Source organism: Agrobacterium sp. CCNWLW32, assembly GCF_037083425.1.
Lineage (GTDB): Bacteria > Pseudomonadota > Alphaproteobacteria > Rhizobiales > Rhizobiaceae > Agrobacterium > Agrobacterium radiobacter.
On the sequence record NZ_JBAOJM010000001.1, the window covers coordinates 1 to 109,350 of the forward strand.

A 109,350-nucleotide genomic window follows, 5' to 3' on the forward strand; every position below is an offset into this window, starting at 1 on the left:
CGTCGCCAAACGCTCGAATACGAGTAGAATCAACACCGTGCGCCATGTCCACCAAATTTAAACCGGACAGCAGTGGGACAAGCCCGAGGATGACGTGGAATTTGAGGAGGAGACTGCGCCCCCTCGCTTCCATGTACGCAATATCCCTTACGAAGCCCGCTTCGTCGGCTGGAACCGCTCCCGTAGAAGCTTCAGCGCCGCATCGCCGGAGACCGGCGTGCCGAACAGGAAGCTCTGGCCGAAATGGCAGTTCATGCGGGCCAGTTCGGCCGCATCTTCAGGCGTTTCGATGCCTTCCGCCACCACCTGCATGTCGAGTGCGCGCGCCATGGCGATGACGGAGCGCAGCAGAACGTTGCGCTTGTCGCTGGTATTGGCCACCAGCGCCTTGTCGAGCTTGATCGTGTCGAAGGGGAAGCGGGTGAGGTAGGCGAGTGACGAATAGCCGGTGCCGAAATCATCCATGGCGAGGCTGAGGCCGGTTTCCTTGAGCTTGGAAAGCACCAGCCGCGCCTGTTCCGGGTTTTCCATGACAACCGATTCCGTCAGCTCCAGCTTCAGCTGCTGCGGATTGCAGCGCGTGCGGGTCAGCATGCCGCGCACATCGTTGTACAATTCGTTGTTCAGCAATTGCGCGCTGGAAATATTGACGGAGATGAAGATCGGCATCTTTTCGATGGCGTGCTGCCAGTCCATCAGATCGGTCGCAGCCCGTTCCAGGGCGAACATGCCGAGAGGCTCGATCAGGCCGGAGGCCTCCGCAATCGGAATGAATTCGCTCGGAGGGATATTGCCGCGCTTGGGGTGTTCCCAGCGCATCAGCGCCTCAAAACCGGCCAGTTCGCCATCGTCAAGCTTGACGATCGGCTGGTAGGCCAGCGACAGCTCCTTGCGCTCGATGGCGCGGCGAAGATCGCTTTCCATCTGCAGACGGTCGGTGCCTGAGGTGCGGAAGGCGGGGCGGAACGGCTCGACGCGGTTGCCGCCGGCGCGCTTGGCGCGATACATGGCGAGTTCCGCATCGCTCAAGAGTCCGGCCGCACTTTCCTGCTGGTCGATCCATGAGACGAGGCCGATTGAGGCGGTGAGGATGATTTCGCGATTGGCGAAATTGATCGGCACCATGATCGCCTTGTTCACCGCATCGGCGAAATCGGCCACACGCTGCGGATCGCGCTCGGAGGTGAGGATAAGGCCGAACTCATCACCACCGAGACGCGCCAGGGTATCCTGCGGTTTCAGCAGGCGGCGCAGACGCCGTGTCAGCGCGATAAGGATATTATCACCCGCGGCAATGCCGAGCGTATCGTTGACCAGCTTGTAACGGTCGATATCGATCGCCATCACGGTCGGGCGCACGCCTTCGCTGTCGGGCGACAGGTTGAGGATCGATTGCAGGCGGTCGAGGAACACCTGCCGGTTCGGAAGCCCGGTCAGATTGTCGTTCATCGCATCCTGCAGCAACCGTTCCACCGAGTTCTTCTGCTCGGTAATATCGGTGATGGTGCCGACGCAGCGGATGATTTCGCCGTTGGAGCCGAGAACCGGACGGGCGCGGATTTGTAGCCAGTGGAAATGCCCGTCTTCGGCGCGAATGCGGAATTCGTGGTTGAGGCGGCCCTTGCGATGGTCGAGCAGCACGTCGAGCGTCGCCTTGAACCGGTCGCGATCGTCAGGATGCAGGCGCGGCAGCCAGTTGCGCGCAGCGCCGTGCATGGCGCCGGGTTCCAGCCCCAGCCGGTTGGAAATATCGGGCGTGGTGACGATGCGGTCGCGCGTTACGTCCCAGTCCCAGACCGTATCACCGCTGCCCGTCAGCGCCAGCGATTGACGCTCGAGGTCGGAGAACAGGCCCTGCTGATAGGCGCTGCCGGCAAAGGCGTGCTGGATGACGGTAAAGCCGATCAGAAGCACGATCAGCACCAGTCCGCCGCCGAGTGCGGGCTGCACGATGTCGTTGTCCAGCTGCCCCGTCACCGTCAGCCAGCTGCCGAACAGCCAGACGAGGATGAGCGCCCAGGAGGGAACGAGCAGGATCGCCCGGTCGTAACGGTTGAAACCGAGATAGATGATGAGCGCGATGCCGGCCGTTGCGGTGAGCGCGAAGGACACGCGCGCAATGCCTGATGCGACCGACGGATCATAGATCGCCACGCCGAACAGCAGCGCCAGACCCACCACCCAGGCAAAGGTCGCATAACCCAGATGCGCATGCCAGCGATTGAGATTGAGATAGGTGAAGAGGAAGACCACGAAGCTGGAGGCGAGCGCCACTTCCGCGCCCGCCCTCCATATTCGCTGATCGCTTGAGGTGACGGTTATGAGCTTTTCAAGGAAGCCGAAATCGACGCAGATATAGGCAAGCACCGCCCAGGCGAGTGCGGCCGAGGCCGGCAGGACGGAGGTTCCCTTGACCACGAAGAGAATGGTCAGAAGCACGGCGAGCAGGCCGGCAATGCCGAGCACGATGCCGCGATAGAGCGTAAACGCGTTGATCGTGTCCTTGTAGGCCTCCGGCTCCCACAGATAAAGTTGCGGCAGCTGCGGCGTGGAAAGCTCGGCGACGAAGGTGATGACGGAGCCGGGGTTGAGCGTGATGCGGAAGACGTCGGCATCCGGGCTCGGCTGCCGGTCAAGCGCGAAGCCTTCACTCGGCGTAATCGCCATGATGCGCTGCGAGCCGAGATCGGGCCAGAACAGCTTGGAATTGACGAGGCGGAAATGCGGCGCGACGATCACGCGCTCCAGCTGCTCTTCGGAGACATTGGCGAGCGCAAAGACCGCCCAGTCGCCCTGATGATCGGTGGAACTGGCGCGCACCTCGATACGGCGGCGGATACCGTCAGGACCGGGCGCGGTCGAGACCTGAAAGGCTTCGCCCTGATTGGCGTAGATATCGGTGGTGGCCGTCAGGTCGAGCGCCGTGTCGTCACGGGAAATCTTTACCGGCTCAAAAGCAAAGGAATGGGAAGCAAAAAGCAGGAACAGCAGGAAAAACGGCGCAGCCAGCGCGATTGCCGCCAGACGTTTCGCAAGGCACGGCGCAGAGTGATTGTAGGTCATGTATCGTACTTCGTTCCGCCGGAGCTTTGCTTGTCGGCAAGAAGGGAAAACATCATATGATCCCGCCATTGGCCATTGATTTTCAGATATTCCCGCAAGAGACCTTCCCGCTGGAACCCGGCGTTTTCGAGAAGCCGGATGCTTTTGAAGTTTTCCGGAATACAGGCTGCCTCGATACGGTGCAACTGAAGTCCGTTAAAGATGTATGGTATTACCAATTTTAATGCGGCAGACATATGGCCTTGCGCGGCGTGGCGCTCGCCGATCCAGTATCCGATCATGCAGCTTTGCGCCGCACCCCGGCGGATGTATCCGATGGTGATACCGCCCACCAGGAGCGTCTCTTTTTCAAACAGCAGGAAGGAGACGGCGGTGCCGGAGGAAAACTCCTGGCCATTGCGCACCACGCGCATGCGGAAGGCGCCCTCCGTCAGTTCGTCCGGGCGCCAGGTCGGCTCCCAGGGCTGAAGAAACTGTCGGCTTTCCGAACGCAGCACATGCCATTGCTTGAAATCGCCGTAGCGCGGCAGTCTGAGAAGGTGATTGGCGCTGCGCAGTTCGGGCGTGTCGCTATGTCGGGAAAGAAAACGCAGCATTCACGATCCCTGTGCGGCAGACATCGCCATCCGCAAGCGGGATGGCGAAAAAGGTGAGCGGACTTCGCCTTTAAATCCCGCCCTCATATCGGTTTATCCGTTCGCCTTTATCCTTGCGGGCTGCTGCGCGGAAAGCGCGGCAGTGATGTCGGAAAGAGGCGGCAGATGTTCGAGCGGGCCAATCGCAGACAATGTCGGAACTGTATCGAAAAACAGCCGTCCTGCAAGATCGGTCAGGCGCGCGCGGGTGATGTCGCCTAGCCGTTCCATCATCTCCTCATTTGGGATGGGCCGGCCGTAAAGCATCATCTGCCGGGCGATCTGTCCGGCGCGGGCGGCCGGGCTTTCCTGGCCCATCAGCAATTGGGCGCGGATCTGCGCGCGAGCACGGTCGATTTCCTCCTGATGGATGACCTGCGAGGACTTGCGCAGCTCCTCGACAATGACGGGCACCAGTTCCGGCAGGTCGTTGCCGCCAGTGGCCGCATGCACGCCGAAGATGCCGGTATCGGAAAAACCCCAGTGAAAGGCGTAGACCGAATAGCACAGGCCGCGATATTCGCGCACTTCCTGGAACAGGCGGGAAGACATGCCGCCGCCCAGGATATTGGCGAGGATCTGCGAGCAATAGAAGTCGCGGGCGTGATAGGCCTTGCCCTCGAAGCCGAGAAGCACCTGCGCGTCCATGAGGTCGCGGGTCTCGCGGATTTCGCCGCCGGTATAGATTGCCTTTTCCATAACCGGTGTTGCCACCGGCAGCTGCGGCAGTGAGGCGAAACGTTCTTCCACCTGCTTCACGAAGCTTTCGTGGTCGACAGCACCGGCCGCCACGACGAAAATGCGGTCCGTCGTGTAGTTGCGGGCGAGATAATGCCTGATCTGGCCTGTCGTGAAGGATTGAACGGTTTCCGGCGTGCCGAGGATCGGGCGGCCGATGGTCTGGTCGCGATAGGCGACACCGGAGAAATTGTCGAAGATCACGTCGTCGGGCGTATCTGTGGCTGCACCGATCTCCTGCAGGATGACGTTTTTCTCCCGCTCCAGCTCTTCTTCGTCGAACAGCGATTCCGTCAGGATGTCGGCAAGGATATCGACGGCGAGGGGGACGTGGTCTTTCAGGACGCGGGCGTAGTAGGAGGTTGTTTCCGTCGATGTCGCGGCGTTGACTTCACCGCCGACATTTTCGATCTCTTCGGCGATCTGGCGGGCGGTGCGGCGCGCCGTACCCTTGAAAGCCATATGTTCGAGAAGATGGGCGATGCCGTGTTCGGCAGTCGTCTCGTTGCGGGATCCGGATTTGATCCACACCCCAAGAGCAACGCTTTCGAGATGCGGCATTTTTTCCGTGACAACGGTCAACCCGGACGAAAGCCGGGTCACATTAACTCTCATACTCAACGTCTTTCCGCGTCTCTATTTGCCGGCGCGTGCATGGCTGCCGATGAAGGTTTCCACGGCTTTCAGCTCTGCATCCAGAATGTCGAAACGCTCCTCCCGGTTCATAATGTCAGCTAACCATACTGGAAGCGCAGGCTCGATTGCGCAAGCGGATTTTACAGCGGCCGGGAATTTAGCCGGGTGAGCGGTCGACAGGACAACCATCGGGCTTCCCGCTTTTTCGTGCTTTTCCGCCACGAAAACACCGGTCGCCGTATGCGGATCGATGAGGTAGCCGGTTTTCTCAAGCGTGTCGCGGATCGTCGCCGCCACCTGCTTTTCGGTGGCGCGGCCGGCGCGGAAATCCTTCTTGATGAATTTCAGGGCATGGGGCGGAATTTCAAATGCGCCGGACTGCTTCAGCCCGTCCATCGATGCCTTCACTGCGGCGGAATCACGGCCATAGGCTTCAAACAGCAGCCGCTCGAAATTCGAGGAAATCTGGATGTCCATCGAAGGCGAGGTGGTGGGCTTGACGCCGCGCATCTCGTAACGGCCGGTCTTCAGCGTGCGCGCCAGAATGTCGTTGTCATTGGTGGCGATGACGAGCTTGTCGATCGGCAGGCCCATCTTCTTGGCGACGTAACCCGCGAAAATATCACCGAAATTGCCTGTTGGGACGGTGAAGGAAACCTTCCTGTCGGGACCGCCGAGCGAAAGCGATGCGGTGAAGTAATAAACCACCTGCGCCATGATGCGCGCCCAGTTGATGGAATTGACGCCGGAAAGCTTCACGCCGTCACGGAACTTCACGTCGTTGAACATTTCTTTGACCAGCGTCTGGCAATCGTCGAAATTGCCATTGATCGCCAGCGCATGCACGTTGGAGGCGGTGGAGGTCGTCATCTGGCGCTGCTGCACCGGAGAGACCTTGCCGTTCGGGAAAAGAATGAAGATGTCGGTGCGCTCACGCCCGGCAAAGGCGTCGATTGCCGCACCGCCCGTGTCGCCTGATGTGGCGCCGACAATGGTGGCGCGCTCGCCGCGTTCGGAAAGCGTATAATCCATCAGGCGGGCGAGAAGCTGCATCGCCACATCCTTGAAGGCGAGCGTGGTGCCGTGGAAAAGCTCCAGCACGAAGGTGTTCGGGCCGGTCTGCGTCAGCGGCACGACGGCCGGATGGCGGAAGGTCGCATAGGCGTCGTCGATCATCGCCCTGAACTTGTCGGCCGGAATTTCACCGCCGGTGAAACGGTAGAGAACCTCGAAGGCGACATCCTGATAGGACTTGCCGCGCAGGTTGCGGATTTCCTTCTTCGACATGGAAGGCCATTTGCGCGGAACATAAAGCCCGCCGTCACGGCCAAGGCCCGCCAGAAGCGCGTCGCAAAAACCAAGCGAAGGGGCCGCACCCCTGGTCGATACATATTCCACGAGATAGTCCCTTATCCGTTACCGATTGATCGGCATCTTTTCCGCAGCGTCTTACCGGAATGAGGCGGTTGGGCAGCTAATGAAGGGCTTTTTTGAAAATTCAAGCAAAACCGAACATGCCAATCGATTTTTTCCGGCGTCGCTGCTATAGACCATCGCCAACCTGCGTGAAAGGTCAATAAACAGCGTCTCCGGTTCTGTTCCGGGACAATGGAGAGGGAATTAGAAGAGTGTCAGGGAATTTCTTGCGTTTGTCCGCCGCGATGTCGCTTCTGGCCGTCGTTGCAGGATGCAATTCCTCCAACCCGTCGGACTCGCTTGCCGTCAACCCGCCGGCCGCGCAGGCCAATGCGGTCACCCCGGTGGTGCAGGCCAACTGCCCGACGGTCACGGTTCTAGACGCCAACGCCGTGCACCGCGTCTATGCCGGCGGCGCCAAGGATGACCCGCAGAAACTCGCCTATCAGGTCTCGCTGTCAGACACGACGCGCTCCTGCACCGCCAATGAGTCGACGCTGACGGTGAACGTGCTGGCCCAGGGCCGCCTGGTTCCCGGCCCGATGGCCAAGCCCGGTCGTGTCACCGTGCCGATCCGCGTGACGGTGAAGGACGGCGACGGCGAGATTTTCGGCGAAACGACCAACTTCGCCATCGATCTGCCCGCAGGCGGGGCCGGCACCCAGTTCATCTTCAACAACGACCATGTCGCCATCCCCAACGGACCGGGCGGCGCGCCGCGGTCTGTCAGTGTTTATATCGGCTTTGCCGAGCAGGGCGCGAAGGCCAAGACCAAGCGCCGGTGATCTGACGGGCGAAATGTAAAAACCGGAGGCTGCTCTGCCGTCTCCGGTTTCTTGTTGCATGGCAACGAGTTCAAATGCCTGCGGCCTTCCGCAAAGCATCATTGATGCGGCTCTGCCACCCTTTGCCACCCTCGCGGAAACGTTCCACGACATCCTCATCAAGGCGCAACGTTACCTGTTTCTTAGGCTTATCTACCGGTGGGCGGCCACGCGTCTTTCTGTATTCATTAATTGCTTCGAAAAAAGCAGGTGGCAAAACGTCTCGGACGGGGCGCGCATTTTCGAGTTCTTGATCCGTCATTTCCGGGAAATCAACGGCGTTCCAGTCCGCTTCGGTGTAGCCGCGTCCGGGTTTGAATTTTTTTAGTTTTGCAGCTTTGGCCATGGCAACCTCCTTCTTTCCTTGGAACTCGCCCTTCGGAAAATGGATATCGCTTCTGTTCCGACAGTCGCAAAAACGATAGCCATCGTTTCGTCCCGAAAATATCCGATCGCTTTGAAGCGCGAATTTCCCGGTCCGGTCAAGCTTTTCTCGATGATGGCGTTCTCCCAGTCGGAGCCATCAATATCCGCGAAGTCGAAGCCGTGCTTCTCGATATTGGCGAGCCGCTTGGGCTCGTCCCATATGATTTTCATGAATTAATGTAGCTACATTTATTAAAATATCAATGCTGCCACTCAGATCACGAAAGAAGTCCCATCACAACTTAAAAAGCGCCTTCCCACTCCGCCATTGCCGCAATCACGGCCGGCAGGTCCTGCATGCGCGAAATCACCGTTTCGGCACCCGCATCCGTCAGCCGGTCGGCGTGGCTCGGATAGGTGTGGGATGCGCCGGTAAAGCCCACGACCCGCATGCCGGCCGCTCTTGCGCCATGGATGCCGTGCACGGAATCCTCGACCACGACCACGCGGTCAGGGGAAACGCCGAACTGGGCCGCGCCATGCAGGAAGATATCCGGTTTCGGCTTCACGCGGTCGGCCCCGAGGTCCTTGGCGGAATAGATATGCGGCGCGAAATAGGGCTTGAGGCCCACCTTCGTCAGCATCATGTCGAGGCGGTGGCTGGAGGAGTTCGAGCAGATGCAGCGCGGCGTGGTCAGGCGGGACAGCGCGAATTTCACGCCCTCGATGATCTTCACGTCGCGTTCCAGACGCATGTCGAGCAGCTTTTCGGACTTGTCGAGCAGCGAGGCGGAGAGCGGAATGCTGGCTTCGCTTTCCACCTGCAGAAGAATGTTCTTCCAGGTCATGCCGGCGAAACGCTCGCCCATTTCCTCGACGGAGATCGGATAACCGGCCTCGGTCAAAAGGCGGGATTCCACCTGCGCCGCGATGATTTCGGAATCGACCAGAACGCCGTCGCAGTCGAAAATAATGAGGTCGAAGCCGCTCATGGGCGCTCCCTGTATCGGATTTGCTGGAAGAAAATGATGCCGGGCTTTTAGACCATGTCTGCGCCAAGCTCAACCGGTTCACCCGCAAGGGTCGGTCCCATCAGGCTCATGGCTGGCAGGGATGCGGCAAGTGAGCGGCTTCGAATATTCGGCGTTGCGCCATGTGATGGCGCAAAAACCGCTACACACGGCCGCGCCATATGCGTTATGGGATGTTATGCCCAAGACAGTGAAAAACGCGCCCGAAGACACCATTGCAGCACGCATCAGCCGCACGCTTGCCGACCGTATCGTTCGCGGGGAGCTGTCGCCGGGCGAACGCCTGAGGCAGGATCACATCGCAGCCGAATTCGGTGCATCGCATGTGCCGGTGCGCGAGGCGTTCCGCCGGCTGGAGGCGCAGGGGCTGGCGGCCAGCATCCCGCGCCGGGGTGTCCGGGTAGCGGATTTCGGCCTTGACGATGTGCGAGAAGTGGCGGAAATGCGCGCCGCCCTTGAAGTTCTGGCGCTACGCCACGCCATTCCAAACATGACGCCTGCCATTCTCGATCAGGCGGAGGCCGCAACGCTCGAAGGCGATAGCGCCGTCGATGTGCAGCATTGGGAGGAGGCCAATCGCCGCTTCCATCGCCTCATCACCGCGCCCTGCAACATGCCGCGCCTGATGGAGGCGATCGACGGCCTGCATGCGGCAAGCGCCCGCTTCCTGTTTTCCGCCTGGCGCGCCGGCTGGGAGCGCCGCACCGATACCGATCACCGGGCGATCATCGATGCGCTGCGCGGCGGCCGCGCCGAGGAGGCGGTGCGTATTCTGGACGGACATGTGCAATGGATCGGCCGCAAGGCGATCCGCACCTCGTCCGGCTCGGTGCGCGACGCCTTCGCCATCGTCGGATAGGGTGGCCCCTTGACCGTCCGTCTCCGGCCCCACCACCTTCTCTGCATGCTCACTTATGTGGGCAAGGGCTATACGTCAGGCTTCGTCGAGAATTACGACCGCGTCGCCGTCCGCCTGAATGCCGGCGAGGAAGATATCGAGCTGGTGGATGGCCCGGACGATATCTGTGAGGGCCTGCTCTGTGAAAGCCATGCCCACTGTTTCAACGAAGGCGTGGTGCAGCGGGATGAGATGGCCCGCCTTTCGGTTTCAGCACTTTTGGGCGAGACGCTGACCGCCGGCAAGCGGCTGCAGGCGACACCGGACTTTCTTGTAAAGATGCGTGTGGCTTTCGCTGCCGGCGAGATCAGGCAGGCCTGTCGCGGCTGCCAGTGGATAAGGCTGTGCGACCGCATCGCGGCGTCAGGCTTTGCGGGTGTGAAAATCGGCGAGCCGTTACCAACCGTGGCGAAGGATGCGGCGCGTTTTTCGAAGCATCCGATGCTCAGGCCCAAATATGGGTCGTCTGGCCGGAAACACTGATGACGTTTTCTCCATCCTCATTCCTGTGCTTGTCACAGGAATCCAGCCAGCCCAAGTCTTTGGACTGAAAGAACTCTTCCCGTCGCGCAGACGCGCGTCGGCTGGATCCCTGTGACAAGCACAGGGATGAGGGAGGGAGGGAGGCAAGCGGAATGAGGAGAGGGGCCGCGCCGTGCCGATTACTCTGGCACACTCGTCTCGGTTCTCTCGGCGGCCTTGACCGTCGCCTTGATCTCCTTTGGCTCGCGGCCGGATTTCTTGTCGTAGCTCACCTTCACCGAATATTCGCCGGGATGCAGGGTTTCCTGATGCTGCGTGCCGTAACGGCCGGAAATTTCCTTCTGCGTGCCCTGAAGATCCCTGGTCGTTTCGACGATATCGATCCGTTCGGCACCGGGGGCCTTGATTGCGAGAACACCCGCATCGAGATCGATTGTAATTTCGGTTCGTTTTCCGGCCGTCACGGTGAATGGCTGTTCCACCGTCACCTTGCCGAGACGGGCACGCATGACGAAATCACCAGCCGGCATTTCCATCATCTTGCCGGTGCCGTAAATGCCGTTGATCGTCTCACGCGTGCCATCCAGCGTTTCCTTGGCTGACATGGCTTCGAAACGGATATCATCCGTTTCCACCGCCCTGCCGCCTTCCGCATAAACGGCCTTGGCGATCACCACGCCGCTCGGAATGACCAGCTCGTGGCTGATCTTCTCGCCTGCCTTGATGGCCAGTTTCTCCTCAGCCCGCGCCGGGCCGATGCGGCCGGTGAGGAGGACTTCGCCCGCGGGCACGAAGACAGTGTTCTGGCCGTAGACGCTATCCTTGAAATCATCCCTGGTGATTTCGGTTTTCGCCTGTGTTTCCACATCGCCGCCGGGGCTGCGTTTCGGCACGACCGTCAATTCCGCCGCATCGAAATTCACCTTCGGCCTCGCAACGTTTCCATCCTTTACCTCGAAGGGCACTTCGCGGGTCACATTGCCCAGCGCCGCCACGCCGACATATTTGCCCGCCGGCAGCTTCGCCTCGAAGGTGGCGTCATAGGAGCCGCCGGCATTGTCGTCGGTGCGCCCGCCGGCGCGGTCGGCCTTGTAGAAATCCCACCGCACCCGGTCGCTGTTGCCGAGCGAGGGGCCGCCATCGAACAAAACCGCGTCGGTGATGACGTTATATTGCGGGGCCGGTTGCTGCGCCTGCGACGGCGCCGGCAGCGCCGTTGCGAAAAGCGCGGCGCAAACGACATTCATGGAAAAAGAAGCCATTTTCATCACGGACCCCATTGCGGATTACCCCCTGCCAGAATGGCTCTTCCTGCCGCGCCCATATGCCGCGACAGGAGAACCCGTTGTGCACAACGTTTTTGCCGGACTTCGGGTTCCCCGCCGTCCGCCGCAAATCGCGCCTGCGCGCCGCAACAGCCATTTATTTCGCATTTTCCGTGACTTGTTCAGGCTTTGATAACCATCTTCGGTAACCATAAGCGTCAGTAGAGAGTAAGCGTATGGAGCGAGTACCAATGGCAGCAGTTTTTCCGCTGGCCGATTTTCGGCGTGCCGGTTTTGATCGTGCGGGCGAGAGTGACGCCTGGAAAGACAGCATCATCAAAGGTGATTGTGTCGCTGCCTTGGATGCCCTCCCGAGCCAGTCGGTGGATGCGATTTTCGCCGACCCGCCCTATAATCTCCAGCTTGGCGGCACGCTGCATCGTCCCGATCAGTCGCTGGTCGATGCCGTCGATGACGAGTGGGATCAGTTCGCCTCCTTCGAGGCCTATGACGCCTTCACCCGCGCCTGGCTGCTCGCCTGCCGTCGCGTGCTGAAACCGAACGGCACCATCTGGGTCATCGGCTCCTACCACAACATCTTCCGCGTCGGCTCGATGCTCCAGAACCTCGATTTCTGGATCCTCAACGATATCGTCTGGCGCAAGACCAACCCCATGCCCAATTTCAAGGGCCGCCGGTTCCAGAACGCCCATGAGACCATGATCTGGGCCAGCCGCGATCCGAAAGCCAAGAACTACACCTTCAACTACGATGCGCTGAAGGCCTCCAATGACGACGTGCAGATGCGCTCCGACTGGCTGTTCCCGATCTGCAGCGGCCATGAGCGCCTGAAGGGTGACGACGGCAAGAAGGTGCATCCGACCCAGAAGCCGGAAGCCCTGCTGGCGCGCATCATCATGGCCTCCACCAAGCCGGGTGATATCGTGCTCGACCCGTTCTTCGGTTCCGGCACCACGGGTGCCGTTGCAAAACGCCTCGGCCGTCACTTCGTCGGCATTGAGCGCGAACAGGATTACATCGACGCGGCATCGGCCCGCATCGCCGCCGTCGAGCCGCTCGGCAAGGCGGAACTGACTGTCATGACCGGCAAGAAGGCCGAGCCGCGCGTTGCCTTCAACACGCTGGTGGAAAGCGGTCTCGTCCGTCCCGGCCAGGTGCTGACCGATGCAAAGCGCCGTTATAGCGCCATTATTCGTGCCGATGGTACGATTGCATCCGGCGGGACGGCCGGCTCCATTCACCGCCTCGGCGCGAAGGTGCAGGGTCTCGACGCATGCAACGGATGGACGTTCTGGCATTTCGAGGACGGCGACGCGCTGAAGCCGATCGACGATCTCCGGACGATCATCCGCAGTGAAATGGCAAAGGCCGAATAGTCGAAAGCCCAAAAAGCCGAAGACGGACGATCCACCGCCCGCCCTTGTCAGAATACGTCTCTGTCCGGTTTAGTACCTTCAGTCCCGGATGGAGAACGACCAACGCCCGGCACTTCGGTGTCGGGCGTTGGTATTTTCGAGTATCTTATTTTAGCCAGACAAGTTTCGCGCAAGAGACGAGCAATACTGTCTCAAATCAGAGCAGTGGTTGTGAAAATCCAGTCAGGACAAATCACAAAAAACATTGCGTCCGATGCCGCTTGCGGCAGGACTGGCGCAGGCCGGAGACCGCCATTTCCGCCTGCGCCAATTTCTTTTCCCGATATGTTTTGACAAACTTTGCCAAATTCTTCACTCTCCCATCAAAGGGAGATGAATATGGCGACCATGAACATATCGCTGCCTGCACCCATGAAAGAATGGGTCGAGGCCCAATCCAGGACAGGCCGTTATTCCAATGCGAGCGACTACGTGCGAGACCTGATCCGCAAGGATCAGGAGCGAGGCGAAAAAATCGCGGCGATGCAGCATTTTGTGGATGAGGGATTGCAGAGCGGTGCCGGGCATCGCTCGCAACAGGCCTTGTTCGCCGAGGCTGAAGCCCGTTCCATGAAACGCAAGATCGGTTGATCGTGGGCTTTCGCCTGTCTCTGCTCGCGGAAGAAGACGTCATTCGCATAGCCGAAGAAGGCATCGCGATATTCGGGCTGGCGCAGGCGCAAAAATATCACCGGGAACTCTATGAGATATTTGAGCTGATATCTCTCAACCCACGCATGGCACGCGAGCGGCACGAGTTGTTACCGCCGCTGCGTATCCATCGGTTCAGGGCACACCTGGTTGTTTATGGCGTGGGAGCGGACGATGTGTCTTGATCGTCCGCGTCCGTCACGCACATGAGGACTGGGTCAACGAGTCGTAGCAGGCGGGGCACGCACGTCACCATTTTGCACGGCAGCTCCCTTACGCTTCCACCCCATAAGCCCGCAAATCCTGCCTCAGCTTTTCCGCACCGGTGAAGTGCACGGCCTGCCAGCCGGCTGCTTTCGCGCCTTCGACATTGGCGAGTGTATCGTCGATGAAGATGCTTGCGGCGGGGTTGAGGCCGAATTCTTTGGCGTGCAGATCGTAGATTGCCACATCAGGCTTCAACAGCTTCACATCACCGGAAACGGTGACGCCGCGCGGCAGGGTGAGGAAGGGGAACATTTTCTGCGCCTCGCGGAAGGTGTCGGAGGCGAAGTTGGTCAGCATCGTCACGTCGTGGCCGCCGTCGATCAGGGCAACCATGATCGCGACGCTGTCATCGTAGGAATGCGAGACCATTTCGTGCCAGAACTTACGGAAGGCGCGAATGTGTTCTTCCCGCTCGGGGAAGCGTTCCACCAGCAGCGCCTCGGCATCCTCCCAGCGGCGGCCGCGATCCTGTTCGAGGTTCCAGTCATGGGTGCAGACATTCTCGAAGAACCATTGGCGCTCGTCGGCATCAGGAATGAGACGGCTATAGGGAATATGCGGATCGTAATGGATCAGCACCTTGCCGATGTCGAATACGATATGCTCAATCTTGGTCATCGAAATTTCCTGCGTTCATCGAATGCGGATGGAATAGCTTGGGCGATGACTTTTTTCATCACCGTTGGCAGCGCCTGCGCGTCAAGATTTGTAACCGGCTCCCACCATCCGTCATCCGGGCGGGTTTGAAGGCCGTCCGGCGCCTGCGCGCGATAGACGGTGAGCCGCAGTTCGAAATGGGTGAAGACATGCACGATGACGCCCGCCGCCTGCCAGCCGGCGGCAAAGGGCGCATGGCTCGCCTCCGTGCCGCCATCCATGCGCGCGGTCCACGCCGTTGTCGGCACCTCGGTCATGCCGCCGAGAAGCCCGCTTTCGATGCGCCGCCGGAGCAGGATTTCGCCGCTCGCATTCACCGCGACGAAGGCGGCCCCGAGCCGCACCGGCTTTGCCTTCTTTGCGGCCTTGACCGGAAACCGCTCCGGCTCGTCATGGGCAAGCGCAAGACAGTGGCCGTTGAACGGACAGAGCGCGCAGGCCGGCCGTTTCGGCGTGCAGATCGTCGCGCCAAGGTCCATCATCGCCTGGGCAAAATCGCCGGGCCGATCAGGGGGCGTAAGCTCGGCCACCTTCGCTTTCATCGCCGGTTTGGAGCCGGGCAGGGGAGCATCGATGGCGAAAAGGCGGGAGATGACGCGCTCGACATTGCCGTCCATGACAGCCGCCTGCCGGTTAAACGCGATGGCAGCGACAGCCGCGGAGGTATAATCGCCGATGCCGGGAAGCTTCTTCAGGCCTTCTTCCGTATCCGGAAAGACGCCGCCATGTTCATTCGCCACGGCTTCCGCGCATTTTTTAAGGTTGCGGGCGCGGGCATAATAACCGAGCCCGGCCCATGCCGCCATGACATCCTCGACCGGCGCTGCCGCCAGATCGCTGACGCTTGGCCAGGCGGAGAGGAATTTCAGGAAATAGGGTTTTACCGCCTGCACCGTCGTCTGCTGCAGCATGACCTCGGACAGCCAGACATGATAGGGATCGGCGCGGTTTCCCTGTCTCGCCTTGGCGGGAGACGTGCGCCAGGGGAGCTCGCGATGGTGCCGGTCATACCATGCGAGAAGTTGTTCCGCTGTCGGACGTGATATTTGTTGCCGCGTATGTGTGTTCATCGCCGCTGAACATAGACACGGTACGGCAATCTGCAACAGGAGACCCGTTGCTGTGACGTGGAAAACCGTGTCTGGTGACGAACGCCCGACATCGAAACCCATGATCCGATTTTGGAGGAAGAGCCCCATGCCGAATGCGCTGCTGGATAATATACCCCAACCGCTCCTGTACGTTATCGGCGTTCTGTTGGCCCTGTGCCTGATTGGAAGCCTGCTGAATCATATTGGCCGGCTGTGTTTCGGGCGGCAAAACAGCGTGGCCTTTGTGGTTTCCCGCCTCATCGGCGAAGTCCGTGAACTGGAGAAGATGAGAGGCAAGCCCTCGCGCCGCTTTCGAATTATCGAATCCGGTTTCTGGGCAATTTTCTGCCATGGCCTGTGGATATACCTCTCCGTCATCCTGACCTGCATGTTGGTGATTGCCGTTATCTCGGATAAGCCGGGAGTACCACATCTGAAGTTTTTGGCTGGGGCTTATTTCCTCTTTGGATGTTTGGTGGCGGGAGTGATACGCTTGGGCGCCTGCCGGGACTGGCGACGATTCCGCGCATTGTTGCGCGGAGAAGAAGATGACGATGGCGCGACCGCTTGAGGTCGCTTGGCCTCTGTCGAGGAGAGTATGAAGAAACCCGCAGATTCATTCCGCAAAGGCGTCGTGCAGATCGCCGAAGTCGCCAATGGCATCATGGACCCCGTGTTATCGAAACGGGCGGGTATCAACACCGCGCTGCTCGGTTCCTGGGACGAGATCGCCGGTGAGGATTTTGCCGATTGCACGCGGCCGGAAAAGATCACCTGGCCGCGCCGCGACGAGGGCCCGGATCGCGGCGGTTATCAGCCGGGCGTGCTGACCATCGCCTGCGAAGGCGCGCGCGCTTTGTTCCTCACCCATGCGCAGGGCGAACTTATTGCCCGCATCAACGGCTTTTTCGGCTTTCCGGCGGTGCGCCAGATCAGGATCGTACAGAAACCGGTCTCCCAAACCATTCACCGTCGGGGCAAACCGCAGCCCCTGCGCGGCGATGCGGCAAAACGTCTCGACGACATGATGGAGGGTATCGAGAGTGAGGCGCTTCGCAAGGCGGTGGAGAGGCTCGGCACGGCGGTCTTGCAGAAGAAGCCGAGGGGCCGGGCGATTTGATCGGTCCGGTTGTCCTTGACTGGTCACAATTCTTTGACAAGAAGAGTCCAAAACCCCGCTTGTGATGAACAGGCCGTCGCTATATCGGAATCAACGGACAATAGAGTCTATTACCAACAGGTGCTTTCATGCATTTTCCCGAACTGACCATTTCCCGTCGCAGCCTTCTCGGCGGCGTTGCCCTTGCTGCCGTTGCCACGGCCCTGCCGTTTGCCTTCATGCCCGGTATCGCCGAGGCGCAGGAATTGCCTGAATCCACCGGTGACGTGGATATGGCTGCGGTGATGAAGCCCGGCCCGCTGCCGGAAGCCGCACTCGGCGATGCCAACGCACCCGTCAAGATCGTCGAATATATGTCGATGACCTGCCCGCACTGCGCCAACTTCCACAACAAGACCTTCGAAGAGATCAAGAAGAAGTACATCGATACCGGCAAGGTTTATTTCGTGCTGCGCGAATTCCCGTTCGATCCGCGCGCCGCTGCCGCCTTCATGCTGGCGCGCTGCGCACCGGAAGGACAGTATTTCCCCTTCGTTTCCATGCTGTTCAAGCAGCAGCAGAGCTGGGCTGTCGCGCAGGATGCACGCGCCGCCCTGCTGCAAATGTCGAAAATGGCCGGTTTCTCACAGGAGTCTTTCGAGGCCTGCTTGACGAACCAGAAACTTCTGGATGATGTGAACGCAACGATGCAACGCGGTGCGACGGAATTCGGCGTCAACTCCACGCCGACTTTCATCATCAACGGCAAGAAATACGCAGGAGACATGTCGGTTGAATCCATGTCGGCTGTCATCGACAAGCTGCTCTGATCGCCGAAGCCTTAAAGGAACGGGCGGCGGATATTTCCGTTCGCCCGTTTTTTATTGCCGTTTTTCTGTCTGGAGCATGGCGGCATGAAGTTTAACAAGCTCCGCGTCGTCGGTTTCAAGTCCTTCGTCGAACCCTCCGAATTCATCATCGAGCCGGGCCTGACCGGCGTTGTCGGTCCCAACGGCTGCGGCAAGTCCAATCTGGTCGAAGCGCTGCGCTGGGTGATGGGCGAAAACTCCTACAAAAACATGCGCGCATCCGGCATGGATGATGTCATTTTCTCCGGTTCCGGCAACCGCCCGGCCCGCAACACCGCCGAAGTCGGCCTCTATCTCGACAATTCCGACCGTACCGCGCCTGCCGCCTTCAACGATGCCGATGAAATTCAGGTGACGCGCCGCATCGAGCGCGAAAACGGCTCGGTCTACCGCATCAATGGCAAGGAGGCCCGTGCTAAGGACGTGCAGCTTTTGTTTGCTGATGCCTCCACCGGCGCGCGCTCGCCCTCCATGGTGGGGCAGGGGCGTATCGGCGAGCTCATCAACGCCAAACCGCAGGCCCGCCGCCAGCTTCTGGAAGAGGCGGCCGGCATCTCCGGCCTGCATTCGCGCCGCCACGAGGCCGAGCTCCGCCTGCGCGCCGCCGAGACCAATCTGGAGCGGCTGGAGGATGTGACCGCCCAGCTGGAAAGCCAGATCGAAAGCCTGAAACGGCAGGCGCGGCAGGCCAACCGCTTCAAGATGCTGTCAGCGGATATCCGCGCCCGCGAAGCGACCCTGTTGCATATTCGCTGGGTAGAGGCGAAGGAAGCCGAGGGCGAGGCGGAAAGCGCGCTTAATCAGGCGACCAACATCGTCGCCGAAAAGGCTCAAGGCCAGATGGAAGCGGCCAAGCAGCAAGGCATCGCCAGCCTGAAGCTGCCGGAACTGCGCGAAGATGAAGCGCGGGTGGCCGCCGCCCTGCAACGCCTGCAGATTGCCCGCACCCAGCTGGATGACGAGGCGAACCGCCTGCTGCGCCGCCGCGACGAGCTGGCGCGCCGTCTCTCGCAGCTTGGCGAGGATATCGTCCGCGAGGAACGTCTTGTTTCGGACAATGCGCAAATCCTTGCACGGCTCGATGAGGAAGAGGCCGAACTCCTCGAAATCCTCTCCGATTCCGGCCGCCATGCCGAGGAGATGCGCGAAGCTTTCGAAACCGCCGCTATCAAACTGGCGGAAAGCGAAGCCGTCTTTACTGCAATCACCGCCGAGCGAGCCGAAGCGTTCGCCGCGCGTCAGCAATTGGAGCGGACGATCCGCGATCTTTCCGATCGTAAGCTGAGGCTGGAACGGCAGTCGCAGGAGGCCTCCGCCGAGATCGAGGCCATCGATGAAAAACTCTCCGGCCTTCCCGATCCTTCGGAACGGCGGGAAGCTGTCGAGGCGGCAGAGATTGCGGTCGAGGATGCCCTGATCGTCGCTGACGAAGCCGAGGCCGCTGTCGCCGAGGCGCGTTCCGCCGAAGCGCTGGCGCGCGGGCCTCTGGAAACGGCGAAAAACCGGCTGAACGCGCTCGATACGGAAGCACGCACCATCACCAAAATCCTTGCCTCCAGCGCCGCCGCCAATGGCAGCTTCACGCCGGTGGCGGAAGAAATGACGGTGGAGCGTGGCTTTGAAGCGGCGTTGGGTGCCGCCCTCGGCGACGATCTCGAAAGCCCGCTTGATGCCGCCGCCCCCGCCTATTGGGCCGGCAATGGCGACGGGGCAGGTGATCCCGCCTTGCCGCAGGGCGTGACGCCGCTGCTCGATTACGCTCAGGCGCCAGCGGCTCTCCGGCGCGCGCTTGCACAGATCGGCGTCGTCTCCGGCACGGCGGAAGCCCAGAGACTACTGCCATCACTCAAGGTCGGCCAGCGGCTGGTGACGCGCGAAGGCGCGCTGTTCCGCTGGGACGGCCATATCGCCAGCGCCGATGCGCCGGGTGCTGCAGCACTTCGCCTGTCGCAGAAGAACCGTCTCGCGGAAATCGAAGCTGAACTGGATGAGGCCCGCTCCATTCTGGAAGAGGCCGAAGACCAGCTTGCCGCCAGAACCGAGGACATAAGAAGCAGCGAGTTGCGGCTTTCGGAAGTGCGTGACGGAAGCCGGCTTGCGACCCGCCAGCTTGCCGAGGCGCGCGAGGCGCTGACATCAGCCGAAAGGGCTTCCGGCGATCTTCTGCGCCGCCGGGATATCGTCTCGGAAGCGCTGAACCAGATCGGCGCGCAGATCGACGAGATCGCCGTTCAGGAAGAAAACGCCCGCATCGAAATGGAGAACGCGCCTGATCTTTCCGTGCTCGATCTCCGTCTGCGCGAAAGCCAGCTGGAAGTCGCGACCGACCGCGGCCTTCTGGCGGAAGCCCGTGCCCGCCACGAAGGCGTGAGCCGCGAGGCGGAAAGCCGTCAGCGCAGAATTCAGGCGATAGGGCAGGAGCGTTCCACCTGGCAGTCGCGTGCGGCAAGCGCCGCCGACCATATCGCCACGCTGCGCGAGCGCGAGGAAGAGGCGCGCGAGGAAATCGCCGAGCTGGACATAGCGCCCGAGGAATTCGACGAGAAACGCCGCAACCTCCTCAACGAATTGCAGAAGACGGAAGACGCCCGCCGCGAGGCTGCCGATCGGCTCGCCGAGGCGGAAAACCTGCAGCGCGCCGCCGACCGGGTGGCTGCAACGGCGCTTTCGGAACTGGCCGAAGCCCGCGAAAAGCGTGGCCGTGCCGAGGAGCGGCTGGTCTCCGCCCGCGAGAAGCGGCAGGAAACCGAACACCGCATCCGTGAAACGCTGAATACCGAGCCGCATATGGCGTTTCGCCTGACGGGCCTTGGTCCTGACCAGCCGAAGCCTGACATTCGTGATGTCGAACGCGATCTCGACCGGCTGAAGATCGAACGCGAGCGGCTGGGCGCCGTCAACCTGCGCGCCGAGGAAGAGCAGGCCGAGCTCTCGGCCAAGCTTGCGGCGCTGATCAAGGAACGGGACGACATCATCGATGCCGTTCGCAAGCTGCGCGCCGGCATCCAGAACCTCAACCGAGAAGGCCGCGAACGGCTGATCGCCGCCTTCGATGTGGTCAATTCGCAGTTCCAGCGGCTGTTCACCCATCTTTTCGGCGGCGGCACGGCGGAATTGCAGCTGATCGAATCCGATGATCCGCTGGAAGCGGGGCTGGAAATCCTCGCCCGTCCGCCCGGCAAGAAACCGCAGACCATGACGCTACTGTCAGGCGGCGAACAGGCGCTGACGGCGATGGCGCTGATCTTCGCGGTCTTCCTCACCAATCCCGCGCCCATCTGCGTGCTGGACGAAGTGGATGCGCCGCTCGACGACCACAATGTCGAGCGTTACTGCAACCTGATGGACGAGATGGTGGCTTCCACGGAAACCCGCTTCGTCATCATCACCCACAATCCCATCACCATGGCGCGCATGAACCGCCTGTTCGGCGTCACCATGGCCGAACAGGGCGTGTCCCAACTGGTGTCTGTTGATTTGCAGACTGCCGAACAGCTGCGCGAAGCCGTCTGAGGCGGCTTTTCCGGGAGCCAGCCCCGACTTTTGCTCAATGTGAATTTATCTTGCCGTATCACCCATTCGGGTGAGCGACATCACGCAGCATTTTGATATGTTTTCCCCAAGAGCCAAAGGGTTCTCTCCAGACCCCACCATCCGGTTTCCTGTACCGGATGGAATGCCTTGCGAGGCCGCTGCCGTGGCCTCGCAAGGCTTTCTTTTCCGGGTTCACAGAGTGAGATGGCTGTATGGCGGTAATCGTTTCCGGGGAACAAACCTCCTCCGTCATACCGGCCTTGAGCCGGTATCTAGCCAGCCCAAGTCCTTGGGCTGAAAAGACTCTTCCCGTTGCGCAGACGCATGTCGGCTGGATTCCGGCTCAGGGCCGGAATAACGGAAGGAGGAGACGCAGCGAATCCCTGTAAACACTTGGCCTGCTGCAACCGCCAATGGCGCAGTTTGCGAATTTCTCCACGCATGATGCACGGAGGCCTACCATCACTCACCCCGGCACCAGCCGCAGCCGCGTGCCCCAGGGGTCGATCGCTTCCACGACATTGTTCTCCATCTCCACCAGCACGTAACCGGCGGCCCGCAGCCGCGTTTTCTGCGCCTCGAGATCGGCGGGATTGCGAATGGTGAGAGAAAACCAGTCGAGGCCGGTTTCCATGGCGTTGCGTTCCTTCGCGCCGCGGCTGTTCCATGTATTCACCGCCAGATGATGGTGATAGCCGCCGGAAGAGAGGAAAGACGCGTCCGAGCGCGCATCCTGCGTCGGTCGCAGGCCGATGGCCTCTTCGTAGAAGGCGCGGGCGGTGGCGATTTCGCCGACCCGCAGGTGAACGTGTCCGATGCGCATCCCCGCTGGGGCTGTCTCATAATCGCTTCTTTTGGTGTCGGTCAGCTTCACGAGATCATCAATATCGAGTTGTTCGGTGCCCATTTTCACCACGCTGCCGCTCCAGACCCAGGTGTCCTTCGGCCGGTCGCTGTAAACCTCGATGCCGTTGCCTTCGGGATCGTTGAGATAGATCGCCTCACTGACATTGTGATCGGCAAAACCTGACAGCGGCACCTGCTTCAGCGCCGCATGCACCAGCCAGCGCGCCAGATCCTTGCGGGAGGGCATCAGATAGGCGATGTGGAACAGGCCGGCGGAGGTGGGGCTTTCGAAATCCGCGGCCGGCTTGTGGACGAGATCGAGCAGCGGAACAGTGCCAACGCCGAGCGTCACGCCTCTGGCCGTGCGTTCCACCTCGTTCATGCCGAGAACCGAACGGTAATAATCGATCATTGGATCGAGTTCGCGCACCCGAATTGCGGCCTGGCCGATATGCATCGGCGTCGTCAGCGCAAAGGGAAGGGCAGAGGCGGCCCCTGTGACGGGTACTGCGCCTTCGGCTCTGAGCGCCCCGGCAAGCGCGCTGGCGGCGCAGGAAATTCCGGCAAATTTAAGCGTATGGCGGCGGGTAAATTGCATGAATAATCTCTTTGTCGGCGATTTGAATGGCTTAGGCAACACTCCGTTTCAGCGCACTACACGAATGCGTCAATCATGGCGTTATTCGGCCTTTGCGGCAATTCTGGCGCGCAATTTGCCGCAATTATGCTGCACTGCGATGTAAACTGCACGTTGCGGCGTTCCCAACATGCCGGCAATGCTGTAGATGATAGAAAAATGACAACGCTTCTGGGTGGAGAGCGTGGAATGAAAAAATGGGTTTATACCTTCGGCAACGGTGCTGCCGAAGGCAGGGCAGGTGACGTTGCGATATTGGGCGGCAAGGGCGCGAACCTTGCCGAAATGGCAAGTCTCGGCCTTCCCGTCCCCCCCGGCCTCACCATCATAACCGATGCCTGCGCCCTTTATCACAAGAATGGCCACGATCTTCCCGAGGACCTGAAGCTGCAGGTCATGGCCGGCCTGCACGGCATGGAAACCGTGACCGGCAAGACCTTCGGCGGCAGCCAGTCGCCGCTGCTCATCTCCGTCCGTTCCGGCGCGCGCGCTTCAATGCCCGGCATGATGGATACGGTTCTCAATCTCGGTCTCAACGACCGCACCGTCGAGGCGCTGGGCCATGATGCGGGCGACGCCCGTTTTGCCTGGGATAGCTACCGCCGCTTCATCCAGATGTATGGCGATGTCGTCATGGGCCTCGACCATGAAATGTTCGAGGAAATTCTCGAAGACGAAAAAGGCCGCCTCGGCCATGAATATGATACCGACATGTCGGCGGTCGAATGGCAGCACGTCGTTTCGCTCTACAAAAAGCTGATCGAGGATGAGCTGGGCGAAGCCTTCCCGCAGGACTGTCACGTCCAGCTATGGGGCGCGATCGGCGCGGTTTTCGCCAGCTGGACCAACCACCGCGCCGTGACCTACCGGCACCTGCACAATATTCCGGGCGACTGGGGCACGGCCGTCAACGTTCAGGCCATGGTCTTCGGCAATCTCGGCTCGTCCTCGGCAACGGGCGTCGCCTTCACCCGCAACCCTTCGACGGGCGAGGCGGAGCTTTACGGCGAATTCCTCGTCAATGCTCAAGGGGAGGACGTGGTGGCGGGCATCCGCACGCCGCAATCCATCACCGAAGCCGCACGTCTTGCCTCCGGCTCCGACAAGCCTTCGATGGAAAAGCTGATGCCGGAGGCTTTCGGCGAATTCCTGGCGATCTGCAAGCGGCTGGAAAACCACTATCGCGACATGCAGGATCTGGAATTCACCATCGAGCGCGGCAAGCTCTGGATGCTGCAGACCCGTTCCGGCAAGCGTACCACCCGTGCCGCCATGAAGATCGCCGTCGATATGGTCGAAGAAGGGTCGATCTCGCAGGAGGAAGCCGTCTGCCGCATCGAGCCCTCATCGCTCGACCAGCTGCTTCACCCCACCATCGATCCCGGCACGTCCCGCCCCATCATTGGCTCCGGCCTGCCGGCCTCGCCGGGGGCGGCGACGGGTGAGATCGTCTTCACCGCGGAAGAGGCGGTTGCAGCGGAGGCGGAAGGTCGCCGCGTCATTCTGGTGCGCATCGAAACCAGCCCGGAAGATATTCACGGCATGCACGCCGCCGAAGGCATTCTGACGACGCGCGGCGGCATGACCAGCCACGCCGCCGTGGTGGCGCGCGGCATGGGCATTCCCTGCGTCACCGGCGCCGGCTCCATGCGCGTCGACATGCGCAACAAGGTGCTGATCGGCGTCGGCTGCATGCTGAAACGCGGCGATGTCATCACCATCGACGGTTCGTCAGGCCGGGTGCTGAAGGGCGAGGTGCCGATGACGCAGCCGGAACTCTCAGGTGATTTCGGCAAGCTGATGCAATGGGCCGATGGCCTGCGCCGCATGACGGTGCGCACCAATGCCGATACGCCGGCTGACGCCCGCGCCGCCCGCGCCTTTGGCGCTGAGGGTATTGGGCTGTGCCGCACCGAACATATGTTCTTCGAGGGCGACCGCATCCATGTGATGCGTGAGATGATCCTTGCGGAAAGTGAAAAGGGCAGACGGGCAGCGCTCGACCAGCTTTTGCCGATGCAGCGTTCGGATTTCACCGAACTGTTCCAGATCATGCACGGCTTGCCGGTGACGATCCGCCTGCTCGATCCGCCGCTGCACGAATTCCTGCCGAAGACCGATGGCGAGATCGTCGAGGTGGCCGCCGCCATGGGCATGCCGCAGACGGTGTTCCGCCAGCGGCTGGATGCGCTGCACGAATTCAACCCCATGCTCGGCCATCGCGGCTGCCGGTTGGCGATTTCCTATCCCGAAATCGCTGAAATGCAGGCGCGCGCCATTTTCGAGGCCGCCGTTGCGGCGGCGCGCATCACCGGGGCTCCTGTTGTGCCAGAGATCATGGTGCCGCTGGTCGGCCTCCGGTCAGAGCTTGATTACGTCAAGGCCGTCATCGACACGGTGGCGGCCGAGGTGGCGGAAGAGACCGGCATGACGCTGGAATATCTGACCGGCACGATGATCGAGCTGCCGCGTGCGGCCCTGCGCGCCCATGTCATTGCGGAAGCCGCGGAGTTCTTCTCCTTCGGCACCAACGACCTGACGCAGACGACCTTCGGCATTTCCCGCGATGACGCGGCGCGCTTCATCAATACCTATCAGCGCAAAGGCATCATCGAACGAGACCCGTTCATCTCGCTCGATTTCGACGGTGTGGGCGAACTGATCCGCATTGCCGCCGAACGCGGCCGCCAGACGCGGCCGGAGCTGAAGCTAGGCATTTGCGGTGAACATGGCGGCGACCCGGCCTCGATCCATTTCTGCGAGGATGCGGATCTTGACTACGTCTCCTGCTCGCCTTTCCGCGTGCCCATCGCGCGCCTTGCGGCGGCGCAGGCGACGCTGGCCGCAAGGTCGAAGCAGGGGGAAACCCCAAGCAATGTCGCCTTCATTCCCGTCAGGGGTTCTGTTGGACGATGATGCGCCGCTCCACCACCACCGGCCGGTAGAACATGTCGCGGTTCATTTGCGCCTGCCAGGCGCGGTTGTCGGCGCGGCGGTCCATTTCCAGATCGAGAAGGCAGCCTGCCATCGGGTCCGTGCCGGGGCGGAACCCATACCCCCGGCATGTCGCCTCATCCCGCGCCCGACGCTCTTCCGGCGTCAGCGTCTGGCAAGCGGTGAGCACCAGCATAGTGGCAAGCGCACCGAAGACGATGGAAACGCGCATTTTGTTTCTCCCTTAACATGACAGCCGTACGGCACTTTTATTGCCGCGATTGATACGCCTGTTTTGATATGGGGAAAAGCCGCGTTGGGGTGGAAAGTTGCATCGGGGCGAGCCATCAGGCTCGCTTGGAGCGCTCCATTTCGGCGCGCATCCAGCTTGAGTCTCCCCAGGTCGATAGCCAGATCATCAAGTCGGTGAGAAAGCCGATAATCGGTAGAAGCAGCCTGTGGCCCATGCCGCGCGTCATCTGGTTTTTCTCGGCCTCCCGCAGATGAGCCAATTCCTGTTCTTGAATAGAAGCAATCAGCTGATGAAGCTCAGGGTCTCTCGTCTGCAAAAAGGCCAATTGCTCTTCTAGATGGCGGTGAACAGTGCCTTCCACGGCCTCAGTGCAAATCCAGACCATGTTGCGTCCGCCAAGCGCGGTCAAAAAGCCGAGCAGATAACCTCCGAGGCTCCAAAACGCCATCACGCGACAGGGCTTGGCATGTCTTGAAGGCATGGCTTCCCGGAACAGGCGGCAATGATCGATTTCGTCTTCCCGCATTTCATGAAGAGCGGACACGATGTCCGGAAACAGCCGACGAGCCATCCATATCTGTGCTCCATAGATGCGGATGGCGCCAAACTCGCCGGCATGATTGACTTTGAGAATGCGGCGAACGGTAAGAGCCGGATCGTGTTTGCCACTATCGGACATATGAAACATTATCGGAGTGTTTTCCCGTTCGGTTGTGCCTGCCGTTTGGATTGGCTTCCAGTGTCTCCGACAAAACTAAATGAATTGCACAACCGTCTTCCAACAATAACGCCAGACACGATTGCAGCCGCTCAGCTTTTTATTGCTGGCGGCTGCTCTCATCGTGACATCGCTACGATGAATGAAATCATCGCTGGCGTTGATCGTGGCAGCAGGAAAGTGGCGTACAGGTAAGCAGCCACCAATTGCTTCACTCAGGCCGCCACGACTTCCCGGTCATCGAGTGCATCGATGTCCTTGGCGTTGTTATAGACGGCCTCGTTGAGGATGCCCTCGCGCTTGGCGACGATGGTGGGCACCAGCGCCTGACCGGCGACGTTGACCGCCGTGCGGCCCATGTCGAGGATAGGGTCGATGGCGAGCAGCAGCCCCACACCTTCCAGCGGCAGGCCGAGGGTGGAGAGTGTCAGCGTCAGCATCACCACAGCACCTGTCAGACCCGCCGTTGCGGCAGAGCCGAGCACCGAGACGAAGACGATCAGCACATATTCCTGAATGCCGAGCGGCACCTGGAAGAACTGCGCAATGAAGATCGCCGAAATCGCCGGATAGATCGCAGCGCAGCCGTCCATCTTGGTGGTGGCGCCGAGCGGCACGGAGAAGGCGGCATATTCGCGCGGCACGCCGAGGCTCTTTTCCGTCACGGTTTCGGTGACGGGAAGCGTGCCGATGGAGGAGCGCGAAACGAAGGCGAGCTGGATGGCCGGCCATGCGCCAGCAAAGAAGCGAGACGGCTTCAGGCCATGGGCGATCAGCAGGGCCGGATAGACCACGAACAGCACCAGCGCCAGACCGATATAGACGGCGGCCGCATACCAGCCGAGCTGCGAAAGCGTCGTCCAGCCATATTGGTCAACCGCACGGCCAAGCAGGCCGATGGTTCCGATGGGGGTGAGGCGGATGACCCACCACAGGATTTTGCGCACGATGGCAAGCAGCGACTGGTTGAAGGCGAGGAACGGCTCCGCCGCCTTGCCCGCTTTCAGCGCGGCAACGCCGAAGGCGATCGACACCACGAGAAGCTGCAGCACGTTGAAGTTCAGCGAGGTGCTGCCGGCGCCGTTGTTGATTTTGGTCGAGGCTTCGAGGCCGAAGACGTTGGCCGGGACGAGGCCCTTCAGGAAGTCGAGCCAGGAGCCGGTGGAGGAGGGTGCCGCCGCTGCCGTATTGGCAATCGCCGTATTGACGCCCGGCTGGATGACGAGGCCGAGCACGATGCCGATGACCACGGCAATCAGCGCGGTGATGGCAAACCACAAAAGCGTCTGCCAGACGAGCTTTGCCGCATTGGAGAGGTTCTTGAGATTGGCGATGGAGGCGACGATGGCCGTGAAGATCAGCGGCGGAACGAGAGCGCGCAAAAGCTGTACGAAAATGCTGCCGATGGTCTGCAGCGTCACCGAAAGCCAGTTCGGACTGCCGGCGGCATCGGGACCGATGTTGCGCGCGACGAGCCCGAGCAGCAGGCCGATGACCATGGCGATCAGAACCTGAAAGCCGAAATTGCGATAAAAGGGTTTAGGCCCGGAGGGGCCGGCGGACGTCGTTGCCTGTGACATGACATGTCTCTTTATTGTGCAAGAAAACGAGAATGTTGCACTTTTTACACGCATTCTCGAGGGAGATCGCCGAGGATACGCCGATTTCCTCAGCAATTAAGGGATGAACGTGCGTATTTGTTGCGTTGTCGGGGAATTATTCTCGCAAATGGCGAATTCTCAGAAAAATGTTTCGCCCCATCGCGCTTCCGTTCCCGGCCCCTGACGTGAGGTTTTCGCATTTTGGCTTGCGGATCAAACCCGTCCTTTGTTTTCCTCGCCGTAAATCCGGTCTATGACATCATATGCAGGTGATTCCCTGCCAGAATTCGGGTGCAACGCTTTTTAGCCAATGCGATCTAACGGATATCCGCTTTCATGACTGTGCGTTTCGTCCGGCCTTTTTCGGTTGCAGCCTATCTTTCCCGGTATCTGGGCCTTGCGGCGCTTGTGCTGTTTCTCATCGCCGCCGGCATCCATCGTTTCGGGCCGCTGACGACGCCTGATCTCACCGGTCTGCTCGTCATTGCCGCCGGCATCGCTCTTGCGGCCGTACTTCTGGCGCTGATCGGCCTAGAGCGGCTGTGGACCAAGGGTGCGCGCGGCGGCCTTTCGGCGCTGGCGGCGTTGCTTCTTTCTGCCCTGCCGCTCGGCGTGGTCGGTTATGGCTCCTATCTTTATTGGCAGCAGCCGAAGATTTACGACATTTCCACCGACCTGAGCGATGTGCCGGAATGGCTGGTGACGCCCACGGCCAATCAGCAATGGCTGGTGCGGCCCGCTGTCATCACCAAGGCCGACCGCGATGCGCAGATGGAGGCCTATGCCAGCCTCGCCGGCCGCCGTTATGAAGGCGCGATCGACCGCATCTATGCCGCCGCCAAAAAAATGGCCGCCGCCCAGACTATTCGCATCACCCACACGAAGGGGGTGATCGGGGCGGAAGATGCGCCCTCTGCCGGCATTCCCGAGCAGGACAGGACGCAGCCCGCGGAAGAGGGGCCAGTGGAAGACCTGCCCTCCATCGTGCCGGTGCCCATGGCCCGCCCGACTGACGCGCCGCAGCCCACCTTCTTTAATGGCAGCGGTGTTGTGCTGATGCAGGGTGAAACCCGCACCCGCATCTGGGGCCTGCGTTTCGATATCCTCATCCGCCTGAAAGAAGAGGCGGAAACCACCATCGTCGATGTCCGCGTCGCTTCCCGCTACGGCCCGCACGATCTCGGCATGGGGGCGGCGATTGCGGAAGCCTATCTTGATGCGCTGGATGCGGAGATGCAGGGGCTGAACGACAACTGAGGCTATTTGTCTTGTCGTGGCACCCGCTCGTTCCCCGTCGAACGGGCGGCGAGCGACGAAAGCATCGTGAGAATTCGCGCGTCAAAACCTCATCACGCCGGAAAATATTCGCCCAGCAGCGAAGGCGCACCATCTGTCCGCACTTCGCCCTTTTCGATCAGGTCCTCTATATGCGCCAGCACGGAAAGGGCGGCCGCGCCGTGCAGGCGCTTGTCGGTGCTGGCATAGATCACCTTCACCATATCGGCGATCAGCCGGTCGCCTTCGCGGATGCGCTTCAGAACCGCCTTTTCCCGCATACGTCGATGAGCGCGTAGCCCGCGCATGAAGGCCGAGGGATCGGTGACCGGGCCGCCGTGGCCGGGCAGGAACAGCCGGTCGTCGCGGGTGAGCAGCCTCTCCAGCGAGGCCATGTAATCGCTCATCGCCCCGTCAGGAGGTGCGACGATGGTGGTAGCCCAGGCCATCACATGATCGGCGGAAAAGACGATGCCACTGCCCTCAAGCGCGAAGGCGGTGTGGTTGGCCGTGTGCCCCGGTGTATGCAGCGCGGTCAGCGTCCAGCCGTCGCCGGAAAGGCTCTGCCCATCGCCAAGCGCGATATCGGGCACAAAAGCCGTATCGGAACTTTCAGCAAAGGGATTGGTCTCGCCCACATGCAGCGGCCGGGCGGCGCGATGCGGACCTTCCGCCACCGTCAGCGCGCCGGTTGCCGCCTTCAGTCGCCGGGCGAGCGGCGAGTGATCACGATGGGTGTGGCTGACGAAGATATGGGTGACCTCGCGGCCATCAAGCGCCGCCATCAGCGCCTGAAAATGCGCCTCATCCTCCGGGCCGGGATCGATGACGGCAACGGAGCGGTCGCCGACGATGTAGCTGTTGGTGCCGTGAAAGGTGAAGGCGGAAGGATTGTTGACGGTGATGCGCTGGATGAGCGGGGCGACAGGAACCGCCTCGCCATAGGCCGGCCTGAAATCGAGATCGAATGCCGGGTCCGCCATCGAGACCTCCTGAAAAATGCCATGCCAGCTTGAGCCACGGCCTCAACCGCGCCGCTGCCCAAGCCCTAACATGCGAACTTCGCCACGGCACCCAAAAAGCTTGGGTTTTGTGAAAAAATTGGTCGCCGGGTCATTGCCGGGCCGGGCAGGCTTTGATAATCAGGCCCGGTTCGGGCAGCGGCGTTTCGCTTCACTGCCCTGTTGGGGCGTCGCCAAGCGGTAAGGCACCGGTTTTTGGTACCGGCATTCCCAGGTTCGAATCCTGGCGCCCCAGCCATCTATTCCAAGTCAGAACAACGTTCGCAGGTCCCGGCGACCATCGATCACGCGAACGATTTCCACGGAATATATTTCGCCGCCATCGGTATCCGGTACGGTTTCGTAGAGAACGACATAAGGTGTCTCGACGAGCATACGGGCGGGCGGAAAAATTTCCGTATGACGCTCGCCAAGGTGAGGATGGTCGACCAAGCGCTCCGCTTTGGCGCGGAACCGAGCGAAATATCGCTCTGCGGCAAGAGGCTGTGATTTGCCGATGTCGATATAGATTTTCTTCACATCGCTACGTGCGCGGGGCGTCCAGACAAGCTTAGTGGTCACGATTTTTCAACGAGGCCAGTTCTGCACGCGCTTCATTGAGCGCCTCGTTGAAATCCACTTCGGTTGAACCGCCACTGGCTTTGCCCTCAGCCCACAATGCGCGCAGCTTGGCGATGTCGTCGCGTCGCTGAATCCATTTTGCCGACCAGTCTCGCATCGCTTCACGGATGACTTCGCTGCTGCTGGCATAAGCACCGCTTTCCACGGCGTCACGCAAGATTTCGGCGTGCTGGGGCGTCATCGAAACGCTGATCTTTTCAACGTTGGCCATGTCATTTCTCCATGGATGTTGGTAGGAATTATTACCACCAACCGGTTTTTGGCGCGAGATATTTTTTCGACGCCCTAGTGGCAATGCACCGGAGGATGCTAGTGCGGGTGGAGAAGCCATCTTCAACAAAAACGCCGCGCATCCGGAGACACGCGGCGTCCAATCCTAAATCGCACCTAAGCCTTAGAGCGCGATATCCGGCACCTTCTTCACCGGCGCACTCGCAGGCGCCGCACCGGCGCCCTTCAGCGCCTCAAGGTCGATCTGCGGCGGCGTCGGCAGCTGCAGGTGTTCGGCGGTGTAAGCCCATTCCTGCTGCACCTTTTCCGGGTCGTCATTGAGCTTGGTGCCGTAGCTCGGCACGATCTGGCGAAGCTTCGTCTGCCATTCCGGCGTTGCCACCTTGTCCTTGAAGACCTTTTCGAGAACGCTGAGCATGATCGGTGCTGCGGTGGAAGCGCCCGGCGAAGCGCCGAGCAGGCCGGCGATGCTGCCATCCCCTGCGGCGACGACTTCGGTGCCGAGCCTCAGCACGCCGCCCTTTTCTTCGTCGCGTTTGATGATCTGCACGCGCTGGCCGGCCTGCCACAGGCGCCATTCGCCCTGCTTGGCATTCGGGAAATATTCCTTCAGCGCGGCAAAACGGTCGTCATCCGACATCATCAGCTGGCCGGCGAGATACTCCACCAGCGGATATTCGTCGATGCCCACCCGCACCATCGGCCAGGCATTGCTTGTGGTGACCGAGGAGACGAGGTCGAAATAGGAGCCTTCCTTCAGGAACTTGGTGGAGAAGGTGGCGAAAGGTCCGAACAGGATAACGCGCTTGCCACCCAGCACACGGGTATCGAGATGCGGCACCGACATGGGCGGCGAGCCGACCGAAGCCTTGCCATAGGCCTTGGCCAGATGCTGCATCGTCACGTCAGGGTTTTCGTTGATGAGGAACGAGCCGCCCACCGGGAAACCGGCATAATCGTCCGCTTCGGGAATGCCGGACATCTGCAACAGATGCAGCGCACCGCCGCCAGCGCCGATGAATACGAATTTCGCGTCCACCACCTGTTCGGCGTCGGTCTTGGTGTTGGTATAGGTCACGCGCCAGCTGCCATCGGCATTGCGCTGAATGTCGGAAACCTCGCTATTGACCTGAAGGTCGAAATTCTGGTCGCTCTGCAGATGCGATACGAACTGGCGGGTGATTTCGCCGAATTCCATGTCGGTGCCGAGCGGCGACCAGGTCGCGCCGATCTTCTGGGAAGGATCGCGGCCTTCCATCATCAGCGGCACCCACTTCTTGATCTGCTCGGGATCGGTGGAGAATTCCATACCGGCGAAAAGCGGGCTGGCTTTGAGAGCCTGATAGCGCTTTTCCAGATAGGCGACGTTCTCGTCACCCCAGACAAAGCTCATATGCGGCGTGTGGTTGATGAAGGAGCGCGGGTTCTTCAAGACGCCGTTGCGCACCTGCCAGGCCCAGAACTGCCGGGAAATCTGGAAGGATTCGTTGATGTTGACGGCCTGGGTGATCTTGATGTTGCCGTTGTCGTCTTCCGGCGTGTAGTTGAGCTCGGCAAGCGCGGAGTGGCCGGTGCCGGCATTGTTCCAGCCGTTCGAGCTTTCAAGCGCCACGCCGTCCAGCCGTTCCAGCATCTGCATCGACCAGGTGGGCTCCAGTTCGCGCAGCCAAACACCGAGCGTCGCGCTCATGATGCCGCCGCCGATCAAAAGCACATCGACCTTCTTGGCGGCCGTATTGGCGAGAAGCGGAGAAGAGGGCAGCGCCGCTGCGGCAATTCCGGCGAGCGCACCGCCCAGAACCTGTCGGCGGTTCAGCGGAAATGCATTGGAGAGATCAGTGAGCTGGGATTTGTCTTGATCGATGGGAGTCACGGCCATACCTGATTCTTGTTTTGTGTTAAAAACATTCCTCCCGATCGCCCCGTTACAGCAAAGCGCAAATCGGCACAACCCGGACTCATTCACTCCAGTTCAAGCGTTTTTGCAGGGATCTGGCCGGGACATATGGTCGCGCCGGCGAATTTTGCACATTTGCGGATCGTCATTTTTAGGGCGGTGAAGATTAGGCGATGCTTTCAAACGGTTGAAAGGGTTCTCTGCGCCCGATATCGCAAAAAGCCCGCCCGGCTGCACCTTGCCGGCCATCACGGCTGGCGCAATGCCGCTGCGGGCCGAATTTTTTTTCAGAAAAATGACAGAAATCCCGAAAAAGTGAAAAGGCCCGCCGGTTCGGGCGGGCCTTGGTGCGTTCGGTTTATGACCGAAGATCAGTTTGCGGCGAGGAATTCCGCGCAATAGCTTGGGCCGTTGACGCCGGGGCGGTCGGAGACGGTGCGCACGGCGGTGATCTTGTAGTCGCTGGAAACGACGAGCTGCACGGTGCAGGAGAGCGACGCGGTGCGGGCCGGCGAGATCTGACGACCCTTCTTGCCATCCTTGCCCTCTTCGAACCTGGCCGGAATGGTGGCCTTCTTGTAGCCGCCGCGCCAGTTATAGACCGTGGAGCTGCCGGTTTCCGTGTCGCTCAGCGGTGGGCCGAATTTTGCGAAGAAAATACCTGCGGACTGGCCGACCCAGCGGGTCTCAACGGGGCTCTTCTGGGTGAAGGAGGGAGTGGAGCCGCCCGTGGAGGTGGTGCAGGCCGAGAGCGCAATGGCAAACGCTGCGAGCGTTACGCTGCGAGATAGCATGGTGAAATGTCCTTTGTGCCGTGTCCGGCTTCCCGCCGGTCATTCCGTTCCCCTAGCAGATTTGGCGACGGGGGGCAGGGGAGGTGGGCGGCTTGACGAAAATTTCCTGCCACAATTGCTTTTTTGTAACGTTTTGAGGCCTTCCAGCCGGTGCCGCAGGCGCTTGGCAGGGCTGTTTCAACGGATGGGAAAAACTTGTCATAAAAAATGCAATAAGCCGCTTGTCGAATGCCGGAGGCTGGTCTATAGAAGCGCCGCTGGTCACGGAGTGTAGCGCAGTCTGGTAGCGCACGTCGTTCGGGACGACGGGGTCGGAGGTTCGAATCCTCTCACTCCGACCAGCTTGAAGCCCAATAGATACAGCGGCTTGCAACTCATCCCGATACTTCCTGAAAATCTCAAGGTCAAAGCCTTGCACCGAAACCGTCGCTGTTAAATCAGAACCGGTTGGAATGCATCCGTCGCTCTTGCCTGAAAATCAGGGCACAGATGCGGATAGGCGCCTTCAAACTCCCGTTCTTCAATTGGTGTCTGCTTAGGGGCGGAGAGCGTTTCCTGCTCGCAGATGTGAAACCGCACCGTCGCCTCAGCCGCGCGCCCGAACAAAAGAGGCCCGTCGCTCCGCCAAGCGCCAGGCCTCAATGTCGCGGCCTTGTTTCAGGGGACGCGCGACACGGACCGTCTTAGAAGCGTCAATTCTCGTCCACAATCCAAGAAGTTATCCATGACAGTCACAAGCCCTGAATTTCGGGGCCATCGACATGATCAACTTATCGCGATCAAAAAAGAGGCCCGCTGTTTTTTCAAACAACGAGCCTCTGTTGGGCCGCTTGGCGGAGCGACCGCACGCAAATTCGCTTTTTGCGCATGAACGTCGAATGAACAAACGGGTTTCTGTGCGGACGAGAAACAACCCGTAAAAATCAGGATAGCAACATGGATCGGAAAGCCGCCTCAGCCGTTATCTAACCATACAACAATGGAGGATAACATGCTGAAGGGTATTGCACTGTGGGCTATGGGCGTTCCGGTCGTGGTGATTATTCTGCTTTATATGTTCGTGTTTTAAACTGATCCCAAGTCTTTTACACGGAAGAACCTCTTAAACTAAAAAGGCGACCGTTCTGACGGTCGCCTTTTTGTTTGTCCATGCCCGTGCCTGTCAGCTGAGGTCGCCGATCAGCCGCGAGGCTGTGGCAGCGTCCGTGCGGCGGATGTCGATTTCGTCGCGGTGTCTTGCCAGGAGTTCGCTCGCCAGCAGCTTTTCCGCGAGATCGGCGGGCAGCGAGAGAATCACGCGGTCACCCTGTTCTTCCGTCGCGCCGACGCTCCGCTTGCCGGCAATCATGCCGCCCGCCACCGTGTTGTTGGTGTCGGGGTCGATCAGGATGAACGAGCCGGTTGAGCGGTTCTGTTCGTAGGCATCGAAGATCGCCGTCTCGTCGAAGGAAAGCCGCACCTTGCCGATGGCGTTCATCGGCAGCGAGGTCTCATGCGCCTGCCATTCGCCTTCCTTGAGGTTGAGCTGGCTGACGGGCTGGACGCTGACACGCTGGCGGCGGCTGCCGCTTTTCAGCCAGTAGCGCTTGCCCGCTTCGATGCCGCCCGGCTGCAACGCCACGATCTGCGCGTCGAAGGCAAGGCCCGTCTGCGGCTGCGCCTCGATGGAGACGATCATGTCGCCGCGCGACACGTCCACCTGACGGTCGAGAACCAGCGTGACGGCGTCACCGGCGACGGCCGCATTGCGCACCAGATCGAAAGTCACGATCTGCTTGACGTTCGCGACCATGCCTGACGGCAGGATGACGACGCTGTCGCCCGGCTTCACCGAGCCGCCGGCAACCGTGCCCTGATAACCGCGGAAGCTCTCGCCGGGGCGCGACACGCGCTGTACGGGCAGACGGAAGCCGCCCGACTGCGCGGAGCGAACGGTTGCAAGTTCCAGCGTCTCCACCAGCGTCGGGCCTTCATACCAGGGCATGGCGGCCTTGCCTGACAGAACGACATTTTCGCCCTTCAGCGCTGACATCGGTATCGCCGTGATCTGCTTGATACCGAGGTTGGAGGCGAACTCGCGGAATTCGTGGGCGATCAGCTCGAAACCGGCCTTGTCGTAATGTGTCAGGTCGATCTTGTTGACGGCCAGCACGAACTGCCGGATGCCCATCAGCGCCGCAATGGTGGCGTGGCGGCGTGTCTGTTCCAGAATGCCGGTGCGCGCATCGACCAGCAGCACGGCGAGATCGGCCGTGGAAGCGCCGGTTGCCATGTTGCGGGTATATTGCTCGTGGCCGGGCGTGTCGGCCACGATGAAGGCGCGCCGGTCGGTGGCGAAATAACGATAGGCGACATCGATGGTGATGCCCTGTTCGCGCTCCGCCTGAAGACCGTCCAGCAGCAGCGCGAAATCGGGCAGGCCGAGATCGTTCTGCTTGCCGCTGTCGCGGTGCAGGGTGGCGGCCTGATCTTCCTTGACGGCCTTGGTGTCCCAGAGAAGACGGCCGATCAGGGTCGACTTGCCGTCATCCACGCTGCCGCAGGTGATGAGCCGCAGCGGGCGCGTATCGCGCGCCGCCTTCGAATGTTCTGCAAAGGGCAGGATGGTAGCGGAAGAGGAGGGGGTGTTGGCGGCTGCGGCGCTCATCAGAAATACCCCTCGCGCTTCTTTTTCTCCATGGAACCGGACTGGTCGCGGTCGATCGCGCGGCCCTGCCGTTCGGAAACCGTGGCGATTTCCAGCTCGGCGATAACCTCCTGAAGCGTTGCGGCTTCGGAACGGATCGCGCCGGTCAGCGGGAAGCAGCCGAGCGTGCGGAAGCGGATCGAGCCGTGCTGAACCTCTTCGCCGGGCAGCAGTTCAAGGCGCTCGTCTTCGGCGAGGATCATCATGCCGTCGCGCTCGATGTAAGGACGCTCGGCAGCGTAATAGAGCGGCACCAGCGGAATGTTTTCCGCTTCGATGTAACGCCAGATATCGACCTCGGTCCAGTTGGAGAGCGGGAAGGCGCGAACGCTCTCGCCCTTGCGGACCATGCCGTTATAGATGTTCCACAGTTCCGGGCGCTGGTTGCGCGGGTCCCATTTGTGGTCGGGCGTGCGGAAGGAATAGATGCGCTCCTTGGCGCGGCTTGCTTCCTCGTCGCGGCGTGCGCCACCGAAGGCCGCGTCGAACTGGCCGGCATCGAGTGCCTGACGCAGCGCTTCGGTCTTCATGATGTCGGTGTAGAGCGCCGATCCGTGGGAGAAGGGCGTCACGTTTTCCGTCTCGCCGCGCGGATTGGTGTAGGAGATCAGGTCGAGATCATATTCCTTGACGATCTTGTCGCGGAATTCGATCATTTCCTTGAACTTCCAGCCCGTATTGACGTGCAGCAGCGGGAAGGGCACGCGGCCGGGGAAGAAGGCCTTGCGCGCTAAGTGCAGCAGCACGGATGAATCCTTGCCGATGGAATACAGCATCACGGGATTGTCGAATTCGGCGGCAACTTCGCGGAAGATGTGAATGGCTTCGTTTTCAAGCGCCTTCAGATGGGGATCGAGCGGCGGCTTGGATGCGACAGTATTCTTGCTGTCCGTCTCGTGGACTGCGTTGGACATTGTGAACTCCGGAAAATGTACTGAATGATTATCGTTGCGGGATGGCGGAAACGGCGGGTGTCTGTTCCGCACCGGCGACGTGAAGACCGCATTCGCGCTTCTCGTCGTTTTCCCACCACCATCGACCGGCGCGCTCAGGCTCACCGGGCTTGATGGCGCGTGTACACGGCTCGCAGCCGATGGAGGGGTAACCACGCGCATGCAACGGATTGACGGGAATGTTTTCGGACGCGACATAGGCGTTAATCTGGTCGATGTCCCAGTCCGCCAACGCATTGATCTTGATGAGATTACGCTCGGCGTCGAACTCGGCGAAAGGCGTGGTCGCACGGTTGCCCGACTGGCCGCGCCTGAGACCGGTGATCCAGAAGGCAGCGCCATCAAGCGCCTTGCCAAGCGGGATCAGCTTTCTGACATGACAGCAGGCGTGACGCGCCTCGATGCTTTCGTAAAAGCCATTGAGACCGTATTTCGCGGCATAGGCGTCGATATCGTCCTGCTCGGGCCGGAAGCGACGGATTTCAATGCCGAAACGTTCCTCGGTTTCATCGATGAGATCGACGGTTTCCTTGAACAGACGGCCGGTTTCCAACGTCACGACATCGATCGGCAACCGGTGTGTACCGATGGCGGCGGTGATGACCTGATCTTCGATGCCGAGGCTGGTGGTAAAGACCGCACGGCCGCCGAGACCAGCGATGAAGGAAAGTCGTCCCGCAAGATCGAGCCCGGCAAGCGTGGCGTCGAGGGATGCGGTATCGGCAGAGGCATTTGCTGAATTGATCGTCATTGTCACGTCCGGGATTTCCATGGCCGATTATTGTTGAAATCAGGCCTCCGGAACAGAAATGACAGTCTTTGTGCGCTGCACTTGAGAGCAAAAATGCCTCACGCGCGCTTTGTATGAGCAAAAGATGCCCGTTCACCTTCTTTGCAGCTTGGATTTGAATTGTGACAACTTCTGCGCTAAGCCGGAATTGCCGGGTTTCCGGGCTTGTGGTCTACTGGTTTTACGATGATTTCGCAGAAGGCAAAATATGCGCTGAGGGCGCTTCTCTCGCTGGCAAAGGCCGACGGCGGCTGTCCTGTGCAAATTTCCGATATTGCCCGCGAACAGGCCATTCCGAAAAAATTCCTGGAACAGATCCTTCTCGAAATGAAGAAGGAACGCATCGTCGAAAGCAGACGTGGCAAGCAGGGCGGTTATCTCCTGGCACGCCCGGCCTCTGATATCACCTTCGGCGAGGTGCTGCGCCTGATCGACGGGCCGCTTGCCCCCTTGCCCTGCCTCTCGCAGACCGCCTATCGCCGCTGCGAGGATTGCGATGGCGAGAAGCAGTGCGAGATACGCCACGTCTTCGCCCGTGTGGCCGATGCCACCCGCAACATCCTGTTCAACACCACTGTCGCCGATGCCGTGGCCGGTGTTGAAGTGCCCGAGCTTTTGACGGCTTAGCCATCGGCGCAATAGGTGTGCAGTACGGTCCCTCCACCCTCATTCCTGTGACAAGCACAGGAATGAGGGTGGAGGGGTGCGTCGCGACCGCCGGGAGCTTGAGCCTGCCATGCCGATGGACTGGTGGACGCTGCATGTCCCCCCCCCATCCCCTCATACCGCTCAGACGAAAAAATCGTCTAAAACCCTATAATATTTTTCGCTATCGCGGCAAAAAATCGTCAAAAATGTGAAATGCTTTTGCATTCAGAAAAGTTTTACACGACGCTTGTTGCGCCTTTCGCTTATGCTGCGCTGTATTTGTTGCCCGGGGAAACGCTCTCGGGAAACACTTTTTCGATCGTATTCGGCCTCATTGACCAACTCTACTCAACCGGTAGAGTTAAGCCATCGCAATCAGGAGGGAATACCGATGTCCAAGCTTCTGTCCGGTTTGAGCGTTGTTGCGCTTAGCCTTTCACTGGCACTTGGCGGCGCTGGCTCGGCCGCCGCGCAGACCAAGCTGCTCAACGTGTCCTACGACCCGACCCGTGAACTCTACAAGGATTTCAACGAAGCCTTCGCCAAGAAGTGGAAAGCGGATACGGGTGAGGACGTCACCATCCAGCAGTCGCATGGTGGTTCCGGCAAGCAGGCGCGCTCGGTTATCGACGGCCTTGAGGCCGACGTGGTGACGCTGGCGCTGCAGAGCGATATCGACGCCATCGTCCAGAACTCCGGCAAGATCAACAAGGACTGGCGCACCCGCCTGCCGCATAATTCCTCGCCTTATACCTCGACCATCGTGTTCCTGGTGCGCAAGGGAAACCCCAAAGGCATTCATAACTGGGGCGATCTGGTGAAGGGCGACATCCAGATCGTCACGCCGAACCCGAAGACCTCGGGCGGCGCGCGCTGGAACTATCTCGCAGCCTGGGCCTGGGCCAATGAGGAATTCAAGGGCGACAAGGACAAGATCAAGGCCTATGTCGGTGAGCTCTACAAGCGCGCTCCCGTTCTCGATACCGGCGCCCGCGGCTCCACGGTGACCTTCGCACAGCGCCAGATCGGTGACGTGCTGCTGGCCTGGGAAAACGAAGCCTATCTTGCCGGCCAGGAATTCGGCGCTGACGCATTCGATATCGTCGTGCCGCCGATCTCGATCCTTGCCGAACCGCCGGTCGCCGTGGTTGACGCCAATGTCGACGCCAAGGGAACACGCAAGGCGGCGGAAGCCTATCTGCAATATCTCTATTCCGACGAGGGCCAGAATATTGCGGCGAAACACTTCTACCGTCCGTCCAACCCCGCCGTGGTCTCCAAGGATCTGCTGAAGCAGCTGCCCGACATCAAGCTCGTCACCATTGACGACCCGCAGTTTGGCGGTTGGGCCAAGGCGCAGCCGGAACATTTCGGTGACGGCGGCATCTTCGACCAGATTTACAAGCCCGCAAAGTAAGCGGATGATGGGCTGACGAGAAACAGCCCGCCCGCAAGGGACGTTGAAAAACAGCAGCTGGATCGACCGGACACCGTGCCGGTCGATCCTTTATAATAAACGCCGGGGAACACCGGCTCCCAGAGAGCATTTCCAGGAAAAGTGGACCCCGGTTTTCTCTCCGGAAATGCGCCAAAACAAAGATTATCCGGAGCCTTGATGAGCAATAATACATCCGGAAACAGGTGGAAATGGCGGCAGTCGAGCGTCATACCGGGCTTCGGCCTGACGCTTGGTTACACAGTGACCTATCTGTTTCTCATCATTCTTATTCCGCTGGGCGGCCTTATCTGGTCCACGGCGAAACTGGGTTTTTCAGATTTCATTGCGATTGCCACCGATAGCCGCACGCTGAATGCACTGCGCGTCAGCTTCGGTACGGCGTTTCTGGCGGCACTGGTCAACGCGGTTTTCGGCGTCATCGTCGCCTGGGTCCTGACCCGTTACCGTTTTCCCGGCCGCCGATTTGTCGATGCCATCGTCGATCTGCCCTTTGCCCTGCCGACGGCAGTGGCCGGTATCGCGCTCACCACGCTTTATGCCAATCGCGGCTGGGTCGGTTCGCTGTTCGAACCCTTCGGCATCAAGATCGCCTTTACGCCGACCGGCATCGTCATTGCGCTGATCTTCATCGGCCTGCCTTTCGTGGTCCGCACCGTGCAGCCGGTCATGGAAGAGATCGACCGTCAGGTGGAGGAAGTGGCGGCCACGCTTGGCGCCAACCGTTTCCAGACCATTACCCGCGTTCTGCTGCCGAGCCTCACGCCCGCGATCCTTACGGGTTTTGCGCTCGCCTTCGCGCGCGGTGTCGGGGAATATGGTTCGGTCATCTTCATCGCCGGCAATATTCCTTACGTGTCGGAAATCGCGCCGCTCCTCATTGTCATCCGGCTGGAGGAGTTCAATTATGCGGCCGCGACCGGCATCGCCACCATCATGCTGATCATCTCGTTTGCCATGCTGTTCCTCATCAATCTCATTCAGGCCTGGAGCCGCAAGAGGTACGGTTATGTCTGAGACCGCTCCCCGCACGTCCCCCCGGCCGTTCCGCGACCCCGCCAGCGAGAGTTTTCCCGCCCGGCTGGCATTGATTGCGATAGCCTTTGTGTTCCTCGCTGCATTTCTGGTCCTGCCGCTGATATCGGTATTCTTCGAAGCCTTCCGCAAGGGCGCGGAAAGCTTCTGGGAGGCGATCGTCGAACCGGATGCGCTCTCCGCCATCCGCCTGACACTGCTCGTCGCCGCCATTTCGGTGCCGCTCAACCTGATCTTCGGGGTTGCCGCCGCCTGGGCGATTGCGAAATTCGAATTCAAGGGCAAGGCGTTCCTGATCACGCTCATCGACCTGCCGTTTTCGATCTCGCCGGTCATATCGGGCCTTGTCTATGTCATCCTGTTTTCCTCGCACAGCGTGCTGGGGCCATGGCTGAAGAGTTACGGCATCGAAATCCTCTTTGCGGTGCCGGGCATCGTGCTGGCCACCATCTTCGTCACCTTTCCTTTCGTCGCGCGCGAATTGATCCCGCTGATGCAGGAGCAGGGCAATGGCGACGAGGAGGCGGCGATTTCGCTCGGCGCAACCGGCTGGCAGACCTTCTGGTATGTCACGCTGCCGAACATGAAATGGGGCCTGCTCTACGGGGTGCTGCTCTGCAACGCCCGCGCCATGGGCGAGTTCGGCGCCGTCTCGGTGGTATCGGGCCATATTCGCGGCGAGACCAACACCATGCCGCTGCATGTCGAGATACTCTATAATGAGTACAATATGGGTGCGGCCTTTGCGGTGGCGACGCTGCTGGCTGGTCTGGCGCTCGTGACGCTCGTTCTCAAAACCATTCTCGAAATACGCTTTGGCGCGGGCAACGCAGCCGGCAAGCATTGAAAGGCATATTCATGGAAGTGAAAGTTTCCGGCATCACCAAGCAGTTCGATCGCTTTCCCGCACTGAACGACGTGTCGCTCGATATTCGTTCCGGCGAGCTGATCGCTCTGCTCGGTCCCTCCGGTTCCGGCAAGACGACGCTGCTGCGTCTCATCGCTGGCCTGGAGCAGCCGACCAAAGGCCACATCTTCTTCGGGGATGAGGACGCCTCGCACCGCACGGTGCAGGAGCGTAATGTCGGTTTCGTCTTTCAGCATTACGCGCTGTTCCGCCATATGACGGTGGCGGAGAACATCGCCTTCGGCCTGAAGGTGCGTCCTTCCGCCAAGCGCCCGCCGAAAGCGGAAATCCGCAGGCGCGTGTCCGAGCTTCTCGATATGGTGCATCTCTCCGGTCTCGAAAAACGTTACCCCACCCAGCTTTCCGGCGGTCAGCGCCAGCGCGTGGCGCTTGCCCGCGCCGTCGCCATCGAGCCGAAGGTCCTGCTTCTCGATGAACCTTTCGGCGCGCTCGACGCCAAGGTTCGCAAGGAGCTGCGCCGCTGGCTGCGTGAATTCCACGACCGCACCGGCCACACCACCGTTTTCGTGACCCACGATCAGGAAGAGGCGCTGGAACTGGCCGACCGCGTCGTCGTCATGAGCCAGGGCAAGATCGAACAGGTCGGCACGGCGGACGATGTTTATGACACGCCCAATTCCCCCTTCGTCTTCTCCTTCATCGGCGAATCCTCCAGCCTGCCGATTACGATCCGCGACGGCCATGTACTGTTTCAGGGAGAGAGCATCGGCATCGATGAGAGCGGCACGGGCGAGGGTGAGCTTTTCTTCCGTCCGGAAGATGTGGTGCTGACGCAGGAGAAGGACGCGCTTTACGGCAAGGTCACCACCTGTCGCCGCCTCGCCGGCACCCGCATCGCCGAAATCGACATCGCCAATAACGGCCACGAACCCTATCACCTCGAAATCGAGGTGCCGCTCAACGCCGCCGTGGCCGTGGGCGCGGAACTGCGCTTCCGTCCGACGCGGTGGAAGGTGTTCGGGAAGAAGTAAGGAAAGCGGCGGCTCCCGGTATTTCTAATTCTGCTGTGTACCGGCCTCGATCCGGTATACAGCTAGCCACGTCCTCTTCTGGGCGCTTTCCTGTTGTTGACCTGCCAAAGGGCCACCATTCGCGTGAAACTTTCGCCAATCAAGAGAGTTGAACAGCGTACTGGGAATTTCTGCAGCGTGAGGATTGATTTGACGCCTCAGATTTTTTCTTCAATTTTGGGCGGCAGGCGATCGAGCAATAGGGCAGTTATGCCATCCTTATCCTTTAGTTCGCACTCCCATACGGTCGCAACAATCCAGCCGAGCGTCGTCAACTCCGCCTCAGTTTTCGTATCTCGCGCTACATTACGTGCTACCTTTGTCACCCAGTAGTCGGTGTTGGTCTTCGGCTTACGCGCCCCTCGAGAACAGCCATGGCCATGCCAGAAGCACCCTTGGACACGCATCACCGTTTTCGTTCCAGGCATCACGATATCCGGCGTCCCTGGTAAATCCTTTCGGTGCAATCGGAACCTGATCCCCAGAGCGTGAAGCGCTCGGCGAACCATCAACTCGGGGGTCGTATTCTTCGACCGAACTAACGCCATTTCGGCGCTCTTCTTTGCTGTGGGCAAGCGGTTGCTGGTCATCGTTGAACCGTGCTAGAGTAGGAACAAATCAGAAACCAATTTAGTTCATCGTTCGGTGAACACAATGCGCGGTGTGAGGATTTTATGTCCACGACCTTTTCATTTTACGAGTTTTTTGCCGGTGGTGGAATGGCGAGAGCCGGTCTTGGTTCCGATTGGGAGTGCCTCTTCGCGAATGATTTTGACGGCAAAAAGGGGCTGACATATCAAGACAATTGGGGAACCGGCGGCGAGCTTTTTGTTGGCGACGTTCGCAAGGTGACCGCCGATATGCTTTCGAACACCGCTGATCTTGCTTGGGGTTCATTCCCCTGCCAGGATTTATCTCTGGCTGGTGGCGGGGCTGGCCTCCAAGGTGAACGGTCTGGGACATTTTATCCGTTCTGGGACGTAATGCGCGGTCTGATCAGTAACGAACGTGGCCCCAAAGTGATCGCGCTTGAGAACGTCTGCGGCACCCTAACCTCGCATCGTGGGGGCGACTTCCGGGCGATCTGCCAGACATTTTCGGACGCTGGCTACCGCTACGGAGCGCTGGTTATTGATGCAGAGCTGTTTTTGCCACACTCTCGTCCGCGCTTGTTCGTGGTAGGCGTTCGCAAGGACATTGAGATTGATCCTTGCCTATTGTCTCCCGGCGCAACAATACCATTCCACACTCGCGGTCTTCAAAATGCGTATGCGCGCATCAGTGAGAGTGCGAAGGCTGATTGGGTTTGGTGGAACCTACCTTCTCCGCCACTCCGTACCACGACATTTTCGGACATTGTCGAAGATCACCCCGCTGACGTGAAGTGGCATACTTCTGTTGAAACCAACAGACTTCTAGCCTCGATGTCGCCCGTCAATATTGCAAAAGTCGAAGCTGCCAAACGAGCCGAACGACGTGTTGTCGGTGGTGTGTACAAGCGTACGAGACCTGATGCCAATGGGCGTGTTGTTCGCGCTGAGGTCCGTTTTGATGATATCGCCGGATGCCTTCGTACGCCGAATGGCGGATCTTCGAGGCAGACGATTTTGGTGGTTGAGGGTGAACGTGTCCGGTCGCGATTGATTTCTGCCCGTGAGACTGCTCGATTAATGGGCCTTGCTGAAAGCTACCGTCTACCAAAAAAATACAACGAGGCTTATCACCTAACGGGGGACGGCGTGGCGGTCCCTGTTGTTCGGTTTCTCTCTCATTATCTCTTCGAGCCTCTGGCTATTGGGAGATGCGTGGCAGAGACAGGTAGCGGCAAAGTGACATCCGTTGGCCGTTAATTTTGCTTTCCGAAAGAGTGCAGTACGATCGCTCACTAACCGAATCGGCGTCTATGTCCTTGCTGACCTAGACAACGTGCCAATCTATGTTGGTCAATCAAAAGACGGCATTCGCTCGCGAGTGGCCCGTCATTTGACGTCCGCCCGCTCAGACATCATCGCTAATCGTCAGATCGACGTCTGGGAGATAGCGTTTGTTTGGGCTTTTCCGGTTGAGGACAAGGGGGAAATTAATAGCCTCGAGGCGGTGCTGTTCCATCACCTCGATCCGTGTTCTCAGTTGATGAATGGTACTCTGCCCAAGAGGCCTGTCGAGCTTCCTGAAATGCCCAAGCCATTCCAGATCGTCCAAGTGATGTCGGACGAGGAAATCACGGATCGGAAGCAACCTGAACAGCGACTTCCCAGACAGGCAAGCCATTACGCCCAAATCGTTGGCCATTTTGTCGCCGTCAAAAATTCCTCTCAGGTCGCTCGCGCGATGAACGCACACTTTGAACGCTTGAAGCGGTATCATCGACTGCTGCTCGGCAAGGCGGAGGAGATGCCGGACGATAAGGACGAGTAACGTTTGCGGTCGGGTTGATTGGGTACAAATTGAATTGCCAGCTAAAAGGCTGAGTTTCCCAGTTAGAAATCCCATAACTTAGGAGAAACTCGAGGCGACACCTTCCACCTCCGGGCTGAACCTATTCACACTCAGCTATCGGTAGCAGGAAAGGTAGCCAGAAACGGAAAAGGGCCGCCGAAGCGACCCTTCCATGAGCTTGGTCCTGTTTACAGACCCGGGACTGTTTCTCAACGTTCCGAAGGCAAGATGTTTTACGCCGAGGGCTGCCCCGTCGAAAACACACCCTTTCCATTGCCTGCACCAGAGACCGAAATCTCATTAGACATTGGATCACCTCCTTCCGATACGTTGAACATAACTAGAAGGTAGTACGATTCGTCAGTAATGCAAGAGGGGTTACTTATAACGGGCGCCCGGGCATTACGACACCCGCATCACGATCTTGCCGATATGATTGCTGCTTTCCATCAGCCGATGCGCTTCCACAACCTCGTCCAGCGTGAAGACCCGGTTGATAACAGGCGCGACCTGACCGCGCTCGATGAGCGGCCAGACCTCTGCGATAAGGTCGTCGCGGATGGCGCGTTTTTCGTCCGCCGTGCGGGGACGCATGGTGGAGCCGGTGACGGTGAGGCGTTTGACCATGATCGGGGTTAGATTGACCTTCTCGGCCATGGCACCACCCAGAAAGGCGATGATCGACAGGCAGCCATCCTTGGCGAGTGCCGCAAGGTTCTTTTCGAAATAGGCTGCGCCGATCATGTCGAGAACGACATCGACGCCCTTGCCGCCGGTTTCGGATTTAACGATCTCGGCGAAATCCTCCTCGCGGTAATTGATCGCGCGCTTGGCGCCGAGCTTCACGCAGGCCTCGCATTTTTCCGCCGAGCCCGCCGTGGCATAGACTTCGGCGCCAAAGGCTTTCGCAAGCTGGATGGCAGTCGTGCCGATACCGCTGGTGCCGCCGTGGATGAGCACGCTTTCCCCTTCGGTAAGGCCTGCCATCTGGAAGAGATTGGCCCAGACAGTGAAGAAGGTTTCCGGCAATGCGGCCGCTTTGACGGCGTCGTAACCTTTGGGGAAGGGCAGGGCCTGCCCGGCGGGCACGGTGCAATATTCGGCATAAGCGCCGCCATTGGCGAGCGCGCAGACCTTGTCGCCCAGCGCAAATTCATCGACGCCTTCACCGAGAGCGACCACCTCGCCGGCGATTTCGAGGCCGAGGATCGGGCTTGCATCCTTCGGCGGCGGATAGGTGCCCTGCCGCTGCGCGACATCGGGGCGGTTGACGCCCGCCGCCTCGACCTTCACCAGAATTTCGCCTTTTGCGGGTTTCGGTAAAGGCGCTTGCGAAAGGCGCATCACCTCCGGGCCGCCGTGGGAGGGAAGGTCGATGAAGCGCATTTTTTCGGGCAGGGTCATAGTGTTGGGCATGGCCAGGGGCAACTCCTCACTTGTCGGCGTCGCCTGAAGATGTAGGTCAGATGCGCCGTCGAGGGAAGGTGGCCCTTTGCCGCTGATGTCAATTTGTCTCGCCGAACACCCGGACGACGAAGCCGCTTTCATTTTCCTTCGCAGCGGCCTTCACACCTGCGATCTCGCTGCCGATACGCTCGGGATTGGCGATGATCAGCCCCTTCGGCAGGGTGAGGACACCGATCGAGCAGCGCAGCAGCGCGAAGTCACGCTCGTTGCCGTGGCGGTCCTGGCCTTTCATGCAGCCGGCGGCGCGGTCTTCGTCCGAATAGAGTTCGGCGACATCGTCGTGAAAATCGCTGAGCAGCCGCTCTAGGATTTCCGTCAGTTCTCCTACCGACCAGTCACGCACGCCGATGAAGAAGTCGTCGCCGCCGATATGGCCGAGGAAACAATCACCGGCAAAAAAGTAGCGGCGCATCAGAGCCGAAAACAGGGTGATGGCGTGGTCACCGGCGTTGAAGCCGTATTTGTCGTTGAAGGGTTTGAAATTATCGAAGTCGCAATAGCAGAAGAAACGCGACTCGTCGCCGTCGCTGCAGCGGTCGGCAATGAAGCCGCCAATCGCGCGGTTGCCGGGCAGCGCCGTCAGCGGGTTCTGGTCCTGCGCCATCTTCAGCTGTTTTTCGTTGATGACCTTGATGAGCGAGGCCGCGGAAACAATGCCGGCGTAACGCATGTTTTCGGTGAGGATGATGCAGGCGCTGCCGCCCATGCTGGCGAACATGTTCATCAGCTGGTCGGCATCCGCATCGAGGCCGACGATCGGCGCGGGATCGACGAAATGGGAAATGGTGCGCTCATAGATCTTGTTCTTGAGCAGGTCGCGGCCGAAGGGTCGGTAGATATATTCCTTGAGGTGATATTCGTTGATGACGCCGCGCGGTTCGCCATTGGCGTTGAGAACCGGGAAGAAGGCCTGCTGCGGATTTCTGCGGAACAGTTCGAAGACGCTGTCGACGCTGTCATGCTCGAAGACGGTGGGAAGGCGCTCTATTTCCCGGCGGATGAGAATTTCATCCAGCGTCTGGCTGCTGCGTCGCGCCACGCCGATGCGGTTGATGTGGGGAAAGCTTTCAGGCAATTCGCTGGTGAAGACAGTTGGCCTGGCGATCAGCCAGCCCTGCACCAGATCGACGCCGAATTCGCGGCAGGTCAGAAATTCCGCTTCGGTCTCGATGCCTTCCGCAATGACCCTGACGCCGAGAACATGGGCGATGTTGACGATGTTGCGCACAAGGTGCTGCTTGCGCGGCAATTGGTCGACGCCGGTGATGAAATGCCGGTCGATCTTCAGGTAATCCAGCGGGAAGTCGCAGAGCAGCTTCATCTCGCCGTGACCGGCGCCGAAATCGTCGATTGCCAGCTTGAAGCCTTCCTTGCGCATACGGGCGATCAGCGCCGTGAACTCCGGCACGCTGGTATTATCGAAGCGTTCGGAAAGTTCAAAGCAGATGGAGGAGGCCGGAATGCCCGCCCGCGCCAGATGGCCGACGAGCTTGTCCAGAATGGCGTCGCCATGCGGGATCAGCCGTACATCGAGATTGAGGAACAGGGTGGCGGAGGAAAAATCGGGCAGGGTGGAGAATTTTGCGAGCGCCCGGCTTGCCAGCATCTGCTCGAAGGCCTTCAGCTCGCCATCTGCAGCAGCCTGGTCGAGAAGCGCCAGCGGATTGGAAAAACCGAGCCGATCATGGCCGCGCATCAGCGATTCATAACCGAAGATCGTGCCCGTCGTCGCCTCGACAATCGGCTGGAACGCCGTTTCGAGCACCAGCTTGGCCATGGGAAACATGTGCCCGGAGGCAAAACGCCTGATGACATCGTTCTCCAGCGTGACGGCCTGCATTTTATTCTCCGCTGTTGCCGGTCCCCATGTGGCTAACGTAAGGGGAGCCTGTCTCTTTTGCGGCGAACAATCGCAGATTACAGGTCAACAAAAGCTTTCACGACTGTGAAGCTTTGATGAACGTTTTGTTACAACCCCATAAGCATGTGGGCCCATGAGCATGTGGGGTTGTTGCGTCGGGCCTCATGCGCGGCGGACGTGCCCGGTGTGAGCGGCGTAGAGATCCGCGACGTTCATGCGCTCCCGGTCTGCCTCGACAGACTCTGCGGACTCGGTGCCGACGCCATGTTCAGCGGAGGCCGCCCATAGTCTCAGCGCTGCCCTGACGACCTCGCTGCCGGATGCGTAAGCGCCGCAATTCACGGCCTCGCGCATTCTTGCTGCCTGTTCCGGGGAAATCGATACTGTTACCATTGGCATGATATCACTCCCTTCTTTAAACGCTGCGAGCGGTCCTTCGATGTCCGGTTTGCGGATCGGGCGCCGTCGTGGTCTAGGCGGGCGTTTTTATCGTCTTTCGTCTGGCGCCGCTTCCAGCGAAATTTGTATCATCAGCGATATTAGCACGAAACGCGTTCCATTCCCAATTCGCAGTATATCACGGTTTAGTTTTTCCCCCGTGAACCGGGCGGCAGCATGGGGTTCGCCGCGCTGGCCGATGCCTGCGAAACTATCACTGTCCGGCGGCGGAAAATATGATCCATCGCAAATCAGCGACATAAAATGGCGCGTTTTTTATTGATTGATTGATCAATCAAGAATAATTTGCCATCCGTCAAGGAGACCCCTATGCCCAAGATCGGAATGGAGCCTTTGCGCCGCAAGGCGCTTGTGGATGCGGCGCTTCGCACCATAGGCCACCATGGTTCGCTGAATGTGACAATGTCTGATATCGCCCGGGAAGCGGGCGTGTCGGCCGCGCTCGCGCATCATTATTTCGGCAGCAAGCAGCAGCTTCTTCTGGAAACCATCCGCAGTCTGCTGCGTGACTTGAGGCGCGATGCCGTGGCGGCGCTGACCCGCGCTTCCGGCCCGCGTGAAAGGCTGAGCGCCATCGTGCATGTCTCCTTCCAGAGCGACCAGTTCACGCCCGAAACGGTGGCGGCATGGCTCGCCTTTTATGTCGAGGCGCAGCGTTCGGAAGAAACCCGCCGCCTGCTGGTGCTTTATTCCCGCCGCCTGCGCTCAAACCTCATGGCGAGCCTCAACCGGCTTTGCCCGCCGGACGATGCCGCGCGCATCGCGGAAGGGGCGGCGGCTCTGATCGACGGGCTTTATATCAGGCACAGCCTGCGTTCCGCCCCGCTTGGCCTCGCCTCCGCGCCGGCGCTGGTCGAGGATTATTTCGACATGCAGCTTAAATCTTTTCCCGATGGACAGCGCCCGAAGCCGTCCATCCGCGTTCTCAAGGAGACTTCGACATGACCATCGCCACGCCGCTCAAGGCGCAGCCGAAAGCCTCGCATTTCATCGACGGGGACTATGTCGAGGATAATACCGGCACACCGTTCGAGAGCATCTTCCCGGCCACCGGCGAAGTGATCGCAAGGCTGCATGCGGCGACACCTGCCATCGTCGAGCGCGCCATCGCCTCGGCCAAACGCGCGCAGAAGGAATGGGCGGCGATGAGCCCGATGGCGCGCGGCCGCATCCTCAAACGCGCCGCCGATATCATGCGCGAACGCAACGATGCGCTTTCCACGCTGGAAACGCTGGATACGGGCAAGCCCATTCAGGAAACCATCGTCGCCGACCCAACCTCCGGCGCCGATGCTTTCGAATTCTTCGGCGGCATCGCGCCGTCCGCCCTGAATGGCGATTATATCCCGCTCGGCGGTGATTTTGCCTATACCAAGCGTGTGCCGCTCGGCGTCTGCGTCGGCATCGGCGCCTGGAACTATCCGCAGCAGATCGCCTGCTGGAAGGCCGCGCCCGCGCTGGTCGCCGGCAATGCCATGGTCTTCAAGCCCTCGGAAAACACGCCGCTCGGCGCGTTGAAGATTGCCGAAATCCTCATCGAAGCCGGCTTGCCAAAGGGCCTGTTCAACGTCATCCAGGGCGACCGCGACACCGGCCCGCTTCTGGTCAACCACCCCGAAGTGGCCAAGGTCTCGCTCACCGGCTCCGTGCCGACCGGCCGCAAGGTGGCCGCCGCCGCCGCCGGGCATCTGAAGCATGTGACCATGGAACTCGGCGGCAAGTCGCCGATGATTGTCTTCGACGATGCCGATATCGAAAGCGCCGTCGGCGGCGCGATGCTCGGCAACTTCTATTCCTCCGGCCAGGTCTGCTCGAACGGCACGCGCGTTTTCGTGCAGAAAAAGGCGAAGGAGCGTTTCCTCGACAACCTGAAAAGCCGCACCGAGGCGATGATCCTCGGCGATCCCCTCGATTACGCCACCCATCTCGGCCCGCTGGTCTCCAAGGCCCAGCAGGAGAAGGTTCTTTCCTATATCGAAAAGGGTAAGGCGGAAGGAGCGACGCTCATCACCGGCGGCGGCATTCCCAACAATGTCTCGGGCGAGGGCGCTTATGTGCAACCGACCGTGTTCGCCGATGTGACCGACGATATGACCATCGCCCGCGAGGAAATCTTCGGGCCGGTCATGTGCGTGCTGGATTTCGACGATGAGGACGAGGTTATCGCCCGCGCCAACGCAACCGAATTCGGGCTGGCCGGCGGCGTCTTCACCGCCGATCTCGCCCGCGCCCACCGTGTGGTGGATCAGCTGGAGGCGGGCACGCTGTGGATCAATACCTATAATCTCTGCCCGGTGGAAATACCCTTCGGCGGCTCCAAGCAGTCCGGGTTCGGGCGGGAGAATTCGGCGGCGGCGCTGGAGCATTATAGCGAGCTGAAGACGGTTTATGTGAGCACGGGGAAGGTGGACGCGCCTTATTAAGGCAGCGTTGCGGATTGGGGCTTACCCCCCTCTGTCCGGCAGGACGAGCCGTATCACTTCACCCTCGAAATTTGAGAAGGGCGAAACCTGGCCTCAGATCGATCTCCCCCCTTGAGGGGGAGATGTCCGGCAGGACAGAGGGGGGTAACCCCACCCGCACATGAGCCATTGAGAGAGAGCACAAATCATGCAGGCAGATTACGTCATCGTCGGTTCGGGCTCCGCAGGCTCCGCCATCGCCTATCGCCTGTCGGAAGACGGTCGTTATTCTGTCATCGTCATCGAGGCAGGCGGTTCCGATTTCGGCCCCTTTATCCAGATGCCCGCCGCACTCGCGTGGCCGATGAGCATGAAGCGCTACAATTGGGGTTATCTCTCCGAGCCCGAACCCAATCTCGACAACCGCCGCATCACCGCCCCGCGCGGCAAGGTCATCGGCGGCTCGTCCTCCATCAACGGCCTCGTTTACGTGCGCGGCCACGCGGAGGATTTCAACCGCTGGGAAGAGCTTGGCGCGCATGGCTGGGCCTATGCGGATGTGCTGCCTTACTTCAAGCGCATGGAGCACAGCCATGGCGGCGAGGAAGGCTGGCGCGGCACGGATGGGCCGCTGCATGTGCAGCGTGGCCCCGTCAGCAATCCGCTGTTCCACGCCTTCATTCAGGCGGGCGCGCAGGCGGGCTTTGAACTGACGGACGATTATAACGGCTCCAAGCAGGAGGGTTTCGGCCTGATGGAGCAGACCATCCACAATGGCCGCCGCTGGTCCGCCGCCAATGCCTATCTGAAGCCGGCGCTGAAGCGCGGCAACGTCACGCTGGTCAATGGTTTCGCCCGCAAGATCGTCATCGAGAACGGCCGCGCCGTGGGTGTCGAGATCGAACGCAAGGGCGTGGTGGAAACCATCACGGCCAATCGCGAGGTCATCCTTTCGGCCTCCTCGTTCAACTCGCCGAAACTGCTGATGCTTTCGGGCGTCGGTCCTGCTGCGCATCTGGAAGACATGGGCATCGAAGTGAAGGCGGATCGTCCGGGCGTCGGCGCAAATCTTCAGGACCATATGGAGTTTTATTTCCAGCAGGTCTCCACCAAGCCGGTCTCGCTTTACTCCTGGCTTCCATGGTTTTGGCAGGGCGTGGCGGGCGCGCAATGGCTGCTGTCGAAAGGCGGGCTTGGCGCCTCCAACCAGTTCGAGGCCTGCGCCTTCCTGCGCTCCGCGCCCGGTCTGAAACAGCCCGATATCCAGTATCATTTCCTGCCCGTGGCCATTTCCTATGACGGCAAGGCGGCCGCAAAAAGCCATGGTTTTCAGGTGCATGTCGGCTACAACCTGTCGAAATCGCGCGGCGACGTCACCCTGCGCTCCGCCGATCCGCATGACGACCCGGTCATCCGCTTCAACTATATGAGCCATCAGGAAGACTGGGAAAAATTCCGCCATTGCGTGCGCCTGACGCGCGAAATCTTCAGCCAGAAAGCCTTTGACGATTTTCGCGGGCCCGAAATCCAGCCGGGCGAAAATGTCGGGACGGATGAGGAAATTGACGCCTTTTTGCGGGAGCATCTGGAAAGCGCCTATCACCCCTGCGGCACCTGCCGGATGGGCGACAAGGACGACCCGATGGCCGTCGTCGATCCCGAATGCCGGGTCATCGGAGTGGAGGGCCTGAGGGTTGCCGACAGCTCCATCTTCCCGCATGTGACCTATGGTAACCTGAACGGCCCGTCGATCATGACCGGCGAAAAGGCGGCGGACCACATTCTCGGCAAGACCCCGCTGCCGCGTTCCAATCAGGAACCATGGGTGAACCCGCGCGCGGCCGTCAGCGACCGGTGAGGATCAATGGTAGTCGTCCTCGCGCTGGTGGCGGACGGCGGCAATGGTGACGGTTTCCGGGCCATCAATGCGGAACAGCACGATATAGCCTGATGAACCGAAGGGCAGGAGGAGCTCGCGTATGAGGCTGTTTTCGGCAGATGCCTTGCGGCAACTGAAAGGAAAATCGCCGAGAATCTCCAGTCCTGCTCTTATGGCGCGGATTGCTTTCTCAGCCACATCGATGTCGTAGGCGATCAGAAAATCATAGATGCGATCAAAATCGGCCAAGGCTTCTTTGGTATAGCGAAGCTCATACGTCATTTCCGCTTCGCGGCTTTCGCAGCATCAAGTTTCTTTTGCATCATCGAAAGAACATCGTCGGTGCTATAATAAATGCCGGTGCGCTCCGCTTCTTCGAGTGACGCCAGCCCGCGCGCAATGAATTCCGCCTGCGATTTACGGATTTGCACCTGCCTGCGCACGGACTCTTCAACGAAGGAAGAAAGCGTCTCGCCTTCCTTCAGCACGCTTTCAGCAGCCTCGCGAAAATCCGCCGTCACCCGCAGCGAAGGGATCGTTGCCGTTTTCATGTCTACGTCTCCGTGCGTTGCAATTGCGACGCAAAGAATGCGCCGATGGGGGCGACCTGTCAAATGCAAAACCTTGCAATCACGTCCGGGGAGGCAGATAAACGGGCATCCCGCCCGAGAAACAATACCGAAATCACAGATCTGGACCGCCATGCCCGTCGACTACAAAAAGCTGAAGATGCTCCGCCGTTCCCGTGTCGTGTGGGGTTCATGGCGGGTGTGGAGGCCGAGGGCGGTTTTCTGGATTGGCGCGATCGCTGTCGGCCTTATCAGCGTCGGCTTTGCATGGCTTGCGGATCGGGCCCAGCACCTTTTCTTCGCGGCGACATCATCGGGTGAATGGGCGTTTCTGCTGCCGCTCATAATCACGCCGCTCGGCTTCACCCTGTGCGCATGGCTTGCGATCACGGTCTTTCCCAATGCCGGCGGTAGCGGCATTCCCCAGGCCATCGCCGCCCGGCACCTGCGGGATGATGCGGACCGTTCGCGGCTTCTGTCGCTGAAACTCGCTTTCGGTAAGGTGGTACTGACGGTTGCCGGCCTACTCTCCGGCGCCTCCATCGGCCGAGAGGGGCCGACGGTGCAGGTCGGGGCTTCGATCATGCTACAGGCGGCGCGCTGGGGCGGCATGGCGCAGGCAAAGGGTCTCATCCTCGCGGGATCGGCGGCGGGCATCGCGGCGGCGTTCAACACGCCGCTGGCCGGCATCGTCTTTGCCATCGAGGAGATGAGCAAGACCTATGAATCCCGCGCCAACGGCCTTGTGCTGACCGCCGTCATCCTGTCGGGCCTCGCCTCGCTGGCGCTGGTCGGCAGCTATACCTATTTCGGCACCAGCTCCGTCATGGCGAAAACGACGATGGACTGGCTGCTGGTGTTGATCTGCGGTGTCGGCGGCGGCGCATTTGGTGCGCTGTTCAGCGCCGCGGCCCTGCGACTGTCCGCCCGTATCAGGCGTTTTGCCCAGACCATGCCGCTGAAGCGGATGCTGGCCGTGGCGGCAGCCTGCGGCCTTGCCTCTGCGGCAATCGGAATAGCGTCTGGAGGCGCGACATTCGGAACCGGCTATGAACAGGCACGCGCCACAATCGAGGGTGAGGCCGCACCGGCATTCTTCTTCATCGAAAAACTGGCGGCGACCTTTCTGGCAATGATGTCAGGCATCCCGGGCGGCATCTTTGCGCCCTCGCTGTCGGTGGGCGCGGGTTTCGGCAGCACCATGGCCACCTTGCTCGGCACCAGCATCGGCCTTGGCGCGATCGTCGGCATGGCGGGTTATTTTGCCGGCGTGGTGCAGGCGCCGATGACGGCCTTTGTCATCATTCTTGAAATGACCGGTAATCATGAAGGCGTCATGCCCATCATGGCTGCATCGATGCTGGGATATCTGACATCGCGGCTTTTCTCCCGCGAGCCGCTTTATCATGGCCTGTCGCGGGTCTTCATCGCCCAGAGCATCCGCGCCAGACGCGCCGCTCAGGCCAGCGAAATGTAACGGCTTAGGCGCGGATGCCCGCCACGCCGAAATAACCGAGCCCTGGTATCTTCACGCCGGGGCGGCCAAAATCGATGCCGGCGACAAGACCGAGAAAATTGACCTCAAAACCGCTGCGGGTGCCTGCCGAAATGCCGAACAACCCGCCCAGCGAAACGCTCGCATCCTTCCAGTCGTCGGCGATGTGGTAAAACGCACCGTCCGGCAGGTAGTCGCGCCCCACCGCGTCCGGCGGCAGCACGACGCCCAGTTTCGGCACGCTGCGCAGCACATGGGCGACGAAGGTGTTGGAGTTGGGGCCGGGATAGATGCGATAGCCGCCCGGCCGACCATAGGGGTAATCGGCAATCGCCTTTTCGATTTTCGGGATCAGCTTTTCCGCTTCCGCGCCGTGAATGGCCACCACCTGACGCGGCATGTTTGAATACCAGTAGGCGTTCGCCGCATAACCATTATGGCGGATCGGCGTGCCCCAGCCCACCTTGTCGTAACGGTCATAGCTCGTAGCACGCGGCTTTTTCAGCACGACCCAGGCGTGGCTGGCGACGGGGCCCTTGAAGCCACCGGTCATGGCGGAAAAGACGTAGACCGCGGCTTCTCCATCGCTCGACGCCACCGGCAGCATGCCGGAGGACGACCATCTTGCGGCGTTCCAGCCGCGCGGATGGTCCTTCATGGCCCATAGCCCCGCCGATGCCAGTGCCGGCAGCAGATAGATAATGGCAATCGCCAGCAGCAGACGTTTTGCAAATTTCACTGACAGCCCCGTGCATCGAAAAATCAATTGCGGTATCAACGACATAAAATCAGAATTTTTTGAGGCTGAGAGAATGAACAATTCCGTTACCGTCGAAGTCACCAGGGGCAATCTCGTCGAAAGCCGCCATCAGGGTCTTGTCGTGGTGGTGGATGGCGATGGCGGCGTGCTGTTTTCGTCTGGTGATATCGAGCGCGGCATCTTCCCGCGTTCCGCCTGCAAGGCCATGCAGGCGCTGCCGCTGGTGGAAAGTGGTGCTGCGGATGCCTATGGTTTCGGTAACCGCGAACTCGCATTCGCCTGTTCGTCCCATTCCGGGGAGGACGCGCATGTGGAACTCGCCGCTTCGATGCTTGCGAAGGCGGGCAGGGATGTGGATACGCTGGAATGTGGCGCACACTGGTCTTCGGACCAGAAAACCATCATCCACCAGGCTCGCACACTGGAAAAGCCGACAGCGCTGCATAATAATTGCTCCGGCAAACATTCCGGTTTCATCTGCGCCTGTTGCCACACCGGCACCGATCCCAGGGGCTATGTCGGTTACGATCACCCGCTGCAGCGGGAAATCCGCGCCACGATGGAAAGCCTGACGGGTGCTGCTCTCGGCCAGGACAATTGCGGCGTGGATGGCTGCTCCATCCCCACCTATGCCGTACCGCTCAAAGGGCTGGCGCATGGTTTCGCGAAGATGGCGACGGGCAGGGGGCTGGAAGCGGGTCGTGCGACAGCGTCGCGTCGTCTCATTGAGGCCTGCATGGCGGAACCCTTTTATGTGGCGGGCACCGGCCGCGCCTGCACGAGGCTGATGCAGATCGCGCCGGGAAAAATCTTCGCAAAGACCGGCGCGGAGGGCGTTTTCGTCGCCGCCCTGCCGGAAAAGGGTATCGCCATGGCGGTGAAATGCGAAGACGGTACGACACGCGCGGCCGAAGCCGTGGTATCCGCACTGCTCGCCCGCTATTTCGATGAAGGCAGCGCCGAGCAGCAGGCGCTGAGCAGCATGGCGAACCGGCAGATGCGCAACTGGAACGGCATCCACGTCGGCGATGTCAGAGTCGTCGGGCTCTAAATAACCTTTGACGCGGCCGGTTGCCGGCACGATGATGACGTGCCCTGTATGTGACGGCCATCCCATGGCCGCCGCGGGCCGGCGTCCGCATGAGGAAGAAACGGGCGCTTCATTGCTTTGGAGGTCGCATATCCATGTTCACACTGTTCTTCTCCCCCGGTTCCTGCTCCCGCGCCAGCCATATCGTGCTTGAGGAATCCGGCCTGCCTTACAAGGCCCATCGCGTCAATTTCGCGGAGGGCGAGCAACGCTCCGAGGCATTTTTAAAGATCAATCCCAAGGGCCGCGTGCCGGCGCTGGCCACCGCAAGCGGCGTGCTGACGGAGACGCCCGCCATTCTCGCCTTTATCGCCCAGATGGCGCCTGAAAAGAAGCTCGCGCCGCTCGATGATCCCTTCGAATTCGCGTTGATGCAGTCCTTCAACGCCTTCATTTCTTCGACCGTGCATGTCGCCCATGCGCATGGCCGGCGCGGCAGCCGCTGGGCGAATGAGGATAGCTCGCTGGCCGATATGAAGGCGAAAGTGCCGCAGACCATGGGCGAGTGCTTCGAACTGATCGAGCACGGCATGCTGCACGGCCCATGGGTTCTTGGTACGGCCTATTCGGTTGCCGATCCCTATCTTTTCGTCATGTCCGGCTGGCTGGAAAGCGATGGCGTGGATATTGCCCGTTTCCCGAAGGTGCATGACCACTTCCGCCGCATGAACGACCGCCCGGCGGTGCAGCGGGCGCTTGCGGGGGAGAGGGGCTGAGAGGCCCCAGCTCGGTCTTGTGGTTGCTCCCTCATTTCTGTGACAAGCACAGGAATGAGGGCAGAGAGACACGCTGGCGGAGTGTTCTCCCGCTCAGGCCGCCTCGGCCGCGCGGGTATCCCACATCGTCTTGAACGCCGTGCGGGTCTGGCAGCGGTCCAGCCAGGCTTTCAGCGCCGGATGGGCATCGAACAGCGGCTTGTGGCCCTGTGCGTAACGAACGATTTCCGCGGCGTTGAGATCGGCCACGGTGAAACGGTCGCCCACCAGGTATTCGTGGCTGGAAAGGTGCTGCTCCAGCACCCGGAAGGGACGCTTCAGCAGGCGGGCGGCAACATCGATCACCGCCTTGCCGCTATCGCTTTCCGACAGGCCTTCGGCGATCGCGGAGGAAATCTTCAGCGAATTGGTTTCGATTTCGGTGGCGGCAAAGAAGGACCATTGCAGCATCGCCGCATCTTCTTTCAAATCGACCGGCGCAAGCGGTCCGCCATATTTGCGGGCGAGATAGAGGTTGATGGCCATGGATTCGTAAAGCACCATGCCGTCATCCTCGATGCAGGGAATGGTGCCCATCGGGTTGACGGCCAGAAAATCCGGGGACAGCGTGTTGAGCGGCGCATCCGCAGCCAGCGGATCGGCAAGACGGCGGGCCTGTATGACCGGCACATGTTTGAATTCTATGCCAAGTTCCCCTGCCAGCCACAACGTGCGCGTGGCGCGGGAACGGTAGACACCGTAAATCGTCAACATCGAAATTACCCCTTCAACCTGTCAGATGGCGGCACGTTACGGTCTAGCCCTTTTAAAGTGAAGCTGCGGATCGCAGGGTCAACTATGATTTTTTCTGATCCGTCAGGAGGTCCGTGTCCGGCGACAGCCGGCATTCGAAACGGTCGATGAACCGCTCGAACAGGCGGGCGAAAGTCTCCACATCCTCCGCCGGCCAGCCATCCATTACATCCTCGATGACGCTCATCTTGGTCCGGCGCATTTCCTGCAAAAGACTGGTGCCGAGCGGCGTGATCTCGACAATGCTGCGGCGGCCGTCTTCTTGGGAAACGCCGCGTCTCAGCAGGCCGCGCCCCACCATATCCGCCACCACACGGCTGCCCCGCGAGGGATCGATGCGCATGCCCTCGGCAATCGCACCCACGGTAACGTCGCCTTCCGCCCGGCGCAGAATGTCGAGCACGTCGATATGGGAAAGTTCCAGACCCGGAGCGAGCTTGGCAAGCGCCATGCGGCCGATGATGCGGCGGCCGATCATGATGCGCATGCGCGTCATCGTATTGCCGATCCGCTTGATGTCCTCGGGCAGATCCTCGTTCCAGTTTTCTTCAGTCGTCACGCTTCATCGTCCCTTTCGATGCAATTTCCCGATCACATTTAGCGGCATTAGCATAGATGTCAAAAACTTGCCATTGACATATATATGCTGATAGCACACAAATTGCCGCAGTAAAACCGCCGTAAGCCAACGAGATTTTTCATGGATATGTCCACCGCCCCCGTGGCGCCGCTTGTGTCGGATCATCGGCGCAGGCTCATCGTCTTTCTGTTTCTGATGCTGGCCATGTTCATGGCGACCCTCGACAACCAGATCGTATCGACAGCACTGCCCACCATCGTCGGTGAATTCGGCGCGCTGGAGCGTTTCGGCTGGATCGGCTCGGCCTATCTTCTGGCGACCAGCGCGGTCATGCCGGTTTATGGCAAGCTCGGTGATCTGTTCGGCCGCAAATATGTGATGATCGCAGCGGTTGTCATCTTCACGCTTGGCTCGCTGGCCTGCGGGCTGGCCTGGTCGATGGATTCGCTGATTGCGGCCCGCGTGCTGCAGGGGCTTGGCGGCGGCGGCATTATGGTATCGATCTTTTCCGTCAATGCGGATCTGTTCGAACCGCGCGAGCGCGCCCGTTACCAGAGCTATTCCAGCCTCACCATCATGGCGTCTGGCAGTGTCGGCCCGATCCTCGGCGGCACGATGAGCGACCTGTTCGGTTGGCGGTCGATCTTCCTCATCAACCTGCCGCTCGGCATTATCGTCATTGCAGGTCTGGCGCTGATGCTGCCCTATCGCCGTCCGGCCCGCCAGCCGAAGATCGATTATCTCGGCGCGGTCCTCTTGGCGGCCACCATTGCCAGTGTGGTCTTCTGGGCAGACAGCAGCGAATTGTTCGGCTCGCTGATCGCAGGCCCCAGTCTCGGCATCATCGCTTTCGCCGTCATCGCCGCTTTCCTCTGGGTGCAGGTGGAACGCCGCGCGCCGGAACCCGTCGTGCCGCTCAGGCTCTTCAAGGACAGCACCTTTCCGCTCTTGATGATCGTTTCGCTGACCAGCGGCGGCATCGGTATCGGCATGGTCAATTATTACGCCCTGTTCCTGCAGACCACGACCGGGCTTTCGCCTTCCCATGCCGGCCTGTTCTTCATCGCCGTCACCGGCGGTATCGTCATGGGTTCGCTTTCAGCCGGGCGGCTGATTTCGATCACCGGCGTCTACAAGCCCTTCTCGGTGGCGGGTCTCACCATCAACCTCATCGCCATGCTGCTCTTCACGCAGATGCATGCAGGAACGCCGCTTCCCCTGATCGCCGCGTTGATGCTGGTGCAGGGTTTCGCCGTTGGCCTCGGCCAGCAGGCGCCGATCATCGGCGTGCAGAATTCCGCGCCCAAGGCGGATATAGGTGCGGCGAGCGGCGCGGTGACGCTGACCCGCATGGGCGGCGCGGCCATCGCCATCTCGGTCTATGGCGCCATCGTATCATCGAGCCTCAGGGGCGTGGCCGTCGATATTCCCGGTGTCGGCAAGATCGAGGAGCTGACGCCGAAAATCCTCTCCGAACTTCCCGCCGCCTCACAGGCCGCAGTCGCCTCGCTTTATTCGGATGCCTTCACTCCACTCTTTTTCGCCGCGGCCGCCACCGCCGCCATCGGCCTTGCGGCGGCGCTGATGTTGAAGCCGGTGCGGTTGCCAGCAGCGGTGCAGGCAAAGCCGGCGGAAGAGGCGGCGGAGTAGGCAGGTAGGCAGTTGTGAACGCTGGTTTTGTGCTGAAACCTCTCCTCCGTCATACCGGCCTTGTGCCGGTATCCAGTCAGCCCAAGTCCTTGGGCTGAGAGCTCTTCCCGCCGCGCAGACGCGCGGCTGCTAGATTCCGGCTCAAGGCCGGAATGACGGGAGATGCTTGCTAAACAAAAACACCGCCACTGGAAATTTAACGCCCGTTTCGCGTTATTCTCGCAGCACTTTACATTCGCGCGGGCGGCCCTATCTCAATGAATATGAAGCCGGAACAGCTGTTGAACTCCACGCCCAAGGGTCTTTATTGCCCGGCGGGCGATTTTTACATCGATCCCGTCCGCCCGGTGGCGCGGGCGCTTATCACCCATGGCCATTCCGATCACGCCCGCGCCGGCCATGGCGCGGTGCTGGCCACGCGCCAGACGCTCGATATCATGCGCATCCGTTATGGCGAGGATTTCTGCGGCAGCGAGCAGGCGGTCGCTTTCGGTGAAACGGTGGATGTCAATGGCGTGACGGTGGGTTTCCATCCGGCGGGCCATGTTCTCGGCTCCGCACAGATCTCCGTGGAAATGAACGGCCTGCGCATCGTCGCCTCGGGCGATTACAAGCGCGGCATCGACCCTACCTGCGCGCCCTTCGAGACGGTGCCATGCGATGTCTTCATCACAGAGGCCACCTTCGGCCTGCCGGTGTTCCATCATCCGCTGCCGCGGGTGGAAATCGGCAAGCTGCTCACCTCCATCAAACAATTTCCCGAACGCACCCATCTGGTCGGGGCTTATTCGCTGGGCAAGGCGCAGCGCGTCATTCGGCTGCTCCGCGACAACGGTTATTCCGATCCCATCTATATTCACGGCGCGCTGGCCAGACTTTGCGATTATTATGTCTCTGAGGGTATCGATCTCGGCGATCTGCGCCCCGCGACGCTCGAAAAAAGCGATCCTTCCGCCTTCAAGGGCGCGATTGTCGTCGGTCCGCCCTCGGCGTTTCAGGAACGCTGGGCGCGCCGTTTCAACGAGCCGCTGATTGCCTTTGCGTCCGGCTGGATGATGGTGCGGCAGAGGGCAAAGCAGGGCGGTGTGGAACTGCCGCTGGTCATATCAGACCATTGCGACTGGCCGGAACTTCTAGAGACGATCAAGGAAATTTCCCCGCAAGCCGTCTGGGTCACCCATGGCCGTGAGGAGGCGCTGGTGCGCTGGTGCGAATTGCAGGGCATTGCCGCCAAGCCGCTGCATCTTGTCGGTTACGAGGATGAGGGGGATTGAAATGAAAGCCTTCGCCACGCTTCTCGATCGCCTCGTTCTCACCCCGTCGCGCAACGGCAAGCTGAAGCTGCTGACCGATTATTTCCGCGATACGCCCGATCCCGACCGAGGTTACGGACTGGCGGCAATTGCCGGTACGCTCGACCTCAAAAGCGTCAAACCGGCCCTGCTGCGTGAGCTGGTGCTGGAGCGGATGGATGAAGTGCTGTTCCGCTATTCCTATGATTATGTGGGCGATCTTGCCGAGACCATATCGCTGGTCTGGGGCAATATCGGCGGCGCTGATGACGCCGAGGCTCAGGACCCGCGTCTCGGCGAAGTCGTCACACTGATGAATTCACTCGGCCGCACGGAGGTGCGCGGCGCGGTGCGCGATCTGCTCGACCGGCTCGATACGTCCTCGCGTTTCGCTTTCCTCAAACTTGCAACCGGCAGCCTGCGCATCGGCGTTTCGGCGCGGCTGGCGCGTCAGGCGCTGGCGGATTTTGCGGGGAAAGACATCACCGAGATCGAGACCCTCTGGCACGGTCTGACGCCGCCCTATACGTCGCTTTTTGCGTGGCTTGAGGGCAAGTGGGACCGGCCGGTGCTGGCGACACCAGCCATCTTCCACTCGGTGATGCTGGCGACGCCGGTGGCCGATGGCGACCTCGATGCGCTGGACCCTGCCGACTATGCCGCGGAATGGAAATGGGACGGCATTCGCGTGCAGCTGTCCCGCGCCGGTGGGACACGAAAACTCTATTCCCGTTCCGGCGACGATATTTCCGGGGCCTTTCCCGATGTTCTGGAGGCGATCGATTTCGAAGGCGTGATGGATGGCGAGTTGCTGATCGGCGGCACGGCGCGGTCCAACAATCTCACCCGCACCTTTTCCGACCTGCAACAGCGGCTGAACCGCAAGACGGTGACGGCAAAGATGCTGGACGACTATCCCGCCTTCATCCGCGCCTATGACCTGCTGTTCGATGGCGAGAGCGATATCCGCGCGCAGACCTATCTGGAGCGCCGCGGCAGGCTTTCTGACATCATCGAACATGCGCCGCATGACCGTTTCGACCTATCGCCGCTGATCGGCTTTTCCAGCTGGACGGAGCTCGACACGCTGCGTGCCGCGCCGCCTGATCCTGTCATCGAGGGTGTGATGATCAAGCGCCGCGACAGCACCTATCAGGCAGGCCGCGCCAAGGGGCCGTGGTTCAAGTGGAAACGCGATCCCTATAATATCGACGCTGTCATGATGTATGCCCAGCGCGGCCACGGCAAAAGGTCGAGCTATTATTCCGATTTCACCTTCGGTGTCTGGGCAGAAGGTGAGGACGGCGAACAGCTCGTGCCCGTCGGAAAGGCCTATTTCGGCTTCACCGATGCGGAGCTGGAGGTGCTGGACAAGTTCGTGCGTGACAATACGGTCGAGCGTTTCGGCCCGGTGCGGGCGGTGCGCGCCACGCCGGATTTCGGTTTTGTGCTTGAAGTGGCCTTCGAAGGTATCAACCGCTCCACCCGCCACAAATCCGGCGTCGCCATGCGTTTCCCGCGCATTGCGCGGCTGCGCGCCGACAAGCTGCCGGCGGAAGCGGACAGGCTTTCGACGTTGGTCGCGATGATCGATGGTGCGGAGGGGTAGGGGGCTGCGCCGCTTCCCTCATTCCCGTGACTAGTGCAGGAGCAAGGAAAGTGTTTTGTCCAGAAATTGCCATGATGGCTGCGAATACATTGTTGTCATTCGCGAATCCGTGATTGGACAGCCTCCCGCCGCAGTGTTGAACTGCTGTTACAAGCATCCTCGTCAGGTGAACATATGGCAGACAAACGCTTTCTTTCCTCACCCTTCGGACAGGAAGAGAGCGGCCCGATCTCGCCGGGCATGACGCGGCGCAGAGTGCTGGCCGGCGCCATGGGGCTGTCAGCGGCGGTTATCCTGCCGCCCGCCGTGAAAGCGGGCATTCCCACACCCGAAGTTCTGCCGCTGGAAAGGCAGGATTATGCGGAGGCCCGCCGACGTTTCCACACGCATCTGCTGCGCAAGATGGCCGCGCCGGAAAAATCCTCGGTGCTTGGCACGCCGCCCGGGGCGGAGCGTGTCACCTATCCCGGCGGGCCGGATGGTTCCATCGAACTGGTCGCCTGGCTCTCCCATTATCAGCCGTCAAAAACGCTGAAACCCGCTGTGCTTTTCCTCCACGGCGGCAACGCCACCGGTGACGGCCACTGGGCGCTGATGAAGCCCTATTGGGAAGCGGGCTTCGTTGTGCTGCTTCCGTCCTTTCGCGGCGAAAACGGCCAGAATGGCAATTATTCCGGCTTCTACGACGAAACGGCGGATGCGCTGGCGGCGGCGGCCTATCTGGAAAATCTTCCCGGCATCGACAGAAAGCGGTTTTTCATCGCCGGCCATTCCAATGGCGGCACGCTGACGCTTCTGGCCGCCATGAGCCGCAAATTCCGCGCCGCCGCGCCCATATCCGCCGGTGTCAATTCATGGCGTTATTTCAACCGCTATAGCGACGAGATCTGTTTCGACGAAACCGACGAACGCGAATTCATCATGCGTTCTTCCGTCTGTTTCGGCCCCAGCCTCAAATGCCCGGCCTTGCTTTTGCGTGGCACGGAGGAGCGGCCCTTCGACGGCGATCACCAGCTTTTCGTGGATCGCGCCCTGACATCCGGCTTCAAGGTCGACAAAAAACTGCTGCCCGGCAACCATAATGGCGTGGTTCCGGGCGCGGTGGAAGAAAGCATCCGCTTTTTCAACGGTTTCGTCTAAACGCGATATTGCGCCGCTGCACGCGGGCGCATGGCGTCCTAGTTCTTGACGATGGACGTCTTGGCCTGCTCGGCCCACCATGCGCCGTCTTTTTTGTCGGCATATTGCGCGCGCTTGTTGGTGAATTGCCCCTGGGTGCACATCTCGCGGTAATTGCGAACCGGCAGCCCGAGTTCCTTGACGACGGCATGCACCACCGTCGGGCCGGTCATGTCATAGACGCTGACGAGCGTTCCCTCTTCAATATTCTGGGCAATACGATCGGCTATCAGCCTGAGCGCCGGGTGGCCGGGTTTTGATGCCATGAAGTAATTTGTGATTTCGCCGCTTTTCATGGCAATGAAAACGGCTTCTTCATCCGTGCCGATCACATCTTCCGGGCGCGCCGCAAAATTGGAATCGATATCCAGATAGATGCCGCCTTCCTGCAGAAGAACCAGAATACGCCAGAAATCCGCTTTGGCGGCGCCAACCTGCAATCGCCGGAAGGCATCGGCATAACGCCCGGGAAAATGCCGGTCGATATAGGCCTGGCACGCCTCGTCATCATGGTAGCGATATTCGAATTCCGGCGTCAGCCAGCGGTTGAACAGGAAATTCGCATAGATCGGCGTCGTTACCCGGTTGGAGTAATTCGTCTGCCAGATGATGCGCGGAATGGCTTTTTCCGATTTCGGGCTGCGTCTGGCAGGCTGATACTCCGGAAGCGTCTTTCTTCTGCCGGGCCGGATGAAGAGATCGATGGAGAAAATAACCTTGACGATGTTGCCGCCGATCTTGATCGCGCGGTACGCAATGCGGTTATAGCCAGTCTTAGCCAAGTTCAGCGCTCCTGCGCGTGGAATCGTTTGTCACGCGCGTGGGAAACGGCGGTACGCGGTATTTATTGGACGCAATTAGTTTGTCAATACGCTGAAAATGAGACCGGCCGAGCCCGGATTAACGAGGCTCGGCCGGTTTGGGAGAGGGCTGCGATCAGGCTTTGTTGCGGTTGAAATATCCAAGCAGCCGCATGGCGTTGGCGGTGACCAGAACCGTAGCACCTGTATCGGCGAAAACGGCGAGCCACAGGCCGGAAAGGCCGGTGACGGTCGTGACCAGAAATACCGCCTTCAGGCCGAGCGCGATCGTCACGTTCTGACGGATATTGCTCATGGTGGCGCGTGACAGGCCGATGAGGCGGGCGGCATCGCCGACATTGTTGCGCATCAGCGCCGCATCCGCCGCTTCCATCGCCACATCGGTGCCCGAGCCGATGGCGACACCGACGCTGGCCGCCGCAAGGGCAGGCGCATCGTTGATGCCGTCACCCACCATCACCACGGTCTTCTTTTCGGCAAGCTTGCGGATTTCCTCGACCTTGTTCTGCGGCAGGAGTTCGCCGCGCGCCTCAAGGCCCAGCTTGTTGCCGATGGCCTTTGCCGTGCGGGCATTGTCACCCGACAGCATCAGCGAAGAAATGCCCATCTCCTTCAGCGCTTTCACGCCTTCGGCAGCATCCTTGCGCGGTTCGTCGCGCATGGCGAAGAGGCCGCTTGCCGCCCCGCCGGCCATGACGACGGCCACCGTCTTGCCTTCGCTTTCCAGTGCGGAAATGCGGTCGGCGAGGTCCTTCGAAAGGGTGCCGACCTCCGTTGCAAAGCGCGGTGCCCCGATGAACAGGTCTTTTCCGCCGACATTGCCCTGCATGCCGCGACCGGAAATCGCCTTGATGTTGGAACCGGGCAGGGGCTTCACGCCCAGCTTTTCGGCGTGATTGACGATGGCGCGGGCGAGCGGATGGCTCGATTCATGCTCGATGGTTGCGGCTTGCGCAATCAGGTTGGCCTCGTTGCCGTCGAGCGCCACCACGTCGGTCACGACGGGTTCGCCGAGCGTCAGCGTGCCGGTCTTGTCGAAGGCGACGGTTTCGGTGCGCGCCAGCATTTCGATGACCGCGCCGCCCTTCACCAGCATGCCGTGACGTGCCGCAGCCGAAAGGCTGGAGGCTATCGCCGCGGGAACGGAGATGACCAGCGCGCAGGGGCAACCGATCAGCAGCAGAGCGAGACCGCGATAGATCCACGTATCCCAGTCGCCGAGGCCGGCGAGCGGCGGCACGATGATGGTGAGCACGGAGATCGCCACGATCAGCGGCATGTAATAACGCGAGAAGCTCTGGATGAAGCGCTCGGTCGGGGCACGCGCATCCTGCGCTTCTTCGACAAGCGTGATGATGCGGGCAATGGTGTTGTCTTCCGGCGCGCGGTCGACGCGGATGCGCAGCGAGCCGTCATGGTTGATCGAGCCGGCAAAGACGCGTGCGCCCTTTTCCTTGGCGACGGGAATGCTCTCTCCGGTCATCGGCGATTCGTCGACGCTGGACTGGCCTTCCATGACAACGCCATCGGCGGCGATACGGTCGCCAGGACGCGCCACGACCACCTGGCCGATGCGCACCTGATCGGCGGCAACCTGCCGAAGCGCGCCGTTTTCTTCCACCAGCGCCGTCTTCGGCAAGAGCGAACCGAGCGCCTTGATGCCGGAACGTGCGCGGGCGGCGGCGAAGCCTTCCAGCAATTCACCGACGGAGAAGAGCAGCACGACAATGGCCGCCTCTTCCGCCTCGCCGATGATGATCGCGCCGATGGCGGCAATCGTCATCAGCATCTCGATGGTGAAGACCGCGCCGAAACGGGCGGCATTGAAGGCGTTCTTCGCGATCGGGAAAAGCGTGACCAGCGTGGCGATGATGAAGGCATAACCGCCCCATGCGGGGAAGGTCAGTTCCGCCGCATAGGCAATGGCGACCAGAATGGTGCCGGTGAAGGTGTTGCGCGCCTTTGCTGTGCGCCACCAGACACCTTTTTCATCCGCGCCATGGGCATGGCCCACTTCCGCGCCCTGCGCTGAAGCCGCCGGAGCGGAACCATGCGAATGGCCCGCATGGTCGTGGCCGGAATGATCGTGGCCAGAATGGTCATGCTTGGAGTGGTCATGATCATGCCCGCTGCAGGACGCGTGATCGTGCCCGGAATGGTCATGATCTGAATGGTCGTGGTCGTGGTGATGCCCGCCGCACGACCCGTGGTCATGGTCGTGATCCGCCACTTTTTCGCGCGCGGACTTTTCCTGCGGCAGCAGGGCCGGTTTAAATCCGAGCTTGCGCAGCGTGTCCTCGATTTTTTCGACCGGGGTTTTGTCCTCGGCCAGCGAAAGGTTCAGCCGTTCGCGGGCAACCGAGACCTTGACGTCGCCAACGCCGGGCAGGCGGGAAAGCGCGGTTTCGATCTTCGCGGCGCAGCTGCCGCAATCCATGCCGCCGACCGAAAAAGTCAGCGCATTGTTCTTTTCAGCGGCCGTTTCGGCCTCGTCATGGTGGTGACCGCCGCAGGAGGAATGGTCGTGATGATCGGCCTCGACCTTTGCCTGGGGAGCCTTTTCGCGCGGCAGCAAAGCGGGTTTGAAGCCAAGCTTGCGCAGCGTATCCTCGATCTTGTCGACCGAGGTTTTCTGTTCGGCCACCGAGAGGTTCAGCCTTTCGCGGGCAACCGACACCTTGACGTCGGCAACGCCGGGCAGGCGGGAAAGCGCGGTTTCAATCTTCGCCGCGCAGCTGCCGCAATCCATCCCGCCGACCGTGAAGGTCAGTTCCTCCGATTCCCCGTTCAAACTGCCGCGTGTCGAAATATTCATGGTTTCGCTCCTGAATTCCAGTCGACAGTCAATCTGGCACCTCTAGCAACTAGAGCTTCAAGAGGAAAAATGCAGTTTTTCGATTTTTTTTGAAAAGCCGACGCCAGCTTCGCGCCAGCCGCACGGTTCATCATGCCGGTAGATTGGATTCCATGAAGCGGTTCAGATGATAGCACTCCTTTTGAAAAATGGTCGCCGGGCGGCCTCTCTGGTCGGGCTTGCGCTGCTGCCTCTAATGAGCGGCTGCCTTTTCGTGACGGATACGACCCGGATGGACCCTGACGTCTTCGTCAGGGAAACAGCGCCGGTGTTCAACTTCAATTCTGTCAGCTCCAATCGCCAGCCGGAACTGCCGCCGCAGCCGGGCCAGCTTTCGACGCGCCCGCCGGATCTGTTCAGAACCCGCTTCCATCAGGAATACGGCCCGCCGGTGCGCGGGCAGGGGCTTAATGCGCCGCAGGTGCAGGGTTTTAACGCGCAGCAGCCGCAGGGCCAGACGATGGCCTATGGCCTGCCCGTCTCCAACCCGCTGCATCGGGTCATGTATGGCCCTATCCGCGACGAGGACCGCTCGCTGCCCGCCATTCCCTATGGTCGCATCGATTCGCGTTATCTCCGGCAGGAAGTCAGTTACCAGACGGCGGAAGCGCCGGGCACCATCGTTGTCGATACAAGGCAGCATTTCCTTTACCTCGTGCAGTCCGGCGGCAAGGCGATCCGTTACGGTGTTGGCCTCGGGCGTGACGGTTATGCCTGGTCGGGCCGCGGCAAGATCCAGTGGAAGGCGAAATGGCCGCGCTGGACGCCGCCCGATGAAATGGTCAAGCGCCAGCCGGAACTCGCCTCCATCTCCGCCGCCAATGGCGGCATGACGCCTGGTCTCAACAACCCGCTCGGTGCGCGCGCGCTTTATATTTTCAAGGACGGCAAGGACACGCTTTACCGCGTGCATGGCACGCCGGACTGGCAGTCCGTCGGCAAGGCAACGTCCTCCGGCTGCGTGCGCATGCTCAATCAGGATGTGATCGATCTTTACGAGCGCGTGCCCCAAGGGGCGCAGATTGTGGTTATCTGAACACGTTCTAAAAGAAAGAGATATGGGACCCATTCCGCCAGCACCTTGTGACTGGCTTTTAGCGGTCGGTTAACTATTTTCGCAATACGCATGACACGGAACAAATGACGTACAACGGCGATATAGCCGTTCGAAATGTGGGACAAACCGGCCTTATGACAAGCACCGACACAGATCTTTCCAGACGCACCTTCCTTTCCCTTCTCGGCCTTTCCTCCGCTTCGCTTCTCGCAGGCTGCGCCTCATCGGGCACGGGAGACGCCATCCGCCAGCAGGCGAGCACCATCGGCAGCGATTTCCGGCAGATGTTTTCGCCGGGCGTCAGCGATGCGGAACTGGCCGTCATGTACGGCTCGGTTGAAGATGGCGGTTACGTCATTCCCGCCGTACCCTATCAGAAAATCGACCGGCGTTATTACCGCCAGCGGGTTGTCGATCCGACCGGCGAGCGCCCCGGCACGGTTGTTGTCGATACACGCTCGCGCTTCCTTTATGTCGTGGAGCAGGGCGGCAGCGCCATGCGTTACGGCGTCGGCATCGGCCGCGATGGTTTCGCCTGGTCGGGCGAGGGCGTCATCCAGTGGCGTCAGAAATGGCCGAAATGGACCCCGCCGGATGAGATGGTCGCCCGCCAGCCGGAACTGGTCAAATATTCTTCCAAGAATGGCGGCATGCCGCCGGGCCTGAAGAACCCGCTTGGCGCGCGCGCCCTTTATATCTTCCAGAACGGCAAGGACACGCTCTACCGTCTGCACGGCTCGCCGGAATGGAACTCCATCGGCAAGGCCGTTTCTTCCGGTTGCGTGCGCCTGATGAACCAGGACGTCATCGACCTCTACGACCGCGTGCCTCAAAAGGCCCGTGTGGTGGTCTGGCAATAAGCCGAAAACGCTTCGAATAAAAAGGCGGCCCTGTGCCGCCTTTTTCTTTTTTGGGTTAGGGCCGGGTGAGGCTGTCCTTCAGCGCATTCACCCGGTCGCGAATCTGCACCAGTTCCTCCAGCCCGCAGCCGGTGGCGCTGCCGATCGCCGCCATGATCTTCACGCCCTCTTTTTTGAGGTTCGCGCCCTTGGGCGTCAGGGCCACCAGCACCTGCCGCTCATCCATGGTGCCGCGCTTGCGGGTGATCAGCCCGGCATGTTCCAGCCTTTTCAGCAATGGCGACAGCGTGCCGGAATCAAGACCCAGCATTTCGCCAAGCGCCTTGACGGTGGACGTCTCCTTTTCCCATAGCGCCATCATGACCAGATATTGCGGATAGGTCAGCCCGATCGGGTCGAGCAGCGGCTTATAGGCGCGTGTGAAGGCGTGTGCCGCGCCATAAAGGGCAAAACATATCTGCTGGTCCAGCCTCAACAGGCTTTCCATCTTCTTCTCGTCGCCCTCTGCGTCCATTTTCGTGCTCCAAAATCAACCGGGGAGGGAACAATCAGCCCCCGCTTTCGGTTCCTGCCGCATGGATGCGCGGCGAAATTTCGTGAAAATTATCGCAAAAAACGATTTCGTATTCAATGTGCAAAATTATATTGCGCACAATTCAATTGTTCGCTATAAGAACTCAACACCAACCCGAAGGAGTAAATGTCATGCCCATTCTCTACACGACCAAAGCATCTGCCACCGGTGGCCGCGCCGGCAACGCCAAGTCGGAAGACGGCGTTCTCGACGTTACGCTGACCGTTCCGAAGGAACTGGGCGGCGATGGCGCCCGTGGCACCAATCCGGAACAGCTTTTCGCAGCCGGTTATTCCGCCTGCTTCCTGGGCGCGCTGAAATTTGTCGCCGGCAAGGAAAAGGTAAAGATTCCTGAAGACACGACTGTGACGGCAACCGTCGGTATCGGCCCGCGCGAAGATGGCGGCGGTTTCGGCATCGAAGTGTCGCTGAAGGCAAATATTCCGGGCGTCGAGCGCGAAGTCGCTGAAAAGCTGGTTGCTGCCGCTCACATCGTCTGCCCCTACAGCCACGCCATGCGCACCTCCACGGAAGTGCCGGTCTCGGTGGCCTGATCCAATCCGCGTAAGCTATTCCATGTAAGCAATGAGGCCGGGTTCATCCCGGCCTTCTTGTTTGTGGAAAGAAATATGCTATATTCTTTCCAAGGAAAGGATGTGCGCCATGAATATTCACGCCAAGACCGCCATGGATCCTGCTTCGCAGGGCAGGGTCGTCACCAAGGCCGTTATGACCGCTGCCGAGCGGCTGGGTCTGAATGCTGCCCGCACGGCGGATATTCTCGGTGTTTCCGCGCCGACGGTGTCACGCATGAAGCGGCTCGATTTCCTGCTGGAGCCGGGCGCCAAGTCCTTCGAGCTTGCGGTGTTGCTGATCCGGGTCTTTCGCTCGCTGGACGCGATTACCGGCGGCGACGAGGCGGTGGCCAAAAACTGGTTGCGCAATCATAATACGGCGCTTGATGCCGTGCCTGCCGAGAGGCTCACCACCATTACCGGATTGATCGATGTCCTCTCCTATCTGGACGCCCGACGCGCTCCTGTCTGAAAAACGTGCCGCGTCGGGAAAATACTGGCGGCTGGTGGAAGCGCAGCATCAGGTTTCCACGATGAAACTGGTGGATACGGTGGAGGAGCAATCGCTGCTGGAAGATATTCTGGAGGCGAGCAAACGGCCCTTTCCGCCGGAATGCGCCGGTTTCGATTATCTTCTCGCCACGCCCTTCCGTTACGGCGCCGCCTATCCGCACGGCTCGCGGTTCCGCCGGGCGGGCTTTACCGAGGGCGTTTATTACGCCGCCGCGAAGGTGGAAACCGCACTCGCCGAAATGGCCTTCTACCGGCTGCTGTTTTATGCGGAATCCCCCGGCACGCCGCTGCCCGCCAATCCCGCCGATTATTCCGCCTTTGCCGCCCGTATCGCCACCGATGCGGCGCTGGACCTGACGAAACCGGAACTGAGCCGGGACGAGGCGCTGTGGACCGATCTGCAAAATTACGAGCCATGCCAGGCGCTGGCCGAGCAGGCGCGTCTGGCGAAGATCGAGGCGATCCTTTACCGCTCGGTGCGCGATCCCCAGGGCGGCCTCAATATTGCGGTCCTGTCACCCAAAGCCTTTGCCGAAAAAGCGCCGGTGGAACGGATGAGCTGGCGCATCCGCCTGTCGAAGACGGGCGTGCAGGCGCTGTGCGAATTTCCGATGCGCAGAACGGGGTTTGCTGTTGCGGATTTCGCTGGCGATCCACGCCTCGCCAGCCTTTTGGGCTGACGGGCGTTTGCTTGTTTTACCTCGGCCCTCAAGGACCATCAGGCCGAAGCGAAAAACGCTTCGGGATCGTCGACTTCCACAAGTTTGCGCTTGTCGATCAGCCAGAAACGGGTTCCGACCGCCCGCACGAAACTTCTGTCGTGCGAGACGAACACGCAGCTGGCCTCACGGCTGATGATTTCCGCCTCCAGCGCTTCCTGCCCGTCTATATCCAGATGGTTGGTGGGCTCGTCCAGCAGGTAGAAATTCGGCTCCGCCAGCCGCAGCGCCAGCATGGCAAGCCGCGCCTTCTGCCCGCCGGAAAGCGTTGCGATACGGCGTTTCTGCATTTCCATGTCGATGCCGGCGCCGGCAAGCAGGCCATGAATGCGCTGATCGCCAATATCGAAGCGGCGGGTCATGAACGCCGCCGGCGTGCTGTCGTCGTCGATTTCGGCAAGCGACTGATCGACATATCCGGCCACCAGCGAGGGCGTGGCCTTGACGCCCTCCAGTATCTGGCCCGCGTCCGATACCGCCGCCTGCAGAAGCGACATCAGCCGCGTCTTGCCGACGCCGTTGCGGCCGAGAATGACGATGCGGTCACCCTGGCGGACAAATTGCCGGCCGGTGCGGAACAGCAATGTTCCGTCCGGCGTCGAAACGGGCACATCTTCCAGCGTCACCAGAACCTTGGCATGGGTACCGCGATTGGCGAGCTGGATCTTGCCGGCGGAGCGCTCGGCATGGGCGGGTCGCGCCTTCTCCTCCAGCTTTTCGGCACGCTGGCGCAATTGCTTGGTCTTGACGGTCAGAAGATCGCTGCCAGAATTGATGCCGATGTTGTTGAGCTTGGCGGCCTGTCGGCGCAATTGCTGCGCGGTTTTCATGTCGCGCTGGAAACGCCGCTCATCGGCGGCATCCTCCTCTTCCAGTGCTAACCGCGCATGGCCGTAGGGCAAGCGGAACAGTGCCGAATTTTCCGGCCGCAGGAACAGCGTGGTCTTCGTGACATTGTCGAGAAAGGCGCGATCATGGCTGACGATGATAACTGCGGTATCGCGCGGCAATTCAGCGAGCCAGTTTTCCAGCACGTTGATTTTTTCAAGGTCGAGATGGTTGGTCGGTTCATCGAGCAGGAGGACGTCAGGCTCGGTGATCCATGCCCGCGCCAGCATGGCCAGCCTCTGCCAGCCGCCGCTCAGCTCTTTCAGGCGGCGCTCGCGGAACGGCTCCGGCACCAGCATCGCGTCGAAAATAATGTCGGCGCGCCAGCTTTCACTGTCGATCGTATCCGCCGGCAGGGCGGAAAGCACGGCATCCCGCATCGTCTGTTCCATAAGCCGGGAGGGCAGGTGCTGGTGGACGATGGACTGCGTCAGCCCGCGCAGCCGGGTGATATCGCCGCTGGTGGCGTCCAGCTCACCGGCAAGGCAATTGAGCAGGGTGGATTTGCCGCAGCCATTGGCGGCGACGATGCCGATGCGATCCCCTGCATTCACGGTGAGGCTGAGATTGGAAAAAAGCGGCTTGCCCAGAATGATTCCGAGGTTTCGAAGCGTGATGATGGTCATAATTTGTCTCTGGCGAAACGGACCCGCGACGAACCGTGGTCTGCGGCAATGCAGTACGGGGTTTCGGTTCGGGATGATCCGTCGTGAAAACATGCGCAACGGCAGACAAGCTGCATTCTGCGCGGCCTTTTGGGCAAACCAGAGTTTTGGTGTTCCGGTCAGCCCTGCAAACGCGTCTGCAGGGCAAAAAGGTGGCAGAGCTGACGATTGCGCCAGAAGCAGGAAATATCCATGCGAAGCCTCCTTTCTTGAAACGGGTTGAACCGCTCCACCATTAACAGCGGTGGTTGTTCGAGGCAATGGTTTTTGGAGTAGGACGCCGTGCGGGAGAATGCGGCAGGCCCGCACTCTCCCGTTTCAATCAGCTCTCGACCTTGAGCGGCTTTTACTGCTTCGCGACACGCGCGCGCAGCTCTTCGACATGGGCGGCGATTTCAGGCGTTACGACATCGCCGAAATCCTCCATTTCGAACATCGGGCGGATTTCGATCTCGCTGCGCTCCAGCATCGGGTTCGGGCAGCGTTTCACCCATTCCACGGCCTCGTCCATGTCCTTCACCGTCCAGATCCAGAAACCGGCGACCAGCTCGTTGGTATGCGGGAAGGGGCCATTGACGACAGTGCGGCTGTCGCCGTCAAAAATGACCCTCTTGCCCTTGGACGAGGGGTGCAGGCCGTCGCCGGATTGCATGATGCCGGCGTGGACCAGTTCCTCGTTGAATTTTCCCATTGCCTCCATGAGTTCGGTCGTGGGCATGACGCCATCTTCGCTGCTCTTGGTGGCTTTTACAAAAACGATTGCACGCATGATCTTTCCTCCTTGATCGCGTTGTCCGTGTAGTTTCGCTCCCCGGCACGACGGCCGGATGACATTCTCGCCGACAAAAGTGGCGCTATGCCGTCATCCCGTCAGCCGAGATCGATAAGGTCGCGGCGCAGCCGGTCAGGATCGCCGCTGCCGATGCGGGCTTCGATTTCGGCATGGGTCTGCTCCCAGATGGGGAAGGCGGCGGCGAGCACGGCCATACCATCAACTGTGAGCCGCAGCCGCTTGCCGCGCTTGTCCTTCGGATCCTGCTCGATGCTGACCAGCCCGCGCCGTTCCAAAGGCTTCAGCGCCGCCGTCAGAGTCGTGCGGTCCATGGCCAGAAGATTGGCGACCGGCCCCATCGGCGGCGGCTCCGGCCGGTTGAGCGACATCAGCAGCGAGAACTGCCCATTGGTGATGCCGACCGGCTTCAGCGCATTGTCGAAAAGCCGCGCCAAAGCCCGCGCCGCACGCTGCGCATGCAGGCAGAGACAGGCGTCCCGCACGAAAAGAATTGTCGAAAAAGGAATCACGCTGGCGTTTGACATGGGATAAATATGTTGATATCAACCTAATTAGTCAAGCGGAACTTGATGCTCCGCAGACTGTTAATTGCCTTTCAGCACAGAAATAGGCGGTGCCCTCCGTAAAAGCGGAGCGGCGCCGTGGTGAAAGACGGATCCAAGGAGGAAAGATCATGTCTCATCCCGTCGTTTCGAAGGAGGAGTGGCTTGCGGCCCGCCGCGATCTGCTGGTGAAGGAAAAGGAACTGACCCGAGCCCGTGACAGGCTGAACGAAGCCCGCCGCTCGCTGCCCTGGGAAGAGGTGACGAAGGACTACATCTTCGACGCGCCTTCCGGCCCCAAATCGCTACAGGAACTGTTCGGCACCTGCAGCCAGCTGATCGTCTACCACTTCATGCTGGCGCCGGACTGGGAGGAGGGCTGTGTCGGCTGCTCTTTCTTTGCCGATCACGTCGATGGTGCGCTGATCCACCTCAAGCATGGCGATGCGGGTTTCGTCGCGGTGTCGCGCGCGCCGCTTGAAAAGATCGAAAGCTACAAAAACCGCATGGGCTGGAAATTCCCGTGGGTTTCAGCCGAAGGCAGCGATTTCAACTATGATTATCAGGCCTCGTTCCGCGACGAGGATATGACCAAAGGCGAAATCACCTATAATTACCGTGACATGGCGCCCTATGGCGACCTGAAGGACCTGCACGGCATCAGCGTTTTCGCCAAGGGCGATGACGGCAAGATCTACCACACCTACTCCACTTACGCCCGCGGCGCGGAGCAGACGCTCGGTACGCTGATGCTTCTCGATCTGGTGCCAAAAGGCCGTAATGAAGAGGAGGTAATGGATTGGGTGCGCCGTCACGACCAGTATGAGGACGCACCGAAGGCCGCTTCCTGCTGCCACTGAAAACTGACGGACGAGGAGGAAACGAAAATGGAAATGGAAATCGCCAAGCCGCAGAAGGAACATGAATTCCTGAAGAGGATCGTCGGAGACTGGGTCATGACCTCCAGTTCCGGTCATGAGGACTACAATGCCGACGACCCGTCGCAGCAATTCACCGAGACCGTCCGCTCCGTCGGCGGTTTGTGGATCATCGGCAACGGCACCGGCAAGATGCCTGACGGCACGGATATGACAGCCGTGATCACGGTTGGTTTCGATCCGGCCAAGGGCAATTTCGTCGGCACCTGGGTGGGGTCGATGACGACCAATCTCTGGGTCTACAAGGGCTGGCTGGAAGAGGACGGCAAGACCCTGACGCTGGAAGCGGAAGGCCCCGCCTTCGACGGCTCCGGCAGCACCGCTACCTATCACGACGTGCTGGTGCTGCATGATGATAATCACCGCAGCTTTTCCGGCAGCGTCAAGCAGCCGGACGGCACATTCAAGACCTTCATGACATCGGAATTCCGACGCAAGGCCTGAAGCCCTGCCGGAATTTCACCTGAGCACCAGCGCCGCCGCGTCCTGCGGCGGGCAATGGCCGACACACACCCGCCAAAACCTCCATAGGAGACGACAATGTCCGATACACATGGAAAATTCATCTGGGTCGAGCTGATGACGCCCGACATGGAAGCGGCAGCCCGCTTTTATGGTCATGTCGTCGGCTGGCAGACCAAGGATTTCGGCTCGCCGGAAATGCCCTATCTGGTGCTGGAGGCCGATGGCAAAGGCATGGGCGGCGTCATGGAACTGACCGACGAGCACAAGGGCCAGGGCATTCCCCCGAACTGGACCGCCTATGTCGATGTCGACGATGTGGACGCCACGGCGAAACAATTCGCCGAAAAGGGCGGCGCGATCAGACGCCCCCCGCAGGATATTCCCGAAATCGGCCGCTTTGCCGTGGTCGCCGATCCCTTTGGTGCGGTGCTCTGTATCATGACGCCGCTGCCGATGGAAACCGGCGGTTTTCCCGAGGATATGCAGGAAAAGCAGGGCCATGTCGGCTGGCATGAACTCTTCACCGATAATGTTGATGAGGCCATGGCCTTTTACGGCGATGTATTCGGCTGGACCAAGGACCATGATTTCGACATGGGCGACATGGGCCCGTACCGCATCTTCGCCTACAAGGGCAAAGCCGTCGGCGGCATAATGAAACGCATGCCGCAGGTCCCTGTCTGTCATTGGGGTTATTACTTCAATGTGGATGGCATCGATGAAGCCATCACCCGCGTCAGCACCGGCGGCGGCAAGGTCGTCAACGGCCCGATGGAGGTTCCCGGCGGAAGCTGGATCGTCAATTGCGTCGACCCGCAGGGCGCCTATTTCTCGCTGGTTTCGCAGAAGAAATAGTCCTGTTTTCTGATGATCTGCCGGGGCTTTCTCCGGCAGATCACCGCTCTCTCGACAGGCGGACGTGATCGATAAAGGCGCGCAGCTTCGGCGCAAGGTTACGACGGCTGGGGTAATAGAGATAAAATCCCGCAAAGGTCGGGGAATGGTCCTCCAGCATGGAAACGAGTTGCCCGCTCTCCAGATAGGGGCGGAACGTTTCTTCCATGCCGAAGGTGATGCCCGCGCCGGCGCAGGCCAGCTTGATCATCAGCTGCATGTCGTTGGTGGTGAAATCAGGCTCCACCGCCACCGCAAATTCGCGGCCGTTTTCGGAAAATTCCCACCTGTATGGCGCCACACCCGGACGGGGGCGCCAGCCGATACACCTGTGCTGGATCAACTCGCGGGGCTGCACTGGCAGGCCGAAGCGGTCCCGATAGCCAGGGGAGCAGACGGCGAGCTGCCGCTGCGGAGCGGAAACCGGAACGGCAATCATGTCCTGCGCGATCAGTTCTCCAAGACGCACGCCGGCATCGTAATGTTCGGCGACGATATCGAATTCCTCGTCCGTCACGACGATATCAAGCTGCACCTCGGGGTGCATGTCCGCAAAGCTTGCAAGCAATGGCCCGGATAAAAAACGCTCGGCAATCGAGGAAACGGCAAGGCGCAACTGCCCGCGCACGGCGCCGCTCAGGGACGACGCAGCATTGGCTGCCTGGACGAGATTGCCGATGGATGGCGACACATCCGCATAAAGCTGCTGCCCCGCTTCCGTCAGGCTGACGCTGCGCGTCGTGCGCTGTACCAGCGCTATTCCCATTGTCTCTTCAAGCTTGCGGATGGTCTGGCTCACGGCGGACCGGGTTATGCCGAGCCTGTCCGCGACAGCCCGGAAGTTGCGCTCGTCGGCAACCATGCAGAATGTGGAAAGCGCGTTGAGATCGATGTTCATTGGTTAGAAATTCTATCCATTGAGGTTATGATTGAGGCGGTTATCACGACAATGCCCAAGCTTTATCTTGTCCGCAACGGTCGCTTTCAGAAAAAGCCGACCGTAACACCAAGGAGAAAGCCATGACATTGAACAAAGTCGTTCTCATCACAGGTGCATCGAGCGGGATCGGTGAGGGTATCGCAAGGGAACTGGCGGCCGCCGGGGCGAGGCTGGTGCTGGGCGCGCGCCGCATGGACCGCTTGCAGGTGCTGGCCGAAGAATTGCGCGGGAAGGGTGCCGAGGTCGTCGCCCATCCGCTTGATGTTACGGACAGACAGAGCGTCGAGGCTTTTGCGGAGGCCGGACGCAAGGCTTTCGGGCAGGTCGACGTCATCGTCAACAATGCCGGTATCATGCCGCTATCGCTGATGTCGTCGCTCAAGGTCGATGAATGGGACCGGATGATCGACGTCAACATCAAGGGCGTGCTTTATGGCGTCGCCGCCGTTCTGCCCGAGATGACCGCCCGCGCATCCGGCCATATCATCAACATCGCTTCCATCGGTGCGCTCGCCGTTTCACCCACGGCGGCCGTTTATTGCGCGACGAAATTTGCGGTGCGGGCGATTTCGGACGGGCTGCGGCAGGAAAACCGCGACCTGCGCGTCACCTGCATTCACCCCGGCGTGGTGGAAAGCGAACTTGCCCACACCATTACCGATCCGGCCGCTGCGGAGCTGATGCAGACCTATCGGGCCATCGCCTTGAAACCCGACGCCATCGGCCGCGCGGTGCGCTACGCCATCGAGCAGCCAGATGATGTCGACGTCAATGAAATCGTCATCCGACCCACCGCTGCCTGAGGAGGCCGACATGAAAGCGATTTTTCCAACCGTGCTTGCGATTACAATGCTTGCGGGAAGTGCCGCCGCCATCGCCAATCCGCCGCGTCTGGATGACAGGCTGCGGCGTGGTGACGACGTCATCCGCAGCCTCAACAATGGTCGGCCCCAGGCCAATCTGGAACGTTTGCGGCAGGAGTTTCCTTTCCTCGCTGAAGCGACCGAAGGTTACGCCCTGGGGGAGGTGTGGTCGCGGCCGGGACTGGATAACCGGACCCGCCAGCTGGCCGCCGTTGCGGTCATGGCGGCCCTTGGCGAGCGGGATCTGATGAAGGTCCACGCCGGTTATGCACTCAATGTGGGCGCAACCGACGAGGAGCTGAAGGAAATGATCTATCTGATCACGGTTCCCGCAGGTTTTCCCAAAGCCATCGCCGCATCCCGGACGCTGGCTGAGCTGTTCGAGGAGCGCCGCGATAACGCCGCATCGGGAGGGCAAAGGCAATGAACATTGTTTCGACATCCGTCGCGCTTCTGCTCGCAACGGCGTCCGCCGATACGGGTTCCCGCAAAACGAGTAACGCCATGGACGTGAACATGACCGAAACGGCTCAAATCCAGAACCACCCTTATATCGGCATGTGGGTCACCGGTGATGGCCATGTTCGTCAGGAGCTTTTGCCCGATGGTCGTTATGACGAGGCGCGGGGCAACCGCAAAAGCGCCTATCAGGGGCGATATGAGGTGAAGGGAAACCATATCGACTATTGGGACGATACCGGTTTTACGGCCGACGGCGAATTCGTCGACGACATTCTCTATCACGGCGGCATGATCTTCTATCGCCAGAAGTAACCGCTGTGCCAATCAAGCGCCGCCCGCCCCATCGGGAGCGGGCGGCGTGCCTGTTTCTATCGCTTCAAACTACCCAAAATCCCGCGCACGATGGCGCGGCCGACGGATGTGGCGACCGAACGGGCGGCACTTTTCATCGCCGCCTCGATTACCGTTTCGCGCTGGTAACCCGTGCGGCGGGCGCCGCCATTGCGCGAGCCGGTGGATGCCGGTGCGGCTTCTTCATCGCCGAAGCCGGGCAGACGCCAGCGGCCGGAAGCGCTTTCGGACTGGCTGGAGGCGTTTTCCTCCTCCGCGCGCTTGGCGGCTTCCGCGTCCGATGCCTTCTGGGCACGGGCAGCGAGGATTTCGAAGGCCGATTCCCGGTCGATATCCTTGTCATATTGGCCGGCGACGGGGCTGACATCGATCAGCGACCTGCGCTCAGCATCCGTCAGCGGTCCGACACGGCCGGAAGGCGGGCGCACGAGGGTGCGCTCGACGATGGAGGGTGCGCCCTTGTCATGCAGGGTCGAGATCAGCGCCTCACCGGTGCCGAGCGTGGTGATGGTGTAGGCGGTGTTGAAGGCCGGGTTCTGGCGGAAGGTGTCGGCGGCGGTGCGCACCGCTTTCTGCTCGCGCGGCGTATAGGCGCGAAGCGCATGCTGCACGCGGTTGCCGAGCTGGGCAAGAACGGTTTCCGGCACGTCGAGCGGGTTCTGCGTCACGAAATAGACGCCGACGCCCTTGGAGCGGATAAGGCGCACGACCTGTTCCACGCGTTCCACCAACACCCGTGGCGCATCGTTGAAGAGCAGATGCGCCTCATCGAAGAAGAACACCAGGCGCGGCTTTTCCGGGTCGCCCACCTCAGGCAGTTCTTCGAAGAGTTCCGAGAGCATCCAGAGCAGGAAGGTGGCGTAAAGGCGCGGGTTCATCATCAGCCGGTCGGCGGCGAGAACCGAAATGGTGCCGCGCCCGTCCGTACCCACGCGCATGATGTCGGCGATCTTCAGCGCCGGTTCGCCAAAGAAATTGGCCGCGCCCTGCTGTTCGAGAACCAGCAGCCCGCGCTGCAGCGAACCGACCGAGGATTTGGAAATCAGGCCGAACTGGTTGGAAAGCTCCGATGCGTTTTCGCCCATATAGTTCAGGAGCGATTGCAGGTCTTTGAGATCGAGCAGCGGCAGCCCGCCCTGATCGGCGATCTTGAAGGCGATGTTGAGCACACCTTCCTGCGCTTCCGAGGCATCCATCAGCCGGGCAAGCAGCAGCGGCCCCATTTCGGCGATGGTGGCGCGCACGCGATGGCCTTTTTCGCCGTAGAGATCCCAGAAGATGACGGAGGATTTACCGTAGGAAAAATCGGTGAAGCCGATCTGTTCGACGCGTTTCTGCACCCAGTCCTTGGCTTCGCCTTCCGCCGCGATGCCGGAAAGGTCGCCCTTGATGTCGGCGCAGAAGACCGGCACGCCGGCCTTGGAGAAACCTTCGGCAAGAACCTGCAACGTCACGGTCTTGCCCGTTCCCGTCGCGCCGGTGATCAGGCCGTGGCGGTTGCCGAATTTCAGTTCCAGATATTCGCCCTTGTTCAGGCTGTCGTCCGGATTGCGGCTGGTCCCGATATAGAGCTGTCCGTCCTGCAACATCGACCATTTTCTCCTGCGGCTGATGCATGACCCTTAAAATCGCGCCGGATTTTGTAAAAGTCATGTCCGAATTAAAAGCGTAGCTGGCATGCGGTGACCGTTCCTCGCGAAAGCGGCCTTTTCATAGTTTGGTTGTGATGATCTTATAAGGACAGTTTCAAGGCGCAACAACTGCTTGATGCCGATGAGGAAAAACCGCTTGATGAAAGTTGCCGCACCTGTTCGTGGCCGCTTGAATGCAGCATAAGATTGTTTTACGTTGACGTTAACGTCAGTTATTCGATGTTGGCGTCGTTTTTCAACAGGAGGCAAGAATGAACGAAGTCGTGGATCAGATCGCCGTAAAGGCGGGGATCGACCCTGAACTGGCTGAAAAGGCCGTTGGCATGATTCTCGGTTTTCTCCAGCGCGAGGCCGCAGACGGCCCGATCGCGCGGATGATCGAAGCCATTCCCGGCGCCAGCGATCTGGTGGCGCAGTATAATGGCGAGGGTGCCGGCGGCGGCGGCGGTCTGCTCGGCGGCCTGATGAGCGCCATCGGCGGCGGCGGCATCATGGGTCTCGGCCAGCAGCTGATGAGTCAGGGCCTCGGCATGAGCGAGATTTCCACGCTCGCCAAGGAAACCATCTCCGTTGCCCGCCAGCATGCGGGCGATGAGGTTGTCGATCAGGTGATCGCCTCGGTTCCGGGTCTCAGCCAGTTCGCCTGAGGCGAAGCTACTCCATCGCGGGGCGCGGCGGCTGTTCATTGAACAGGCGGCGCGCCTCTTCTATTTCGGCATGGTGCGTTTCCGCCCATATCCAAACGCCGCAAAAGGCGCTGCCCAGCGTGCGGCCGAGGTTCGTCAGAGCATAATCCACATGCGGCGGAATGACGGGGTGCACGGTGCGGCGCACCAGCCCGTCGCTTTCCATCTGCCGCAGTGTTTTCGTCAACATCTTCTGGCTGATATTGCCCACCAGCCTGCCGATTTGCGTGAAGCGCAGCGTGCCGTGCTCTTCCAGCACTTCCAGAATGAGCATCGTCCATTTGTCAGCCACTTTCGCAATGATGTCCTGAACCAGCGCCTCTATCGCCGGATCGGTATCCGTGGGCGGCGGAACCTTGCGCCGGTTCTCGATGGCCGGGTCGGCCGCGTGCCGTTTCATCTTACACTCTCCATTAGGTAAGTATAAATCTTTTAGGTGCCTACTTTCGATTGGAGAGTATCATAGCTAACTTCCTTTCAGCCAACAAGCAAAGGATGTTCCAATGAAAATCACGGGCAATACCATTCTCATCACCGGCGGTGGTTCGGGCATCGGCCGGGCGCTGGCGGAAGCGTTTCATCAGGCAGGCAACAGGGTCATCATTTCCGGCCGCCGCCAGGCTGTGCTCGACGAGGTGACGGCCGCCAACCCGGGCATGGCCTCGATGGTGATGGATGCGGCGGACGCCGCGGGCATTCGCGCATTTGCCGACGCGCTGGTGAAGGCCCATCCCACCCTCAACGCCGTCATCAACAATGCCGGCATCATGCGGCCGGAAGACATTGCCGCCGCACCGGATTATCTTGATACGGCCGAAGAAACCATCGCCACCAATCTCCTCGCGCCCATCCGCCTGACGGCTGCGCTTTTGCCGCATTTCCTAAAGCAGCCCGCCGCCACGGTGCTGACTGTCTCGTCGGGCCTCGCCTTCGTGCCCATGGTGCTGACCCCCACCTACAGCGCCACCAAATCCGCCATCCATGCCTATTCGGTTGCGCTGCGCGAGCAGCTGAAGGAGACACCGGTGGAAGTCATCGAAATCGTACCGCCCTATGTGCAGACGACGCTGATGGGCGAGGGGCAGGCGAGCGACGAAAGGGCGATGCCGCTCGACGCCTTCATTTCCGAGGTGATGGATATTCTTGAAAATCGTCCGGACGAGAATGAAGTGGTGGTGGAACGCTGCAAGCCGCTGCGTTTTGCCGCGCAGAACGGCAATTTCGATCAGGTCTTCGCGATGATCAACCATATGCATCCGTAAGCGGCAGCGTCTGTCGCATGGGGACACCCTGTGATAGCGTCGCGTTCTTTTCTGCGGAGCGCGCGCTTTCATGGGCCAAGGCCAGTTCCTGATGCCGAAAACCAGCATGCCCGGCGTCGTCGCCGTGGTGGCGGACAGCGATCGTTCTTTCCCGCGCCACATGCATGATCAGTTTGGCATCGGCCTCATCGAACGCGGCGCGCAGAAATCGCTCTCCGGTCGTGGCATGGTGGAGGCCGGCGCCGGCCATGTCATCACCGTCAATCCGGGCGAGGTGCATGACGGCATTCCGCTCGGGGCGGGCGGTCGCGCCTGGCGGATGCTTTATCTCGACATCGATATCGTCCGCGACGCCATTGCCGATGTCTGCGAGAAGGATCGAGGTTCTTTCGAATTCGCCTATCCCGTTGATGCAAGGCCTTTGGCTGATCGGTTCTGCGCTGTCTTTTCGGCGATGACCGCAAGGCAGCGGCCGGGCGAGACCCTGCATGGCGACGAGGCCCTGCTGATGCTTCTGGCGGGTGCGATGGAGGTGGCTGCCAAACCGCGCGAAACTACCGCACTCGACAGCATAAAACGGGCGAAAAGCATCATCGATGACGATCCCGCCCGGCCGTTCCGCCTCGCCGATCTGGCGAGCGAGGCCGGCATGAGCCTGTTCCGTTTCCTGCGGGCTTTCGCCAAGGCGACAGGCCTGACGCCGCACAGCTATCTTCTCCAGCGGCGCGTGCATCTGGCCCGGCATGCGCTGGCCAGCGGTACGCCGCCTGCCGAGGCGGCCTTTGCCGCCGGTTTTACTGACCAGAGCCATCTGAACCGGTTTTTTGTGCGGCAATTCGGCGTGACGCCGGCGGTTTATCGGGCGGCGTTCTCGTAGATGCTTTCTCCACCCTCATTCCTGTGACAAGCACAGGAATGAGGGTGAGTGGGTTGGCCCAGCCCCTCAGCCTGCTATTACCGCGCGAGTCTCCGAGCATCAGCTCTGCAATTTCGTCCAAGACACCCACCCCACGCGCCATCATGCTCCTGTCCTCCACCCACAGGACATACCCGCACCATGACACCCGAATTCCTCATCACATCCTTCATCGTCGCCGCTTCTCCGGGAACCGGCGTGGTCTACACGCTGGCCGCCGGTCTCTCGCAGGGGGCGAGGGCGAGCGTGATTGCGGCCTTCGGCTGCACGCTCGGCATCGTGCCGCATCTGCTCGCCGCCATCACCGGCCTTGCCGCCATTCTGCACACCAGCGCGCTGGCCTTCGGCATCGTCAAATATCTGGGGGTCGCCTACCTCATCTACATGGCGTGGAATACGCTGCGGGAAGACGGTGCGCTGAAGATCGATGATGCCGGGGAGCCGCAGAAGGCCGCCCGCGTCATCGGCGAGGCGATCCTCATCAATCTCCTGAACCCGAAACTGTCGATCTTCTTTTTTGCCTTCCTGCCGCAGTTCATCGCGCCGGATGAGGTTTTGCCGACATGGCGCATGATCGATCTCGGGCTGATCTTCATGGCCATGACGTTTCTGGTCTTTGCGCTTTACGGCTGTTTTGCCGCCTCGGTCCGGCGGCAGGTGATGTCACGCCCGGCGGTTCTCGCCTGGCTGCGGCGCAGCTTCGCCGCCGCCTTTGTGGCGCTGGGTGCGAAGCTGGCCCTGACCGAGCGATGAAACCGAACCGGACTGCCCCGCCGGCTTAGTCGTCCCAATCGGGTGCGAGGTGGCCGGGGCTGACGATGCGGCCGTTCGGTTTGGCCAGCGCGTGGATGGCCTGCATTTCCTCTTCCGTCAGCGCGAAATCGAAAATGTCGAAATTCTCCTTGAGGCGGCTTTCAGTCGCCGTCTTGGAAAGCGCCACGATATCCGGCTGCTGCACGGCCCAGCGCAGGGTCACCTGCGCGGCGGTCTTGCCATGCTTTGCGCCGATGTCCTGCAGCACGGGATCGTTCGGCACCCTGCCATCGGCCATCAGATAATAGGCCGTCACCGACATCCCGTGTTTGCGCGCGGCCGAAATCACCTTCGTCTGGTCGAGATAGGGGTGATATTCGATCTGGTTGGTGGCAAGCGGCGTGTCGGAAAGTTTCACTGCTTCTTCGGTCAGCGCCACGTTGAAGTTGGAAATGCCGATATTGCGCACCTTTCCGGCCTTGCGCACCGCGTTCAGCGCGCCCATGCGCTCGGCAAGCGGCACATCGCTCTTCGGCCAGTGCAGCAGCAGGAGATCAACATAGTCAGTCTTCAGTTTTGCAAGGCTTTCATCGACGGAGGCGAGAAAATCGTCGTGACGAAAGCGATCCACCCAGACCTTGGTGGTGAGAAATATATCGTGGCGGGAAATGCCTGACTGAGCGAGGACCTCGCCGACGGCACCCTCGTTCTTGTAGATCTGCGCGGTATCGACATGGCGGAAACCGAGTTTCAGCGCCTCCGGCAGAATGCGCCTGACATCGTCTTCCGGAATGCGGAAGGTGCCGAAACCGAGGGCGGGAATATTCGCGCCATTGGCGTTGACGTGATACATGGATGTCTCTCCTGTTTGCTGAAAACATGGTCGGCGGCAGATGCCGGGCGGGGAAGCCGTCTTTCATTAACTGGTGTCCGCGCGATCGGTTTCAACCCGGCGGCGACGATATCACATCAGCACATAATCCACCGGGCGCGGGTCGGCCGGCAGATCGGTCTCGCCCATCGCCTCGCGCAGATTGATCTCGATGGTGGTGGCAAGCGCATTGATCGGCAGGGCATTGAGGCCGGTGCCGAATGGGTCTTCCAGCTCGTCGGACAACGCGTCGAGACCGAAAAACGTATAGGCGATCAGCGTGCTGGTAAAAGGCGTGGCCCAGCCGAGCAGATCCGTGAAACCGAACGGCAGCAACAGGCAGAAGAGATGCGCGGTGCGGTGAAGCAGCAGCGAATAACCGAAGGGAACCGGCGTCTGGCGGATGCGCTCGCACGAAGCCTGCGAGGCCCCCATCTGCTGCACGGTGGCGTCCAGCATCTGCAGCTGGATATCGCTGATCTGCCCCTTGCCATGAGCGGAGACGACAGCGGCGGATATTTCGCGCAGCAGCATGTCCGGTTTGTTGCGGCTGCGGGCATAGGTCTCCGAAAGGTCATCCGGAATGAGGCGGGATGCGGTGGCGGTCGCATCCCCGGGGCGCAGGTGCGAGACCAGCGCGTGGCAGAAGGCGATTACAAGATCGGTGATCCGCCTGCGGGTTACGGGATCGGCTACATCCTGCCGGCCTTCCAGCATGGCGGTCTGTCGCGAAAGCGTGCGGGCGACGGTGATCAGCGCGCCCCATTGCTTGCGGGCTTCCCACCAGCGGTCGTAACAGGCATTGGCGCGAAAGCCGAGGAACACCGAAAGCGCGATGCCGAGCAGCGAAAAGGGCGCGCCGTTCAACGCCTGTACCAGATCCGGCCGGTCCTTGTGCGCCCAGACAACCAGCGTCGACAGCAGGAACACCGCAAGCACCTGCGGAAAGATGCGGACGATGATGGAACCGCGCACGATGAGGAAAAGCTGCAGCAGGTTCGGTTTTGGACGAACGATCATGGCGGAAACTCGAAATGCCTGTGGCGGGTGAGGGGGCGTGAATATCACTGGCCATATCTACATGATGGCGGCGCGGCCTTGTCCACCCTTTTTTGCATGGTTGCACCGGGCGGCTGGCGGCGTTACGCGTCTATCGCCGGGATCGTCAACGGTACGATCCGACTATGCGGGTGGAAGGAAATGTCGCATGTCACGCTCACAACGGCTTCTTGATCTGTTGCAGATCCTGCGCTCCCACCGCATGCCGGTCAGCGGTACGGCCCTTGCCGCGCAGACCGGCGTCAGCCTGCGCACGCTTTACCGCGATATAGCAACGCTTCAGGCGCAGGGTGCTGACATCGAGGGCGAAGCGGGGGTGGGTTATGTGCTGCGACCCGGTTTCCTGTTGCCGCCGCTGATGTTTTCGCAGCAGGAGATCGAGGCGCTGGTGCTCGGCTCGCGCTGGGTGGCGGGCCGCGCCGATGCCGGGCTGGCCGAGGCCGCCCGCGCCGCACTCGTCAAGATCGGCGCCGTGCTTCCCGATGCCCTGCGCGAGGAACTCGATAATTCCACCCTGCTTGTCGGGCCGGGGCAGGGCCTCGCCGCCATCCATGTCGATCTGGCGGCCATTCGCGATACGATCCGCAAGGAAAGCAAGGTCGTCATCACCTATCGCGATGAAAAGGGAGACGTGACGGAGCGGGTGATCTGGCCCTTCGCACTCGCTTTTTTCGATCTGGTGCGGGTGGTGCTGGGCTGGTGCGAGACGCGGCAGGACTACCGCAGTTTCCGGGCCGACCGCATCGAAGATTTCCGTCCCCTGGACAGCCGTTATGCGCGCCGCCGCCAGGCCCTGTTGAAAGAATGGCGCGAACGGGAAAAACAGCGGCGGCGGCATCATGCTGACAAAAACTGACAGTAGCGGGGTCTAGAAACCGTTCATCCGCAACACAGGAGAACAGCCATGAGCCACCCCGATTTCACCATCCTCTACGTCGATAACCCGCCGGCCAGCACGGAATTTTACAAGGCCCTGCTGGGTGCGGAGCCGGTGGAATCCTCACCGACATTTTCGCTGTTCGTGCTTCAAAACGGCATGAAGCTCGGCCTGTGGTCGCAACATACCGTGGAGCCGAAGGCATCGGTCGCGGGCGGCGGCGGAGAGCTCGCTTTCCGTGTCGAAAACGACGCAGAGGTGGATGAGACTTTCGCCAGCTGGAAGGCAAGGGGCGTCGCCATGCTGCAGCAGCCCGCCAAAATGGAGTTCGGCTACACCTTTACCGCTGCCGACCCCGACAACCACCGCCTCCGGGTCTATGCCTTTGCAGGTTAAACATTGGCGTTTAGGCCGGTTGGCAAGATAAGCCAGGGGCCGTCCACGCTTTCTGCATTCCGCGCTCTCCTCATCCCTGTGACAAACACAGGAATGAGGGCGGTGGGGGATGCGTCCACCTGCGACAATCTCACGTCCTTACTTCTTCACCGCCACCACAAAAAGCCGGGGAAAACGCAGCAGCAACCGGCCGTCCGCCATCGGCGGATAGGCCTCCTTGATGCGCCGCGTGTAGTCGGCGAGGAAGGCTTCGCGGTTTTCCTCGCCGGCGGCGGCGAGATAGGGGCGCAGGCCCGTGCCCTTGACCCATTCGACGATGCTTTCCGCATCCTTCATCGGATGATTATAGACGGTGTGCCACACATCCACCCGCGCGGATTTCGGCGTCAGCGCATCGAAATAGTCAGAAGGTGCGGGCAGGGGTTTGCGGCGCAGCCTGCCATCTGCAAAGCTGTCCTTCCAGGCACCGTTCGCGCCGGTCTCCTCCATGGCGCGATGCGTCGGCTCCTGCAGATTGTCAGGCATCTGCACGGCCAGAACGCCGCCGCTTTCCAGCTGGTCCATCAGTTGCGAAAGAACGACGAGATGATCCGGCACCCACTGAAAAACGGCATTGGCGTAAAGCAGGTCTGCCTTCTGCGCCGGCTTCCATTTTGCAAGGTCGGCCTTGCCGAAGCGGGTGGTCGGCAGCCGGTCCGCCGCCTTTTCCAGCATGTCGTCGTCACTGTCGATGCCGGTAATGACGTTGACGCCGTAACGGTCAGTCAGAAGCTCGGTGGAATTGCCGGGGCCACAGCCAAGGTCATAGCCATTCAGCACCCGCTCCAGCGGCACATGGGCCAGGAGATCCCGGGCGGGGCGTGTCCGTTCGTCTTCGAATTTCAGATATTGGTGGGCGGACCATGCCATGGTTTTCCTCCTGCGGACTGCCGTCAGATCGTCAGCATCGCATGGGTGAAATCGCCCCGCCATCATCGGATCGATGAATTATTGTGATGAATCTATTCATCAACCTTTTGTTTCACCTCATAAAACATCTTTGTCGGGCCGTCGCTTTGTTATTTTCCATCAAAATCAGAAATCGCGGCAATTAAAACTTGACCTCGTCAGGGGAGAGGCATTCACTCCGGCCGATTTCCAGCACATCCCAGGTTGAGCGCGCGTAGCGTTCCTCATCCGGAAATGCATCAGAACAAAAAGACGGAGCGTTTTCGTTTAACGGAAACGCTTGAGACAGGAGACCATCATGAGCGTCGATACCGCACCCCGATCAACCACCTGGACTTATGTTGACGGTCAATGGCTGCCCGGCAATCCGCCGCTCATCGGCCCGACCTCGCACGCCATGTGGCTGGCGTCGACGGTGTTTGACGGCGCGCGCTGGTTTGATGGCGTCGCTCCCGATCTCGATCTGCACTGCCAGCGCGTCAACCGCTCTGCCGCCAATATGGGCATGAAGCCGACGATGACGGCGGAAGAGATCGAGGCGCTGGCGCTGGAAGGCGTCAACAGGTTCGACGGCAAGACGGCGATCTATATCAAACCGATGTACTGGGCCGAACACGGCATGCCCGGCAGCGTTGTCGCGCCGGATGCCGGTTCCACCCGTTTTGCGCTGTGCCTTTTCGAAGCGCCGATGGATGCCGGCAAGCCGCTGACGCTCACCGTCTCGCCGCTGCGCCGTCCTTCGCCGGAAACCGCAATGACGGACGCCAAGGCCGGCAGCCTTTACCCCAATAGCGGCCGCGCCATTCTGGAAGCCCGCTCGCGCGGCTTCGACAATGCCCTGATGCGTGACATGAACGGCAATGTCGCCGAATCCGCTTCGGCCAACATCTTCATGGTCAAGGACGGCGTCGTCTTCACCCCGGTTCCGAACCGCACCTTCCTGGCCGGCATCACCCGTTCGCGGGTGATCGGCCTTCTGCGTCAGGCCGGTTTCGATGTCCGTGAGGCGACGCTTTCGGTCGAAGATTTCCGCGAGGCCGATGAAATCTTCTGCTCGGGCAATTATTCCAAGGTTTCGCCTGTCGTGAAGCTGGATGATCGCGAGTTGCAGGCAGGCCCGGTCGCCCGCAAGGCGCTCGATCTTTACATGGACTGGGCGCGTCTCGGCGCAGACGTCTGAGATCGGCAATCATCTCGTAAAGAGGCCACGGCGGGCATTCGGCCTGCCGTGGCCATTGCTTTTCTGCGGTGCAATATTTTCCCCAAAAAGACGGGGGGAATTTAATCCAATTTTAGACAAACGAACTGTAGTTTGCGGCATCTTCACCTCCGGCTAACGAGGGCCGCCAGATGTCTTTCAGCATTCGTAATATACTTGTGGGATTTTTCCTTACCATCAGCCTTGCGCTGGCCGGTTTGGTCGGCAACGAATTGTGGCGCTCGGTCAATCGCGCCGGCACCTTTTCCGAGGTCGCGCAACTCGCCTCGCTCGACAAGCTTCTTTTCAATGCGCTTTTGAATTTCCGCAGTGAACGTGGCGACAGCGCCACGGCGTTGACGCTCGATCCGTCAAAGTCGGCCGGCAGCATCGCCAGCGTGCAGGCGGCACGCCAGAAGGTGGATGCCGCCATGACGGCGTTCCTCACACAGTCTTCATCGCTCGAAAACACGCAGCTGCAAGCGCCGCTCAAGCGTGTGAAAGATGTTTACGCGCAGTTCGTCGAGCTCAGAAAAAAGGTTGACGCCAATGTTTCGCAGCCGCTCGACCGGCGCGAAAGCGGGCTCGACAAGACGGTCATGACGCTCGGCGGCGATTTCCTCGCCTCGCTTGAAGCCGGTTCGACGGCACTTGAAGGCACTGTCCGCTCCCTCGATCAGGGTCAGACCGGTTTGATCCAGCTGCGCTCCTATGGCTGGTCCGCCCGCGCACTTGGCGGCAGCGCCACCGTCATTCTCAACGGCGCCGTCGCCCAGAACCGGCCGCTCACCGCGCAGGAAATGCAGCAGCTCGGCGCAGCCGATGCCGGTGCGGCTTTCGCGTGGAAAGCGACCGGCGATCTGGTCGCGCATGAATCGACGCCGCAGTCGCTCAAGGACATCTACGCCACCGCGGACAAGACCTATTTCAAGGGTGATTTCAGCACCCAGCGCACCAAGCTCATCGACGACCTGAACAACGGCCGCACGCCTGCCTTCACCATGGATAGCTGGCGCACCACCGTCACCGAAAATCTCGGCACGATTGCGAAAATCGCGTCCGCCGCCATGGATGTTCTGGATGCCAATGCCGAAAAGGCAAAACAGGGTGCCTTTATCGATGCGATGATCTATCTCGCCGTCTTCGTCGTCACGCTGGCGCTCTGTATTCTCTCGCTTGCTGTCATCGTCGGCCGCGTCACCCGGCCGATCAGCCGCCTGACCAACGCGATGATGGAGCTTTCGGGCGGTAATCTTGCAATCGATGTCGCCGGTGCAAAGCGTTCCGACGAGATCGGCGAGATGGCCCGCGCCGTGGAAATCTTCCGCGAGGCGGCAATCCGCAACAAGCAGCTGGAGGCGGAAGCCGTCGCCAACCGCGAGCGGGCCGAGCGGGACCGTATCGAGCTGCAGCAGCGTGCCGAGGCCGAGGCCGAAGAACGGCTCAATCAGGCCACGGGTTCGCTAGCGGGCGGCCTTCGCCGTCTTGCTTCCGGCGACATGGTCTGCGAGATCGCCACGCCGTTCGCTCCGCAATTCGAGGCGCTGCGCCACGATTTCAACAGCTCCGTGCATCAGCTGCGCGAAGCGCTCACAAGCGTCGGCCAGTCCGTACAGACAGTGAACGGCGGCGCGCATGAGGTGTCATCGGCATCCGACGATCTTTCCCGCCGCACCGAGCAGCAGGCCGCTTCTCTGGAAGAGACCGCCGCCGCGCTGGAAGAGATCACCGCCAATGTTTCTGCCACCTCCAAGCGAGCAGGCGAGGCGCGCGACACGGTGCGTGAAGCACGGTCAAAGGCCGATCTTTCCGGCAAGGTGGTGCGCGATGCCGTTTCCGCCATGGAGCGCATCGAACATTCCTCGCGCCAGATCGGCCAGATCATCGGCGTCGTCGACGAAATCGCCTTCCAGACCAACCTTCTGGCGCTGAATGCGGGCGTCGAGGCGGCGCGGGCGGGCGATGCGGGCAAGGGTTTTGCCGTCGTCGCACAGGAAGTGCGCGAACTGGCGCAGCGCTCCGCCAATGCCGCCAAGGAAATCAAGCAGCTCATCAACACATCTGCCGTTGCGGTGGGTGAGGGCGTGAAGCTGGTCGCCGACACCGGCGTCGGGCTTTCCGAAATCGAGCAGCTGGTGCTTTCCGTCAACACCCATATGGATGCCATCGCAACGGCGGCGCAGGAACAGTCGGCTGGCCTTTCCGAGGTCAACACCGCCGTCAACCACATGGATCAGGCCACGCAGCAGAACGCCGCCATGGTCGAGGAAATGAACGCGGCCGGTGCGGGTCTCGCGCAGGAATGTGCCAACCTCCACGCCCTGCTTGCGCAATTCCAGCTCGGCCAGCAGACCTCCGCATTGCGGGAGACGGCAAGGCACATGCAGCGGGCCGCAAGCCCCGCCCGTGCGCCTGCCGCACCCGTCGCTGCGCCTTCAAGGGCCCGCCCGGTTGCCGCCTCGCGTGGCAATGCGGCGCTGGCCGTGAAGGGCGACGACTGGACGGAGTTCTGAAGACAATCCAGGTTGGATATGGTGAGGAGCTAGCATCCGCACTCCGTCACCCCGGGCCCGATCCGGGGTCCAGGGCGATCAAGTCCTTGATCGCGAGAGACTCTACTCACGGCGCAGACGCGCCGTGGCTGGATGCCGGATCAAGTCCGGCATGACGGAAGAAAAGTGTCATAAAGCCCGCGCCCGAAACCGGCGCGGGCTTTATCGTTTCTGCAAGCTCGGCAGCGCAGCGGCAAGCGCCCGCAGCGGCGCGGTCATATGTTTGTCTCGCCGCATCGCCAGCGCGATCCGGCGCTCCAGCGGCGGCTCCAGCGAGCGCCATTCAAGCCCCGACGTTGCGCTTTCATGCTCCATCGCCATGCGCGGCACGATGGCGAGGCCAAGGCCCGCACCCGCGAGCTTCTTGATGGCCTCGACGCTGCCCAGTTCCATGGCGGGCTGCACGGTGCGGCCGCTCGCCGAAAACCATTGATCCACCAGCCTGCGCGTATTGCCGCCCTCGTAAAGCAGCAGCGGCCGCGTCGAAAGCGTTTCGGCGTTCAGTACCGTTCTGTCGGTGACGGCGCCATGCGGGAAAACTGCAACCAGTTCATCGAGATGGATGTCGCTGATATCGAGGCTGCGGCCACTGGCGGGCAGGGCCACCACCGCCGCATCGATCGTGTTGGCCTCCAGAAGCCGCAAAATATCGTGCGTATTGCCGGTCTGCACGACGATTTCGATACCCGGCATGGCCTGACGGATTTTGGCCAGCACGGGCGGCAGCAGATAGATGCAGGCAGTTGCGCCCGTGCCGATGCGCAGGCGTCCCGTCACCCCGCTGCGATGAGGTGCTACGGTATCGATCGCATGCGCCACTTCTTCCGCAATCCGCCTTGCATGGATGAGAAAATCCCGGCCCGCCGCCGTCGGCTGCGCGCGCCTGCCGACCCTTTCGATCAACCTAACGCCGAGTTGTTTTTCGAGAAGCCGGATATGCAGGCTGATGGCCGGCTGTGTCAGCCCCGCCTTGTCGGCGGCGGCGGAAAAGCTGCCGAGATCGGCGACATCCATGAAGCTGCGCACCTGCCGCAGATCGAGGTCCATCATCAAAGAAAACCTTATCGTTTGTATAAGACAGATAATCTTTATTTTGGCTGCGCCGCAATGCACAATGGGGCCGTGAATGACCACAGGACGAGATAATGACCCTTCTCACAGTATCCAGTTGCACCATCCGCCCTTGCGAGGAAGCGGATATTCCAGCCATTACCGAAATTTACCGGGATGCCGTGCTGAACGGCCGCGCCAGCTTCGAGATCGATCCGCCGGGCGTGGATATGATGCTTGAGCGCCGTCGCCTGTTGGTGGAGGGCAATTATTCCTATCTCGTCGCCGAAATCGACGGAAAGATAGCCGGATATGCCTATGCCGGGGCCTATCGTCCGCGCCCGGCCTATGGCGCGGCGGTTGAGAATTCCGTTTATGTCGATCCGGCCATGAAGGGCATGGGGATTGGCCGCAAACTACTCGATGCGCTGATTGAGGATGCGACCTCGCGCGGCTTCCGGCAGATGCTCGCCGTCATCGGCGATAGCGGCAACGCCGCCTCGATCGGCCTGCACCGTGCGGCCGGTTTCGAGCATGTCGGCACGTTCAAATCCATTGGCTGGAAACACGGCCAGTGGCTGGATACCGTCCTGATGCAGCGCGCGCTGGGCGAGGGCGACACAACGCCCCGTTTTTGATCAGCTGGAGCATTTCCTGAAAATCTGGAGCCCGGTTTTCCGTCTGGAAATGCGACAAAACAAAAAGTTTGAGCGGGATGGCGAAAACTGTGAGCGGTTTTCGCCATCCCGCTGTTTTTATATGATTTAGGGCTGGGTGGAGCCGGGAATTTCCACCTTCAGCGTATCCCCGGCAAGCTCGCTGCCCAGTTCCACCGCCTTGGTCTTCTTGTCGTAGACGCAGATATGGCTGACCGTCGCATCCGCGCCCTTGGCCTTGCCGGTCAGGATGGCGAGGCCGTAATTTTCGCTGCCGACGGGATCGACCACCGCCTTGGCGTCCTCGATCATGTCCTTGGCTCCGGCAAGGCAGGCCGTCTGCACATCCGCCACGAATTCTTTCCAGGCATCGTCCGAGGATGCGGCGGCGGGGAGTGCCAGCGATGATAGGGCGGTGAAGAGGAGGATGGAGCGGATCAAGGAGCGGGAGTTGGGGCGGGTCATGGAATTTCCTTCCTGCAATTTCATCAAAAGCGAACCGATAGGGTGGAAAACAGTACGCCAGGGTTGTGAAACAAATGTGGTGGCGGCTGGCTTGAGAGGAATTTTCTCTTTTGTCGGAACATTTTGATATTTCACAGGTTGCCCAAACAGAGGTTCGCTCCTATGGTCCGCTCACACGGTTTCTAGGAGCGGTAACCCGCTGCAAAAAGGAGTAAAAACCATGGCCTTCGAACTTCCTGAACTCCCCTACGACTACGACGCGCTTGCACCATACATGTCGCGCGAGACGCTCGAGTTCCATCACGACAAGCACCACAAGGCATATGTCGACAACGGCAACAAGCTGGCGGCGGAAGCCGGTCTTTCCGACCTTTCGCTTGAGGAAGTCGTGAAGAAGTCCTTTGGCACCAATGCTGGTCTCTTCAACAATGCCGCCCAGCATTACAACCACGTCCATTTCTGGAAGTGGCTGAAGAAGGACGGCGGCGGCAACAAGCTGCCGGGCAAGCTGGAACAGGCGTTCGCCTCCGATCTCGGCGGTTACGACAAGTTCAAGGCTGATTTCATCGCCGCCGGCACCACGCAGTTCGGCTCCGGCTGGGCGTGGGTTTCCGTCAAGAACGGCAAGCTCGAAATCTCCAAGACCCCGAACGGCGAAAACCCGCTGGTTCACGGTGCAGAGCCGATCCTCGGCGTCGACGTCTGGGAACACTCCTACTACATCGACTACCGCAACCTGCGTCCGAAGTACCTCGAAGCCTTCGTCGATAACCTCATCAACTGGGACTACGTCCTGGAGCGTTACGAAGCCGCCGCCAAGTAAGGCTTGCGGAACGGAATTTTCGAACACCCGGCCCTCGCGCCGGGTGTTCTGCTTTTGGGATGTCGTTCTCTGTCACAAGCCTGTCATCCGCCGGGTTTATCGCGGCGCATCATGACTGAAAAAACCACGTCTCTCTTCTCCTTCGGCATTGTCGCCGATCCCCAATATGCCGATGCCGATCCGCGCCCCGAGATGGGCCGATATTACGCTGAAAGCCCGAAAAAGCTCGCAGACGCGATCGACGCCTTCAACCGCGAAGATCTGGCCTTCGTGGTGACGCTGGGCGATATCATCGACCGCGGCTTTGAAAATTTCGATGCGATCCTTGCCGTTTACGACAAGCTTCGCCACCGGTCGGTCCTGCTGCCGGGCAATCACGATTTCGCCGTCGCCGCTGAGCATTTGCCCGATATCCATAACCGCCTCGGCATGTCCGCCCCCTGGCATGATTTTTCCATCGGCGACGTCCGCTTCGTCGTGCTTGACGGCAACGAGGTCAGCCTTTTCGCCCCGCCGCCCGGCGATCCGCGTCGCGCGCTTGCTGCAGAGCGGCTGAAGCGTCTGGCGGATGCGGGCGCAATCAATGCGCAGGACTGGAACGCCTCGTTCAGCGATGAACAGTTCGAATGGCTGCAGACGGTTCTGCAAAAGGCGGATGCGGCAGGCGAAAAAGTGATCGTTCTCTGCCACTACCCTGTCTATCCGGAAAACGCCCACAACATGTGGGACGCGCCGCGCATCCTCGAGCTTCTCGGCGCGCATCCTTCGGTCGTCGCGTGGTTCAACGGCCATAATCACGAGGGCAATTACGGCGCGCTGGGCCATACCCACTTCGTGAATTTCAAGGGCATGGTGGATACGCCCGACCAGAACACCTTTGCCATCGCCGATGTCTTTGCCGACCGAATCGCCATTCGCGGTTTCGGGCGCGAGGAGGATCGGGTACTGGAGTATTTGCTGCAAAACGCTGCCGTGGTTTAGGCCAGACTCCCCTCCGCCGCGCAAACGCGCGTCGACTGGATTCCTGTGACGAGCACAGGAATGAGGGTGGAGAGGGCTGCTCCGGCTCCGACAGAGAACAAAGGCTGCGAGCTGCACTATCTCGTGCTCGTCGCACAACGCCAGCTCAATCTGTCGCGCGTTCCGGAGTTCTGTTTCCCGGCTGGTTGCTCTGCCAGCCGCTCATCCACAATTGCCGCAGCTTCTCGCCTTCGAGCTTGAAGAAGCTGCCCGTGGTGTCGCAGCTCAGCACCCGGTCCGAGCGGAAATTGCGGATCGCCTGCCGTAGTTCGCACCAGGCGACGATATTCACCGTTTCGGAATAATAGATCACCGCAATCGGCCGAATCCGTCGTTGCGTTTCCGCGCCGGCTTCATCGCGATAGGTGATTTCCAGTTTCTCCTCGTCGCGCACCGCGCGCCTGACCGTGGCAAGATCGACGCCTGCTGGCACCGGCGCGATGCTGCCCCAGGCGTGCAGGGCATTGGCGGAGAGGGTTTTCGACAGGGGGTCGGGCAGGGAGGCGGCGATCTTGTCGCTGACCTGCCTGGCCGCCTGCCGCAATTCGGCATCGCCGGTGCGGGCGACCATGGCGAGCGCCAGCACGATCGCCTCCGTCTCTTCGATGGAAAACATCAGCGGCGGCAGGTTGAAGCCGGGACGCAGGATATAACCGACGCCGCGTTCCCCTTCGATCGGCACGCGCATGGTCTGAAGGGCGGCTATGTCGCGATAGACCGAGCGCACCGTCACCTCCAGCGCCTCGGCAATGGTCTGCGCGGTGACGGGCCTGCGCGCCACCCGCAGGATCTGGATGATTTCGAACAGTCTCGACGCCTTGCGCATTGCCGTTTTCCCGGGGATATTACGACGCAACTGACACAACGCTGTCAGTTGGCCTTTCCTATAAACGGAGAAACACATTGAGAAACATCGGCTTTCCCGAATGTGCCATGAACCGTTTTGGGAGATACTGACATGAGTTACGCCGAAAATCTCTGGCTTTTCTTTCTGGTCCTGTTCGGCATCATCATTCTGCCGGGCATGGACATGCTGTTTGTGCTGGCAAGTGCGCTGACGGGTGGCAAGAGAACCGGCCTTTCCGCCGCAAGCGGCATGAGCGCCGGCGGCATCGTGCATTCGCTTTACGGTGCGTTGGGCGTCGGCATGCTCGCCGCGTGGATGCCGTCGCTGTTCCTGCCGCTTCTGGTCTTTGGCGCCGCCTATATGATCTGGATCGGCATCGGCCTGATGCGCAGCGCGATTGTCGTGAACGGCGACGAGGCCCAGGCGAGCGCTTCGGTCAGAAAAGCCTTCTGGCGGGCGGTGCTGACCTGCCTTTCCAATCCGAAGGCCTATCTGTTCATGATGGCGATCTATCCGCAATTTCTCAAACCCGCCTATGGCCCGATCTGGATGCAGGGGCTGGTGATGGGCGCGATGGTGGCGGTGACGCAGTTCACCGTCTATGGCGCGCTGGCGCTGACGGCGGATAAAAGCCGGGCATGGCTTGTTTCCTCGCCCGCCGCCACGATCTTCATCGGTCGCGCCGCCGGTTTCATGCTGATTGCCGCAGCGCTTCTCACGCTCTGGGAGGCCTTGTCTTAGGCTTCTGTTTTCACGATGGAATTCACCGCAATGTGACTTCTTTTCGCCATCCGGAAAGGGCATCCTCGCGCCGTTCCATCTAGCGCCCGGTGTCCCAGCCGGAATCAAGGAGAGTGTGCATGAAACTGAAAACCATCACGGCGGCCATGCTTTTCGGCTGTCTTTGCGCCGGAGCGGTCTACGCTGCCGGCGAAGTCGAAAAACGTGAAGGCATGATGAAGCAGATCGGCGGCGCCATGGGTTCGCTCGCTGCCATCTCCAAGGGCGAGAAGCCCTTTGATGCTGATGTGGTCAAGGCTGCGGTGACGACCATCGGCACCAATGCCAAGGCTTTCCCGGACCAGTTCCCCGCCGGCACCGAAACCGGCAGCGCGGCTGCTCCCGCCATCTGGGAAAATTTCGAGGACTTCAAGGCCAAGGCCGCCAAGCTTGGCACGGATGCGGACATCGTTCTCGCCAATCTCCCCGGCGATCAGGCGGGCGTTGCCACCGCCATGAAGACGCTCGGCGCCGATTGCGGCACCTGCCACCAGACCTACCGTCTGAAGAAATAATCGAATGATTCTGGAAACGCCGCTTCCCGGCGGCGTTTTCTCACGCTCGAAAGGCATCTGACCGGGTCAGGTGAGAATGGGGAGAGGGGTATGTCCTCCATCTGGACGAAACTCGCTGGCGGGGCCGTGGTCGCGGCGATTGCCGGCTACGGCATATTCGCCTGGGTCACCGCGCCGGAACGTCAGGCGCCAAGCCATTGGGTCAGCCTTGGCGAACCGGATCTGGCCAATGGCGAAACGCTGTTCTGGGCGGGCGGCTGTGCAAGCTGTCATGCCGCACCCGATGCGAAGGGTGAGGCGCTGTTGACGCTTGCGGGCGGGCAGGCGCTGAAAAGCCCCTTCGGCACCTTTCATGTGCCCAATATTTCTTCCGATCCGCAGCATGGTATCGGCGGCTGGACGCTGGCGGAATTCGGCGATGCGATGACGCGTGGTGTGGGCAGGAACGGTGAGCACCTTTACCCGTCCTTTCCCTACGCCTCCTATGCCCGCATGACGCAGAAGGACATCAACGATCTCTTCGGTTATCTGAAAGCCCTGCCGGCCAGCCAGAACGATGCGCCGGATCACGAACTGCCGTTCCCGTTCAACCTGCGCATGGCGCTGGGCGGCTGGAAGTTCCTTTATTTCGACCCCTCCGCACCGCCGCGGGTCGAGCTTGCCAATGCCAATGCCGAATTGCTGCGCGGTCAATATCTGGTGGAAGGGCCGGGCCATTGCGGCGAGTGCCATACGCCGCGCAATGCGCTCGGCGGTTTCCTTGCCGATAAGTGGCTGGCCGGCGGCCCCAATCCGGAAGGCGAAGGCCGCATTCCTGACATCACCCCCGGCTCGCAAAGCATCGGAAGCTGGGCCAAGGCCGATATTGCCAGCTATCTGGAAACCGGCTTCACCCCGGAATTCGACAGCGTCGGCGGTTCCATGGTCAAGGTGCAGCAGAACATGGCGCATCTGACGGCGGATGACCGCGATGCGATCGCCGCCTATCTGAAGGCCATTCCGGCGCGGTAGGGTGCCCCTGGGCGCATGCGCGCCCATTGACTCCCGCCGCCACCCATCGGATAACAATCCTGTGATGGTTCCTTCCGGGCGTTCCGGAAGGTGAAAAGGGAACACGATAGGGAGAAATCCTCATTCGTGGCTGCCCCCGCAACTGTGAGCGGAGAGCCTGAAACGAAGTGCCACTGGCAAGCCATTTTCCGGGAACCGAGGTTTCCAGGGAGGGCGATGCCGGGAAGGTGTTTCAGGTTTTGACCCGTAAGCCAGGAGACCTGCCATCACGGAAATGTCCATGCCGGCGGGGTGTCCGGAAGAGCGGAATTTCAGGGTGGCGAGATCAATGCCTCCCTGTGTCAGTCTCGTATCCCCGTGGTGAAGTGTATCGCATGCGGTCTTGCGGCTCCCGCCGTTCGGCCGTGTCTAAAGGCGCGGGGTCGCGCCGGGAGAGGGGTCACCATGTCCATCCAGCAGAATACGGCCAATTCAGCCGTTTCCGCAAAAACGGGCAGCTTCGCGCAATCGCTGACGGCGATCGTGCTTGGCCTGTTCGTTGTCGGTTTTGTCGGCTTTTCCCATGTGGAAGCCGTTCACAATGCCGCGCATGACACGCGTCATGCCAATGCCTTCCCCTGCCATTGAGGGGAAACGGCATGTCATCTTTTCGCAATATCGTCTTTACCGCGGTTCTCGTCGGCATTCTCGGTGGTTTCGCCGTGTCTGCCATGCAGGCTTTCGGCACCACGCCGCTCATCCTTCAGGCGGAAACCTATGAGAGCGCCGGTGGCGAGGCGCCTCACAGCCATGATGCGACGGCGCCCGGTGCTGCGGTTCCCGCCCATGAGCACAATGACGAGGCCTGGGCTCCGGCCGATGGCTTCGAGCGCACCGCCTATACCGTTGCCGCCAATGTCCTGACCGCCATCGGTTATGCGCTTGTTCTGACCGGCCTTATTTCGCTGCGTGGCACGAATGGCGGCTGGCGCGAAGGCCTTCTCTGGGGCGTTGCCGGTTTTACCGCCGTCATGCTGGCCCCGATGATCGGCCTGCCGCCGGAACTGCCGGGCAGCCCGGCCGCCGCACTTGAGGCGCGGCAGATCTGGTGGCTTTCCACGGTTGCCGCAACCGCGGGCGGCATAGCGCTGATCGCATTCCGCCGCGAACCCTGGGCCATCGTTCTGGCGCTGGTGTTGATCGTCGCACCGCATGTGGTGGGCGCACCCCTGCCGCCGGAAGGTGAACATGCGCTGGCGCCGCTGCCGCTGGAGCGTCAGTTCATCGTCGCCGCCACCATCACGAGCTTCGTTTTCTGGGCTTTGCTCGGAACATTGAGCGCGTTTTTCCTGAAGCGCTTCCAGCAGGCGTAAATCCATGCAGGACGCAGCGGAATGGAGTGAGGAACTCGATGCGCTGCGTTTTGCCGTTCCCGGTCACGGCGCTTTCTGCGCCGTGCACCGCCTTGCCTTCAAGGCGGTGCTGGGGCCGAGCCCTACAGAAGAGGCGGCTCTTGCCTTTTTCCACGACCATGAAGCCGCCTTTGTGGCGGCGGCACTTGCCAAGATAAAACGTGCAAATTCACCTGCCGGCCGTAGCCTGCATTTGAACAGCCGCGATATTCGCCGGGCGATTGCCGGGGAGGGCGGCGATCACGCAGCACGTGTTTGCCGGGTGCTGGATCAGCGATAATCATCGCTGTTCTCACCTCCGTCATCCCGGCCTCGAGCCGGGATCCAGCCAGCCCAAGTCCTTGGGCTGAGAGGAGTCTTTCCGCCGCGCAGACGCGCGTCGGCTGGATTCCGGCCCAAGGCGGGAATGACGGGGAGTAGAGGGAGTGCAAACAACCGAGACGGCTGCGCCTCAGCGATGCTCCGCCGCAAAAACCTGAAGTTCCGCCTCGGCTTCCGGACCAAAGAGGCCGAGGTGTTTCAGGATTTCCACCGCAAAACTCACCGGCGCGCTGCCGGCGGCCGTGATGATGCCGCGATCGCTGACTGCTTTCGGCTGGTCGCGATAAAGCGCCTCGCCGCTATAGACGGGATAGGCCCTGTGCGATGCCAGCGAATTGCCGGTATGGGCGACATCGTTCAGAACGCCCGTGCCGCCGAGCGCGCTCGCCGCCGCACAGATGCCGGCCACCAGCCGGTCCCTGTCGCGAAACCGGTGCACCAGCCCGCCAAGATCGACAGCCGTTCCCTTTTCCCAGCTGAGACCGCCGGGAATGACAAGCGCATCGATGCCAACAGGATCAAGCGCGTCATAGGATGTGTCAGGCGTTACATTCAGCCCGCCCATGGACGTTACCGGCCGGCCATCAGGCGTGGCATAGATGATTTCGACGCCGAGATAGCCGCGCGCTGCGGCAGCAAGCAGCGCCGGTTCCCAGTCAGCAAAATCCTGCGCGAGCGCAATGGCGATCCGTGTCATGGTCGTCTCCGTTGATGCCAATCAGGCAATTGACTGCATGTAGCGCATGCCGGTAACCGGCCGGGGCGCGAAATCCATGTTTTCGTAGAAGCGATGCGCCGCGACATTGCCTGTTGTGGCGCTGACGGAAAGATAGTCGCAGCCGAGACGCTTGGCGATATCGCGGGCGCGGGAAACCAGATGCTGACCGGTGCCATGGCCGCGATGGCCGTCACGCACGAAGAGATGATGCAGCTCAAGCCCGCGCCGGCCTTCCTGCGCCCTGTAGAGCGGCAGAAGCAGGGCGTAACCGATCAGCGCGCCATCGGCTTCGGCCACGAGGCCATGCACCCAGGGCAGCGGGCCGAACAGGTCGCGTTCCAGTTTCGCCGGCGTGATCGCCGCCGCATCGCCGTGGTAGGAGGCAAGCAGCGTGATCATCTCGTTGAGTTCGGGCAAGTCCGTCTTGCGTGCGCCACGAATGATGACGACGGGCGGTCTTTCCAGTGTAAGGGAGCTATCTTCGGTCATTTTTTCGGTCCTTTGGTCTTATCGGTGCCGTCAGGACGCTTGAGAAACAACAAAGCCGCCTGACGGCGGCTTGTTGACAACATGATCTGTCGAGCCGCCCTTAGAGGTAGGCCCAAAAGTACGAGCAGGAGATGGGTGCGCGTTCGTTGATCATGGGAAATGCAATGCGCCCGAATCCGTAATCTGTCAAGCCCGGTTTTCCGATCAATGTTCACCCTCGCACATGTCATGATTGGAAAGCGCGCGGATGACGTAACAATCCTCGATCGAATGGCCGTGGCAGTGGGAGACGATGCGCTCCAGCTCGTGCTCCAGCTTCTTGAGGCTGGCGATCTTTTCTCGCACATGGGCGAGATGTTCGGCAGCGATGCGGTCCGCGCCCTCGCATGGCATCTGCCGGTGCTGGCTAAGTGCGATCAGTTCGCGGATGGCGTCGATGTTCAGCCCGAGATCACGCGCATGGCGGATGAAGGCCAGCCGGTCGAGGTCGGCCTTTTCGTAACGGCGCTGGTTGCCCTCCGAACGGTCGGCCTCGCGGATGAGGCCCATCTGCTCGTAATAGCGGATCGTCGGCACCTTGACGCCGGTACGTTTGGACAATTCACCGATGGACAGCATGACTTTCTCCATATCTCGGGCAAAGACGGGAGAACGGGGTGGCTCCGCCGTTCAGGGTCGATGCTCTAGTCTCTAGAGATATTGCTTTTCAGCCCGTCATTCAATGGGTCTCAGGCGGCGTCATCCACGCCAAGCGCCTGGGCGAGCGCTTTGAGGACATCATTCTCGATGCCGGATGCGGCTTCTGGCTGTGCCGATGCGGCCATGTCCAGGGCGGGCGTTGTCGTGGAGGTGCCGCTGTCGAGATTCCAGAGTGCTGTGGCGAGGCCGAAGGAAGCACTGGCGGCGGCCGGCGCGATGGCCGTGGCAGCGGTTTCGACGCTCGAAATGGTGCGATGCGCGGCGCGGGTCAGCTCCAGCAGGGCTTCGGTGGTGGAATGGGTTTCCTTGCCTCTCGCCGGCTCAAGGCTCCGGAGCTGAGTGGGATGATAGCTGCTGATGGTTGCTGCGATAGTCGTCATGACTGAGTCCCCTAAGTTTCATGGGGAGATTTTTTAAGGATCGAAACATTCGCGAAGATTGCGTCAAGCGGGGCTTGAACGGAAAATCTCGCTCATATAGTATACCCCCCTATAGTATATGAGGTCCCCATGTCCCATACGATCCGCAACAAGGAGAAGCTTCTCGCCCGCATCCGCCGCCTGAAAGGGCAGATGGAAGCGGTGGAGCGTGCGCTTGATGATGCCAAGCCCTGCGGCGAGGTGCTGCAATTGCTCGCTTCCGTGCGCGGCGCGCTTTCCGGACTGACGGGGGAGGTGATGCAGGAGCATCTGCATGAGCATGTGGTGCATGCCGAAAACGAAGACGAACGGGCCCGGGCGGCGGAAGAGCTGGCCCAGGTGCTGAAGACCTACATCCGGTGAAATCGAACGGGCCAGCAGATCAGACAGGCCAGTAGCAAACAGGATTGAGCGACATGACGACGACATCCGAACACCGCGCAGCAGCCGGTCATGACCATGTTTTCCTCGGCCAGAACCATGAGCGCAATGAGAGGCGCGTCTGGATGGTCATTGCGTTGACTGCGGCCATGATGGTGGCGGAAATCGTTGCCGGCCACTGGTACGGCTCCATGGCGCTGACGGCGGATGGCTGGCACATGTCCACCCATGCGGGCGCGATGCTGATTTCGGCCTTGGCCTATCTTTATGCCCGTCGTGAGGCGCGCAACCCGCGCTTCACCTTCGGCACCGGCAAGTTCGGCGATCTCGCGGGTTTTGCCAGCGCGATCGTGCTGGCGGTGGTGGCGCTGCTGATTGCCGTGGAAAGCGCTATGCGCCTATTCAATCCCGTCGAAATCGATTTCAACCAGGCTATCCTCGTCGCCGTCATCGGCCTTGCCGTCAATCTTCTCAGCGCCGTTCTGCTGAAGGATGATCATCACCACGATCATGGGCATGGCCACGCCCACGGCTCGCATGCCCATCACGGCCATGGCAGCCACGCCCATCATGATCATGGCTCGCATGCCGGTCACCATGCTGACCCCGGCGCAAAGGGCGGCAGGGACAATAATCTGCGCGCGGCCTATCTGCATGTGCTGGCGGATGCGCTGACCTCGGTTCTCGCCATCGTCGCGCTGCTGCTTGGCAAATGGAACGGATGGTCGTTCCTTGATCCGGCCATGGGTATCGTAGGCGGTCTGGTCATTGCCCGCTGGTCATGGGGGCTGATCCGCTCCACGGCGACGACCCTGCTTGATGCGCTGCCGCCGGCGGAGGATTTACCGCAGGAAATCCGTGAAAGCGTGGAGACGGAAGAGGATCGCATCACCGACCTGCATGTCTGGCAGGTGGGGCCGGGGCATCACGCCGCCATCGTGGCGATCCATTCGCAGGCGCCGAAGGCGCCGGCTTTCTACAAGCAGAAACTTGCCGCCATACATGAACTGTCCCATGTGACGGTGGAAGTGAGCCCGGCAAGGGCCTGATTGGAATCGTTTATTCGGTATATTCCGAATAGGCGCTGCGCACCCATTCCGCCTGTGCTTCCGCCTTGTCCTCGGCGGAAGCCGCGGCCGTATCCTGATAAGCGGGCGCGCTGCCATTGCCGACAGCCCACAGCACATTGGCCAGCGACTGGGAAAGAATGGTGCTGGAAACGGTCGGGTTGCCGGGGCTGCGTTTGACGGCCTGTTCTTCAGCCGCATTCTGCGCGCCGCCGGCTTTTTCAAGCTCGCGAACACGCCCCTGGTAATTATATCCGCCGATATTGCTTTCAATCTGCATGTCGGTGATTCCGCGTTCAAAAGTTAACGAATAGTTAACGGCGGGGACTTGTCCGAAACTTGCGCTTGCTGCGCTGCAGCGATCGCCGAGGGTTGACAGCCGGCGAAGTAGTGCTTCGTTTTTGCATGACTGAAGGCGGTACTGGGGTAGTTATCTCCTGATTTCGCACGGCGGCGAGGGAGAGCATGTGGGCGCTGGCGCCTGGGCTCAAGATTGGCCTTGAAATACGGCTTGCCTCCACTCCACGTCATCCTCTCCTCAAGGGCGAGGATGACGTGGAGTGTGGGGCAAGGCCAGTCAGCTCCCGGAATGCCGGATCAAGCCGTTTCTTTCTCCACCGGAACAACCGTTTCCCCAGGCTTCTCCGGCTCTTCCGCCGCTTCCACCTTAACCTCCGCCTCCTGCGGCGCAGGCGTCACCATCGCGGCCACAAGCGTGTCCAGACCGATGCTGCCGACCGGTTTGCCGTCCTCGTCCACCACATGGGCGGTCGTCTCATTGGCTTCCGACATGTCGCGGGCGATTGTTTCCAGCGTCGCGTTCTCCTGCACGGCCATGCCTTCGGGGCGGCTTTCGAGCGGTTCCATGACAGTGGTTGCCTGCAGCACGCGGCTGCGATTGACGTCACGCACGAAGTCGGTGACGTAGTCGTCCGCAGGCGAGAGGATGATGCTCTGGCCGTCGCCCTGCTGCACCACTTCGCCGTCTTTCAGGATGGCAATATGGTCGCCGAGCCGCAAAGCCTCGTCCAGATCGTGGGTAATGAACACCACGGTCTTTTTCAGCTCCTGCTGAAGGTCGAGCAGCATCGTCTGCATATCGACACGGATCAGCGGATCGAGCGCCGAATAGGCCTCGTCCATCAGCAAAATATCGGCATCATTGGCAAGCGCGCGGGCAAGGCCGACACGCTGCTGCATGCCGCCGGAAAGCTGGTTCGGGTAATAATCCTCATACCCGTCCAGACCGACGCGGTTCAGCCAATACCGGCCCTTTTCCTCGCTCTTGCTGCGTGGCATGCCCTGAATATCGAGCCCGTAGACGCTGTTTTCCAGCACGGTGCGATGCGGCAGGAGGCCGAATTTCTGGAACACCATCGCCGTTTTGTGACGGCGGAATTTCCGCAGCGCCGAAGTGCTCATGCCGCAAATGTCCTCGCCGTCGTAGAGAACCTCACCGGCAGTCGGGTCGATCAGCCGGTTGATGTGGCGGATCAGCGTCGACTTGCCGGAACCGGAAAGCCCCATGACCACGGTGATCTTGCCGCCCGGCATGGTGATGTTGATGTTGTTGAGGCCAAGCACATGGTTGTGTTTGTCGTTCAGCTCGACCTTGTCCATGCCTGATCGCACAGCTTCGAGATATTTCTCGGGATGCTTGCCGAAGATCTTGTAAAGATTCCTGATTTCGATGCTTTTAGCCATGGGAGACCTCGCGGTATTTCTGCAGGCGCTTGCCGAAGGCCTGGCTCGCCCGGTCGAACATGATGGCGATGGCGACCAGAGCGAAACCGTTCAGGAAGCCCACCGTGAAGAACTGGTTGTTGATGGCCTGAAGCACATTCTTGCCGAGCCCGCCGACACCGACCATGGAGGCGACAACGACCATGGCGAGCGCCATCATGATGGTCTGGTTGATGCCGGTCATGATGGTGGGCAACGCCAGCGGCAGCTGCACGTTGAACAGCTTCTGGCCATTGGAGGAGCCGAAGGCGTCGGCCGCCTCAAGTACTTCCCGATCCACGAGGCGAATGCCGAGGCTGGTGAGGCGGATGACGGGCGGAATGGCGTAGATCACCACTGCGATCAGGCCCGGAACCTTGCCGATGCCGAAAATCACCACCACGGGGATGAGATATACGAAGCTCGGCAGGGTCTGCATCACGTCGAGCACGGGATTGATGAGGCGTTGCAGGCGTTCCGAACGTCCCATCAGGATGCC

General features: G+C 60.5%; 111 protein-coding genes, 2 tRNA genes, 1 pseudogene and 1 riboswitch (1 of these 115 only partly in view). Of the genes and pseudogenes, 61 read left to right on the top strand and 53 right to left on the bottom strand.

All coding sequences use genetic code 11. From position 1 onward, the window contains the following. Positions 1 to 147 precede the first annotated feature (147 nt). The 4 genes from V6R85_RS00005 to thrC form a co-directional block, all read right to left on the bottom strand. Positions 148 to 3,063: an EAL domain-containing protein gene (locus tag V6R85_RS00005; protein ID WP_020010620.1), complete on the bottom strand. Its 2,916-nt coding sequence runs from the start codon at positions 3,061 to 3,063 to the stop codon at positions 148 to 150. Next, positions 3,060 to 3,659: a GNAT family N-acetyltransferase gene (locus V6R85_RS00010; protein WP_003509108.1), complete on the bottom strand. Its 600-nt coding sequence runs from the start codon at positions 3,657 to 3,659 to the stop codon at positions 3,060 to 3,062. Before V6R85_RS00010 ends, V6R85_RS00005 begins: the two co-directional genes overlap by 4 nt. Positions 3,660 to 3,752: 93 nt before the next feature. Further along, positions 3,753 to 5,051: a M16 family metallopeptidase gene (locus V6R85_RS00015; RefSeq protein WP_003509107.1), complete on the bottom strand. Its 1,299-nt coding sequence runs from the start codon at positions 5,049 to 5,051 to the stop codon at positions 3,753 to 3,755. A gap of 21 nt (positions 5,052 to 5,072) precedes the next feature. After that, complete coding sequence (gene thrC, locus V6R85_RS00020) at positions 5,073 to 6,470, bottom strand: threonine synthase (RefSeq protein ID WP_111784582.1); 1,398 nt, start codon at positions 6,468 to 6,470, stop codon at positions 5,073 to 5,075. 263 nt (positions 6,471 to 6,733) lie between these two features. Between thrC and V6R85_RS00025 the strand changes: the two genes are divergently transcribed. Beyond that, positions 6,734 to 7,273, top strand: a complete 540-nt coding sequence (locus tag V6R85_RS00025; RefSeq protein ID WP_003509103.1) for a hypothetical protein — start codon at positions 6,734 to 6,736, stop codon at positions 7,271 to 7,273. Between the two features lie 70 nt (positions 7,274 to 7,343). On the opposite strand, the gene V6R85_RS00030 is transcribed toward V6R85_RS00025, so the two are convergent. From V6R85_RS00030 to V6R85_RS00040, 3 genes are all read right to left on the bottom strand, one after another. Beyond that, a complete protein-coding gene (locus tag V6R85_RS00030) occupies positions 7,344 to 7,658 on the bottom strand; it encodes a BrnA antitoxin family protein (RefSeq protein ID WP_099085594.1) in 315 nt (104 codons plus the stop codon). Continuing rightward, positions 7,637 to 7,909 (bottom strand): BrnT family toxin, encoded by a 273-nt coding sequence (locus V6R85_RS00035; RefSeq protein WP_087743495.1) that lies wholly within the window; start codon positions 7,907 to 7,909, stop codon positions 7,637 to 7,639. The genes V6R85_RS00030 and V6R85_RS00035 overlap by 22 nt, the downstream gene beginning before the upstream one ends. A gap of 71 nt (positions 7,910 to 7,980) precedes the next feature. Continuing rightward, a complete protein-coding gene (locus V6R85_RS00040; RefSeq protein WP_003509098.1) occupies positions 7,981 to 8,670 on the bottom strand; it encodes an HAD family hydrolase in 690 nt (229 codons plus the stop codon). Positions 8,671 to 8,887: 217 nt separating this feature from the next. On the opposite strand from V6R85_RS00040, the gene V6R85_RS00045 reads away from it, so the two are divergent. Together V6R85_RS00045 and V6R85_RS00050 are read left to right on the top strand one after the other, a co-directional pair. After that, positions 8,888 to 9,568, top strand: coding sequence for a GntR family transcriptional regulator (locus V6R85_RS00045; RefSeq protein ID WP_003509096.1), 681 nt, complete (start codon positions 8,888 to 8,890; stop codon positions 9,566 to 9,568). 45 nt (positions 9,569 to 9,613) lie between these two features. Beyond that, entirely contained in the window at positions 9,614 to 10,090 is a 477-nt protein-coding gene (locus V6R85_RS00050; RefSeq protein WP_099085593.1) for a DUF1284 domain-containing protein, read from the top strand. Between the two features lie 179 nt (positions 10,091 to 10,269). Here the strand turns inward: V6R85_RS00050 and V6R85_RS00055 are convergent, their stop codons facing one another. After that, on the bottom strand, positions 10,270 to 11,370 hold the full coding sequence (locus V6R85_RS00055) for a hypothetical protein (protein ID WP_020811573.1): 1,101 nt from the start codon (positions 11,368 to 11,370) through the stop codon (positions 10,270 to 10,272). Positions 11,371 to 11,606: 236 nt separating this feature from the next. On the opposite strand from V6R85_RS00055, the gene V6R85_RS00060 reads away from it, so the two are divergent. From V6R85_RS00060 to V6R85_RS00070, 3 genes and pseudogenes are all read left to right on the top strand, one after another. After that, a complete protein-coding gene (locus V6R85_RS00060) occupies positions 11,607 to 12,752 on the top strand; it encodes a site-specific DNA-methyltransferase (RefSeq protein WP_003509086.1) in 1,146 nt (381 codons plus the stop codon). Positions 12,753 to 13,130: 378 nt separating this feature from the next. Next, positions 13,131 to 13,382: a type II toxin-antitoxin system ParD family antitoxin gene (locus V6R85_RS00065; RefSeq protein ID WP_003509084.1), complete on the top strand. Its 252-nt coding sequence runs from the start codon at positions 13,131 to 13,133 to the stop codon at positions 13,380 to 13,382. 2 nt (positions 13,383 to 13,384) lie between these two features. Next, a pseudogene (locus V6R85_RS00070) lies at positions 13,385 to 13,674 on the top strand (type II toxin-antitoxin system RelE/ParE family toxin). A gap of 41 nt (positions 13,675 to 13,715) precedes the next feature. On the opposite strand, the gene V6R85_RS00075 reads toward V6R85_RS00070, so the two are convergent. Further along, entirely contained in the window at positions 13,716 to 14,327 is a 612-nt protein-coding gene (locus V6R85_RS00075; RefSeq protein ID WP_111781238.1) for an HAD family hydrolase, read from the bottom strand. Continuing rightward, the gene (gene mutY / locus V6R85_RS00080; RefSeq protein ID WP_020812857.1) at positions 14,324 to 15,436 is read right to left on the bottom strand and encodes an A/G-specific adenine glycosylase; all 1,113 of its coding nucleotides are present in this window, start codon (positions 15,434 to 15,436) and stop codon (positions 14,324 to 14,326) included. Before mutY ends, V6R85_RS00075 begins: the two co-directional genes overlap by 4 nt. A gap of 127 nt (positions 15,437 to 15,563) precedes the next feature. Between mutY and V6R85_RS00085 the strand changes: the two genes are divergently transcribed. The 4 genes from V6R85_RS00085 (at position 15,564) to V6R85_RS00100 (ending at position 20,938) form a co-directional block, all read left to right on the top strand. After that, positions 15,564 to 16,028 (top strand): hypothetical protein, encoded by a 465-nt coding sequence (locus V6R85_RS00085; protein WP_003509080.1) that lies wholly within the window; start codon positions 15,564 to 15,566, stop codon positions 16,026 to 16,028. Between the two features lie 27 nt (positions 16,029 to 16,055). Beyond that, positions 16,056 to 16,577: a DUF721 domain-containing protein gene (locus V6R85_RS00090; RefSeq protein ID WP_003509079.1), complete on the top strand. Its 522-nt coding sequence runs from the start codon at positions 16,056 to 16,058 to the stop codon at positions 16,575 to 16,577. 128 nt (positions 16,578 to 16,705) lie between these two features. Then, the gene (locus V6R85_RS00095) at positions 16,706 to 17,386 is read left to right on the top strand and encodes a DsbA family protein (protein ID WP_003509078.1); all 681 of its coding nucleotides are present in this window, start codon (positions 16,706 to 16,708) and stop codon (positions 17,384 to 17,386) included. 84 nt (positions 17,387 to 17,470) lie between these two features. Further along, the gene (locus V6R85_RS00100; protein WP_111833663.1) at positions 17,471 to 20,938 is read left to right on the top strand and encodes a chromosome segregation SMC family protein; all 3,468 of its coding nucleotides are present in this window, start codon (positions 17,471 to 17,473) and stop codon (positions 20,936 to 20,938) included. Positions 20,939 to 21,425: 487 nt separating this feature from the next. Here the strand turns inward: V6R85_RS00100 and V6R85_RS00105 are convergent, their stop codons facing one another. Beyond that, a complete protein-coding gene (locus V6R85_RS00105; RefSeq protein WP_111833662.1) occupies positions 21,426 to 22,403 on the bottom strand; it encodes a VOC family protein in 978 nt (325 codons plus the stop codon). A gap of 228 nt (positions 22,404 to 22,631) precedes the next feature. On the opposite strand from V6R85_RS00105, the gene ppdK reads away from it, so the two are divergent. Then, the gene (ppdK, locus tag V6R85_RS00110) at positions 22,632 to 25,358 is read left to right on the top strand and encodes a pyruvate, phosphate dikinase (protein WP_020812861.1); all 2,727 of its coding nucleotides are present in this window, start codon (positions 22,632 to 22,634) and stop codon (positions 25,356 to 25,358) included. Here the strand turns inward: ppdK and V6R85_RS00115 are convergent. The 3 genes from V6R85_RS00115 to V6R85_RS00125 all read right to left on the bottom strand — a co-directional run bounded on the left by V6R85_RS00115 (position 25,336) and on the right by V6R85_RS00125 (position 27,927). After that, complete coding sequence (locus tag V6R85_RS00115; RefSeq protein ID WP_003509074.1) at positions 25,336 to 25,608, bottom strand: hypothetical protein; 273 nt, start codon at positions 25,606 to 25,608, stop codon at positions 25,336 to 25,338. The two genes, ppdK and V6R85_RS00115, sit on opposite strands and share 23 nt — an antisense overlap. A gap of 115 nt (positions 25,609 to 25,723) precedes the next feature. Next, positions 25,724 to 26,317 carry a demethoxyubiquinone hydroxylase family protein gene (locus V6R85_RS00120; RefSeq protein WP_111833661.1) on the bottom strand — a complete coding sequence of 198 codons (594 nt, stop codon included), beginning with the start codon at positions 26,315 to 26,317 and terminating at the stop codon, positions 25,724 to 25,726. 245 nt (positions 26,318 to 26,562) lie between these two features. Next, positions 26,563 to 27,927 (bottom strand): dicarboxylate/amino acid:cation symporter, encoded by a 1,365-nt coding sequence (locus V6R85_RS00125; RefSeq protein WP_003509070.1) that lies wholly within the window; start codon positions 27,925 to 27,927, stop codon positions 26,563 to 26,565. A 357-nt stretch (positions 27,928 to 28,284) separates the two neighbouring features. Here V6R85_RS00125 and V6R85_RS00130 point away from each other — a divergent pair, with 357 nt between their 5' ends. After that, positions 28,285 to 29,205: a DUF1499 domain-containing protein gene (locus V6R85_RS00130; RefSeq protein ID WP_111833659.1), complete on the top strand. Its 921-nt coding sequence runs from the start codon at positions 28,285 to 28,287 to the stop codon at positions 29,203 to 29,205. 92 nt (positions 29,206 to 29,297) lie between these two features. Here the strand turns inward: V6R85_RS00130 and V6R85_RS00135 are convergent, their stop codons facing one another. Next, positions 29,298 to 30,206: an MBL fold metallo-hydrolase gene (locus V6R85_RS00135; protein ID WP_111833658.1), complete on the bottom strand. Its 909-nt coding sequence runs from the start codon at positions 30,204 to 30,206 to the stop codon at positions 29,298 to 29,300. Positions 30,207 to 30,408: 202 nt separating this feature from the next. On the opposite strand from V6R85_RS00135, the gene V6R85_RS00140 reads away from it, so the two are divergent. Next, positions 30,409 to 30,483: transfer RNA gene (locus V6R85_RS00140), tRNA-Gln, on the top strand. 11 nt (positions 30,484 to 30,494) lie between these two features. Here V6R85_RS00140 and V6R85_RS00145 read toward each other — a convergent pair. From V6R85_RS00145 to V6R85_RS00160, 4 genes are all read right to left on the bottom strand, one after another. Beyond that, a complete protein-coding gene (locus V6R85_RS00145) occupies positions 30,495 to 30,806 on the bottom strand; it encodes a type II toxin-antitoxin system RelE/ParE family toxin (RefSeq protein ID WP_111833657.1) in 312 nt (103 codons plus the stop codon). Further along, the gene (locus tag V6R85_RS00150) at positions 30,796 to 31,077 is read right to left on the bottom strand and encodes a ribbon-helix-helix domain-containing protein (protein WP_111792553.1); all 282 of its coding nucleotides are present in this window, start codon (positions 31,075 to 31,077) and stop codon (positions 30,796 to 30,798) included. Before V6R85_RS00150 ends, V6R85_RS00145 begins: the two co-directional genes overlap by 11 nt. Positions 31,078 to 31,260: 183 nt before the next feature. Continuing rightward, entirely contained in the window at positions 31,261 to 32,976 is a 1,716-nt protein-coding gene (gene mqo, locus V6R85_RS00155) for a malate dehydrogenase (quinone) (protein ID WP_162695454.1), read from the bottom strand. Between the two features lie 389 nt (positions 32,977 to 33,365). After that, complete coding sequence (locus V6R85_RS00160) at positions 33,366 to 33,788, bottom strand: hypothetical protein (RefSeq protein ID WP_003509022.1); 423 nt, start codon at positions 33,786 to 33,788, stop codon at positions 33,366 to 33,368. A gap of 264 nt (positions 33,789 to 34,052) precedes the next feature. Between V6R85_RS00160 and V6R85_RS00165 the strand changes: the two genes are divergently transcribed. Further along, positions 34,053 to 34,129: transfer RNA gene (locus tag V6R85_RS00165), tRNA-Pro, on the top strand. 821 nt (positions 34,130 to 34,950) lie between these two features. On the opposite strand, the gene cysN is transcribed toward V6R85_RS00165, so the two are convergent. Genes cysN through V6R85_RS00180 form a run of 3 tightly spaced genes read right to left on the bottom strand, consistent with a single transcriptional unit; the run spans position 34,951 to position 38,199 of the window. Next, positions 34,951 to 36,435, bottom strand: coding sequence for a sulfate adenylyltransferase subunit CysN (gene cysN / locus V6R85_RS00170; protein WP_020812869.1), 1,485 nt, complete (start codon positions 36,433 to 36,435; stop codon positions 34,951 to 34,953). Next, positions 36,435 to 37,388 (bottom strand): sulfate adenylyltransferase subunit CysD, encoded by a 954-nt coding sequence (gene cysD / locus V6R85_RS00175; protein WP_045018182.1) that lies wholly within the window; start codon positions 37,386 to 37,388, stop codon positions 36,435 to 36,437. The genes cysN and cysD overlap by 1 nt, the downstream gene beginning before the upstream one ends. A 28-nt stretch (positions 37,389 to 37,416) precedes the next feature. Further along, complete coding sequence (locus V6R85_RS00180; protein ID WP_020812871.1) at positions 37,417 to 38,199, bottom strand: phosphoadenylyl-sulfate reductase; 783 nt, start codon at positions 38,197 to 38,199, stop codon at positions 37,417 to 37,419. A gap of 204 nt (positions 38,200 to 38,403) precedes the next feature. Between V6R85_RS00180 and V6R85_RS00185 the strand changes: the two genes are divergently transcribed. The 5 genes from V6R85_RS00185 (at position 38,404) to V6R85_RS00205 (ending at position 43,255) form a co-directional block, all read left to right on the top strand. Continuing rightward, a complete protein-coding gene (locus V6R85_RS00185) occupies positions 38,404 to 38,844 on the top strand; it encodes an RrF2 family transcriptional regulator (protein WP_003509013.1) in 441 nt (146 codons plus the stop codon). A gap of 412 nt (positions 38,845 to 39,256) precedes the next feature. Continuing rightward, on the top strand, positions 39,257 to 40,282 hold the full coding sequence (locus V6R85_RS00190) for a sulfate ABC transporter substrate-binding protein (protein WP_003509002.1): 1,026 nt from the start codon (positions 39,257 to 39,259) through the stop codon (positions 40,280 to 40,282). A 198-nt stretch (positions 40,283 to 40,480) separates the two neighbouring features. Then, positions 40,481 to 41,338: a sulfate ABC transporter permease subunit CysT gene (gene cysT / locus V6R85_RS00195; RefSeq protein ID WP_003509001.1), complete on the top strand. Its 858-nt coding sequence runs from the start codon at positions 40,481 to 40,483 to the stop codon at positions 41,336 to 41,338. Continuing rightward, positions 41,331 to 42,203: a sulfate ABC transporter permease subunit CysW gene (gene cysW, locus V6R85_RS00200; protein ID WP_020811680.1), complete on the top strand. Its 873-nt coding sequence runs from the start codon at positions 41,331 to 41,333 to the stop codon at positions 42,201 to 42,203. Before cysT ends, cysW begins: the two co-directional genes overlap by 8 nt. An 11-nt stretch (positions 42,204 to 42,214) precedes the next feature. Next, complete coding sequence (locus V6R85_RS00205; protein ID WP_003508997.1) at positions 42,215 to 43,255, top strand: sulfate/molybdate ABC transporter ATP-binding protein; 1,041 nt, start codon at positions 42,215 to 42,217, stop codon at positions 43,253 to 43,255. Positions 43,256 to 43,452: 197 nt separating this feature from the next. On the opposite strand, the gene V6R85_RS00210 is transcribed toward V6R85_RS00205, so the two are convergent. Then, positions 43,453 to 43,884, bottom strand: a complete 432-nt coding sequence (locus V6R85_RS00210) for a very short patch repair endonuclease (RefSeq protein WP_111835049.1) — start codon at positions 43,882 to 43,884, stop codon at positions 43,453 to 43,455. A gap of 84 nt (positions 43,885 to 43,968) precedes the next feature. Between V6R85_RS00210 and V6R85_RS00215 the strand changes: the two genes are divergently transcribed. Both V6R85_RS00215 and V6R85_RS00220 read left to right on the top strand, forming a co-directional pair. Further along, the gene (locus V6R85_RS00215; RefSeq protein ID WP_111835050.1) at positions 43,969 to 45,144 is read left to right on the top strand and encodes a DNA cytosine methyltransferase; all 1,176 of its coding nucleotides are present in this window, start codon (positions 43,969 to 43,971) and stop codon (positions 45,142 to 45,144) included. Further along, the gene (locus V6R85_RS00220; protein ID WP_111835051.1) at positions 45,134 to 45,712 is read left to right on the top strand and encodes a GIY-YIG nuclease family protein; all 579 of its coding nucleotides are present in this window, start codon (positions 45,134 to 45,136) and stop codon (positions 45,710 to 45,712) included. Before V6R85_RS00215 ends, V6R85_RS00220 begins: the two co-directional genes overlap by 11 nt. 423 nt (positions 45,713 to 46,135) lie before the next feature. Here the strand turns inward: V6R85_RS00220 and V6R85_RS00225 are convergent, their stop codons facing one another. The 3 genes from V6R85_RS00225 to V6R85_RS00235 form a co-directional block, all read right to left on the bottom strand. After that, complete coding sequence (locus V6R85_RS00225) at positions 46,136 to 47,149, bottom strand: NAD(P)H-quinone oxidoreductase (RefSeq protein ID WP_162695601.1); 1,014 nt, start codon at positions 47,147 to 47,149, stop codon at positions 46,136 to 46,138. An 88-nt stretch (positions 47,150 to 47,237) separates the two neighbouring features. Further along, positions 47,238 to 49,040, bottom strand: coding sequence for a GGDEF domain-containing protein (locus tag V6R85_RS00230; protein ID WP_003508995.1), 1,803 nt, complete (start codon positions 49,038 to 49,040; stop codon positions 47,238 to 47,240). 183 nt (positions 49,041 to 49,223) lie between these two features. Beyond that, a complete protein-coding gene (locus V6R85_RS00235; RefSeq protein ID WP_003508994.1) occupies positions 49,224 to 49,460 on the bottom strand; it encodes a ribbon-helix-helix domain-containing protein in 237 nt (78 codons plus the stop codon). A gap of 369 nt (positions 49,461 to 49,829) precedes the next feature. Between V6R85_RS00235 and betI the strand changes: the two genes are divergently transcribed. The 3 genes from betI (at position 49,830) to betA (ending at position 53,780) form a co-directional block, all read left to right on the top strand. Further along, on the top strand, positions 49,830 to 50,465 hold the full coding sequence (betI, locus tag V6R85_RS00240) for a transcriptional regulator BetI (protein ID WP_003508993.1): 636 nt from the start codon (positions 49,830 to 49,832) through the stop codon (positions 50,463 to 50,465). After that, positions 50,462 to 51,943 carry a betaine-aldehyde dehydrogenase gene (gene betB / locus V6R85_RS00245; protein ID WP_099085583.1) on the top strand — a complete coding sequence of 494 codons (1,482 nt, stop codon included), beginning with the start codon at positions 50,462 to 50,464 and terminating at the stop codon, positions 51,941 to 51,943. The genes betI and betB overlap by 4 nt, the downstream gene beginning before the upstream one ends. Positions 51,944 to 52,130: 187 nt before the next feature. Further along, a complete protein-coding gene (gene betA, locus V6R85_RS00250; RefSeq protein WP_111835053.1) occupies positions 52,131 to 53,780 on the top strand; it encodes a choline dehydrogenase in 1,650 nt (549 codons plus the stop codon). Positions 53,781 to 53,783: 3 nt separating this feature from the next. Here the strand turns inward: betA and V6R85_RS00255 are convergent, their stop codons facing one another. Continuing rightward, a complete protein-coding gene (locus tag V6R85_RS00255) occupies positions 53,784 to 54,083 on the bottom strand; it encodes a type II toxin-antitoxin system RelE/ParE family toxin (RefSeq protein ID WP_060723898.1) in 300 nt (99 codons plus the stop codon). After that, the gene (locus V6R85_RS00260) at positions 54,080 to 54,352 is read right to left on the bottom strand and encodes a YlcI/YnfO family protein (protein ID WP_060723899.1); all 273 of its coding nucleotides are present in this window, start codon (positions 54,350 to 54,352) and stop codon (positions 54,080 to 54,082) included. Before V6R85_RS00260 ends, V6R85_RS00255 begins: the two co-directional genes overlap by 4 nt. 151 nt (positions 54,353 to 54,503) lie before the next feature. Between V6R85_RS00260 and V6R85_RS00265 the strand changes: the two genes are divergently transcribed. Next, positions 54,504 to 55,847 carry a chloride channel protein gene (locus tag V6R85_RS00265; RefSeq protein WP_162691570.1) on the top strand — a complete coding sequence of 448 codons (1,344 nt, stop codon included), beginning with the start codon at positions 54,504 to 54,506 and terminating at the stop codon, positions 55,845 to 55,847. Between the two features lie 4 nt (positions 55,848 to 55,851). On the opposite strand, the gene V6R85_RS00270 is transcribed toward V6R85_RS00265, so the two are convergent. After that, positions 55,852 to 56,604, bottom strand: a complete 753-nt coding sequence (locus V6R85_RS00270; RefSeq protein ID WP_336376934.1) for a DUF3750 domain-containing protein — start codon at positions 56,602 to 56,604, stop codon at positions 55,852 to 55,854. A 73-nt stretch (positions 56,605 to 56,677) separates the two neighbouring features. Between V6R85_RS00270 and V6R85_RS00275 the strand changes: the two genes are divergently transcribed. Next, on the top strand, positions 56,678 to 57,676 hold the full coding sequence (locus V6R85_RS00275) for an asparaginase (RefSeq protein WP_060723902.1): 999 nt from the start codon (positions 56,678 to 56,680) through the stop codon (positions 57,674 to 57,676). 134 nt (positions 57,677 to 57,810) lie between these two features. Further along, positions 57,811 to 58,431 carry a glutathione S-transferase family protein gene (locus V6R85_RS00280; protein WP_078051121.1) on the top strand — a complete coding sequence of 207 codons (621 nt, stop codon included), beginning with the start codon at positions 57,811 to 57,813 and terminating at the stop codon, positions 58,429 to 58,431. Between the two features lie 93 nt (positions 58,432 to 58,524). Here V6R85_RS00280 and V6R85_RS00285 read toward each other — a convergent pair whose 3' ends face one another. Together V6R85_RS00285 and V6R85_RS00290 are read right to left on the bottom strand one after the other, a co-directional pair. After that, positions 58,525 to 59,184, bottom strand: a complete 660-nt coding sequence (locus tag V6R85_RS00285) for a glutathione S-transferase family protein (protein WP_003508979.1) — start codon at positions 59,182 to 59,184, stop codon at positions 58,525 to 58,527. Positions 59,185 to 59,266: 82 nt separating this feature from the next. Next, positions 59,267 to 59,782, bottom strand: coding sequence for a MarR family transcriptional regulator (locus V6R85_RS00290; RefSeq protein WP_111835055.1), 516 nt, complete (start codon positions 59,780 to 59,782; stop codon positions 59,267 to 59,269). Positions 59,783 to 59,923: 141 nt separating this feature from the next. Here V6R85_RS00290 and V6R85_RS00295 point away from each other — a divergent pair, with 141 nt between their 5' ends. From V6R85_RS00295 to V6R85_RS00310, 4 genes are all read left to right on the top strand, one after another. Then, complete coding sequence (locus V6R85_RS00295) at positions 59,924 to 61,453, top strand: MDR family MFS transporter (protein ID WP_031234516.1); 1,530 nt, start codon at positions 59,924 to 59,926, stop codon at positions 61,451 to 61,453. Between the two features lie 257 nt (positions 61,454 to 61,710). Continuing rightward, positions 61,711 to 62,727: a ligase-associated DNA damage response exonuclease gene (locus V6R85_RS00300; RefSeq protein ID WP_162686152.1), complete on the top strand. Its 1,017-nt coding sequence runs from the start codon at positions 61,711 to 61,713 to the stop codon at positions 62,725 to 62,727. A gap of 1 nt (position 62,728) precedes the next feature. Continuing rightward, positions 62,729 to 64,354 carry a cisplatin damage response ATP-dependent DNA ligase gene (locus V6R85_RS00305; protein WP_112958699.1) on the top strand — a complete coding sequence of 542 codons (1,626 nt, stop codon included), beginning with the start codon at positions 62,729 to 62,731 and terminating at the stop codon, positions 64,352 to 64,354. 174 nt (positions 64,355 to 64,528) lie between these two features. Continuing rightward, the gene (locus V6R85_RS00310; RefSeq protein WP_107675229.1) at positions 64,529 to 65,494 is read left to right on the top strand and encodes an alpha/beta hydrolase family protein; all 966 of its coding nucleotides are present in this window, start codon (positions 64,529 to 64,531) and stop codon (positions 65,492 to 65,494) included. Positions 65,495 to 65,532: 38 nt separating this feature from the next. Here the strand turns inward: V6R85_RS00310 and V6R85_RS00315 are convergent, their stop codons facing one another. Both V6R85_RS00315 and V6R85_RS00320 read right to left on the bottom strand, forming a co-directional pair. Continuing rightward, entirely contained in the window at positions 65,533 to 66,315 is a 783-nt protein-coding gene (locus V6R85_RS00315) for a glycosyltransferase family 32 protein (protein ID WP_162686151.1), read from the bottom strand. A gap of 154 nt (positions 66,316 to 66,469) precedes the next feature. Continuing rightward, entirely contained in the window at positions 66,470 to 69,169 is a 2,700-nt protein-coding gene (locus tag V6R85_RS00320) for a heavy metal translocating P-type ATPase (RefSeq protein WP_112958700.1), read from the bottom strand. 166 nt (positions 69,170 to 69,335) lie between these two features. Between V6R85_RS00320 and V6R85_RS00325 the strand changes: the two genes are divergently transcribed. Continuing rightward, complete coding sequence (locus V6R85_RS00325; protein ID WP_060723910.1) at positions 69,336 to 70,244, top strand: L,D-transpeptidase; 909 nt, start codon at positions 69,336 to 69,338, stop codon at positions 70,242 to 70,244. A gap of 155 nt (positions 70,245 to 70,399) precedes the next feature. Beyond that, a complete protein-coding gene (locus V6R85_RS00330) occupies positions 70,400 to 71,125 on the top strand; it encodes a L,D-transpeptidase (RefSeq protein ID WP_111834916.1) in 726 nt (241 codons plus the stop codon). 55 nt (positions 71,126 to 71,180) lie between these two features. Here the strand turns inward: V6R85_RS00330 and V6R85_RS00335 are convergent, their stop codons facing one another. Continuing rightward, positions 71,181 to 71,639, bottom strand: a complete 459-nt coding sequence (locus V6R85_RS00335) for a MarR family winged helix-turn-helix transcriptional regulator (protein WP_111834915.1) — start codon at positions 71,637 to 71,639, stop codon at positions 71,181 to 71,183. Positions 71,640 to 71,830: 191 nt separating this feature from the next. Between V6R85_RS00335 and V6R85_RS00340 the strand changes: the two genes are divergently transcribed. From V6R85_RS00340 to V6R85_RS00350, 3 genes are all read left to right on the top strand, one after another. Then, positions 71,831 to 72,253 carry an organic hydroperoxide resistance protein gene (locus tag V6R85_RS00340; RefSeq protein WP_003509379.1) on the top strand — a complete coding sequence of 141 codons (423 nt, stop codon included), beginning with the start codon at positions 71,831 to 71,833 and terminating at the stop codon, positions 72,251 to 72,253. Positions 72,254 to 72,362: 109 nt separating this feature from the next. Continuing rightward, the gene (locus tag V6R85_RS00345; RefSeq protein ID WP_020813092.1) at positions 72,363 to 72,746 is read left to right on the top strand and encodes an MbcA/ParS/Xre antitoxin family protein; all 384 of its coding nucleotides are present in this window, start codon (positions 72,363 to 72,365) and stop codon (positions 72,744 to 72,746) included. Continuing rightward, positions 72,706 to 73,467 (top strand): RES family NAD+ phosphorylase, encoded by a 762-nt coding sequence (locus V6R85_RS00350; protein WP_162695591.1) that lies wholly within the window; start codon positions 72,706 to 72,708, stop codon positions 73,465 to 73,467. The genes V6R85_RS00345 and V6R85_RS00350 overlap by 41 nt, the downstream gene beginning before the upstream one ends. A gap of 38 nt (positions 73,468 to 73,505) precedes the next feature. Here the strand turns inward: V6R85_RS00350 and V6R85_RS00355 are convergent, their stop codons facing one another. From V6R85_RS00355 to V6R85_RS00365, 3 genes are all read right to left on the bottom strand, one after another. Next, complete coding sequence (locus V6R85_RS00355) at positions 73,506 to 75,020, bottom strand: ABC-F family ATP-binding cassette domain-containing protein (RefSeq protein ID WP_111834914.1); 1,515 nt, start codon at positions 75,018 to 75,020, stop codon at positions 73,506 to 73,508. 385 nt (positions 75,021 to 75,405) lie between these two features. Continuing rightward, positions 75,406 to 75,828, bottom strand: a complete 423-nt coding sequence (locus V6R85_RS00360; RefSeq protein WP_111793027.1) for a YciI family protein — start codon at positions 75,826 to 75,828, stop codon at positions 75,406 to 75,408. Positions 75,829 to 75,929: 101 nt separating this feature from the next. Continuing rightward, positions 75,930 to 76,376 carry a MarR family winged helix-turn-helix transcriptional regulator gene (locus V6R85_RS00365; RefSeq protein WP_111834913.1) on the bottom strand — a complete coding sequence of 149 codons (447 nt, stop codon included), beginning with the start codon at positions 76,374 to 76,376 and terminating at the stop codon, positions 75,930 to 75,932. Between the two features lie 149 nt (positions 76,377 to 76,525). Here V6R85_RS00365 and V6R85_RS00370 point away from each other — a divergent pair, with 149 nt between their 5' ends. The 3 genes from V6R85_RS00370 (at position 76,526) to V6R85_RS00380 (ending at position 78,652) form a co-directional block, all read left to right on the top strand. After that, positions 76,526 to 77,254: a DUF899 domain-containing protein gene (locus V6R85_RS00370; protein ID WP_111834912.1), complete on the top strand. Its 729-nt coding sequence runs from the start codon at positions 76,526 to 76,528 to the stop codon at positions 77,252 to 77,254. 27 nt (positions 77,255 to 77,281) lie between these two features. Then, positions 77,282 to 77,776, top strand: coding sequence for a DUF1579 domain-containing protein (locus V6R85_RS00375; RefSeq protein ID WP_111834911.1), 495 nt, complete (start codon positions 77,282 to 77,284; stop codon positions 77,774 to 77,776). 96 nt (positions 77,777 to 77,872) lie between these two features. Continuing rightward, entirely contained in the window at positions 77,873 to 78,652 is a 780-nt protein-coding gene (locus tag V6R85_RS00380) for a VOC family protein (RefSeq protein ID WP_003509361.1), read from the top strand. A gap of 40 nt (positions 78,653 to 78,692) precedes the next feature. Here V6R85_RS00380 and V6R85_RS00385 read toward each other — a convergent pair whose 3' ends face one another. Further along, positions 78,693 to 79,589 carry a LysR family transcriptional regulator gene (locus V6R85_RS00385; RefSeq protein ID WP_111834910.1) on the bottom strand — a complete coding sequence of 299 codons (897 nt, stop codon included), beginning with the start codon at positions 79,587 to 79,589 and terminating at the stop codon, positions 78,693 to 78,695. Between the two features lie 122 nt (positions 79,590 to 79,711). Here V6R85_RS00385 and V6R85_RS00390 point away from each other — a divergent pair, with 122 nt between their 5' ends. Genes V6R85_RS00390 through V6R85_RS00400 form a run of 3 tightly spaced genes read left to right on the top strand, consistent with a single transcriptional unit; the run spans position 79,712 to position 81,268 of the window. After that, positions 79,712 to 80,434 (top strand): SDR family oxidoreductase, encoded by a 723-nt coding sequence (locus V6R85_RS00390; RefSeq protein WP_020813086.1) that lies wholly within the window; start codon positions 79,712 to 79,714, stop codon positions 80,432 to 80,434. A gap of 10 nt (positions 80,435 to 80,444) precedes the next feature. Beyond that, positions 80,445 to 80,921 (top strand): carboxymuconolactone decarboxylase family protein, encoded by a 477-nt coding sequence (locus tag V6R85_RS00395; RefSeq protein ID WP_162695590.1) that lies wholly within the window; start codon positions 80,445 to 80,447, stop codon positions 80,919 to 80,921. Continuing rightward, on the top strand, positions 80,918 to 81,268 hold the full coding sequence (locus V6R85_RS00400; protein ID WP_020813085.1) for an Atu4866 domain-containing protein: 351 nt from the start codon (positions 80,918 to 80,920) through the stop codon (positions 81,266 to 81,268). Before V6R85_RS00395 ends, V6R85_RS00400 begins: the two co-directional genes overlap by 4 nt. A gap of 56 nt (positions 81,269 to 81,324) precedes the next feature. Here the strand turns inward: V6R85_RS00400 and V6R85_RS00405 are convergent, their stop codons facing one another. Beyond that, positions 81,325 to 82,896, bottom strand: a complete 1,572-nt coding sequence (locus V6R85_RS00405; protein WP_336376935.1) for a helicase HerA-like C-terminal domain-containing protein — start codon at positions 82,894 to 82,896, stop codon at positions 81,325 to 81,327. A gap of 314 nt (positions 82,897 to 83,210) precedes the next feature. Between V6R85_RS00405 and V6R85_RS00410 the strand changes: the two genes are divergently transcribed. Next, on the top strand, positions 83,211 to 83,606 hold the full coding sequence (locus V6R85_RS00410; protein WP_003509338.1) for a hypothetical protein: 396 nt from the start codon (positions 83,211 to 83,213) through the stop codon (positions 83,604 to 83,606). 7 nt (positions 83,607 to 83,613) lie between these two features. Here V6R85_RS00410 and V6R85_RS00415 read toward each other — a convergent pair whose 3' ends face one another. Continuing rightward, on the bottom strand, positions 83,614 to 84,045 hold the full coding sequence (locus tag V6R85_RS00415) for a winged helix-turn-helix transcriptional regulator (protein WP_003509337.1): 432 nt from the start codon (positions 84,043 to 84,045) through the stop codon (positions 83,614 to 83,616). Between the two features lie 103 nt (positions 84,046 to 84,148). Between V6R85_RS00415 and V6R85_RS00420 the strand changes: the two genes are divergently transcribed. The 3 genes from V6R85_RS00420 (at position 84,149) to V6R85_RS00430 (ending at position 86,576) form a co-directional block, all read left to right on the top strand. Next, the gene (locus V6R85_RS00420) at positions 84,149 to 84,907 is read left to right on the top strand and encodes an SDR family oxidoreductase (protein WP_003509336.1); all 759 of its coding nucleotides are present in this window, start codon (positions 84,149 to 84,151) and stop codon (positions 84,905 to 84,907) included. Between the two features lie 70 nt (positions 84,908 to 84,977). Next, positions 84,978 to 85,784: an AraC family transcriptional regulator gene (locus V6R85_RS00425; protein WP_111834908.1), complete on the top strand. Its 807-nt coding sequence runs from the start codon at positions 84,978 to 84,980 to the stop codon at positions 85,782 to 85,784. Between the two features lie 180 nt (positions 85,785 to 85,964). Continuing rightward, positions 85,965 to 86,576, top strand: a complete 612-nt coding sequence (locus V6R85_RS00430; RefSeq protein WP_099085570.1) for a LysE family translocator — start codon at positions 85,965 to 85,967, stop codon at positions 86,574 to 86,576. Between the two features lie 25 nt (positions 86,577 to 86,601). Here the strand turns inward: V6R85_RS00430 and V6R85_RS00435 are convergent, their stop codons facing one another. Next, positions 86,602 to 87,429, bottom strand: a complete 828-nt coding sequence (locus tag V6R85_RS00435) for an aldo/keto reductase (RefSeq protein ID WP_003509331.1) — start codon at positions 87,427 to 87,429, stop codon at positions 86,602 to 86,604. Between the two features lie 111 nt (positions 87,430 to 87,540). Beyond that, positions 87,541 to 88,467, bottom strand: a complete 927-nt coding sequence (locus V6R85_RS00440; protein ID WP_020813078.1) for a bestrophin family protein — start codon at positions 88,465 to 88,467, stop codon at positions 87,541 to 87,543. A 187-nt stretch (positions 88,468 to 88,654) separates the two neighbouring features. On the opposite strand from V6R85_RS00440, the gene V6R85_RS00445 reads away from it, so the two are divergent. Then, the gene (locus tag V6R85_RS00445) at positions 88,655 to 89,362 is read left to right on the top strand and encodes a helix-turn-helix transcriptional regulator (protein ID WP_099085568.1); all 708 of its coding nucleotides are present in this window, start codon (positions 88,655 to 88,657) and stop codon (positions 89,360 to 89,362) included. A 48-nt stretch (positions 89,363 to 89,410) separates the two neighbouring features. Next, the gene (locus V6R85_RS00450; RefSeq protein ID WP_099085567.1) at positions 89,411 to 89,779 is read left to right on the top strand and encodes a VOC family protein; all 369 of its coding nucleotides are present in this window, start codon (positions 89,411 to 89,413) and stop codon (positions 89,777 to 89,779) included. Positions 89,780 to 89,917: 138 nt separating this feature from the next. On the opposite strand, the gene tam is transcribed toward V6R85_RS00450, so the two are convergent. After that, entirely contained in the window at positions 89,918 to 90,688 is a 771-nt protein-coding gene (gene tam / locus V6R85_RS00455) for a trans-aconitate 2-methyltransferase (RefSeq protein ID WP_080865985.1), read from the bottom strand. Positions 90,689 to 91,025: 337 nt separating this feature from the next. Between tam and V6R85_RS00460 the strand changes: the two genes are divergently transcribed. After that, on the top strand, positions 91,026 to 91,907 hold the full coding sequence (locus V6R85_RS00460) for a branched-chain amino acid aminotransferase (protein WP_111834907.1): 882 nt from the start codon (positions 91,026 to 91,028) through the stop codon (positions 91,905 to 91,907). A 170-nt stretch (positions 91,908 to 92,077) separates the two neighbouring features. Then, on the top strand, positions 92,078 to 94,438 hold the full coding sequence (locus tag V6R85_RS00465; RefSeq protein ID WP_111834906.1) for a methyl-accepting chemotaxis protein: 2,361 nt from the start codon (positions 92,078 to 92,080) through the stop codon (positions 94,436 to 94,438). A gap of 201 nt (positions 94,439 to 94,639) precedes the next feature. Here V6R85_RS00465 and V6R85_RS00470 read toward each other — a convergent pair whose 3' ends face one another. After that, positions 94,640 to 95,527, bottom strand: coding sequence for a LysR family transcriptional regulator (locus V6R85_RS00470; RefSeq protein WP_080865986.1), 888 nt, complete (start codon positions 95,525 to 95,527; stop codon positions 94,640 to 94,642). 95 nt (positions 95,528 to 95,622) lie between these two features. Between V6R85_RS00470 and V6R85_RS00475 the strand changes: the two genes are divergently transcribed. Beyond that, on the top strand, positions 95,623 to 96,165 hold the full coding sequence (locus tag V6R85_RS00475; RefSeq protein WP_087743555.1) for a GNAT family N-acetyltransferase: 543 nt from the start codon (positions 95,623 to 95,625) through the stop codon (positions 96,163 to 96,165). 126 nt (positions 96,166 to 96,291) lie between these two features. On the opposite strand, the gene V6R85_RS00480 is transcribed toward V6R85_RS00475, so the two are convergent. After that, entirely contained in the window at positions 96,292 to 96,648 is a 357-nt protein-coding gene (locus V6R85_RS00480) for a hypothetical protein (RefSeq protein ID WP_020813072.1), read from the bottom strand. A 220-nt stretch (positions 96,649 to 96,868) separates the two neighbouring features. Here V6R85_RS00480 and V6R85_RS00485 point away from each other — a divergent pair, with 220 nt between their 5' ends. Together V6R85_RS00485 and V6R85_RS00490 are read left to right on the top strand one after the other, a co-directional pair. Next, positions 96,869 to 97,471 (top strand): superoxide dismutase, encoded by a 603-nt coding sequence (locus tag V6R85_RS00485; RefSeq protein WP_003509319.1) that lies wholly within the window; start codon positions 96,869 to 96,871, stop codon positions 97,469 to 97,471. 111 nt (positions 97,472 to 97,582) lie between these two features. After that, entirely contained in the window at positions 97,583 to 98,452 is an 870-nt protein-coding gene (locus tag V6R85_RS00490) for a metallophosphoesterase (protein ID WP_111834904.1), read from the top strand. A gap of 145 nt (positions 98,453 to 98,597) precedes the next feature. On the opposite strand, the gene V6R85_RS00495 is transcribed toward V6R85_RS00490, so the two are convergent. Then, positions 98,598 to 99,317 carry a helix-turn-helix transcriptional regulator gene (locus V6R85_RS00495; RefSeq protein WP_111834903.1) on the bottom strand — a complete coding sequence of 240 codons (720 nt, stop codon included), beginning with the start codon at positions 99,315 to 99,317 and terminating at the stop codon, positions 98,598 to 98,600. A 132-nt stretch (positions 99,318 to 99,449) separates the two neighbouring features. Between V6R85_RS00495 and V6R85_RS00500 the strand changes: the two genes are divergently transcribed. From V6R85_RS00500 to V6R85_RS00525, 6 genes are all read left to right on the top strand, one after another. Continuing rightward, on the top strand, positions 99,450 to 100,079 hold the full coding sequence (locus tag V6R85_RS00500) for a LysE family translocator (RefSeq protein ID WP_003522261.1): 630 nt from the start codon (positions 99,450 to 99,452) through the stop codon (positions 100,077 to 100,079). Between the two features lie 119 nt (positions 100,080 to 100,198). Then, complete coding sequence (locus tag V6R85_RS00505; RefSeq protein ID WP_162695589.1) at positions 100,199 to 100,633, top strand: c-type cytochrome; 435 nt, start codon at positions 100,199 to 100,201, stop codon at positions 100,631 to 100,633. Positions 100,634 to 100,723: 90 nt separating this feature from the next. Further along, positions 100,724 to 101,644: a c-type cytochrome gene (locus V6R85_RS00510; RefSeq protein ID WP_099085563.1), complete on the top strand. Its 921-nt coding sequence runs from the start codon at positions 100,724 to 100,726 to the stop codon at positions 101,642 to 101,644. A 48-nt stretch (positions 101,645 to 101,692) separates the two neighbouring features. Continuing rightward, positions 101,693 to 101,926, top strand: a riboswitch (cobalamin riboswitch). 162 nt (positions 101,927 to 102,088) lie between these two features. After that, positions 102,089 to 102,271, top strand: a complete 183-nt coding sequence (locus V6R85_RS00515; protein ID WP_003509308.1) for a CbtB domain-containing protein — start codon at positions 102,089 to 102,091, stop codon at positions 102,269 to 102,271. Between the two features lie 11 nt (positions 102,272 to 102,282). Continuing rightward, positions 102,283 to 102,996: a CbtA family protein gene (locus V6R85_RS00520; RefSeq protein ID WP_111834902.1), complete on the top strand. Its 714-nt coding sequence runs from the start codon at positions 102,283 to 102,285 to the stop codon at positions 102,994 to 102,996. Between the two features lie 4 nt (positions 102,997 to 103,000). After that, on the top strand, positions 103,001 to 103,315 hold the full coding sequence (locus V6R85_RS00525; RefSeq protein ID WP_111780990.1) for a hypothetical protein: 315 nt from the start codon (positions 103,001 to 103,003) through the stop codon (positions 103,313 to 103,315). Between the two features lie 171 nt (positions 103,316 to 103,486). Here V6R85_RS00525 and V6R85_RS00530 read toward each other — a convergent pair whose 3' ends face one another. The 4 genes from V6R85_RS00530 to V6R85_RS00545 all read right to left on the bottom strand — a co-directional run bounded on the left by V6R85_RS00530 (position 103,487) and on the right by V6R85_RS00545 (position 105,642). Beyond that, positions 103,487 to 104,053 carry a type 1 glutamine amidotransferase family protein gene (locus tag V6R85_RS00530; RefSeq protein ID WP_087743560.1) on the bottom strand — a complete coding sequence of 189 codons (567 nt, stop codon included), beginning with the start codon at positions 104,051 to 104,053 and terminating at the stop codon, positions 103,487 to 103,489. A gap of 21 nt (positions 104,054 to 104,074) precedes the next feature. Then, positions 104,075 to 104,563: a GNAT family N-acetyltransferase gene (locus V6R85_RS00535; RefSeq protein WP_003509304.1), complete on the bottom strand. Its 489-nt coding sequence runs from the start codon at positions 104,561 to 104,563 to the stop codon at positions 104,075 to 104,077. 204 nt (positions 104,564 to 104,767) lie between these two features. Further along, positions 104,768 to 105,181: a MerR family transcriptional regulator gene (locus tag V6R85_RS00540; protein ID WP_003509303.1), complete on the bottom strand. Its 414-nt coding sequence runs from the start codon at positions 105,179 to 105,181 to the stop codon at positions 104,768 to 104,770. A 110-nt stretch (positions 105,182 to 105,291) separates the two neighbouring features. Continuing rightward, complete coding sequence (locus V6R85_RS00545; RefSeq protein WP_111834901.1) at positions 105,292 to 105,642, bottom strand: hypothetical protein; 351 nt, start codon at positions 105,640 to 105,642, stop codon at positions 105,292 to 105,294. 129 nt (positions 105,643 to 105,771) lie between these two features. On the opposite strand from V6R85_RS00545, the gene dmeR reads away from it, so the two are divergent. Both dmeR and dmeF read left to right on the top strand, forming a co-directional pair. Continuing rightward, positions 105,772 to 106,044, top strand: a complete 273-nt coding sequence (dmeR, locus tag V6R85_RS00550) for a Ni(II)/Co(II)-sensing transcriptional repressor DmeR (RefSeq protein ID WP_003509296.1) — start codon at positions 105,772 to 105,774, stop codon at positions 106,042 to 106,044. Between the two features lie 53 nt (positions 106,045 to 106,097). Beyond that, complete coding sequence (gene dmeF, locus V6R85_RS00555; RefSeq protein ID WP_111834900.1) at positions 106,098 to 107,111, top strand: CDF family Co(II)/Ni(II) efflux transporter DmeF; 1,014 nt, start codon at positions 106,098 to 106,100, stop codon at positions 107,109 to 107,111. Between the two features lie 10 nt (positions 107,112 to 107,121). On the opposite strand, the gene V6R85_RS00560 is transcribed toward dmeF, so the two are convergent. From V6R85_RS00560 to V6R85_RS00570, 3 genes are all read right to left on the bottom strand, one after another. Then, positions 107,122 to 107,409, bottom strand: coding sequence for a hypothetical protein (locus V6R85_RS00560; RefSeq protein ID WP_003509294.1), 288 nt, complete (start codon positions 107,407 to 107,409; stop codon positions 107,122 to 107,124). Between the two features lie 317 nt (positions 107,410 to 107,726). Next, positions 107,727 to 108,833, bottom strand: coding sequence for a quaternary amine ABC transporter ATP-binding protein (locus tag V6R85_RS00565; RefSeq protein ID WP_080864296.1), 1,107 nt, complete (start codon positions 108,831 to 108,833; stop codon positions 107,727 to 107,729). After that, a protein-coding gene (locus V6R85_RS00570; protein ID WP_080865994.1) for an ABC transporter permease crosses the window boundary here: on the bottom strand, positions 108,826 to 109,350 show its 3' portion. 384 nt of this gene lie beyond the right edge of the window; the window shows 525 of its 909 coding nt (coding positions 385-909); the start codon falls outside the window, past its right edge; its stop codon occupies positions 108,826 to 108,828. Before V6R85_RS00570 ends, V6R85_RS00565 begins: the two co-directional genes overlap by 8 nt.

What these genes read in the sequence shown, in the direction of transcription:
- mqo (WP_162695454.1), bottom strand. Translation starts at nt 32,976, where the DNA reads ATGGCCGTGACTCCCATCGATCAAGACAAATCCCAGCTCACTGATCTC.
- betB (WP_099085583.1), top strand. Translation starts at nt 50,462, where the DNA reads ATGACCATCGCCACGCCGCTCAAGGCGCAGCCGAAAGCCTCGCATTTC.
- V6R85_RS00215 (WP_111835050.1), top strand. Translation starts at nt 43,969, where the DNA reads ATGTCCACGACCTTTTCATTTTACGAGTTTTTTGCCGGTGGTGGAATG.
- V6R85_RS00300 (WP_162686152.1), top strand. Translation starts at nt 61,711, where the DNA reads ATGAATATGAAGCCGGAACAGCTGTTGAACTCCACGCCCAAGGGTCTT.
- V6R85_RS00425 (WP_111834908.1), top strand. Translation starts at nt 84,978, where the DNA reads ATGGGCCAAGGCCAGTTCCTGATGCCGAAAACCAGCATGCCCGGCGTC.
- V6R85_RS00405 (WP_336376935.1), bottom strand. Translation starts at nt 82,896, where the DNA reads ATGTTGCAGGACGGACAGCTCTATATCGGGACCAGCCGCAATCCGGAC.
- V6R85_RS00440 (WP_020813078.1), bottom strand. Translation starts at nt 88,467, where the DNA reads ATGATCGTTCGTCCAAAACCGAACCTGCTGCAGCTTTTCCTCATCGTG.
- V6R85_RS00295 (WP_031234516.1), top strand. Translation starts at nt 59,924, where the DNA reads ATGGATATGTCCACCGCCCCCGTGGCGCCGCTTGTGTCGGATCATCGG.
- V6R85_RS00210 (WP_111835049.1), bottom strand. Translation starts at nt 43,884, where the DNA reads ATGACCAGCAACCGCTTGCCCACAGCAAAGAAGAGCGCCGAAATGGCG.
- V6R85_RS00310 (WP_107675229.1), top strand. Translation starts at nt 64,529, where the DNA reads ATGGCAGACAAACGCTTTCTTTCCTCACCCTTCGGACAGGAAGAGAGC.
- V6R85_RS00130 (WP_111833659.1), top strand. Translation starts at nt 28,285, where the DNA reads ATGACTGTGCGTTTCGTCCGGCCTTTTTCGGTTGCAGCCTATCTTTCC.
- V6R85_RS00470 (WP_080865986.1), bottom strand. Translation starts at nt 95,527, where the DNA reads ATGATGGACCTCGATCTGCGGCAGGTGCGCAGCTTCATGGATGTCGCC.
- V6R85_RS00465 (WP_111834906.1), top strand. Translation starts at nt 92,078, where the DNA reads ATGTCTTTCAGCATTCGTAATATACTTGTGGGATTTTTCCTTACCATC.
- tam (WP_080865985.1), bottom strand. Translation starts at nt 90,688, where the DNA reads ATGGCATGGTCCGCCCACCAATATCTGAAATTCGAAGACGAACGGACA.
- V6R85_RS00160 (WP_003509022.1), bottom strand. Translation starts at nt 33,788, where the DNA reads ATGCTATCTCGCAGCGTAACGCTCGCAGCGTTTGCCATTGCGCTCTCG.
- V6R85_RS00040 (WP_003509098.1), bottom strand. Translation starts at nt 8,670, where the DNA reads ATGAGCGGCTTCGACCTCATTATTTTCGACTGCGACGGCGTTCTGGTC.
- V6R85_RS00095 (WP_003509078.1), top strand. Translation starts at nt 16,706, where the DNA reads ATGCATTTTCCCGAACTGACCATTTCCCGTCGCAGCCTTCTCGGCGGC.
- V6R85_RS00190 (WP_003509002.1), top strand. Translation starts at nt 39,257, where the DNA reads ATGTCCAAGCTTCTGTCCGGTTTGAGCGTTGTTGCGCTTAGCCTTTCA.
- V6R85_RS00445 (WP_099085568.1), top strand. Translation starts at nt 88,655, where the DNA reads ATGTCACGCTCACAACGGCTTCTTGATCTGTTGCAGATCCTGCGCTCC.
- V6R85_RS00535 (WP_003509304.1), bottom strand. Translation starts at nt 104,563, where the DNA reads ATGACCGAAGATAGCTCCCTTACACTGGAAAGACCGCCCGTCGTCATC.
- V6R85_RS00475 (WP_087743555.1), top strand. Translation starts at nt 95,623, where the DNA reads ATGACCCTTCTCACAGTATCCAGTTGCACCATCCGCCCTTGCGAGGAA.
- V6R85_RS00060 (WP_003509086.1), top strand. Translation starts at nt 11,607, where the DNA reads ATGGCAGCAGTTTTTCCGCTGGCCGATTTTCGGCGTGCCGGTTTTGAT.
- V6R85_RS00350 (WP_162695591.1), top strand. Translation starts at nt 72,706, where the DNA reads ATGTCCTCTCCTATCTGGACGCCCGACGCGCTCCTGTCTGAAAAACGT.
- V6R85_RS00230 (WP_003508995.1), bottom strand. Translation starts at nt 49,040, where the DNA reads ATGCAGGCCGTCACGCTGGAGAACGATGTCATCAGGCGTTTTGCCTCC.
- V6R85_RS00275 (WP_060723902.1), top strand. Translation starts at nt 56,678, where the DNA reads ATGAACAATTCCGTTACCGTCGAAGTCACCAGGGGCAATCTCGTCGAA.
- V6R85_RS00450 (WP_099085567.1), top strand. Translation starts at nt 89,411, where the DNA reads ATGAGCCACCCCGATTTCACCATCCTCTACGTCGATAACCCGCCGGCC.
- cysD (WP_045018182.1), bottom strand. Translation starts at nt 37,388, where the DNA reads ATGTCCAACGCAGTCCACGAGACGGACAGCAAGAATACTGTCGCATCC.
- V6R85_RS00355 (WP_111834914.1), bottom strand. Translation starts at nt 75,020, where the DNA reads ATGACCATCATCACGCTTCGAAACCTCGGAATCATTCTGGGCAAGCCG.
- V6R85_RS00125 (WP_003509070.1), bottom strand. Translation starts at nt 27,927, where the DNA reads ATGTCACAGGCAACGACGTCCGCCGGCCCCTCCGGGCCTAAACCCTTT.
- V6R85_RS00105 (WP_111833662.1), bottom strand. Translation starts at nt 22,403, where the DNA reads ATGCAATTTACCCGCCGCCATACGCTTAAATTTGCCGGAATTTCCTGC.
- V6R85_RS00225 (WP_162695601.1), bottom strand. Translation starts at nt 47,149, where the DNA reads ATGCCCAACACTATGACCCTGCCCGAAAAAATGCGCTTCATCGACCTT.
- cysT (WP_003509001.1), top strand. Translation starts at nt 40,481, where the DNA reads ATGAGCAATAATACATCCGGAAACAGGTGGAAATGGCGGCAGTCGAGC.
- V6R85_RS00055 (WP_020811573.1), bottom strand. Translation starts at nt 11,370, where the DNA reads ATGGGGTCCGTGATGAAAATGGCTTCTTTTTCCATGAATGTCGTTTGC.
- cysN (WP_020812869.1), bottom strand. Translation starts at nt 36,435, where the DNA reads ATGAGCGCCGCAGCCGCCAACACCCCCTCCTCTTCCGCTACCATCCTG.
- betI (WP_003508993.1), top strand. Translation starts at nt 49,830, where the DNA reads ATGCCCAAGATCGGAATGGAGCCTTTGCGCCGCAAGGCGCTTGTGGAT.
- V6R85_RS00395 (WP_162695590.1), top strand. Translation starts at nt 80,445, where the DNA reads ATGAAAGCGATTTTTCCAACCGTGCTTGCGATTACAATGCTTGCGGGA.
- dmeR (WP_003509296.1), top strand. Translation starts at nt 105,772, where the DNA reads ATGTCCCATACGATCCGCAACAAGGAGAAGCTTCTCGCCCGCATCCGC.
- V6R85_RS00340 (WP_003509379.1), top strand. Translation starts at nt 71,831, where the DNA reads ATGCCCATTCTCTACACGACCAAAGCATCTGCCACCGGTGGCCGCGCC.
- V6R85_RS00375 (WP_111834911.1), top strand. Translation starts at nt 77,282, where the DNA reads ATGGAAATGGAAATCGCCAAGCCGCAGAAGGAACATGAATTCCTGAAG.
- V6R85_RS00360 (WP_111793027.1), bottom strand. Translation starts at nt 75,828, where the DNA reads ATGCGTGCAATCGTTTTTGTAAAAGCCACCAAGAGCAGCGAAGATGGC.
- V6R85_RS00075 (WP_111781238.1), bottom strand. Translation starts at nt 14,327, where the DNA reads ATGACCAAGATTGAGCATATCGTATTCGACATCGGCAAGGTGCTGATC.
- V6R85_RS00545 (WP_111834901.1), bottom strand. Translation starts at nt 105,642, where the DNA reads ATGACGACTATCGCAGCAACCATCAGCAGCTATCATCCCACTCAGCTC.
- V6R85_RS00500 (WP_003522261.1), top strand. Translation starts at nt 99,450, where the DNA reads ATGAGTTACGCCGAAAATCTCTGGCTTTTCTTTCTGGTCCTGTTCGGC.
- V6R85_RS00260 (WP_060723899.1), bottom strand. Translation starts at nt 54,352, where the DNA reads ATGAAAACGGCAACGATCCCTTCGCTGCGGGTGACGGCGGATTTTCGC.
- V6R85_RS00005 (WP_020010620.1), bottom strand. Translation starts at nt 3,063, where the DNA reads ATGACCTACAATCACTCTGCGCCGTGCCTTGCGAAACGTCTGGCGGCA.
- V6R85_RS00100 (WP_111833663.1), top strand. Translation starts at nt 17,471, where the DNA reads ATGAAGTTTAACAAGCTCCGCGTCGTCGGTTTCAAGTCCTTCGTCGAA.
- V6R85_RS00560 (WP_003509294.1), bottom strand. Translation starts at nt 107,409, where the DNA reads ATGCAGATTGAAAGCAATATCGGCGGATATAATTACCAGGGGCGTGTT.
- V6R85_RS00185 (WP_003509013.1), top strand. Translation starts at nt 38,404, where the DNA reads ATGATTTCGCAGAAGGCAAAATATGCGCTGAGGGCGCTTCTCTCGCTG.
- V6R85_RS00410 (WP_003509338.1), top strand. Translation starts at nt 83,211, where the DNA reads ATGAACGAAGTCGTGGATCAGATCGCCGTAAAGGCGGGGATCGACCCT.
- V6R85_RS00380 (WP_003509361.1), top strand. Translation starts at nt 77,873, where the DNA reads ATGTCCGATACACATGGAAAATTCATCTGGGTCGAGCTGATGACGCCC.
- V6R85_RS00305 (WP_112958699.1), top strand. Translation starts at nt 62,729, where the DNA reads ATGAAAGCCTTCGCCACGCTTCTCGATCGCCTCGTTCTCACCCCGTCG.
- V6R85_RS00025 (WP_003509103.1), top strand. Translation starts at nt 6,734, where the DNA reads ATGTCGCTTCTGGCCGTCGTTGCAGGATGCAATTCCTCCAACCCGTCG.
- betA (WP_111835053.1), top strand. Translation starts at nt 52,131, where the DNA reads ATGCAGGCAGATTACGTCATCGTCGGTTCGGGCTCCGCAGGCTCCGCC.
- V6R85_RS00335 (WP_111834915.1), bottom strand. Translation starts at nt 71,639, where the DNA reads ATGGACGCAGAGGGCGACGAGAAGAAGATGGAAAGCCTGTTGAGGCTG.
- V6R85_RS00320 (WP_112958700.1), bottom strand. Translation starts at nt 69,169, where the DNA reads ATGAATATTTCGACACGCGGCAGTTTGAACGGGGAATCGGAGGAACTG.
- V6R85_RS00205 (WP_003508997.1), top strand. Translation starts at nt 42,215, where the DNA reads ATGGAAGTGAAAGTTTCCGGCATCACCAAGCAGTTCGATCGCTTTCCC.
- mutY (WP_020812857.1), bottom strand. Translation starts at nt 15,436, where the DNA reads ATGAACACACATACGCGGCAACAAATATCACGTCCGACAGCGGAACAA.
- V6R85_RS00520 (WP_111834902.1), top strand. Translation starts at nt 102,283, where the DNA reads ATGTCATCTTTTCGCAATATCGTCTTTACCGCGGTTCTCGTCGGCATT.
- V6R85_RS00385 (WP_111834910.1), bottom strand. Translation starts at nt 79,589, where the DNA reads ATGAACATCGATCTCAACGCGCTTTCCACATTCTGCATGGTTGCCGAC.
- V6R85_RS00050 (WP_099085593.1), top strand. Translation starts at nt 9,614, where the DNA reads ATGCTCACTTATGTGGGCAAGGGCTATACGTCAGGCTTCGTCGAGAAT.
- V6R85_RS00420 (WP_003509336.1), top strand. Translation starts at nt 84,149, where the DNA reads ATGAAAATCACGGGCAATACCATTCTCATCACCGGCGGTGGTTCGGGC.
- dmeF (WP_111834900.1), top strand. Translation starts at nt 106,098, where the DNA reads ATGACGACGACATCCGAACACCGCGCAGCAGCCGGTCATGACCATGTT.
- V6R85_RS00390 (WP_020813086.1), top strand. Translation starts at nt 79,712, where the DNA reads ATGACATTGAACAAAGTCGTTCTCATCACAGGTGCATCGAGCGGGATC.
- V6R85_RS00010 (WP_003509108.1), bottom strand. Translation starts at nt 3,659, where the DNA reads ATGCTGCGTTTTCTTTCCCGACATAGCGACACGCCCGAACTGCGCAGC.
- V6R85_RS00325 (WP_060723910.1), top strand. Translation starts at nt 69,336, where the DNA reads ATGATAGCACTCCTTTTGAAAAATGGTCGCCGGGCGGCCTCTCTGGTC.
- V6R85_RS00525 (WP_111780990.1), top strand. Translation starts at nt 103,001, where the DNA reads ATGCAGGACGCAGCGGAATGGAGTGAGGAACTCGATGCGCTGCGTTTT.
- V6R85_RS00480 (WP_020813072.1), bottom strand. Translation starts at nt 96,648, where the DNA reads ATGACCCGCCCCAACTCCCGCTCCTTGATCCGCTCCATCCTCCTCTTC.
- V6R85_RS00400 (WP_020813085.1), top strand. Translation starts at nt 80,918, where the DNA reads ATGAACATTGTTTCGACATCCGTCGCGCTTCTGCTCGCAACGGCGTCC.
- V6R85_RS00090 (WP_003509079.1), top strand. Translation starts at nt 16,056, where the DNA reads ATGAAGAAACCCGCAGATTCATTCCGCAAAGGCGTCGTGCAGATCGCC.
- V6R85_RS00045 (WP_003509096.1), top strand. Translation starts at nt 8,888, where the DNA reads ATGCCCAAGACAGTGAAAAACGCGCCCGAAGACACCATTGCAGCACGC.
- V6R85_RS00415 (WP_003509337.1), bottom strand. Translation starts at nt 84,045, where the DNA reads ATGAAACGGCACGCGGCCGACCCGGCCATCGAGAACCGGCGCAAGGTT.
- V6R85_RS00235 (WP_003508994.1), bottom strand. Translation starts at nt 49,460, where the DNA reads ATGCCAATGGTAACAGTATCGATTTCCCCGGAACAGGCAGCAAGAATG.
- V6R85_RS00280 (WP_078051121.1), top strand. Translation starts at nt 57,811, where the DNA reads ATGTTCACACTGTTCTTCTCCCCCGGTTCCTGCTCCCGCGCCAGCCAT.
- V6R85_RS00255 (WP_060723898.1), bottom strand. Translation starts at nt 54,083, where the DNA reads ATGACGTATGAGCTTCGCTATACCAAAGAAGCCTTGGCCGATTTTGAT.
- V6R85_RS00285 (WP_003508979.1), bottom strand. Translation starts at nt 59,184, where the DNA reads ATGTTGACGATTTACGGTGTCTACCGTTCCCGCGCCACGCGCACGTTG.
- V6R85_RS00115 (WP_003509074.1), bottom strand. Translation starts at nt 25,608, where the DNA reads ATGCGCGTTTCCATCGTCTTCGGTGCGCTTGCCACTATGCTGGTGCTC.
- V6R85_RS00120 (WP_111833661.1), bottom strand. Translation starts at nt 26,317, where the DNA reads ATGTTTCATATGTCCGATAGTGGCAAACACGATCCGGCTCTTACCGTT.
- V6R85_RS00485 (WP_003509319.1), top strand. Translation starts at nt 96,869, where the DNA reads ATGGCCTTCGAACTTCCTGAACTCCCCTACGACTACGACGCGCTTGCA.
- V6R85_RS00505 (WP_162695589.1), top strand. Translation starts at nt 100,199, where the DNA reads ATGAAACTGAAAACCATCACGGCGGCCATGCTTTTCGGCTGTCTTTGC.
- V6R85_RS00365 (WP_111834913.1), bottom strand. Translation starts at nt 76,376, where the DNA reads ATGTCAAACGCCAGCGTGATTCCTTTTTCGACAATTCTTTTCGTGCGG.
- V6R85_RS00530 (WP_087743560.1), bottom strand. Translation starts at nt 104,053, where the DNA reads ATGACACGGATCGCCATTGCGCTCGCGCAGGATTTTGCTGACTGGGAA.
- V6R85_RS00030 (WP_099085594.1), bottom strand. Translation starts at nt 7,658, where the DNA reads ATGGCCAAAGCTGCAAAACTAAAAAAATTCAAACCCGGACGCGGCTAC.
- V6R85_RS00345 (WP_020813092.1), top strand. Translation starts at nt 72,363, where the DNA reads ATGAATATTCACGCCAAGACCGCCATGGATCCTGCTTCGCAGGGCAGG.
- V6R85_RS00135 (WP_111833658.1), bottom strand. Translation starts at nt 30,206, where the DNA reads ATGGCGGACCCGGCATTCGATCTCGATTTCAGGCCGGCCTATGGCGAG.
- V6R85_RS00330 (WP_111834916.1), top strand. Translation starts at nt 70,400, where the DNA reads ATGACAAGCACCGACACAGATCTTTCCAGACGCACCTTCCTTTCCCTT.
- V6R85_RS00085 (WP_003509080.1), top strand. Translation starts at nt 15,564, where the DNA reads ATGCCGAATGCGCTGCTGGATAATATACCCCAACCGCTCCTGTACGTT.
- V6R85_RS00015 (WP_003509107.1), bottom strand. Translation starts at nt 5,051, where the DNA reads ATGAGAGTTAATGTGACCCGGCTTTCGTCCGGGTTGACCGTTGTCACG.
- cysW (WP_020811680.1), top strand. Translation starts at nt 41,331, where the DNA reads ATGTCTGAGACCGCTCCCCGCACGTCCCCCCGGCCGTTCCGCGACCCC.
- V6R85_RS00150 (WP_111792553.1), bottom strand. Translation starts at nt 31,077, where the DNA reads ATGGCCAACGTTGAAAAGATCAGCGTTTCGATGACGCCCCAGCACGCC.
- V6R85_RS00490 (WP_111834904.1), top strand. Translation starts at nt 97,583, where the DNA reads ATGACTGAAAAAACCACGTCTCTCTTCTCCTTCGGCATTGTCGCCGAT.
- V6R85_RS00540 (WP_003509303.1), bottom strand. Translation starts at nt 105,181, where the DNA reads ATGCTGTCCATCGGTGAATTGTCCAAACGTACCGGCGTCAAGGTGCCG.
- V6R85_RS00370 (WP_111834912.1), top strand. Translation starts at nt 76,526, where the DNA reads ATGTCTCATCCCGTCGTTTCGAAGGAGGAGTGGCTTGCGGCCCGCCGC.
- V6R85_RS00565 (WP_080864296.1), bottom strand. Translation starts at nt 108,833, where the DNA reads ATGGCTAAAAGCATCGAAATCAGGAATCTTTACAAGATCTTCGGCAAG.
- V6R85_RS00430 (WP_099085570.1), top strand. Translation starts at nt 85,965, where the DNA reads ATGACACCCGAATTCCTCATCACATCCTTCATCGTCGCCGCTTCTCCG.
- ppdK (WP_020812861.1), top strand. Translation starts at nt 22,632, where the DNA reads ATGAAAAAATGGGTTTATACCTTCGGCAACGGTGCTGCCGAAGGCAGG.
- V6R85_RS00515 (WP_003509308.1), top strand. Translation starts at nt 102,089, where the DNA reads ATGTCCATCCAGCAGAATACGGCCAATTCAGCCGTTTCCGCAAAAACG.
- V6R85_RS00460 (WP_111834907.1), top strand. Translation starts at nt 91,026, where the DNA reads ATGAGCGTCGATACCGCACCCCGATCAACCACCTGGACTTATGTTGAC.
- V6R85_RS00495 (WP_111834903.1), bottom strand. Translation starts at nt 99,317, where the DNA reads ATGCGCAAGGCGTCGAGACTGTTCGAAATCATCCAGATCCTGCGGGTG.
- V6R85_RS00510 (WP_099085563.1), top strand. Translation starts at nt 100,724, where the DNA reads ATGTCCTCCATCTGGACGAAACTCGCTGGCGGGGCCGTGGTCGCGGCG.
- V6R85_RS00180 (WP_020812871.1), bottom strand. Translation starts at nt 38,199, where the DNA reads ATGGAAATCCCGGACGTGACAATGACGATCAATTCAGCAAATGCCTCT.
- V6R85_RS00265 (WP_162691570.1), top strand. Translation starts at nt 54,504, where the DNA reads ATGCCCGTCGACTACAAAAAGCTGAAGATGCTCCGCCGTTCCCGTGTC.
- V6R85_RS00035 (WP_087743495.1), bottom strand. Translation starts at nt 7,909, where the DNA reads ATGAAAATCATATGGGACGAGCCCAAGCGGCTCGCCAATATCGAGAAG.
- V6R85_RS00065 (WP_003509084.1), top strand. Translation starts at nt 13,131, where the DNA reads ATGGCGACCATGAACATATCGCTGCCTGCACCCATGAAAGAATGGGTC.
- V6R85_RS00435 (WP_003509331.1), bottom strand. Translation starts at nt 87,429, where the DNA reads ATGTATCACGTCAACGCCAATGGCGCGAATATTCCCGCCCTCGGTTTC.